Source organism: Devosia sp. (assembly GCF_017744655.1).
Lineage (GTDB): Bacteria > Pseudomonadota > Alphaproteobacteria > Rhizobiales > Devosiaceae > Devosia.
On the sequence record NZ_JAGIAW010000001.1, the window covers coordinates 390,441 to 505,783 of the forward strand.

Here is a 115,343-nt window from a genome sequence, read left to right on the forward strand (position 1 = left end):
CGCGAGACGGGGTATTCGCCGCCGGCAACGGTTTCCTTGGAGGGAACGACACCGTCGATGGTGGCAACCTTGAGCGAGTCGGTGTTCTGTTCGTAGAACGACAGACCGAACACGCCAACGGTGTTGGCATCCGAGTTCAGGCGAGCGAGGGTCTCGGTGTAGTCGCCCGAGATTTCGATGACCACGTCCTGACGGAAGGTGGTTTCAGCGGCCTTGATGTCGTCTTCCGACATGCCTTCGGGGTGACCGGCTTCCTTGAAGCCAGCGGTGACGACCTTCTCCTGGAAGACTTCACGGGTGCCGTGGTTCGAAGCCGGGATGGCGAGCGAGATCGGCTGGTTCGGGAGCGAAGCGTCGATTTCGTTCCAGGTCTTGTAGGGGTTGTCGACCATGGCGCCGTCAACCATGACCTTGGCAGCGATTGCCTTGTAGATCTGGACCGGGGTCAGGGCGAAGTCAGCGCCCGAAGCGGACGAGGCAAACACGATGCCGTCGAAGCCGAACTGGACTTCACGAACGTCGGTCACGCCAGCAGCGGTGCAAGCTTCGAGTTCGGCGTCCTTGATCTGGCGCGAGGCATTGGCGATGTCGATGGTGTTGTCGCCGGTGCCTTCGCAGAACTGCTTCAGGCCGCCGCCGGTGCCGCCGGAGCCGACGACCGGGGTCTTGAACTCGGGGAATGCAGCGCTGAATTCTTCAGCAACGATCGAGGCGAAGGGCAGGACCGTCGACGAGCCGGCGATCTGGATGGTGTCGCGCGACTGGGCGAAAGCAGCTGACGTGCCGAAGGCGGCGAGCGCGATAACGGCGGCGCTAGCAAAAAGTGCGGTCTTCATGAAAGTTCCCTTTCGGAATTCGGTTCTTAGACATGGCCAGCCATTAACTTGCGACCGCCCTGTGACGCGGCAGACCATATTGGCGCCCAGCGACGGTTTTATTGCAGATAGGTGACTGGTTTGTGACAGTGTAACAGTCTGATTTAACAGGATAATTCGGTTAGTATCAGATGCGTGACACATTGTGACACGTTGTTTTGTGACTCTTTGCGAGCCCGGATTCACGGCGTGTCAGAGAGGAGTTTAGTGGGCAATTGTGACAGTTGGACTGTCTGTCAACGCAAAAGCGGGCGGAGGTCTGACTGGATCTTGCGCATCAGCGGCAGGAAGCTCGCGATCATGCGCGAGGTGGAGGCGCGGGCGGTCTGGGCGCCGATGTTCAGAGCAGCGATGGTCTTGCCGGCGGAATTGTAGAGCGGGACCGCTATGGAGCAGAGGCCGAGTTCGAGTTCCTGATCGATGACTGCAAAGCCTTGGGCGGCGACGACGGCCAGTTCGGTGGTGATGCTGGGGAGGTCGGCCTTGGTGCGGCTGGTATAGGCGATGAGCTCGGAGCGATCGAGAATGGCGCGGGCTTCTTCCGGCGGCAGGGACGCGAGGAGAATGCGGCCCATGGAGGTGCAATAGGCGGGGAGCCGGGCACCGGGGCCGAGATTGATCGACATGACGCGGCGGGTGGAGGCGCGGGCGACGTAGAGAATGTCGGTGCCGTCGAGGACGGCGGCGGAACCGCTTTCGCCGGTCGCGTCGGAGAGCTCATCGAGGAAGGGCTGGATCATCTGGGGCAGGGTGTTGGCTGCCAGATAGAAGTGGCCGAGGTTCAGTACGCGGGGGGTGAGCTGAAAGAATTTTCCGTCATATGTGGCGTAGCCGAGATGGACGAGGGTCAGGAGGCAACGGCGGGCCGTGGCGCGTTCGAGGCCCGTGCGGGCAGCGACGTCCGTGATCGACATGCGGGCGTTCTGTTCGTCGAAGCATTCGATGACGGCGAGACCGCGTGCCAGGCCGTGAATGATGTCTCCGTCGCGCATGGTGGCCTCGGGTGGTGGTTGGCCTGAGGTGCCATGGATGGCGGGGGAAGGGAAGTGAATTAGGCGAGGAGATTCGCGGTTGGGGCGACGTCCCCCTCACCCGTCTCGCGCGATGCGCGATCCACCCTCTCCCCGAGGGGGAGAGGAATGGGCCGGTGAATGTGAAAGCAGATCAGCCGAAGTTGGCCAGGCCCTGCACGCCGCGGTGGAAGCGGGCCAACTTGGCGTAGAAGTCTTCCAGAATGTAGCGGATGTCGATCGTGTCGTAGACCTTGATCGGACGGTGCTGGCCATTGTGGATGTAGTGCATCTGCGGGCTGAACTCGGGTGCGGGGCGCCAATCGTAGGTGCCGCCCATCGGGTTGAGGATTACCGAGAGGGCGGGGGTATCGCCGAGCGAGCGATGCTCGATAGGGCCCTGGTGCACGCGGAAATTCCAGTCGATGAGCTGGTCAACGAGGTATTTGCCGATCGGGCCCTTGTCTTCGCAGCGTTCCTGAAGTTCGGCATAGCTCACCGACATCATGCGATAGACGGTGGACGGGATCTGCCAGACCTGGACCTTTGAGCGCATCACCACGTTGGCGGCGGCGATGTCGTTCATCAGGTTGAATTCGCGGCCGCCCGAGGGCCAGACGCCGCCGCCGATCCAGACGCAGATGACGTTGCGCTCGTTGAGGCGCGGTTCCATCAGGATGGCCGAGGCCATGTCGGTCAGCGGGCCGAGGAAGGCGACGTAAAGCGGACGGTCGTCGTCCTTCATGGCTTCGTCGATGATCATCTGGGCGCCCGGAGAGGGAACCGGCGTTTTTTCATCGGGGAGGGCCGTGGCGGCGCCATTGGCGACTGGGATGCGGCCTTCTAGGTCCATGAGCTTGAGCAGCAGATCGATCTCGGCGCGGCTGTCGAGCATCGACGTCTTGGAGCGGTGCGCGCCGAAATGGGCGGCGATGATGCCGTGGAAGTCGAAAGTCGGCGTAAGCAGGGCGTGGACGATGGTGAACTGATCGTCGGCCTCGTTCTTGGCGTCGGTATTGAGGATCAGACGCGCGCGCTTCTCGCGGGGGAGATTGGTCATTACTGCTCTCCCAATGCGCCGAAGAGGGCCTTCTGGGCGATCTTCATGGCGCCAATGGCGTCGTGACGGCTCTGGGCTTCCTGCAGAGCATCGATATCGAGGCGGTCGAGGCCCTTGGCTGCGGCCTTGAGGAAGTCGATGGCGTGGGTGGCCGTAGCGACGGAGTCTTCGCGGAAGGGGAACTGGTCGAGCTGCCAGACGCCTTCCCACTTGTTCTTCTTGAGGACGTAGAAGAACTCGAAGAGCTCGAGCGGATGGAGCGAGCCGGCGACGAGGTCATCGTCCCAGGAGCGGTAGTTGTCGTTGACGTCCATGCCGAAGAGGCGGCCGTGGTCGATGGCGAGCTGGGCGGAGTCAGCGGCCGATTCACCGCCCATGATGGCGTGGCCGAAATCGAGCAGGATGCCGACGTTGGGCAGGCCGATCTTCTCGATGCCGAGAATGGTGCGGGCAACCGAACCAAAGCTCATCCGGACGCGGGGTTCGCGCGGCTTGTATTCGATGACGAATTTGAGGTCCGGATTTTCCGAGGCGAGCTGGCCGACGCCGTCGAGCGAGCGCTGCCACTGGGTCGAATAATCGACCTGGAAGGGGTAGTCCCAGCCGTCCTGACCGGGCCAGAGCTTTACGTAGTCGGCCTTATGGAAGCGGACGACGTCGCAGGCGGCGGTGATGAGTTCGTGGGCCTTGCGGCGAATGCCGGCGTCTGGATTGGTGAAGGCGCCCTTGACGAAATCACGGGTGTAGATTTCGGGCGTGATGCCTATGACCTTGAGATTGTTGCGGTCGAGCGCGGTCTTGATCTCGGTGTCGGAGAATTCTCCGCCGAAATAGGGCCAGTTGAGGTCGACGACCGAAAGGTCTTTGACCTGACCGGCGAGATCGATGGCTTCGATGATATTGCGCGGGATGCCGTAGCCGTCGGTGGCGTAGCGGTCGAGATAGGTCGCAAAGTGCCAGATGCCGGCGCCAAAACGCTGGGTGGTCATTGGTTTCCTCCACTGTTCTGTTGGTCTTTTGTCGCGAGCGTCTGGGTCACGGCGGACTTCCAGCGCTGACGGTGTTTCTTGGCAGTTGGCTCGTCCATCTGCGGCGCGAAGTGGCCGGCGGCGGGGACGCCCGGCATGGCAATGCCGATGGATGAGAAGGCGAGGGCAGCAGCACCGAGGGCGCTGACTTCGGGGGCGGCGGCAGCGGCAACTGGGCGGCCCAAAATGTCGGACTGGAATTGCATCACAGTCGCGTTGCGCGAGGCGCCGCCATCGGCACGGAGTTCGCCGAGGGGAGACGCCATGTCGGCTTCCATGGCGGAATAGACGTCGGCGACCTGGAAGGCGATGGCTTCCAATGCGGCGCGGGCGAGGTGGGCCGGCTTGGTACCGAGGGACATGCCGGTGATGGTGCCGCGGGCGTCGGCGCGCCAATAGGGGGCGCCGAGGCCGACAAGGGCGGGTACGAAGGAGACGCCATTGCTGTCGGGAACGGCTTCGGCGAGGGCCGAGAGCGCGGCAGCGTCAGCGAGGCCGAGGAGCTCGGCGGTGAAGGCGGCGGTCTGGCCGGAGACGGAGATGTTGCCTTCGAGAGCGTGCTGGGCTTTTCCGCCCTGACTCCAGGCGATCGTCGAGGAGATGCCGTGGGTGGAGCGGACACGGTTAGGCGTCAGGGCCATCAAGGAGGTGCCGGTGCCGTAGGTGGCTTTTACTGTGCCGGGGGTACGGACGCCGTGGCCGAAGAGGGCGGCGTGGGAGTCGCCGATCATGGCGAGGATTGGTGTGCCGGCGGGGAGGGCCGTGGCGCCTTCGGCGGTGACGCCGAACCGGGTGTCGGAGGATTTGACTTCGGCCAGCATGTTTTGCGGTACGCCGAAGAGGGCGCAGAGGTCGGCATCCCAGGCCAGCGTCTCGGTATTGAAGAGCTGGGTGCGGGAGGCGTTGGAATGGTCGGTGGCGTGTGTTGCGCCGCCGGTGAGATTCCAGAGGAGCCAGGAATCGACTGTGCCGACGCGGAGTTCGCCAGCCTCGGCACGGGCGCGTGCGCCGGGTGTGTTGTCGAGCAGCCAGGCGATCTTGGCGGCGGGGAAGAGGGGATCGAGCGCGAGACCGGTTTTGGCCTCGATGGTTTCGGCGTGGCCGGCGGCGCGGAGGGCGTCGCATTTGGGCGCGGAGCGGCGGCACTGCCAGATGACGACGGGGCCGATGGGCTCACCGGTCGCAGCGTCCCAGACAAGGATCGACTCGCGCTGATTGGAGATGCCGATGCCGGCGATGTCAGTGGTGCCGGCCTTGGCGACGACTTCGGCGATGACCGTTTTTACCCCATCAACCAGCGCGGTGGCCGATTGCTCGGCCCAACCGGGATGGGGATAGGTGACGATGTTGGGCATCGAGGCCTGATGGAGGACACGGCCGGAGGCATCCACCAACAATGCCTTGGTGTTGGTGGTGCCCTGGTCGATGGCGAGGATCAGCTCGCTGGTCATTTTTTGCGCGCGATGGTCTGGCGCACGGCGTCGGCAATGCCGGTTTCGTTGAGCCCAAAATTGTCAAAAAGCCATTCCGCAGAGCCGGTGGGCACGAAGCCGGGGAAGCCGAGGATGCGCATGGGTACGGGGTTGGTCGAGATGACGACCTCGGCCACGGCGCCGCCAAGGCCGCCGCGGACGGAGTGTTCTTCCACCGTGACGATGGCGCCGGTTTCGGTGGCAACAGCGATGACGGCTTCGTCCAGCGGATTAACGGTGGCCATGTTGACGACACGGGCCGAGATGCCTTCGGCGGCGAGCGCCTTGGCTGCGGCGACGGCGCGGTGGACCATGGTGCCGTTGGCGATGATGGTGGCGTCAGTGCCCTCTACGAGGGTTTCGGCCTTGCCGATCTCGAAGACGGCGCCTTCGGGACGATCGAGGGCAGGGACGGTCATGCGGCTGACGCGGACGAAGACCGGGCCGTCATAGGCAGCGGCGGCCTTGATGGCCTCGGCAGTCTGCCAGGGATCGGCCGGGACGATCAGCTTCATGTTGTTGAAGAGACGGAGCCAGGCGAGGTCTTCGATGGAGTGATGGGTCGGGCCCAGCTCGCCATAGGCGACGCCGGAGGACTGGCCGATCAGTTTCACGTTGACGTTGGAATAGGCGATGTCGGCCTTTACCTGTTCCAGCGCGCGGCCAGTGATGAAGCACGAGGCGGCCGAGACGAAGGGCACCTTGCCGCCATTGGCAAGGCCGGCGCCGACAGCGACGAGGGTCTGTTCGGCAATGCCGACATTGACCATGCGATCAGGGAATTTCGTGCGGAAGCCGCCGAGTTTGGACGAGCCGACGCTATCGCTCACCACCGTGACGATGCGCGGATCGGCTTCGGCCAGGGCCTCGATGGTTTTGGCAAAGCTGTCGCGGCAATCGAAGAGGCCGGCTTTGGGGGGGGCAGCAGCGCTCATCAGACGAGTTCCCGCATGGCTTGTTCGTATTGCTCTTTATTCGGCACGCCGTGATGCCAGGCGACGTTGTCGTGCATGAAGCTGACGCCCTTGCCCTTAAAGGTGTTGGCGATGACGCAGAGCGGTTTGCCGCGGCCCTTTGGCGAGGCCGAGAGGACTTCGAGCAGTTTGGCGTGGTCGTGGCCATCGACGACTTCAACATGCCAGCCGAAGGCGCGCCACTTGTCATCAAGCGGATCGAGCGAGGCGGTGTCCTCGGTACGCGCGCCCTGCTGCAGGCGGTTGCGGTCGATGATGAGTGTCAGGTTTTCCAGCTTGCGGTGGCCGCCGGTGAGAGCTGCCTCCCAATTGCTGCCTTCCTGCAGTTCACCATCGCCGGTGAGGACGAAGGTGCGGTAGTCGGCATTGTCGATCTGGCCGGCAATGGCGATGCCGAGGGCGACGGGGAGGCCGTGGCCGAGCGGTCCGGTATTGGTTTCGACGCCGGGGAGGTAATTGCGGTTCGGGTGGCCGTTGAGCTTCGAGAGCGGCTTCATGTAGTCCGAAAGGTCCGCCTCCGGGAAATAGCCAGCGCGGGCGAGGACGGAGTAGAAGGCGCCGGTGCAATGGCCCTTGCTCATGACGAAGCGATCGCGCTTTGGATCGCGCGGGTTCTTCGGGTCGTAGCGCATGACGCCGAAGTAGAGGGTCGCGAGCACGTCGGTGGCGCTGAAATCGCCGCCCGGGTGGCCCTGCTGGGCCTCATAGACCATCTGGAAGCTGCGGCGGCGTATCCACAACGCCTGCGCGGCGATATCGCCCACGAGGTCGTTCTTGAGGGGAGCGGCGGGTGATGGCAAGGGGACCTCCGTCGGCAATTGCCTCAGCGAAAAATGCCGAGGCGGGATGCTCTTGTATGGTTGAGTACCGCTTGCTTTGCTTTCGTGCAATACGGAAAATTTGTGATTTTTTGCGTTTCGTGTTTCGAATGGTGATGAAGGTCGTGTGCAGGACGGTGTTTCTCCACCTATTTATGGGCCAGGGAAGCGAGAGAGATTGCGGACTTGCCGCGACAAAGCGATATGGTGGCGAGATAAAGAGGGTGGGGATAAATGGCGCAGAAACCGAGAGGCGGACGTCGGGCCGCTAGCGAGACACAATCTGGTGCCGCGCCGCAATTGCTGGCCGAACCGCGGCGCATGCGCATTCTCGAATGGCTGCAAGAAGAAGGAAGCGCGAGGGTTCGCGATCTTTCGTCAGCATTCGGTGTTTCCGAGGCGACTATCCGCCAGGATCTCGAACGGCTTGAGGCCGACGGCAATATTACCCGCGAGCATGGCGGGGCTTATCTGAAGTCCATACCCCAGCAGGTGCAGTCGATGACGCTGCAGCATGTGCAGAACATGGACAAGAAGCGCGCCATCGGCATGGCGGCGGCGGCGCTGGTTGCCAACAACGATACACTAATTATCGACTCGGGTACGACGACGACGCAGTTCGCCGAAAATCTGAAGCCGCGGCAGGATCTTAATATTATCACCAATGCGCTGAACATTGCGCTGATCCTGGGGGCGATCCCGACCAATACGGTGCATATGCCTGCAGGACAGTTCAAGGCGCCGACGCTGAGCCTTTCCGGAGAGAAGTCGGTCGAATTCTTCGTCGGGATCTATGCGCAGAAGCTGTTTTTGGCGACGGCGGGCGTGTCGTTCGATGTGGGCCTGACTTATCCCGCGATCGGGGACATTTATGTCAAGCGGGCCATGGTGAAGGCCGCCTCGCATGTCTATCTGCTGGCTGATTCCACCAAGATCGGGCGCGTATCGTTTTCTGCTCTCGGAGGAGTGGAATTGGTGCACACACTGATAACCGATGACGGCATTGCCGACGAAGATCGTGCACAGTTCGAGAAGCGCGGCGTCGAGGTTATTGTTGCCCGCTAGGGCGTGACTCACTCGATAAAACGCAAGCACTCGCAGAAAATCAAAAGGATTTGGCGATTCCGGGCCTCTGCCGTCCAATCGTGATTTAACCGCGCCAGCATTCCCATCTGGCCCCGAAGTTTGAAGGGCACAATTGCGGGTAGTCGAGAAAATCAGCTTGCCACTCGCAGTGTCAGACCCTAGGAAAACCCAGATGCGCCTATAGCTCAATGGTTAGAGCCGACCGCTCATAACGGTCTGGTTGGGGGTTCAAGTCCCTCTGGGCGCACCATCTTTCTCCCTGACATGGCGACCCGCATGCCCACGGATAGAATCCGTGTTGTGGTACGATCTGATTTCGGCTTGGATGCCGAAATTGGAAAACGGTGCCGCCAGCAACGCCATGGCGCGCAAGCGCTTTTCTCGACTCCTTTGGTAGGATTTTGCAGAGTTAAGGGGCTGCGGGGAATGCCGCGGTGATCAGGAGAAGAAGATGACCAAGACGGTTGCACGAGGTCTTTCGCTGTTGCTTTGCGGGACGATGCTCGCCGCTGTGCCGAGTTTCGCCCAGGATGCCCAGACCGGCGGAACGCTGCGCGTGGTGACCTATGAGCCGCTCTGCCTCGACCAGAACGAAGGCTCGTCGCGCAATACGCAGACAGCCCTGCAGGACGTCTATGATCGTCTCGTCTCGGAAGACTTGGAAGGTCAGTTCCATCCGTGGATCGCCAGCGAATGGTCGATTTCGGACGATGGCCTGACCTATGCCTTCACCATTCGCGACGGCGTGCTGTTCCATGACGGCACTGCGCTCGATGCGGAAGCGGTGCGCGTGAACCTGCAGCGTTGGGTCGATGACAAGGGTGCCGGTGGTGTGCCGGTCGAGAGCGTTGCCGTCGATGGCAATGTGGTCACCGTGACGCTGAAGTCGGCCTATAGTCCGCTGCTGCATGATCTGAGCGAGCCAGTGCTGGGCTTTGTCTCGCCGGCTTCTATCGAAAAATATTCCAAGGAAGATCGCTGCACGGGTGGTCCTGATATCACCGTGGGTTCGGGGCCGTTCAAGGTGGTTGCGCGTACTTCGGGGCAGGACCTGATCCTTGAGCGCAACGATGCCTATGCCTGGGCGCCGGAGAATGCGGTGCACGATGGGGCGGCCTATCTTGATCGCGTTGAGCTGCGTTTCCTGACTGAAGATGCGGTGCGTGTTGGTGCGGTGGAATCCGATCAGGCTGATATTGCGACCGGTGTTCCGGCCATTGCGGTGGAAGACGTGGAAGCCAATGCCAACCTGACGCTGCTTCGCACCGAACAGCCGGGTATTCCATGGTCGTTCTGGGTCAATCAGTCCAAGCCTGCTTTGGCTGATGTGAAGGTGCGCGAAGCGCTGCGCATTGGTGTCGATTATCCGGCGCTGATCGAAGCCGTCTTCCTCGGCACTGCTACGCCGGCCTATTCGGCGCTGACGCCGGGGATTTCGTTTGGCTATGACGCCAAGCTCGAAGGCTCGTGGTCGTATGATCCGGCGGCTGCCGCGGCGCTGCTCGATGAGGCCGGCTGGGTGGTCGGTTCGGATGGCATTCGCGAAAAGGATGGCGCGCGCCTGAGCCTCGTTAGCCTGTCGGCCGTGAACTGGAACAACCAGCAGCGTGAGCTGTTCGCGCAGGGTATCCAGGCCAATCTGCAGCAGATCGGCGTTGAATTCACCCGCGAAGTGCTCGATTTCGCCACGGTGGATGCACGCTTCAAGGCCAATGAATATGACCTTGTCGACACCTCGCAGTCGGCGGCTGAACCGAACCTGCTGTTCGGTGCATTCCAGTCCGAGCAGCTTTGGGAAACCAACACCAATTGGGGCTTTGTGAACGATCCCGCGCTGGATGCCGAGCTTGAAGCGGCCCTGGCAACGACCGATCGTGACGAACGCATCGGGCACTATGTGAAGGCTCAGGAGATCATCAAGGACAATGCCTACCTGATCCCGATTGCCAATCCGCAGGTCTTGATCGCGGTCAACAATCGCGTGCAGGGTGTGACCTTCGGCACTTCGGGCCAGGTCGGCAGCTATTACGACGTCTGGCTGCAGCAGTAGGATTTTCGACTTGGCCTTGGCCAAAGAACTTTTCACACGCCTTCTGGCGGGAGCGGCGGTCCTCTGGGCCGCCGCTTCTCTAGCATTCATCGTGTTGCAACTGCTGCCCAGCGATCCCGTGCAGGTGATCTATGGGGCCGACAGCACGGTTACGCCGGAAATGCGCGATCGCATTCGCGCCGATTTCGGGCTCGATCAGCCGCTCTGGCAGCAATATGCGGGGTTTGTGTCTCGCACGGTGACCGGCGATCTCGGCACGTCGTATCAGCAGCGGCGGACGGTGGTTTCCATCATTACCAGTGAACTGGGTTCGACGATTACGCTCGCGAGCCTTGCGGTGTTGCTGGCTTTTTCGCTGGCGGTGTTGGCGACGCTGGCGACGGCTGGGCGGGACAATTGGCTGCGGCGGGTGATTTCGTCGCTGGAACTGGTGAGCGTTTCGACGCCGGCCTTCTGGATCGGGCTGCTGCTTCTCACCTTCTTTTCGTTTCAGTGGCCAATCTTTCCGGTGGTGGGCGATCAGGGGTGGAAATCCCTCGTGTTGCCGGTGGCGACGCTGGGCATTGCGCTCTTCGGAACGCTGAGCCAGGTGATGCGCAATGAGATGGATCAGGCGCTGGAGCAGCCTTTTGCGCTGACGGCGCGGACGCGGGGACTGTCCCTATGGGCGGTACGCTGGCGGCATGCCTTACGGCATGCGCTGATCCCAGCATTGACTATTGCGGCCGAGACATTTGGGGCGCTGCTGGCTGGGGCAATCATTACCGAGCAGGTGTTTGGACGGCCGGGGCTGGGGCGGATCACGCTGCAGGCGGTGCGCAATCAGGACATTCCAGTTGTGCTCGGCGTCGTTCTGTTTTCGGCCTTCGTCTTTGTGACCATCAATATCATCGTCGATCTGCTCTATCGCGTCGTCGATCCGCGTTTGCGAGCCCGCGCATGACCAATCTTTCCATCGAAATGGGCGGCGCCGGCGAAGCGGCAGGCCGTTTGCGGCGTGGACGCGTGCCGTTTGGCGTGGTGCTGGCGGGGCTGATCCTGGCGTTCATGGCTGTATGTGCCGTGGCGCCGGGCTTTGTGGCGCCTTACGATCCCTATGCGCCTGATCTGCTTGCTTCGCTGAAGCCGCCGTCCTGGGCGCATATCTTTGGGACCGATCAGCTCGGGCGCGATATCTTTTCGCGCGTGGTGCATGGCGCGAGCTATTCGCTCTATATCGGGCTGTGCGCTACGGCGCTGGCGGTGGCAGCAGGGATTGTCATTGGGCTCAGTGCCGGTGTGGCTGGTGGGTTTATTGATCTGGCGCTGATGCGGGTTATCGATGTGCTTTTGGCCTTTCCGGGCCTTCTTATGTCGATGGCCGTGGTGGCGTTTTTGGGCACGGGCGTGACCAATATTCTCATCGCCATCGCGATTGCTTCCATTCCCGGCTATGCGCGCATCGTGCGGGCGCAGGTGATGGTGGTGCGGACGTCGGGCTATGTGGAGGCGGCGCGCGTATTGGGTCAGCCGCCGATGCGGACGCTCTTGCGGCACATTCTGCCCAATACCGTAGGGCCGCTGATCGTGCTCTCGACGCTGGGGATCGGTAGCGCCATCCTGCAATCGGCGGCGCTGAGCTATCTCGGGCTCGGGCCAAAGGCGCCGACGCCGGAATGGGGGCTGATGCTCTCCGAAGGGCAGGGTTATCTGAGGCGCGGCTGGTGGGTCGGGATTTTCCCGGGCGTGTTTGCGACGGCGACGATCATTTCGACCACCGTGCTTGGGCGGTACATCAAGGCCTTGACCGATGGGAGGGCGTGATGGCGCTGCTTGAAGTACGCGATCTCTCCATTCGCTTTGTCGGCCGTTCGCATGAGGAGGACGTGCAGGCGGTGCGCGGCTTGAGCTTTTCGCTCGCTGCAGGGGAGTGTGTCGCCATTGTTGGCGAGTCCGGATCGGGCAAGTCGGCGACGGCGCGGGCGCTGGTCGGGCTTGCCGGAGACAATGCGCTGGTTGAGGGCAGTGTCAGTCTTGGAGGGCGGGAACTGCTGAAGCTGTCGCAGCGCGACTGGTTGGGGGTGCGGGGGCGGAATATCGGCTTCGTGCTGCAGGATGCGCTGGTGTCGCTCGATCCCTTGCGAAAGATCGGCAGGGAGGTTGCAGAGACCATCGAGCGGCATCGCCTATTGCCGCGTGGTGAGATCAAGGGGCGTGTCGTTGAACTGCTGACACAGGTGGGGATCGGCGATGCTCAATCCCGGTTGGATGCCTATGCCCATCAATTGTCGGGCGGCTTGCGGCAGAGGGCGCTGATTGCTTCGGCGCTGTCTGGCGATCCCGGGCTGCTGATCGCGGACGAGCCGACGACGGCGCTCGATGTGGTGGTGCAGGCGCAAATCCTGAAGCTGCTCAACGGCATGAAGCAGGCGGGCAAGGCGCTGCTGCTGATTTCGCACGATCTGGCGGTGGTGGCCGAACTGGCTGATCGCATCATCGTCATGAAGGACGGCGTGGCCGTCGAGAGCGGCACGCCGACGCAGATTTTCGCCAATCCGCAAAATGACTATACGCGGGCGCTGCTGGCGGCCATTCCGTCGGCGCGGACGCGCGGGCTGTCGCTGGTGACGGGGAGCGGAGGCGAGGCGACCGAGAGTGTCGGCATAGTGCCGCGATTGCCGGTGCTGGAGGTTGGCGAGGCCGTACGGGTCTTTGGCAAGCGGGCGGCGGTGGATGATGTCTCGCTGACCGTGGTGGCGGGCGAGACGCTCGGGATTGTCGGGGCTTCGGGCAGCGGCAAGACGACGCTGGCGCGGTTGATCATGGGGCTGGAGGCGCCGGATAGTGGCTCGGTGACGCTGAAGGGGGCAGACTGGTCCGCTCTGCATGAGCGGCAGCGGCGGCCGTTGCGGCATCTGGTGCAATTGGTTTCACAGGACCCGATGAGTGCGTTCGATCCACGGTTTACAGTGGAGCGCATTCTCGATGAGGCGCTCGAAGCGCGTGAGTTCGACAGGTCAAGCTGGGCGGAGCGGCGGCTGGCGCTGCTGAAGTCGGTGGGACTATCGGAAGCGCATCTGTCGCGACGTCCGCGCCAATTGTCGGGCGGGCAGCGGCAGCGCGTGGCGATTGCGCGGGCGCTGGCGATGGAGCCGGAAATTCTCGTCTGCGACGAGCCGGTTTCGGCGCTCGATGTGTCGACGCAGGCGCAGGTGCTGGACTTGCTGCTGGATTTGAAGCGCAGGCTGGGGCTGACGATCGTCTTCGTGTCGCATGACCTGGGCGTGGTGCAGCATGTCAGCGATCGCGTCGTGGTGATGAACGAGGGGCGGATCGTCGAAGAAGGTGCGGTCGAAGAGGTGCTGGCCTCGCCGCGGCATGACTATACGCGTGCGCTGCTGGCGGCGCAGCCCCGGTTGCCGGAGGGTGTGGCGGGCTAGGTGTCTTGAGTTTCCGAGGCCGTCGGGGTATTTCGGGGGCACGGTCTGCAGTTCACCGAGGCGTCGCCGTCCCGCGAGGGAAGCTAAACCTGCTTTAGAGAATACCGACAGGAACGTCCTTGTGCCTCGTCGAAAGCCGGTGACCATCGACACTGCCGAACGGGCGGTTGAGGCATGTACAAGGATGTGACATGTCGCGAGAAATTCACGCACTGACTATTGCCGATCTCTCGGCTTTTGCCCGCGCCCTGCGGGAGGCGCTGGCGCAGCACCAGGCGCCGGTGGGCCATGTGGAAATGCTCAATCTCTTGAGCAAGTCTGCGGGTTACAAGAACTACCAGCATTTCCGGGCCGAGAGCTATGCCGCCGAGCAGGTGCCGGTGGCACCGAAGCCTGATTCTGAGCTGATCGAGCGGGTGGCGCGGCATTTTGATGAGCGCGGTGTGCTCATGCGCTGGCCGGCGAAGAACAGTTTGCAGCCGCTTTGTCTTTGGGCGCTGTGGAGCCGAATGGAGGCAGGCCGGATCTATTCTGATGCTGAGATGACGGCGCTACTGACGGTGTGGGCCAGCTTTGGCGACCATGCGTTGCTAAGGCGGGCGCTGGTGTCTCTGGGCTATGCCGTGCGCAGCAAGGACGGACGGATCTACCAGCGGATCGAGCAGAAGCCGCCGGTGGAACTTTCGCCGTTGTTGCGACGGGTCAGGCGGGTCGAGGAGACGGCTTAGGCCGTTTTGTTGGTGCCGCGCTGGTAGGCGATCTTGGCAGCAAGATTTCCCATGCCCTGGGCTTCGGAGATCTTCACCGAGACGAGGCTCGATGCCTGGCTATTCAGTGTCTGCATTTGCGAATAGGCGTCCTTCCGCTTGGCGCGGTAGTACTGCATCTGATCGTAGCGCGACATGTTCGCTATGGTGCTGAGCTTTCCCATGGGGAAAGCATGGCAAGAATTGGTTAGCTGGTTGTTAATGCTGCAAGACGACGAGGCCGGCGGCGGTGGCCATCATGGCGCCGGCGGTCTTGTTGAGGCGGCCCAGGGCCTTTTCACTTCTGAACATTTCGCGGGCGGCGGAGGCAAGCCAGGCATAGCCGCAGCCGATCAGCAGCAACACGATGACCACAATGGCGGTCAGTTCGATGAAGGCGACGGGGTTCATCTGGTCGAGCGGAATCACGGTGGGCAGGATGGCGAGATAGAAGACGATGGTCTTGGGGTTGCCCATGGTGAGGGAGAAGCCGGCGAGGAAGGTCTTCCAGGGGTCTTCGTTCTTGGGCTTCATCTGCTCGGCGCCGGGTTTTGCCGTCCAGAATTTGTACGCGATGTAGAGCAGATATGCCGCGCCGGCCCAGCGGACGATGACGAAGATCGGGCCGAACCAGGTGGCAATGGCGGCAAGGCCGAAGACGGCGAAGACGAAGTAGACGAGATCGCCGGCGAGGATGCCGAGGACCATGGGGAAGGCCCCCTTGAAGCCGCCGCCCAGCGCGCGGGCGACCACTGCGGCTACGCCGGGGCCGGGCACGAGCACGGCGATGGCATAGGCGACAGTGAAGGCGGCGAGGGTGAAGAGATCCATGGGGGCAGTCCGGCTAAAAGAGAGGCCGGACACTACTCCCGGGGGCGGCGATTTGCCAGAGGGCGGTTGACGCTGCCTGTCGCTGCGCTATTTATGGGGCATCGTAACTCGACCGGATGGTGCCTGATGGAACGCTTCTCCAACGCAATGCCGACCTGCCTTGCCCTTGGAGAATTCTCGATCCATGCCCGTTTCCGTAACGATTTCGCATCTTTCCTATACCGGTCCTGACGGCCACAAACTCTTTTCCGATCTCGATCTGACCTTTGGCCCGGGCCGCACAGGCCTTGTGGGGCGCAACGGCGTGGGCAAGACCACGCTGCTGCGGCTGATCGCTGGCGAGCTAACGCCGAGTGGCGGCTCCATCAGCGGTACGGGCCGCATGGGCGTGCTGCGGCAGCAGGTGCAGCCTGGCGAGGGCGAGACCATTGCCGATCTCTTTGGGGTTCGCGAGGGGCTGGTTCTGCTCGCCAAGGCGATGAGCGGGGAGGCCAGTGTCGATGAACTGGCCGAGGCCGACTGGACGCTGGAGGCGCGGCTTGATGAAGCGCTGGCCCAGTTGGGATTGCCGGTGACGGCGGAGACGCTGCTGTCCACATTATCGGGCGGGCAGAGGACGCGGGCGGCACTGGCGGCTTTGGTCTTTGCCGAGCCGGACCTGATCCTGCTCGATGAGCCGACGAATAATCTCGATACCGAGGGTCGCGCGGCGGTGGCGGAATTGCTGGCGGGGTGGCGCGGGGCAGCGATTGTCGTGAGTCACGATCGTGGTTTGCTTGAACAAGTTGATGCGATTGTTGAGCTGACGACGCTGGGCGCGAAAACCTATGGCGGTGGGTGGAGCCTTTATCGCGAGCGCAAGGCGCTGGAGCTGCAAGCGGCGGAGCATGATCGCGATGTGGCCGAGCGGCAGGTGCGCGATGTGGCGCGCAAGGCGCAGGAGTCGCGGGAGCGGCAGGCGCAGCGGGATGCCGGTGGGCGGAAGAAGGGTGCCAAGGGGGATATGCCAAAAATCCTGCTTGGCGGCCTGAAGCGACGAGCGGAGGAAACGGCCGGTGGACTCGATACGCTCGCGGAGAAGAGGACCAGCGCGGCGAACGAGCAGGCGCGGGCGGCGCGGGAGCGGATCGAGGTGCTTACCCCATTTGCGGTCAAGCTTGCCCCGAGCAATCTGCCGGCCAGCAAGGTGGTTTTGCGGGCGAGCGGATTGACCGGTGGCTATGACGAGGCGGCGCCGACAATCCGGAATTTCGATATGGAGATCATCGGGCCGGAGCGGGTGGCGGTGACCGGACCGAATGGGGCCGGGAAGACGACACTGATCAAGCTGCTTACCGGGCAGTTGGCGCCTTTTGCGGGGTCGGTGCAGATTGGTGGGCCGATGGCGCTGCTCGATCAGCAGGTGGGGCTGCTGGATCGGGGCGAGAGCATTGTCGAGAATTTCTGGCGGCTCAATCCCGAGAGTTCGGAGAATGATTGTCGGTCATTGCTGGCCGCGTTCAGTTTCAGGGCCGATGCGGCGCTGCAGAAGGTCGGGACGCTGAGCGGCGGGGAGATGCTGCGGGCGGGGCTGGCCTGCGCGGTGGGCGGGAAGACGCCGCCGATGCTGTTGGTGCTCGATGAACCGACCAATCATCTCGATGTCGAGGCGGTGGAGAAGATCGAGGCCGGGCTCAGGGCGTTCGATGGGGCGATCCTGGTGATCAGCCATGATCGGACGTTTTTGGAGAATATCGGGGTTACGCGGGAGGTGGAGTTGGGTGGCTAGACCCAACCTCATGCGGAGGAGAGATGGATTGCCGGGACGAGCCCGGCAATGACGAAGGAGGGGGAGTGGACGCCGCAACGCAAACTCGTGTCATTCCCGCGGAAGCAGGAACCTCTGTTTTCTGCGGATATGAAACGGAGGTCCCCGCTTTCGCGGGGATGACACTTGTGGGTGTGGGGAGTGCTTGCGCTCGATCGATTTACGGCAAACGCGCGAGGCGTTCGGTGAGGAGCTTGTAAAAGCCCTCGGCGTTGCCGTTGCGCAGGTAGGTCGCGTTACGCGGCTTGTCGGTGACGTGCCAGTAGTCGGTGACGGTCATGCCGACTGTCAGTTCACTCGCCGTCTCGATGGTCACGTTGCATTCGCGGCCTTCGAAGAGGGTGGGGTCGATGAGATAGGCGATCACCGTGGGATCGTGGAGCGGGGCGCCTTCCCAGCCGTATTTCTTGAGATCGAACCCTTCGGAGAAGCTGAGCATGTCATAGACGGCCTGGCCGGAGCGGTTGCCGAGCGCCAGAATCGCGTTGAGGCGGGCGGGGGTCGACTGGATTTGATGAGTCACATCAAGCGGTAGCACGGTGATCTTGATGCCGCTGCGGAAGACGATGTCGGCGGCTTCCGGGTCGACATAGATGTTGAATTCGGCGGCCGGGGTGATGTTGCCGACTTCGAAATAGGCGCCGCCCATCATGACGATTTCGGCGACGCGCTCGGCGATTTTTGGCTCCTTCACGAGCGCCATGCCGATATTGGTCAGTGGGCCGAGGGTGCAGAGCGTGATGGTCTTGGGTTCGGCCGTAAGCAGTGTTTCGATGATGTAGTCGACGCCGTGCTGGGGCTGTAGCTCGATCTTTGGTGTCGGCAGGTCGGGGCCATTAAGGCCGGTATCGCCGTGGACGTGCTCGGCGGTGACGAGCGTGCGGCGCATGGGGCGGGCGCAGCCGGCATAGACCGGGACATCGGAGCGGCCGGCGAGTTCGACTATCTTGCGCGCATTGGTGGCATTGTGGTGGAGGCCGACATTGCCGGCCACGGCGACGACGCCGAGGACGTCAAAATCCTCGGGGGAGGCCAGCGCCAGAAGGATGGCGACGGCGTCGTCCTGACCGGGGTCGGTGTCGATAATGATCTTGCGCGGCATGGATAGTCCCTGGACAAACCGGATGAAAACGCCGGGACTTTAGCGAGGCCCGAAGCGGCGGTCGACTGGGCAAAGCGCCAAAGGAACGCTCATTGACAGGCAACGTTGTAGGGGCAGCGTCACCAAGCCCCGAAAGCTGTCATGAAAGCCCCATCTCCGCCTGACGACATGAATGAAAGCCAGTTCGAGCGTGTGCTCGACAATGCTGCGCGGCTGTCGGTGGTGGCAATCGGGGCCGTGGTGCTGCTGTTTGTCTTGCAGGCAGCGCAGGTGTTTCTGGCGCCGGTGACGCTGGCCATTGTCATTGGGCTGATGTTCGGGCCGGTGGCCGATCGGCTGGAAAGGGTAGGGGTGCCGCCGGCGCTTTCTGCGGCCGTGGTTGTCTTGCTGCTGCTTGGGGTCATCGGCGCGGGAATCGTGGCCTTCGCCCTGCCGCTTAGCGAATGGGTGGCGCGGGCGCCGTTGATCTGGGAAAAGTTGCAGGGGCAATTGGCCAATCTCAAGGAGCCGCTGGAGACGTTTTCGCAGTTCCAGTCGCAGCTCAGCGAAGTTTTCGGCGGCGGCTCGGCGGCGATGAATGTCAATGTCGAGGATGGCAGCGCGGTGACGAGCGTGGCGCTGTTGGCGCCGGCTTTGCTGGCGCAAATCCTGATCTTTCTGGCCAGTCTCTATTTCTTCGTTGCGACGCGCGATCATATCCGCATTTCGGTCCTGTCGTTGTGCGTGACGCGAAAAATGCGGTGGCGGACAGCGCATGTGTTTCGCGATGTCGAGGCCAAGGTCAGCCGCTTCCTGCTGTCGATCACCTTCATCAATTGCTGCGTCGGGGTGGCGGTGACGCTGGTGATGTGGGCCATCGGCATGCCCTCGCCGATCCTCTGGGGGGCGCTGGCGGCGGTGCTCAACTATATTCCCTATGTGGGTCAGGGCACGATGATCCTGATCCTGTTGGCTGTTGGGCTCGGGACGCAGACGCGGCTGGAACAGATCGTGTTGCCGGCGCTGTGCTATATGGGCGTCAATTTCGTCGAGGGGCAGATCGTTACGCCGCATTTCATCGGGCGGACGATGACGCTCAATCCCTTCGTGATCTTTCTCTCGATCACCTTCTGGCTCTGGGCCTGGGGGCCGGTCGGCGGGCTTGTGGCCGTGCCGACGCTGCTGATTGCGACCTCGATCCTGACCCATACGCTGCCAAGCAAGCCGGTGATGCCGAAGCGGCCGGTGCGGCGCACGAGCAGGATGACCGAGCGCGAGGCGCTGCTGGCCAATGCGGCACAGGCTATCCGGGAACAGCGGCAGGAAGCCGAGGACAGCGCGGAAAAGCGCAAGCAGGAGCGCATGGAGCCGCCTGAGGGAACGGCGCCGACCGGGGTCGAGACATCTTCCTAGCGTTTTTCGGCGCGGGGCACCCTTGCAGCCCGAAGCCTTGACGGAAAGTGAATCTGCGCACCAGTGTCGTTCTGACCAGGACGAGACGGGGATTACGAATCATGGCCGGAGAAGCTGTCATCCATGCAGCCGAGGCTGCGCATAGCAGTGGCGTCGATCTGGTTCCCATCGTGGCTCTTCTCGCCGCCGGTGTCGTCGCCGTTCCGTTGTTTCGGCGTATCGGGCTAGGCTCGGTGCTGGGCTATCTGGCAGCGGGGCTCTTGCTGGGCCCGTCCGGGATCGGGCTGATCACCGATCCAAGCTCAGTGCTGCATCTGGCCGAACTGGGCGTTGTGCTGTTTCTTTTTATCATCGGGCTCGAAATGGAGCCGAGCAAGCTCTGGGCCCTACGCAAGCAGATTTTCGGGCTTGGTGTCATTCAGGTCGCCTGTTGCGGATTGTTGCTGACCGGTGTCGGGCTGCTGCTTGGCTTTGCGCCTGTCGTGGCCTTCATTTTCGGCATGGGCTTCGTGCTGACCTCGACAGCGATCGTGATGCAGATATTGGCGGAGCGTGGGGAGTTGGCTTCGGAAAGCGGGCAGAAGATGGTGTCCATCCTGCTGCTCGAAGACCTCGCTATCGTGCCGCTTTTGGCCGTGGTGGCGTTTCTTGCGCCCGCTACGGAAGACCAGTCCGTGCTGACGCGTCTCGTGGGTTTTGGTAGTGCCATCGGCGCCATCCTGCTGCTGATCGTGCTCGGGCGGCGAGTGATGAATCCGTTCTTTGCCATTCTTGCCTCGTCCAAGGTGCGCGAGGTGATGACCGCGGCGGCGCTGCTGGTGGTTCTGGGCGCGGCGCTGTTGTTCCAGGTCAGCGGACTTTCCATGGCCATGGGCGCGTTTCTTGCGGGTGTGTTGTTGTCGACCTCGACGTTCAGGCACCAGCTTGAGGCCGATATCGAGCCGTTTCGCGGGCTTTTGCTCGGGCTCTTCTTCCTGGCCGTGGGCATGTCGCTCGATCTCGGGATCGTCGGGGAGAACTGGCAGCTTATTGCAGTCAGCGTGCTGGCCTTCATGATCGTCAAGGCGGTCGCGATCTATGTGATCGCGCGGCTGCTGCGCTCGGGGCATGGCGAGGCGCTGGAGCGGGCGGTGCTGATGGGGCAGGGCGGCGAATTCGCCTTCGTGCTCTATACGACCGCCGTTGCGGCAGGGCTGATCGATGGGCCGAGCAATGCGATCTTCACGGCGACGGTCATCATTTCCATGGTGCTGACGCCATTCGCCATGATCGGCCTGCGCTATTTCATGCCCAAGCGCGTGGAATCGATGGATGGCGTCGAGACGGCCGATGGGCTCAATAGCCGGGTGCTGATCATCGGTTTCGGGCGCTTCGGGCAGATTGCCAGCCAGCCGCTGCTGGCCATGCGCCATTCGGTTTCGATCATCGACAATGATACGGACATGATCCGCGCCGCGGCGCAGATCGGGTTCAAGGTCTATTACGGTGACGGCACGCGACTCGATATTCTGCGTGCTGCTGGCGCGAGCACGGCGGACCTCATTCTGATCTGCACGGAACAGCGCGAGCAGACGACGCGCATCGCCGAATTGCTGCGCGATGAATTTCCGCTGGCGCGGGTCATGGCGCGCGCATTCGACCGTCCGCACGGCATCGAGCTGATCCGGGCGGGCGTCGAATACCAACTGCGCGAAACCTTCGAATCGGCCGTTATCTTTGGTGGCGAGGCCATCACCATGCTCGGTGCGAGCGCGGAGGAAGCCAGCGAAATCATCGAGGGCGTGCGGGCGCGCGACCGCCAGCGGTTCGAGCTGCAGCTGGGCGGCGAAGACTGGCGGAACCTCAACCGATTGCTGATCAGCAATGCGCAGGACCAGGCGCGCGAGAGCGGCGTATCGGTTTCCGAAGAGAGCGCCGAGGATGCCGTGGCCCATTCCGTCCCTGCACAGGGGACCTGATTTTTCTCCTCTCCAAGGGGGCTTTCCGATGCACAAATTAAGTGCAAGAGTGAGCACATTAGAGGGGAACATCGTCATGAACACTGGATTGCGATATGCCGCAAAAGCCGATCGTCTACGATGCTCCGACGCCCGAGCCCCGTGCCACAACCGTTGAAGCCATACAGGCGGAAATCCTTGAAAGGCTGATCTATTCGGTCGGCAAGGATCCGATTGTCGCGCGCCCGCATGACTGGTTGCGCGCCACCATTCTGGCGGTGCGTGACCGCATCATGGACCGCTGGATGGAGAGTTCGCGCGAGACTTGGCGCACCTCCAACAAGCGCGTCTATTATCTCAGCCTCGAGTTCCTGATCGGCCGGCTGATGCGCGACGCCATCAGCAATGTCGGGCTGATGGAGCCTGTGCAGCAGGCATTGAAGAACCTCAATGTCGACCTCGGGGACCTGATCAATCTCGAGCCCGATGCGGCCTTGGGCAATGGTGGTCTCGGTCGTCTTGCGGCGTGTTTCCTCGAGTCCATGTCGTCGGTGAAAATCCCGGCCTATGGCTATGGCATTCGCTATGTGCATGGCCTTTTCCGCCAGGAAATGAGCGAGGGCTGGCAGGTTGAGCTGCCGGAAGATTGGCTGGCTCATGGCAATCCATGGGAATTTGAACGCCGCGAAAGCGCCTATGAGGTTGGCTTTGGCGGTCATGTCGAGCCGATCACCGATGCCGACGGCACGGTGCGGCACGAATGGCGGCCGAACGAACATCTGCTGGCGGTGGCCTATGACACCCCGATCGTTGGATGGCGCGGTGCACGCGTGAACACGCTGCGGCTCTGGAGCGCGCAGCCGATCGACCCGATCCTGCTCGACAAGTTCAATTCCGGCGACCATATCGGCGCCCTCGAAGAAAGCGCCAAGGCGGGGGCGATTACGCGGGTTCTCTATCCGGCCGACTCGACGCCGGCTGGGCAGGAGCTGCGTCTGCGGCAGGAATTCTTCTTCTCGTCGGCCTCTCTGCAGGACATCGTCCGCCGGCATCTGCAGCAATATGGCGATCTCGGCTCGCTGCCGGACAAGGTCGCCATTCAGCTCAACGACACGCACCCCGCCATTTCGGTGGCCGAACTGATGCGTATTCTCGTCGATGACAATGGGATCAAGTGGGCTGACGCCTGGAAGCTGACCAAGGGCACGTTCGGCTATACCAATCATACCCTGCTGCCGGAGGCGCTCGAAAGCTGGCCGGTGGCTCTGCTCGAACGGCTACTTCCGCGCCATATGCAGATCGTCTACCAGATCAATGCCGATGTGCTGGCGGAGGCACGTGGCCGCGCCAAGTTTACGGACCAGCAGATCGCGGCCGTTTCGCTGATCGACGAGCATGGCGGGCGTCGCGTGCGCATGGGGCAGCTGGCTTTTGCCGGTTCGCACTCGATCAATGGCGTTTCCGCGCTCCATACCGAATTGATGAAGCAGACCGTGTTTGCGGACCTCCACAAGCTCTATCCGGAGCGCATCAACAACAAGACCAATGGCATCACGCCGCGGCGCTGGCTGATGCAGTGCAATCCGGGGCTGACCAAGCTCGTCAGCGAGCGGATCGGGCCGGATTTCCTCGACGATATCGACAAGCTGCACGCTCTTAGTGCGCATGCCGAAGATCCGGGATTCCAGAAGCAGTTCGCGGCGGTTAAGCGCGCCAACAAGGAGCGGCTGGTCAAGCTGATCAAGGAGCGGATCAATGTGTCCGTATCGGCCGATGCGCTCTTTGACGTGCAGATCAAGCGCATCCACGAATACAAGCGCCAGTTGCTCAACATCATTCATGCCGTGGCGCTTTATGATGAAATCCGCGCCCATCCCGAGAAGGATTGGGTACCGCGGGTGAAGATTTTCGCGGGCAAGGCGGCGCCGAGTTATTGGAATGCCAAGCTGATCATCAAGCTGATCAACGACGTGGCCAAGGTGATCAATCATGATCCGGCGGTACGGGGTCTCCTGAAGGTTGTGTTCCTGCCGAACTACAATGTCAGCCTTGCCGAGGTGATCGTGCCGGCGGCCGATCTTTCCGAGCAGATTTCGACGGCGGGCATGGAAGCCTCGGGCACCGGTAATATGAAGTTCATGGCCAATGGCGCTGTTACCATCGGCACTATGGATGGCGCCAATGTCGAGATGCACAAGGAAGTGGGCGACGACAATATCGTCATCTTCGGGCTGACGACGGAGCAGGTGGAAGACAAGCGCAGCCGCAGCGAAGTGCCGCGAGGCACGATCGACAAGTCGCCGCGCCTGCGTGAGGCGCTGGAGGCGATTTCCTCGGGCGTGTTCTCACCGGACGATCCCAATCGCTATCGCGACCTGATCGGCGGGCTCTATGACCATGACTGGTTCATGGTGGCGCGCGATTTCGATGCCTATTGGGCGGCGCAGGCCAAGGTCGAAAAGATCTGGGCGGATCGGTCGCGCTGGGACGCGATGGCGATCCGGAACACCGCCAATGTCGGCTTCTTCTCGTCGGACCGGACGATCAGGCAATATGCCGCCGATATCTGGAACGTGCAGACCGCATAAGAAAACGAGACGGGTCGTGGATCCGAAAGCGGGTCTGCGACCTTTCCAGAGTACGACCGCCGATATGGAAGCGGCCGGTCATGGGGGGATATAGGGCGTGAGCAGGGAAACTTGGCAGGCCGATAGCCGTGACGTCGAAGAAATCGTGGCGGGCCGCCACAGGGATGCCTTCGGCGTGTTGGGCTTGCACGAAGTCGACGGGCAATGGGCGTTGCGCGCTTTCATTCCGCATGCGGAATCGGTTGTGGCCTTCACGCTCGATGGGAAGGAACTCGGGGACCTCTATCCCCGCCACGCCGGTGGCGTGTTCGAGGGCAAGGTCGAGATCGACCAGCGGCAGCCGATCCGCTATCGTGCCAAGAATGCCGGCGGGGAATGGGACGTGTTCGACCCCTATTCCTTCGGGCCGGTGCTCGGGCCGATGGACGATTTCTATATCGGCGAAGGCAGCCACCTCAGGATGTTCGACAAGCTCGGCGCCCATGAGATGGAATTTGAAGGTATTCACGGTACGCATTTCGCCGTCTGGGCGCCCAATGCGCAGCGTGTTTCGGTGGTTGGCGCGTTCAACCAGTGGGACGGGCGGCGCAACCCGATGCGTAATCGCAACGGCATCTGGGAAGTGTTCATTCCCGTGCTCGGGACCGGGACGATCTACAAGTATGAAATCGTCGGGCCAGACGGCAAGGTTCTGCCGCTGAAAGCCGATCCGTTTGCGCGGCAGGCCGAACTGCGGCCGCGCACGGCTTCGGTGGTTCCCGATCCGACGCCGTTCACCTGGACCGACCAGAAGTACATGGAAGAGCGCGCCAGCCATGATTGGCGGCGCACGCCGATGTCGATCTACGAAGTGCATCTGGGTTCATGGCGGCGACGGCCGGATGGCTCGTTCCTGAGCTATGACCAATTGGCCGAGCAGCTCGTGCCCTATGCGGCTGATATGGGCTACACCCATCTCGAATTCCTGCCGGTTTCCGAGCATCCGTTCGATCCGAGCTGGGGTTATCAGCCGACGGGGCTTTTCGCGCCGACCTCGCGCCATGGCGATCCCGCCGGGTTCGCGCGGCTGGTGAATGCGGCGCATGAGGCGGGGCTGGGCGTCATCCTCGATTGGGTGCCGGCGCATTTCCCGACCGACGAATTCGGGCTGGCGCGCTTCGATGGCACGGCGCTCTATGAGCATGCCGATCCCAGGCAGGGCTATCACCCCGACTGGAATACGGCGATCTACAATTTCGGGCGCAAGGAGGTTTCGGCCTTCCTGACCAATAGCGCGCTCTACTGGTTCGAAGTGTTCCATATCGATGGGCTGCGCGTCGATGCGGTGGCCTCGATGCTCTATCTCGACTATTCGCGCCAGCCGGGGCAATGGGTGCCCAACAAGCATGGTGGCAACGAAAACCTCGAAGCGGTGGCGTTCCTGCAGCGCGTCAATGCCGAGGTCTATCGGCAGTTTCCGGGCGCCTTCATGATTGCCGAGGAGTCGACATCCTGGCCGGGGGTCAGCCATCCGACCTACAATGGCGGGCTTGGTTTCGGCTTCAAGTGGAACATGGGCTTCATGAACGACACGCTGCGTTTCATGAGCCGTAATCCTATCCATCGGCGCTACCATCACAACGACATGACCTTTGGGCTCATGTACGCGTTCAGCGAGAATTTCGTGCTGCCGCTGAGCCATGACGAAGTGGTGCACGGGAAGGGCGCGTTGCTGTCGAAAATGCCGGGCGATGACTGGCAGCAGTTTGCCAATCTGCGCGCCTATCTCGCCTTCATGTGGGGGCATCCGGGCAAGAAGCTCCTGTTCATGGGCCAGGAATTCGCGCAGCGCGAGGAATGGTCGGAAAGCCGCGGGCTCGATTGGTGGCTGCTGGACTCGGCGCCGCATGAGGGCATGCGGCGGCTGGTGGCCGATCTCAATGCGGCCTATCGCAGCCTGCCCGCCCTCTATGAGCACGATTGTGAGCCTGAGGGCTTTGAGTGGCTGATCGGCAATGACCAGACCAATACCGTCTATGCATGGGTGAGAAAGGCCGAGGGGGCCGATCCTGTGATCGTCATCTCCAATTTCACGCCAGTGCCACGCAGCGGGTACAAGGTGCCGGTGCCCCATGCGGGGCGCTGGGTGGAGCGGATCAATACGGATGCCGGCTGGTATTCCGGGGGCAATACTGGAAATCAGGGGGCGGTGACCGCCCATGCCGTAGAGGGGCGGCATATGCCTGCGGAAATGGAACTGTACCTTCCGCCGCTGGCAACGCTGTTTTTGAAATATGAGCCGGAGTGATCCGTCTCGGGTGAATACGTTCCGCTTCAATGCGGGCAGTAGTGGAGGGAAATAAATGGCTGATTATCGAGTACCGTCTCCATTGGCGCGTGAAGCCATGGCCTATGTGCTTGCCGGGGGGCGCGGCACGCGTTTGATGGAATTGACCGACCGGCGCGCCAAGCCTGCCGTCTACTTTGGGGGCAAGTCGCGCATTATCGACTTCGCGCTGTCTAATGCCATCAATTCGGGCATCCGCCGCATTTCGGTTGCGACGCAGTATCAGGCGCATAGCCTGATCCGCCACCTGCAGCGCGGCTGGAACTTCCTCCGCACCGAACGTAACGAAAGTTTTGACGTGCTGCCGGCGAGCCAGCGCGTAAAGGAAGACATGTGGTATGCGGGCACCGCTGATGCCGTCTACCAGAACATGGACATCATCGAGGATTACGGCGCGCGCTATATCGTGCTCTTGGCCGGCGACCATATCTACAAGATGGACTACGAAATCATGCTCCGGCAGCATGTGGATACGGGCGCTGACGTGACCATCGGCTGTCTCGAAGTGCCGCGCATGGAAGCGACGGGCTTTGGCGTGATGCATGTCGACGGACGCGACCGGGTGGTCGATTTCGTCGAAAAGCCCAAGGACCCGCCAGGTATTCCGGACAAGCCGGACATGGCGCTCGCCTCGATGGGCATCTATGTGTTCGAGACGCGTTTCCTGATGGAACAGCTCCGTCGCGACGCGGCGACGGAGGGGTCAAGCCGCGACTTCGGCAAGGACATCATCCCCTATATCGTCAAGAACGGCACGGCCTGGGCGCATCGGTTTCCGCGCTCTTGCGTGCGCTCCAGTAACGAAACGGTTTCCTATTGGCGCGACGTGGGTACGGTCGACGCCTATTGGAAGGCCAATATCGACCTGACCGATATCAACCCGCAGCTCGATCTCTATGATCGTGACTGGCCGATCTGGACCTATGCCGAGATCACGCCGCCGGCCAAGTTCGTGCACGACTTTGATGGGCGCCGTGGTTCGGCAGTGAACTCGCTGGTGTCGGGTGATTGCATCATTTCGGGCGGTCATCTGCAGCGCACGTTGCTGTCGACCGGCTCCCGCGTGCATTCCTATTCGACGCTCGATGAAGCTGTGGTGTTGCCCTATTGCGATATTGGGCGGAATGCGCGGCTCAAGAAGGTCGTGATCGATCGCGGCGTTTCCATCCCTGAAGGGCTGGTTGTCGGCGAAGATCCGGAATTCGACGACAAGTGGTTCCGGCGGACGGAGGAGGGGGTGACCCTCATTACCCAGGCCATGGTCAACAGGTATCTGGCTGATCGATGATCGAAGTTCTTTCCGTTGCCTCGGAAGTCTATCCGCTGATCAAAACCGGGGGGCTGGCCGACGTGGCCGGCGCCCTGCCGTCCGCACTCGCCAAGACCGGCGTTTCCATGCGCACGCTGGTGCCGGGCTATCCGGCGGTCATGGCCAAGCTCGGGCAATCGCGCGAGGTCTACTATTTCAGCGACCTGTTCGGCGTGACCGGCAGGCTGATTGCCGGGCGGGCTGAGGGGCTCGATCTCATCGTGCTCGATGCCCCGGCGCTCTACGATCGGCCGGGCAATCCCTACATGGGCCCCGATGGCTGGGACTGGCCGGACAACTGGAAGCGCTTTGCGGCGCTCTCCTGGGTGGCGGCGGAACTGGGGACGGGACTAGTCGAAGGCTATCGGCCGCAGGTCATCCATGCTCATGACTGGCAGGCCGGACTTGTCGGTGCCTATGTGAAATATGGGCCTTCGGCGACGCTGAAGACGGTGATGACCGTCCATAACATGGCCTTTCAGGGCACGTTTGGCGCCGACATTTTTGGGCAATTGCGCCTGCCGCCGCATGCTTTTTCGGTAGAGGGCGTCGAGTATTTCGGTGGCATCGGCTATCTCAAGGCTGGCGTCGAATGCGCCGATGTGGTGACGACGGTGTCGCCGACCTATGCCGCAGAAATCCGGACCCAGGCTTTTGGGATGGGGCTCGATGGCCTCCTCAATAATCGCTCCGCTACGGTGTTTGGTGTGCTCAACGGCATCGACATGGATGCCTGGAATCCGGCGACCGACCAGAGCCTGAGCTCGACCTATACCGCCAATTCGCTCGGCAGCCGCGCCACAAACAAGGCAGCGGTGCAGGAAGCGTTTGCGCTGGAGCCATCCGATAGCCCGCTCTTTGCGGTGGTCAGTCGCCTGACCTGGCAGAAGGGGATCGATCTCCTCGTCAACTGCATCGATATGATGGTCGATGCCGGTGCACAGCTTGCGGTGCTCGGTTCGGGCGAGGCAGAGCTGGAAAATGCCGTGCGTGGCGCGGCCATGCGGCATCCGGGGCGGGTTGGGCTCGTGACCGGCTACAATGAGCGCCTGAGCCATCTGGTGCAGGGCGGGGCAGATGTGATGATGGTGCCCTCGCGCTTTGAGCCCTGCGGTCTGACGCAGCTCTATGCGCTGCGTTACGGCTGTATTCCGCTCGTTAGTCGCGTTGGCGGGCTCAATGACACAGTCATCGACGCCAATGTTGCCGCATTGCAGGCTGAGGTAGCGACTGGGGTGCAGTTTGCGCCGCCCGATGAGGCCGCATTGGCCAATGCTATCAGGCGCACGCTCGAACTCTACGCCGACGAAAAAAGCTGGAAGAAGATGCAGAGGCGGGGAATGAAATCGGACGTCAGCTGGGAATCCAGCGCCGCCCGCTATGCCCAGCTCTATGCATCGCTGATTGGACTGAAAGCCGATGACGATACAGACCATTAAGACCACGCCCTATGCCGACCAGAAGCCGGGCACTTCGGGCCTCCGGAAGCGAGTGCCGGTTTTCAGCCAGCCGAACTATGTCGAGAACTTTATCCAGTCGATCTTCGACAGCCTCGAAGGGATCGAGGGCCAGACGCTGGTAATCGGCGGGGACGGGCGCTTCTTCAACGACGTTGCGATTCAGAAGGCGATCCGCATTGCCGCAGCCAATGGCTTTGGGAAGGTGCTGGTCGGGCAGGGTGGCCTGCTCTCGACACCGGCGGCGAGCAATATCATTCGTCAATACAAGGCCTTTGGCGGACTTGTTCTCTCCGCGAGTCACAATCCGGGCGGGCCGGAAGGCGACTTCGGCATCAAGTACAATGTCGGCAATGGTGGGCCGGCGCCGGAGAAGATCACCGACGCGGTCTATGCGCGCACCAAGGTCATCGACACCTACAAGACGCTCGATACGCCCGATGTCGATCTGAGCAAGGTCGGCGCGCAGCAGGTCGGCGAGATGGTGGTCGAGGTGATCGACCCCGTGAAGGACTATGCGGCGCTGATGCAAACGTTGTTCGATTTTGAAGCTATTCGCGGGCTGTTCAAGTCGGGCTTCACCATGACCTTCGACTCGATGCACGCGATCACCGGGCCCTATGCCAAGGCGATCCTTGAGGGCCTGCTGGGCGCTCCGGTAGGGACGGTTAAGAACGGCGTGCCGTCGCCGACCTTCAATCATGGCCATCCCGATCCGAACCTGGTCTACTGCAAGGACATGTACGACCTGCTGATGACCGAGGCGGGGCCGGATTTCGGCGCGGCTTCGGATGGTGACGGTGACCGCAACCTGATCATCGGCAAGAACCGCTTCGTAACGCCGTCGGACTCGCTGGCGCTGCTGGCGGCCAATGCGCATTTGGCGCCGGGCTATAAGGCTGGGATTGCCGGGATCGCCCGCTCCATGCCGACGAGCGCTGCAGCCGATCGCGTGGCGGAAAAGCTCGGCATCGAAATGCATGAGACGCCGACGGGCTGGAAGTTCTTCGGCAATCTGCTTGATGCTGGCCGGGTGACCATCTGCGGTGAAGAGAGCGCCGGTACAGGCTCGGACCATGTGCGCGAGAAGGACGGGCTTTGGGCCGTGCTGCTCTGGCTCAATATCCTGGCCGTGCGCAAGCAGGGCGTCGACGCCATCGTGCGCGAGCACTGGGCCACCTATGGGCGCAATTACTATACGCGCCACGACTATGAGGAAGTCGACAGCGCGATCGCCAATGCGCTGGTCGATGACCTGCGCGGGCGGCTTTCGGCGCTGCCGGGGCAGGTGCTCAACGGGCTGGAAGTCGCCTACGCGGATGACTTCACCTATCACGATCCGGTGGATGGCTCGACCAGCGCAAAACAGGGCATTCGGATCGGGTTCAAGGACGGTTCGCGAATAGTCCTGCGGCTCTCAGGAACTGGCACGGTGGGCGCGACGTTGCGGGTCTACCTCGAACAGTATGAGCCCCCCAATGGAAACCACGATCTCGATGTCCAACGCGCCCTCGAGCCTCTTGTCGGGATCACCGAAGACCTCGCCGGCATCAAAGCCCGGACGGGGCGCACCGAACCCAGCGTCATCACTTGAGCGCACGCAATTGACGGGCCCACATCTCGTTCCCGGCGCCGGAAGCATCGAAAAGCTCGGCGCCACGATCACGCCCGAGGGCGTCAATTTCGCGGTCTATTCCGAGGCCGCGACAGCAATCTGGGTCTCGCTCTTTGACGAGCAGGACAAGGAAATCGAGCGCTTCGAGCTCGACGTTCATGCCGAAAACATCCGGGCTGGCTTGATTGCCGGCATCGGCGCAGGCGCACGCTACGGGCTGCGCGCCGACGGGCGCTATGACGAGGACCAGGGGTTTTTCTTCGATCCGCAAAAGCTGCTGGTCGATCCCTATGCGCGGCGGCTCGACAGGGTTTTTGTGCGCTCTCCCCGTCTGCGTCTCAGGCGCGAAGAGGCCGTGGATACGGCGCCGCTGATGCCCAAGGCGATTGTGGTCGGCGAGGGCAACGAAAACATCCTGCCGCGCAAGAAGGCGCCGAGCCTGTTCTACGAACTCAATGTGCGTGGTTTCTCCATGCGCCATCCGAGCGTACAGGGGCCGCTGCGTGGGACCATTGCCGGGCTGACCACCAAGTGGGTGATCGACCATTTCAAGCATATGGGCGTCGACACGATCCAGCTCATGCCGACGGCGGCGTGGATCGATGAGGGGCACTTGCCGGCGCTCGGGCTGACCAATGCCTGGGGCTATAATCCGGTGGCTTATTTCGCCATCGACCCGCGGCTGGCGCCGCGCGGCCCGCAGGAATTGCGGGTGATGACTGACCTCTATCGCAAGAACGGCATCTCGGTGATCCTCGACGTGGTCTACAACCACACCGGCGAGAGCGATGCGCAGGGCCCGATGCTGAGCATGATGGGGCTCGATGCGCACACCTATTATCGCTTCGTCGAAGTCGACGGAAAGCAGCACCTCGTCAACGATACCGGCACCGGCAATACGCTGCGCTGCGATCATCCGGCCGTGCAGCGGTTGGTGATCGAGAGCCTGCGCTATTGGGTCGAGGAAATGGGCGTGTCCGGTTTCCGCTTTGACCTCGCGACGGTGCTAGGCCGCGAGCCGGGCTTCAATCCGGAAGCGGAGATGCTCAAGAAGATCAAGGCCGATCCGGTGCTCTCCAAGTGCATCCTCGTGGCCGAGCCTTGGGATCCGGGTCCGGGCGGCTACGCGCTTGGCAAATTCGGCAAGGAATTCCAGGAGCACAACGACACGTTCCGCGACGAAGTGCGTGCCTTCTGGAAGGGCGAGCCGGCCAAGATCGGGGCGCTGGCGGGGAAAGTTTCGGGCTCTGCCGAGATTTTCGATTTTGCCGGCCGCAAGCCGCATCACGGCGTCAACATGCTGGCCGTGCATGATGGCTTTACCCTGCGCGATCTCGTGAGCTATCACGACAAGCACAATGAGGCGAATGGCGAGAACAATCGCGACGGGCACAGCAATAACCAGTCCTGGAACTGCGGTGTCGAAGGCGAGACCGATGACGTGGGGATCAACACGGCGCGCAAGCGCGATGTGCGGGCACTATTGGCGACGCTGTTCCTGTCGCGCGGAACCCCGCTGATCCAGCAGGGCGACGAGATGTACCGGACGCAGCAGGGCAATAATAACGCCTATGCGCAGGACAACGAGATCACCTGGCTCGACTGGGAAGGCGCCGATGGGGCGCTGGTGGATTTCGTCGCGGCGATAAACGCCTTCCGCAAGGCGCATCCGGCGGTGAGCCACGACCATTTCCTGAATGGACAGGATCGGCATGGCGTGCGCGATGTCGTCTGGCTGCACCCTGATGGCCGCGAGATGACTGAAGGCGACTGGAACGACGGCGGTGCTTCGGTGCTTGGGATGCATCTCAGGCACAAGGATGACGAGGTGCTGGTCTGGTTCAATCGCCGGATCGAGCCTGTTTCCGCCAAGCTGCCGGAAGGCGACTGGGTCGTAGGTATCGACTCCGATCCCGACACGGCTGTCACCATTGCCGACGGTCAGGTTCAGGTCGGTGCGCGCACGGTGCTGGCTCTGGTGAGACCCACCGCGCAATGATTGTTGCCCAGCTCAGCGATATCCATGCGAACGGGTCGAGCGAAAGGCTCGACCGGCTCGACAAAGTGCTGGGCTGGCTCCGTCCCATGCGGCCGGACGCGGTCATCGTCAGCGGCGATCTGGCGGAAGATGCGTATGACCGCAGCTATCGGGCCGTGAGGGAACGGCTGGAAAGCCTCGGGTGTCCTTACTTCGTCGTGCCCGGCAATGTGGATGACCACGCCGACATGCGGCAGGCCTTTGGCGAACGTTTCGACTGGACGAGTGATCGCCTGCTGAATGTCCTCGGTGAGGTCGGCGGATTTCGCTTCATTGGCCTCGATGTGACAGTGGAGGGTGCGCATCACGGCGATGCGGGGCCGCGGCTCGAATGGTTGGCGGCGGAACTCGCCAGATCAGATTTGCCAACGCTGATCTTTCAGCATCAGCATCCCTTCCTGACCGGTATCGACGGCAAGGATCGCAATATCTGCTTCAATGGCGAAGGGCTCGCGGCGGTGATCGAGGCGGCGGGAGACACGGTTCTGGCGCTGACCTGCGGCCATGTACACCGGCCGATGTTCACGCGCTTTGCCGGTCGTCATGCGACAATGGCGCCGTCGGTCACCAGGGCCAATCGGCTGCGGCTCGATGGGCGAGAGAGTGAGATTGTCGATCCGCCGGGCCTGCTGCTGCATCATTTTGCCGGCGGCAATCTGGTGAGCCATGTGGTGATGGTCGACTAGGGGCCAACCTCAACCATGCCGTGCCGGCGATAGAAGCGCTGGGCGGCAAGGTTGGATGCCTCGACCTTGAGGTCGACATGAGGTGCGCCACGCTGCTGAAGTTTCAGGAAGGCAGCGTTGAGCAGGTAGGTCCCCAGAGACTGATTGCGCCACAGAGGCGCGACGACCAAGTCCTTCACAAAACAGCTCGTCCAGCATTGGATGAGGCCGACGGGCGTGTCCCGCGTGGTAGCGACGATGACCAGGGCCGGGTCGAACTCTTCGTCTTCGACGAGTGGCCACCACCAGCTATCGAAATCGCCCACGGTACCGCCGCCGTTGGCGTATGCGGTCCGGAGCAGGGCGTGGAGTTCGATAGGGCGCGTACGATGTAGCGGGTCAATGACTACGCCGTGGGGAAGCGCCGGCAGCGATACCGGTGCATCCAGGAGCTTTCGCAGGCGGATATGGCCGCTCAAGACTATTCGGCAGCTACGGCCTGGAAACCGCCGTGCTTTTCGATGAAGCCGATGATCTGATCGAGGCTTTCGCGGCGCAAAAGGTCGGTGAAGACATAGGGCCGGCCTTCGCGCACCTTTTGGGTATCGCTTTCCATCACTTCGAGGCTGGCGCCGACATAGGGCGCGAGGTCGGTGTGGGTAATGACAAGCAGATCGGAGCGCGAGATGGCGGGGCCGCCCTTGCGGGGGATCTTTTCGCCCTGCGCGACCGAGATCACATAGATGGTCAGATCGGCGAGGTCGGGGGAGAAGGTGGCCGCGAGATTATCGCCGCCGCTTTCAATAAGAACGATGTCGAGATCGGGAAATTTGCGGTTGAGATCGTCGATGGCCGCGAGGTTCAGCGAGGCGTCTTCGCGAATGGCCGTGTGCGGGCAGCCGCCGGTTTCGACGCCGACAATCCGGTCCTCGGAAATGGCCTGGACGCGGGCGAGGATCAGGGCGTCCTCGCGGGTATAGATGTCGTTGGTGACCACCGCCATCGAGTAGCGATCACGCATGGCCTTGAGCAGCATTTCACAGAGAGTGGTCTTGCCCGACCCGACGGGGCCGCCAATGCCGATGCGGAGCGGTCCATTGAGGCTTTTGGTCATGGCAAGACTCCTTAATCAGAGAAAGCGAAAGACGACGAGGGCGAGGAAACCCAGGCCCAAAGCAAGGCACAGCGGAGAGTATACTCGCGCGTCGTTGAGACGGAAGTTGGGTTCGGGTGTCAGCGTCTTCCACCAGGTGGTGTAGCCGGCAATGCCGCGGGCGAGGAACACGGCGGCAAGCGCAATGCCGCCGAGATCGAGCAAGATGCCGCCGCTGTCGTGATCGGCCAGCGCCAGGGCGTAGATGCCGGCAGCGATGGTGGCGATCGACACGGCAAAAGACGCCAGACGGGGCGGCATGCGCTCGATGTCCTTGAAACCCACCACGGTCTGGGCCAGCAGTTTCTCGTTGCGGATTGGCCAGGTGCGTCCGACCGACCAGAGGAAGTGCGCCAGCGAGACGGCGAAGAGGGCGATGAACATCATGGACGCGATGAACATGTTCATGAACGGAAGATCCTTGTGGGCAGCGTTTCGTGCTGCATCTGGGCGATGTCAGCGCCATAGGCGACACTGCCGATTTCGTCCAGCGTCGCGTGCTGGCACGCTTTTGCCAATTTTGCGATTTCGGGTTCGAGCGCAGCCATGATCGCGAGGCCATCGGTCTGGCCGATGGGCACGAGGCGCACGGCGACAGACACTTGGCTGTGCACTGTGGCCGTTAGGAAAGCGACGAGCGTGTCGAGGAGGCCGATGCCATGGGCGCCGGCCAGCGCGCCGACTGCGATGGGATAGGGGCAGGGATGTGGCAGGTCGAGCGGCGGATCGACGGGCCAGGCGGCGCTGGCGGTCGCGAAGGCATTGCCCGTCATGGTGGTTTCGGCGTGACGCTCGCGGGCTGGCGTCAGCGCAAGGCAGAGGTCAGCCAGTTCCTGCAGCTTTTCGGGAGCCCGGGGTGTTTTTTGCGCGTGGGCGAGGAGGATGGCGTCGGTACGCAGGCCACCGTGGAGCAGGGCGCCTGATATCCAGTCTTCGGCGGTTTTTCGATTGTGCACGAGGCGGCCGACGATGGCGGTTTCGAGGCCGGCGGACCAGGCAAAGGCGCTCACCGGAAAGGCGGGAGAGAGCCAGGTCAGCAGTTTTTGCAGATCGGTGCTCACTTGCGGGCGAGGAGGGCGTGGGCCGGTTCGGCGTGGTTGTGGCTGTGATAGGCGCCGTGCTCGGCAAAGAAGGGTTCGGTCACGTCGGTGACCTTGGCGCCGAGGCCTTCGAGCATGGTTTTGAGCACATGGTCGCGCTTGATGAGAATGCGGTCGGCGTCAAGCTGGGCCGGAGTGTGGCGATTGCCAATGTGCCAGGCCAGGCGCAGAAGATGAGCGGCATCATTGGCGGTCACCGCGTAGAGGATTTCCTTCGCGGCCAGGATTTCGAACAGGCGCCCGTCGTCCAACTCCAGCGCGCCTTCGTGGTCGAGCGTCACCGTATTGGGGAAGTCGACGAGGACCTCGGTGCCGTTCTTGCCGGTGAGCAGCTTGCGGCGCAGGCGGCGCTCGTCGTGGGCGAGGGTGATGCTGTCGATGGCGGCGCCGCGGCCGTGATGGGCGGGCAAATGGGCAACGGCACGAAGCATGCGGTGGTAAGTCCCTGAATCACTGGGTGACGTAGAAGAAACGTCCGATCAGGAAGAATTGGTAGACGATATGCACCCCGACCACAAACAAATGCACACGTTGATTGGTCGAGCGCCAGGCGATGATGCAGAGAACGATGCCGATCGGCACCTGCATGAAATAGGACGCGTCGAAACGCGCCATATGCGGGCCGCCCTTGATGAATGTGTCCAGCGTATCGAGCACGAAGGTGGTGGCGAGCAGGCCAAAAAACCAATGGCGGCGTTTCAGAAAGAAATCGCCGTAGCCCTTGTACTCTGAAATAATGTCCGGACAGAGCAGGGCCGCCATCATGAAGAGGGTGACGGCGTAGAAGATGATGAAGATGACGATGCCGAAATTCCAGGTGTCGAGCCGGAACAGGGCGAGTTCCCACCACCAGAAAAGGACGAGTTCGAGCAGGATCGAACCCATCCAGAGCAGATGCAGCACCGAGCGGTCGCGCCGATCCGGGTGCTGCACCATATTGGCGAAGGTCATGAGCAGGCGGGTAATGCCCAACCCGACCACCGTTCCCATTACGATGCGGATGTGCGGGAATATTTCGGCAGTCGTGTATGGTTCCATGGCGACCCGGCCGTCTACAGCTCAGGGCGTGTTGGCTGCGGCAAGGCACGTCGCCAGCGGAGGCGCGTCCTCGGCGGCCTGGAGATCGCGCAGGGTCGCTTCGTCGCCCTTCGTCCACCATTCATATGGGCCGGAGACGTAACGGGCGCCGGATCCGGAAACGGTGGTGACGAAAATATAGGTATCGCCTTCGACCGGCAGGATGGCCAGGAAATTGGGCGCGGCGTTCACATATTGGGTGCGAAAGCCGGTGCCGTCGTCGCATTGGTAGATGACCGTGCGGCGCTCGATATCACTAGTGGCCTCGAGGGACAGGGTCAGCGTGGCGGTCACGGTGGGCGCTGCGGGAGCGGTTGGCGCCGTTTCGGCGGGCGCCGGGGCTTCCTGAGCCAGGGCCGCACCAGCGGCGAGCACAAGAACACCGCCCGCGATGAGGCTCCTCAAATCGATCATGGCTTTTCCTCGATTTCGTTGGAAACAGTGCGAAACACCCAGGCAACTGTCTCCACAATCATGGTGATTGATTGTTCTGGCAAGGTGTCAGCGTGATGAAATCTAGAAGTCTCCGAGGGTTGCGGGCACGATTTTCCTGTCAGCTCAGCCGCGTTTGAGAAGGTAAAGCTGACCGGGGATCGGGATCTCGCGTTCCAGCCGGATCGCATGGGGCTTTTCTGCGAGGACGGTAAGGCCATTCGCTGTTGCGAGGGCCTTGATGTAACTGGGGCTGTGGCTGAAGCGGCCGCTGGAGCGGATGGCGACGCCTTCTCCTTCATGGAGTTCGATCGAAAAGGCCAGCACGCCATCGGCAGCGAGGCGCTGGGCCAATGTCGCGAACAGTGCTGTGATCTCGCCGACATAGATGAACACATCGGTGGAAACGATCAGACCGTAGGGTCCGGCCAGTTTGGACTCGGTCGAGAGAGCCGCGGCGGCATCGCCTATGTGGAGATGGCGGTAGATGCCGCGCTCCCTGGCTTTGGCGACCATTTTGGGGGCAATGTCGATACCGTCGATCGGCCGTAGTGCTTCCGGCAGCGCCGTTGCCATCAGCCCTGTGCCGCAACCGACGTCGAGTGTCGGGCCGTGAGCCGATGCGTGTTCGGCCAGCATGGCGGCGAGAGCCTCGGGTACGCGATATTCAAGCTTGCCGGTCAGGTGGGCGTCGAATGTTTCGGCATAGGAATCGAAGAGTTCGGCGACATAGCCGGCGTCCGGCGTGCCTGTCGTGGTCAGGGCTGACGCCATATGGCTCGAATAGAGATCGCCCGGACGCAGCTTGGCGGCACGCGAGAAACTTTTGAGGGCGGCAGCCTTCTGGCCGAGGTCTAGCTGGGCCTGGCCCAATTCGCTAAAAATGCGCGCGTCATTGGGGTGCAGGGTGCGCCCCTTGTCGAGGAGGCGTGCGGCATCGGCGGGGCGCCGGAGCGCCAGCAAAGCCTGGGCGAGGGCGACGTGGAGATCGGCCGAGCGTGGTTTCAGGCGAAGAGCGTGTTCAAAGCTCATGGCGGCGATTTCGGCGGCACCCGTTCGCATGGCCATGCTGCCCATGAACTGGTGCGCTTCGGCCAGATCGGGCGCGACATTGACCAGTTCGGCACTGACGCGCGCAGCGTCAGCAATTTTGCCCTGGCTTTCAAGCTGCCGGCCCTTGGCCAGCAGGTCGTTGGCGCGCAGCGCGAGGATGGGATCGGTCGGGAGACCTTTGAGTGTAACGCCGACCGGTTTTTTCATCAGAACAGGAAATATCGTTGTGCCATAGGCAACACCGTAGCCGGTTCACATGTCAGAAGTACACCGTCGGCGCGCACTTCGTAGGTTTCGGGGTGGACGTCGATGTGGGGCGTGGCGGAGTTGAGCTTCATCGAGGCTTTGCCGATGCCGCCGCGGGTGTTGTGGACGGGGAGTAAATCCTTGTCGACGCTGAGGCGATTGCGGAGGCCGGCGTCATGGGCGGCCTGGGAGATGAAGGTGACCGAGGACCGGCTGACCAGCTTGCCATAGGCGCCGAACATGGGGCGGTAGTGCATGGGCTGTGGCGTCGGAATGGATGCGTTCGGGTCGCCCATCGGGGCGGCAGCGATGGACCCGCCGAGGATCACCATTTCGGGCTTTACGCCGAAGAAGGCGGGGTTCCAGAGGACGAGATCGGCGCGCTTGCCGACTTCGATGGAACCGATGTGCTGACTGAGGCCATGGGCGATGGCCGGATTGATCGTGTATTTGGCGATATAGCGACGGACGCGGAAATTGTCATTGTCGCCGGTTTCTTCGCTCAGCTTGCCGCGCTGGCGCTTCATCTTGTCCGCCGTCTGCCAGGTACGGATCAGCACTTCGCCGACGCGGCCCATGGCCTGGCTGTCCGACGAAATGACGGAGAGGGCGCCCATGTCGTGCAGGATGTCCTCGGCCGCGATGGTTTCCTTGCGGATGCGGCTTTCGGCGAAGGCGACGTCTTCGGGGATCGACTGGTCGAGGTGGTGGCAGACCATGAGCATATCGAGATGCTCGGCAATGGTGTTGACCGTGTAGGGCCGCGTCGGATTGGTCGAAGAGGGGATGACGTTGGGCAGGCCCGCGACTTTCAGAATGTCGGGGGCGTGGCCGCCGCCAGCGCCTTCGGTGTGGAAGGCGTGGATGGTACGGCCTTTGAAGGCACCAACCGTGTCTTCGACGAAGCCGGATTCATTGAGCGTGTCGGTGTGGATCATCACCTGCACGTCATAGGCATCGGCAACCGAAAGGCAGTTGTCGATGGCGGCGGGCGTGGTGCCCCAGTCTTCGTGCAGTTTCAGAGCCGAGGCGCCGGAGAGGATCATCTCCTCGAGCGGAGCGGCAACCGCGGCATTACCCTTGCCGGCGAGCGCAAGGTTCATCGGGAAGGCGTCAAAGCTCTCGATCATGCGCTCGACGTGCCAGGCGCCGGTGCACGTGGTTGCCAGTGTGCCATGAGCCGGGCCGGAGCCGCCACCGAGCATGGTGGTCATGCCGCACATCAGGGCTTCTTCTATCTGCTGAGGGCAGATGAAGTGGATATGGGCGTCCATGCCGCCGGCGGTGAGGATCTTGCCTTCGCCGGCGATAGCTTCAGTCGAGGGGCCGATGATGATGTCGACGCCCGACTGGGTGTCGGGATTGCCGGCCTTGCCGATACCGACGATGCGGCCGTTCTTGAGGCCGATGTCGGCCTTGAAGATGCCGGTGTAGTCGACAACAAGCGCATTGGTGATGACAGTATCGACGGCGCCTTCAGCGCGGGTGCGCTGGGATTGGCCCATGCCATCACGGATCACCTTGCCACCGCCGAACTTCACTTCCTCGCCATAGGTAGTGAAATCCTTCTCCACCTCGATGAACAACTCAGTATCGGCCAGACGCACCTGGTCACCGGTGGTGGGGCCGTACATGTCGGCGTAGGTGGCGCGGGAAATGCGGGCGGGCATGGCGAAACTCCGGAAATCAGGAGAGGCGTTGAATGGGGGCGACAAACACGAAAAGCGCCCGGCCCCTAAGGGCCGTGCGTGCGGTGGCGTTGCGATGGAGAGTTTTGAGAGCGGTTAGTTCGGCTTGACCGGATTGAGCGAGCGATAGACGCCGACCGAGTGATCGATCAGGCTGTCGAGGATTTTCTCGCCTTGCGCCATCTGTTGGTCGGCGCGCATGGTGCCCGAGACCAGCGACATGGCGAGCGCCTGGATGGCATAGGCGTGCTTGGCCTTGCCGGCCTGGTGGTATTCGTTGCCGCGCTGCTGGAAGACCGTCAAAAGGTCGTTGTAGACCTGCGGGGTGACCACTTTCTTCGCGGAGGACCAGTTCTCCTGCTGTAGGTTGCTCGAAAGGTCGCTGGCAAGGTGGCCGATCAGGGCTATGGCCTCGCCATCCTCGGCTGCCGTATCCTGCAGGTCGGTCAGCATGGCGATGAAGCGCTGCTTGAATTCGGCGTTGCGGACTTCTGTGGTCGGGGCTTCGGCAGTCATGATCATCCAGGCAAAGGCAGTTCTCTGTGGCGGGGTTTAAACCACCATTCTGCTGCGATTGCCATGGCGTGAGCCAAGATTTGCCGAAGCGTGCCTGCATGGTCACAGCGATCCCATGACCTTCTGGCGGAAGCCGTAGATCTTGCGGTCGCCGCCGATGGGGATGAGGCGCACTTCGCGGCTCTGGCCGGGTTCGAATCGCACCGCGGTGCCCGCGGCGATATCGAGACGCATGCCGCGCGCCTTTTCGCGATCGAAGCTCAGGCCGGCATTGGTTTCGTAGAAGTGATAGTGGGAGCCGACCTGGATCGGTCGATCTCCCGTATTGGCGACTTCGAGCACGAGCTGTTCGAGCCCTGCATTAAGCTCGACAGTGCCGGCGGCTGGGAAGACTTGGCCCGGGATCATCATGGCCAATCTCACGCGCCGAAGGCGAGCCAGAGGCCGCCGAGGGCCGTCGCCACGCCAGCGATGCGCGACAGCGCCTTGCCGCCGAAGCGGGCGAGAGCAAGGCCAAGACCGATGCCGACGGCGTGGAGAACGGCGGTGGCGATGATGAAACCCATGGCAAACTGCCAGGCACCAGCTTCGCCGAGTTCTCCGCCATGGGCATGGCCATGGAAGAAGGCGAAGAAGCCGACCATGGCGGCAACGGCACCAGTCGGGATGGGCAAGGCCAGCGCAATGGCGACACCGATGAAGATCACCGACGCAAGGATCACCGGCTCGACGAAGGGCAGGGGGACGCCAGCGATGGCAGCGGCAAAGCCCACGGCCATTGTGCCGACGAAGGCGGCTGGGACGATCCAGACAGCGCGGCCGCCCTGCATGGCGGCCCAGAGACCGACGGCGACCATGGCGAGGATATGATCGAGGCCAAAGAGCGGGTGGCTGAAGCCGGCGGCGAAGGAGCCGTGCTCGGCGGGATCGAGATGGGCGAAGGCGGGCAGGGTGGCGGCTGCGGTGATGGCGAGAGCGAGGGTGATGCGCTTGAGCATGGTTTTGCCTCTTAGCGGATGGGTTGGTGGACGGTGACGAGCTTGGTGCCATCGGGGAAAGTCGCTTCGACCTGCACGTCGTGGATCATCTCGGCGATGCCTTCCATGACCTGGGCGCGGGTGATGACATGGGCGCCGGCTTCCATCAGCTCGGAGACAGCGCGGCCATCGCGAGCGCCTTCGACGACGAAGTCGGTGATCAGGGCGATGGCCTCAGGGTGGTTGAGCTTGACGCCGCGCTCGAGTCGCTTGCGCGCGACGATGGCGGCCATGGCGATGATGAGTTTGTCTTTTTCGCGGGGTGTAAGGTTCATCGGCCGTTTCCTAGAGATGCCACAGACGCGGCAGGGAGCAGGCGCCGGTCAGTTCGATGAGAGTTGGAACCAGAAGTTTTCGCAAGGCAAGTCCCGTCCGGGCCATTGCCCGGATCACGAGCCGCTCGCCGTTGGCGCTGGCGGCGATCAGGCCGCCAGGGGGATGGAGCGCGCGGACGCGACTGAGGAGCTGCTCGGCCTTGTCGGGACTAGCGGCGACATGCAGCACTGAAGCAAAGCCCCGACAGCCGCGCAGCAGGGAAAGGCCATCGCGCTCGCTGCCGTTGCCGGTCAGGCGGGTCGCTTCGGCATGGATCAGACGATCGCCGCGATAGATGCGCCAGGTGTCGGAAAACTGCGCGTCCCGCGCCTCCTCGCCCATGGCGTCGCGGCCGAGGAGAACGGCTTCGATAGCGGTTAGCGTCGCGCACTCGTCGAGGTGGATCGTCAGCCGTCGGTCGAGTTTGCTAGCTTCGAAGAGGATGGTTTCCTGGGGGAGCCAATCGAGATGGGCATTGTTTCCGACGGTGATATCGACCTCGACATGCGCCGTGTCGCCTGTGGAGCGGTAGCTGCGTTCGCAGGCCTGGGTGGTGATGACCAGCTTTCCGCCCGGCGCAACATCCGCGCCCCAGCGCAAATGGTCGCCGCCCGTAATACCACCAGCGGTATTGATAAACACGGCTTCGAGGGCGGAGGAATGCGTATGCGGCAGGCGGATTTTCCCGCAACCCTCCTGGAAAAGTGTGTCGATACAAGTCTTTCCGTCGCGTTGCTTGGTGCGAAGGCGGCCAGTGCCTCTTGCTCGTTGCAGCACGGGAGGAGGTGAAAACGCCTCCAAATTTGACGAGGCGACGAAATTCATTGCAACGATCCTGCGATCATCTCGTTGTTTATGCGAGCAAACGCTCTTTCATAGAGAATTTTCAAGAGGTTATTCAAATGACCATCAAATCTGCTTTGTCTGTTGCCGCCCTTACTGTCGCTCTTACCGGTGCTGCATTTGCGCAGGGCATGACGATCAATGGCGTCGCCGTTTCTGAAACTGATATGCCGGCTGTGCAGGAACGCTGCGACCAGCTGGCAAATGCTTCGACCACCGAGTCGATTGCGGGCACTACCGAGGATGGGAAGACCGAATCCAACGCAGATTCCACTGCCGGCGGCACTGATGCGACCGTCACTGACGCACCTGGAGTGAATGAAGCTCAGGCCGCGACTGCAACGATCGACCTCGATACCATCACGCTTGAAGCATGCACGACAGGCGGCTTCGTGACCCAGTAAGCGAAAGCTTCCTGAAGTTTCAAAGGGCATCTGGCTTCGGTCAGGTGCCTTTTTCATACCATCAGGTGTTTTTTCACATCCGGCAGGTCGAGATCGCTCGCCGGGCCTTTGTGCATGATTTCGCCGCGGTCCATGACGTAGATGTCGTCGGCAATTTCGCGGCAAAAATCGAGGAATTGCTCGACCAAAAGGATGGTTATGCCCTTCTCGTCGCGCAGGAATTGCAGCGCACGGCCGATGTCTTTGATGATCGAGGGCTGAATGCCTTCGGTGGGTTCATCGAGAACCAGAACTTTGGGTCGGGTGACCAGAGCGCGGCCGATAGCGAGCTGCTGCTGCTGGCCACCCGAGAGATCGCCGCCCCGCCGCCCAAGCATGGACTTGAGCACGGGGAACAGCTCGAAAATGTATTCGGGAATATTGCGTTCGCTGCGGCCAAGGCCGGCATAGCCGGTTTCGAGGTTTTCCTTCACCGTCAGCAGCGGGAAGATTTCGCGACCCTGCGGCACGTAGCCGATGCCCATGCGGGCGCGCTTGTAGGGTGGCGTTTTTTTGAGCACGTCGCTGCCGAAAGTTATGGCACCCGACGAGATGTGATTAATGCCGGTGATGGCGCGGAGGGTTGACGATTTACCCACGCCATTGCGGCCGAGGACGGCGGTGATCTTGCCCGGCTGGCAATCGATGGACACGCCCTTGAGCGCTTGGGCGGCGCCGTAATGAAGGTCAATCGTTGAGATCGAGAGTGCTGCGGTCATCGGCCAAGGTACCTTTCAATCACGACTGGATTGGCGCTGACCTGATCTAGCGATCCCTCGGCCAGCACGGCGCCTTCGGCCAGACACACGACGCGCGAGCCCAGCTCGCGCACGAAGCTCATATCGTGCTCGACCACTACCACCGACCGGGTTTTTGCGATTTCGCGCAGCAGTTTCGCGGTCTCCTCGGTCTCGCTGTCGGTCATGCCGGCGACGGGTTCGTCGACGAGCAGCAGCTTCGGATCTTGTGCAAGCAGCATGCCAATTTCGAGCCACTGCTTCTGTCCGTGGCTGAGATTGGCAGCGTATTCGTCCTTGCGGTGCAGGAGACGGACGGTTTCGAGGATTTCGGTGATGCGGGCAACGTCTTCGTCGCTGGGCGTGTAGAAGAGCGCAGCGAAAATGCCGCGCGGCTTCTTCAGCGCCATTTCGAGATTGTCCCACACAGTGTGGCTTTCGAACACGGTGGGTTTCTGGAATTTGCGGCCGATGCCGAGATTGGCGATGGCGGCTTCGTCGAGCTTGGTGAGATCGGTGCGGCCATCAAACATGACGTCGCCAGCGTCGGGGCGCGTCTTGCCGGTGATGATGTCCATCATCGTCGTCTTGCCCGCGCCATTGGGGCCGATGATGGCCAGCATTTCGGTGGGGCGGACGATGATCGAGAGATTGTTGATGGCCCTGAAACCGTCAAAGGCAACGGAGACGCCGTTGAGGTAGAGCATCGTATCCTGAGCTTTGCTCATTGGCTTTACTCCGCCGGCCGGGGTTGGACACTGTCGAAGGTACTGGGGTCTTCACCACGCTCGATATCGGCCGATTGAGCTGGCGTCGGGGCTGCGGGTTCTTCGGCCTTTTTGCGGCGAGCACCGAAGATCTGCTTCCAGAGACCCACGATGCCTTTGGGAAGGAAGAGCGTTACGAAGATGAAGAGCGCGCCGAGGGCGAAAAGCCAGAATTCGGGCAGGGCGCTGGTGAACCAGGATTTGCCGAGGTTGACGACGATGGCACCGATGATTGGGCCGATCAGGGTGCCGCGGCCACCAACGGCGGTCCAGATGACGACTTCGATGGAATTGCCGGGCTCGAATTCGCCGGGATTGATGATGCCGACCTGCGGCACATACAGAGCGCCGGCAATACCGGCCATGATGGCCGAGACGGTGAAGGCGAAGAGTTTTACGTATTCGACGCGGTAGCCGATGAAGCGCGTGCGGCTTTCGGCATCGCGCACGGCGACCATGACCTTTCCGAGTTTGGAATTGACGATCATCGAGCAGACGAGGACCGAGAGGGCCAGGGCAATGGCGGTCGCGGCAAAGAGGATGACGCGGGTCGACTGGGCCTGAACTGGGGCGCCGAGAATGTCCTTGAAGTCGGTGAGGCCGTTATTGCCGCCAAAACCCATGTCGTTGCGGAAGAAGGCGAGCAGCAGGGCGAAGGTCATCGCCTGGGTGATGATCGAGAGATAGACGCCGGTCACGCGGCTGCGGAAGGCGAAAAAGCCGAAGATGAAGGCGAGGAGGCCGGGTACCAGCACGACCATGGCCATGGCGAACCAGAAATTGTCAAAACCCATCCAGTACCAGGGCAGCTCCTTCCAGTTGAGGAAGACCATGAAGTCGGGAAGCGTCGGATTACCATAGACGCCGCGGGTGCCGATCTGGCGCATGAGATACATGCCCATGGCATAGCCGCCGAGCGCGAAGAAGGCGCTATGGCCGAGCGAGAGGATGCCGCAATAGCCCCAGACCAAGTCCAGCGCGAGCGCCAGGATGGCGTAGCTCAGATATTTGCCGAGAAGTGAGACGAGATAGGTCGGGACGTGGCCGAACTGGCCCGGCGGGATGAGGAGATTCGCCATGGGCACGAGGACGGCCACGGCGAGGAAGATGCCGATGACCCAGACGGCCTTTTTGTCGAGCGCGCGGAACAGGGCTTGGGTCAGCATCTAAAGTCTCCAGTCGTGGGGAGAGCCCCCCTCATCCGGCGCTGCGCGCCACCTTCTCCCCGATGGGGAGAAGAACAAGAGGAGGGCACCATTCCTCTCCCCATTGGGGAGAGGGTGGATCGGGCAAAGCCCGAGACGGGTGAGGGGAAGGCCATCATTGTTCGATCGCCCTTCCCTTAAGGGCAAAGAGGCCCCGCGGACGCCGCTGGATGAAGAGGATGATCAGCACCAGGATCAGGATTTTGCCGAGCACCGCGCCGGCATAGGGCTCGAGGAACTTGTTGGCGACGCCGAGGGTCAGGGCGCCGACAAAGGTGCCCCAGAGATTGCCCACGCCGCCGAAGACCACGACCATGAAGCTATCGATGATGTAGTTCTGGCCAAGGTTCGGGGAGATGTTGTCGATCTGGGTCAGTGCGACACCGGCAAGGCCGGCAATGCCGGAGCCGAGGCCGAAGGTCATGGCATCGACGAAGGGGGTGCGGATGCCCATGGCCGAGGCCATGCGGCGGTTCTGGGTGACGGCGCGCATCTGGAGGCCGAGCGGGGTGCGGTTGAGGATCAGCAGCAGCATGAAGAAGACGATCAGCGCAAAGATTACGATCCAGAAGCGATTGTAGGTGATGGCGAGGCCGAAGAAGTCGGTGGAGCCGGACATCCAGGTCGGCGCGATGACCATCTGGTTGGTCGGTCCGAAGATGGAGCGCACGGTCTGCTGCAGGATCAGGGAAAGGCCCCAGGTGGCGAGCAGGGTTTCGAGCGGGCGGCCATAGAGCCAGCGGATGATGCCGCGCTCGATGCCAACGCCGATGGCGCCGGTGACGAGGAAGGCGACGGGCAGGGCGATGAGCAGGGAATAATCGAGCAGGCCCGGGAAGTTCTGGCGGATGACGAGCTGGACGAGGAAGGTCGTATAGGCGCCGAGCATGACCATTTCGCCATGGGCCATATTGATGACGCCCATGACGCCGAAGGTGATGGCAAGGCCGATGGCGGCGAGGAGAAGCACCGATCCGAGCGAGACGCCGAACCAGACGTTTTGCAGCGCTCCCCAGACGGCGCGGCCCTGTTCGAGGCCGGAAATGGCGGACTGGATGGTCGGCTTCACTTCGTCGGGTGCGTTGGCGAGAGCGCCGGTGAGGATAGTGATGGCATTGCGGCCGGCGCCCGAGACGATCTGGGGCACCGCGGCGTTCTTGTCTTCCACGCTGGCGTCTTCGCTCGTCAGTATGGTGACAGCGCGGGCAGCCTGCATGGCGGAGCGCACATTGGCTTCGGTTTCGGCGGCGATGGCCTCGTCGAGCAGCGGCAGATTGGCGGCGTCCGGCTTGGCGAGGAAACCCTGGGCGGCCGAGAGGCGCGTGCCCGGGTTGTCGCTCATCAGCGTCATGCCGGAGAGGGCAGCGGAAATATCGCGCCGCAGGCCGTTATTGACGCGGATGCGGGAGAGATCGGCGTCGGCACCGAGATCCACGGCTTCGCCGGTCAGCGGGTCGGTAATAGAGGAGCCGCGCTGGATGACGACCGCGCCGGAGGTTTCGTCGAGATAGAGATTGCCTTCGCCGAGGGCGGTTAAGACCGGAACGACGCTGGGGTCGCCGGTCGAGGCGAGTGTCGTGACGATGGCGCCGAGTTCGCGCAGGCTTGCTTCACCCAAGGCGGTGACTTGAGCCGGGATATCCACGGCCGCGTCTTGGGCGCGCACCATCTGCGTGGGCAGCAGAAGCGACAGGGTGAGAAGTGCCAGGCGGAGAATTTGAGTCAGCATCGCTTGGAAAGTCCTTGTCGCTGCGAGAGAAAGAGGCAGGGGCGGTTGCCGCCCCTGCCGGGTTCAAGCGGTTCGCTTACTGTGCGGAGCCGCCGCAGGTCTTGGTTTCGGTATTGTAGTTGCCGCAGTTGATCGGAGCGGTCCAATCGGCTTCCAGCATCTTGGATTCGGGCAGGTAGTCGGACCATGCGTCGCCGGGGACGAGGTCTTCGGTTTCCCAGACCACGAAGAACTGGCCGTCATCCTGGATTTCACCGATCAGCACGGGCTTGGTGATGTGGTGGTTCGGGAGCATCTTGGCGATACCGCCGGTCAGGTTCGGCGTTTCGAGGCCGACAATGTTGTCGATCACGGCATCGGCTTCAGTCGAACCGGCCTTTTCGACCGCAGCAACCCAGAGATTGAAGCCAATCATGTGGGCTTCCATCGGGTCGTTGGTGACGCGGGTGTCCGAACCGATGAACTTCTGCCAATCAGCGATAAAGGCTTCGTTTTCGGGAGTATCGACCGACATGAAGTAGTTCCAGGCGGCGAGGTGACCCACCAGTGGGGTGGTGTCGAAGCCGGAGAGTTCTTCTTCGCCGACCGAGAATGCCACGACCGGGATGTCCTCGGCCTTGATGCCCTGGTTGCCCAGTTCACGGTAGAACGGCACGTTGGCGTCGCCATTGATGGTCGAGACCACGGCGGTCTTCTTGCCGGCCGAACCAAAGGTCTTGATGTCGGAGACAATCGTCTGCCAATCGGAGTGACCGAAGGGCGTGTAGTTGATCATGATGTCTTCCGGAGCCACGCCCTTGTCGAGCAGGTACTGCTCGAGAATCTTGTTGGTGGTCTGGGGGTAGACGTAGTCGGTGCCGGCGAGGACCCAGCGCTCGACCGAGCCGCCATCTTCGCTCATGAGGTAATCAACAGCCGGGATAGCCTGCTGGTTAGGCGAAGCGCCGGTGTAGAACACGTTGCGCTGGGATTCTTCGCCTTCGTACTGGACGGGGTAGAAGAGCAGCGAGTTGAGTTCTTCAAAGACCGGGAGGACGGACTTGCGGCAGACCGAGGTCCAGCAACCGAAGACCACGTCTACGCCGTCGACTTCGATCAACTGGCGGGCGAGTTCGGCGGCCAGCGGCCAATCCGAAGCGATGTCGACCACGACGGGCTCGAGCTGCTTGCCCAGAACGCCGCCCTTGGCATTTTGCTGTTCGATGAGGAACAGCATGGTGTCCTTGAGGGTGGTTTCCGAAATCGCCATCGTGCCCGAAAGCGAGTGCAGGATACCGACCTTGATGGTGTCTTCCTGGGCCATGGCCGGAACCATGGGCAGGGAAATGCTGCCGGCGAGTGCCGCGGCGAGCAGGGCGCTTTTGGCGCGGGTGAAGTTCATATGTTCGTCCCTCTAGTTTGTTTGACCCCAAGGAGACAGCCAAGGGAGGCGCCTCGATGGGGGCACCTGAGACGATTTTTTAACGGTGCCCTATACGTCGATTGACGTAACTGGCTGACGAGGAGATTCCGCCGCGACGCGGAAGGGCCTGAAAAACCGCGTGATTTTGCGAAAAACCGTGCTAAGACTTGCGTGGCGAATTTTTGGGCAGCGCAGCGAATTGGTTAAGGCTTGAGCGAATAATGGCGCGGCAACGGATCATTCCCATCAGGCGCGAATACAATCGCTGGGTCGCCAATCAGACGCTCGAAGACTATGCGCTGCGCTTTACCGCCAAGTCGGCGCGTCGTTTTTCCAATGATCGAATCTCGCAGACGGCCATTGGGGCCATCTCGTTTCTGGCGCTGGAGGCCATCGGCGGTAGCATTACGCTGTCATATGGGACGACCAATGCGCTGATTGCGATAGTCGTCGCGTCTATCGCCATCTTGCTCGTCGGCGTGCCGATCTCGCGCTACGCGACGCGGCACGGGGTGGACGTCGATCTGCTCACCCGCGGGGCCAGCTTCGGCTATATCGGCTCGACGATCACCTCGCTGATCTATGCGAGTTTCACCTTCATCCTCTTCGCCATCGAAGCGTCGATCATGTCGAGCGCGCTTGAGCTGGCTTTCGGCATTCCGCTCTGGATGGGGCACATCATCTCGGCCCTGATCGTCATTCCGCTGGTGACGCATGGCATCAGGATGATTTCGAGCTTTCAGGTGCTGACGCAGCCGATCTGGATCGTGCTCAACATCCTGCCATTCATTTTCATCGCCTTCATGGATTGGGAGAAGTTCGATCTCTGGCGCGCTTTTGGTGGGCTGGGACAGCCTGAGGGCGCGGCGGGGACCATTTCGCCGTTCGACATTGCCAAGTTTGGTGCTGCTTCGGCGGTGATCCTGGCGCTGATGACGCAGATTGGCGAGCAGGTCGATTTTTTGCGATTTTTGCCAGCGGAAGGCGCGCCGAAATGGCGGCAGAAGCTCGGGATTTTCCTGGCTGGGGCAGGGTGGGTTGTCGTCGGCGCGCCCAAGCTGATCGCGGGGTCGTTTCTCGCGTTTCTGGCGCTTTCGGCGGGTGTTTCGCCTGAGCACGCGTCAGAGCCCGGTTACATGTATGCCGTGGCGTTTGGCTACATGATCCCCAATGAGTTCGTAGCGCTGATGCTGATGGCGGTCTTCGTGGTCGTCAGCCAGCTTAAGATCAATGTGATGAACGCCTATGCCGGGTCGCTGGCCTGGTCGAATTTCTTTTCGCGGCTGACTCACAGCCATCCGGGGCGCGTGGTCTGGCTGCTGTTCAATGTGGCGATTGCGCTGCTACTGATGGAGCTGGGCATCTATCGGCTCTTGGAAGAGACGCTCGGCATCTTTTCGATCATCGCCATGGCGTGGCTCTGCTCGATCTCGGCCGATCTCTTCGTCAACAAACCGCTGGGCCTGTCGCCGCCGGGCATCGAGTTCAAGCGGGCGCACCTTTACGACATCAATCCAGTTGGTGTCGGCTCGATGCTGCTCTCGGCCGTCATTGCGCTGGCGGCGCATTTCGGGGCCTTTGGCGAGATGGCGGCGGCGCTGGCGCCCTATATTGCGCTGGTGGTCTGCTTCATTGCATCGCCTGCCATCGCATGGGCGACCAAGGGCAAATACTATCTCGCGCGCAAGCCGCGAAAGGCATGGGCTAGCAAGACGTCGCTGACCTGTTCGATCTGCGAGCACCCCTTCGAGCCGGAGGATATGGCGTGGTGCCCGGCCTATGCGGCGCCGATCTGTTCGCTCTGCTGTTCGCTCGATGCGCGCTGCCATGACATGTGCAAGCCGCACGCGCATTTCCGCGCCCAGACGCATGCGGTGGCGTCGAGCGTCTTGCCGCAATGGGCGATCGAAAAGCTGCAGACCCGGATTGGGCGCTATGGGATTTCCATGGGTATCGCCACGGCGATCCTCGGCGGAATCCTGGGGCTCATCTACTATTTCGCCAGCCAATCGGCGCCGGATACTTCGGACGTGGTCGGCGGCACGCTGCTTGTCGTCTTCTTTGTCTTTGCCGTCGCGGCGGGGATCATGACGTGGTTCCTCGTGCTGGCGCATGACAGCCGGTTGGTCGCGGAAGAGGAGAGCACCCGGCAAAACACCTTGCTGCTCAAGGAAATCGACGCGCACGGCAAGACCGACGCCGAGCTGCAGCGGGCCAAGGAAAAGGCCGAGGCGGCCAACCAGGCGAAGTCGCGCTATGTCGTTGGCCTCAGCCACGAATTGCGCACGCCGCTCAATGCGGTGATGGGCTATGCGCAAATCCTTGAGCGCGATCCGGAGGTGCCGGAGAACCGGCGCGGGTCGGTGCAGGTGATCCGTCGCAGCGCCGAGCATCTGTCCGGGCTGATCGATGGCCTGCTCGACATTTCCAAGATCGAGGCTGGGCGGCTGCACGTCTATTCCAACGAGATCAATATCCAAGATTTTCTGGATCAGATCGTCGATATGTTCCGTCTGCAGGCCGAAGCCAAGGGGCTGGAATTCCGCCATTCACGCGCCAAGGCCTTGCCGATCTATGTGCGGACCGACGAAAAGCGGCTGCGGCAGATTCTGGTCAATCTGCTCTCCAACGCCATCAAGTTCACGAGCTCAGGCCATGTCAGCTTCGAGGTCGCCTATCGCATGCAGGTGGCGACTTTTACTGTCTCGGACAGCGGCAGCGGTATTTCGCCCGGCGATCTCGACCATATTTTTGAGCCCTTCGTGCGCGGTGAGGCAGAGCACAACCGCTTCACGCCGGGTCTTGGCCTGGGGCTGACCATAACAAAGTTGCTGACTGAAACGCTGGGCGGCGAAATCACCGTGTCGAGCACGGTTGGCGTCGGCACGCGCTTCCAGGCGCGCCTCATGCTAGCCAAGGTCGAGCGCCTGAGCCAGGGTCGAGCCGATCTACGCCGGATCGTTGGGTATGCCGGGCCGGCGCGGGTGGTGATGGTTGTCGATGACAATCAGGACCATCGCGAGTTGATGCGCGAAATGCTCTCGCCGCTGGGCTTTGTCGTGCTGACGGCGGCGGATGGTCTCGCCTGCCTCGATCAGGTCACCACGACGCAACCGGATATTTTCTTCGTCGATATCCGCATGCCCGGTATGAGCGGCTGGGATCTGGTTGCCGCGCTGCGTGAAAGAGGCGTTGCCGAGCCCATCGTCATGCTCTCGGCCAATATCGGGGACGGGGCTGGGCCGGCAAGCGCCGATGCCGGGCACAATGATGCGCTGGCCAAGCCGTTTGACCTCAAGCAATTGCTCGACAAGATCGGCGCGCAACTGGCGCTCGACTGGACCTATTTCGAGGCTCCGGTGCCAAAGCCCAAAAAGACGAGGAAGCTGCGCTCGCCCGGGGTGGAGCACTTGCGCGAATTGGCCAATCTGGGGCAAATCGGCCATATCAGGGGGATAGAAGCGAAATTGACCGAACTGGCCGTCGATCCCAACAACGAGCCCTTGGTGACCGCCTTGCGCGGGCACATGGAGAGCTTCGATTTCGACGGCTATGCGGAACTGCTCGAACGGGTCAGCCATGAGCAGGATTGAGAAGGATCAAGACATCGTCCTGCTTGTCGATGACTCGCCGGAGTCCCTGGGCTTCCTGACGACTGCGCTCGAAGAAGCGGGCGTGACCGTGTTGGTGGCGCGCAGCGGCGAGGCGGCGCTCAATATCGTGCAGCGGGTGGTGCCCGACGTCGTACTGATGGATGCCGTTATGCCGGGGCTCGATGGTTTTGAAACCTGCCGTCGGTTGAAAGCCATGGCGCCCCTGACGCATGTGCCCGTTATCTTCATGACCGGGCTGACCGAAACCGAGCACATCGTCCATGCGCTCGAAAGCGGTGGCGTAGACTATCTATCAAAGCCCATTAATGTCGACGAATTGCGCGCCCGTATCCGGGTGCACCTAGCCAATGCGCGGCGGGCCCAGAGCGCGCGGATTGCGCTCGACGCGGCCGGTAGGCATCTGGTGGCGTTCGGTGCCGATGCAGCGGTGCTGTGGTCGACGCCGCAGGCCAACAAGTTGCTCGAACGCTCCGGTATGGATGCGGATCGCCAGGCGGAGATGTCGAGCGGTTTTTCCCGCTGGCGGCTCGACCATGGCGACGCGGCGCCGGGAAGCGGGTTCGACGTGAATCTGCCGGGCGCCCCGGGGCTGCAATTTGCCTTTCTCGGCGTGGTCGGCGGCGACGAATATCTTTTTCGGCTTACCGGAGCGCAGGAGGAGGGGCAGGAAGACAATCTCCGCCAGCACTTTGGGCTGACGCAGCGCGAAAGCGAAGTGCTGCTCTGGATCGCCCGCGGAAAGTCCAATCGCGATATCGGCGATATTTTGGGCCTTAGCCCCCGCACGGTGAACAAGCACCTCGAACAGGTCTATGCCAAGCTCGGCGTCGAAAACCGCGCCTCGGCCGCCATCAAGGCTATTCAGGCGATGCAGGAGAGCTTTGAGCTTTAGGGCTTTCCCGTAGTCCGGGACATGAAACGCGCCTAGTGCGCATGAAACGCATATTATCGCCCCCTGCAATTGCCCAAAAGCGCGTCCTCGGGCTTCCTCGTGCCTGTCGAAACCGACATGTTTTCAAGGGAGTAACGAGTATGAAGACCGTGATTGCACTTTCCGTCGTGGCTGCCATGGCGATGACTTCGGGCGCTCATGCGGGAGGCTTCTTCGCCAAGCGCACCAACAACGTGCTCAGCAACATCACCGGCGTCGTTTCCACCGTGGCCGACGTCGTGGATGTGGGCAATATTAATGTCCTCAACGGCAATACTGTCGCCGTCGGCAACAACAGCAGCATTCTCTCCGGCATCCTCAGCGGCAACAACACCGCCAACGGCAATTCCATTCTCAATGGTGTGCTGAACGGCAATGGCATTCTGGGCATCGGCGGCCAGAACCAGACCAAGAAGCACGGCTGGTAGCTCCTGCGGCGGGGTGTTACCTCCAACCCGCCACGGACGCCAGACCCGCGCCGGAGCCCCCCGGCGCGGGTTCTTTGTTTTGATTTTGCTTAGAAAAAATGGATCAGGAGGCGGGGGCCAATTGGCGCCAGAGGGTAAGCGAGTGACGTTCCCCTTCGTCAGGCGTCAGTCGCACCTCTTCAAGCCGGATCTCCTTGCCTTCAAGGCCGGTTGCCTCGCGGAAGCTGGGTTCGACGAGGCAAAGGCGGGTGCCGACGACCGTGTGGATGGTCTTGTTGATGACGGCGCACCAGTCGCGGCCATTGTCCACAAAGGGGATGGTAATCTTGAGGCTGACGACGCCGGCCGGCCGAGCCAGCAATTCGCAGAAGCGGGTATGGACTGGGGCGAAGGCGGGGTTTTTCTGGGGATCGATGACCCAGCCGAAGCGATCGAGCGGGCCAGAGGGCAGTTTTAGCGGTCGGCTGCAGGCGATGATGGCGTGGCTGGCATCCATCAGCAGCAGGTTCTGGTGCGACTCTTCCACGAAATAGCGTAGGGCGACGAGCGGATCGGCCTCGGGGCCCCAGATGAGGCGGCGGATGGCTTCGATGTTGTGCGGACGGGGCGCATCGCGCCCGCTTTCCCAGCGGCTGATCTGGCTCTGCGTGACGCCGAGGCTTTTGGCGACGGCATCCTGTTGCAGGCGGGCGCGAATGCGCCAATTGCGCAGGGTGGTGCAAAGTTCGCTCGGTTTTGGCATGGCCAGCTCCTTTTGAGTGGAGCTAAAATTCCGGAGCGGGGGCGAAGATCATAGTTAATAGACTACTTACGCGACCCGGTTCCGGCATTAACGCTTAATCTCAACGCTGCCAGCCCTGTAAATCTACTGACCCTCTACGTGAAATATTGGTTACTGAACCATGAGCATTCTTGCCCGGTGGTTCTGCCGGAGGTTGGGATGCGCTGGTTTTCTTGCATTGCGGTCTGGATGGTCAGTGTTTCTGCCGTTTTGGGCGAGGAGGCCCTGGCGCTCAAGAGTACCGTCGAGGCGGGGTGGACCAGCAATGCCACGGAAACCGTGGACGGGCCGTCCGACCTCTTCGTCGAGCACAAGCATGAGCTTTCGCTGTCGCACAGCATGGGCGCCCTGTCGCTGCGCGGAACATTGCTGTTCGAGCAGACGCGCTTTGCGACGTTTTCGGTGGAAGACGACATGTCCGCCGCGGCCGGCGTGGAAGCGGCGCTGGAGCTCGACAAGGGCATGGTGCTGCGGGCTGGGTATGCGCTGACGCGGGACTGGATCGGTGAGGGCTTGCCGCTCGATGACGCGATGATCGGCGTTGCGAATGGCAAGGTGACACACGAAACCATGCTGGAACTGGCCGTCATGGGGGAAGACCAGCAGGTCAAGGTGACGGTGAACGGTAGCTGGCGCTATCCCGAGGATGCGGTCATTTCCGGCCTGCCCATCGAGTTGCCGCCGGTTCGGCTTGACCCGCAAGTGGGCGTTGTCGGGGTAGCGGTGAATTGGGAAAAGGCGGTGACGGGCGCTATGGCGGTGCTTGGCCGGCTCAAGGGGGATTTTTCCAATGTTCCACAGGCCGACCAGTTCGACTATGGCCGCCTGCCGGGGACTGCGGGGACTGTCGCCGGCGGTATTCGGACCAAGACGGACACTCTGCTCGTCGAATTCCTGGCCGGGGCGACATTGGTCTGGCCGCTGATCGACCCCGGCCTGCGCGAGGTTTTGCCTTATCTCGCGATGCAGTCGGAACTAGCGCTGGGTGATCGCTGGGCACTGGCGCTTCGGGCAGAAAAGGGTGTCGATCTCGACGATCCGCTCGATCCCGTCGCCAGCAGTACCAGCGAGATTGAGTTTTCTGCGCGGTACAGGATGACGGACGCCATTGCGCTCTCGGCGGCGGTGAGCCGCAGCGACGAGATGGGGATTTTCGATGCGAGCCAGACGCGGCAGGTGCAGACTGCCAGCCTGCGCCTCGATTATGCGATGGCCGACCAGGCGAGCCTGTCGCTGGGCGCCTTGCGAAAATGGGTGGAGGAGTCAGGGGATACATACACGATCGATCGCTTCACCCTAGCCATCAATACGCAATTTTAGCGCGGTTGCCGATGTGAACGGCTTTGCGGGAACTGATGTGGAAATGGGTCGTTGTGCCAGCGAACCACAGTTCTGCTGTGGCGAGCCACGCGGCGGTCCCAAGCGGAGATCAGCCCGATAAGTCGGCGGTGGCAGGAAGGCTGACGCTCCTTTGCTGTAGCCCCGATGGGGCGCGGAACTTCGGTTCCGCGCCTTTTTTGTTTGTAATAAATTCTGGTTAATTGTCATCAATATTTGTGTATTTAAATGTTGTTTACTAGTGATTGATGGTTCAATCACAAATTGAAACCCAAGTTACTTCTCGCTCGTCACTACCATGCGGCAATTGGTCGCGAAGATGGAGATGAGTTATGAAAAGAAAATTGCTTTCGATTCTGCCTCTGGTCTTTGTCGCGAGTGTTTCGGCGCCCGCCCAGGCCCAGAACCTGCTTGGAATCATTGGTGGAAGTGGCGAAGACGCACTGGTCACCCTTGGCTCAGGCGATGCTTCCAATACGGGTCTGGTCAATATAGGCCTTGGCGGCGAGAATCAGCTTCTCGACGCGCAAGTCGGCGGCAGCTCGAACCTCGCCAATGCCACTGTCGGTAGCGGCGGCGGCAGCGCTCTTAGCGTGAATGCGAACGTGCTCGATGGAGCAGCCACGGTTGGCGCGACGGTCGGTGGCGGGAGCCTCGCCAATGTCGGCGTAAACATCGGCGGCCCTCGGGGCAACGGTGGCAATCCGGGCAACCCTGGCAATCCCGGGAATGGCGGTGGAAACGGGGGTGTCGGCAATGGCGGCATTCCGTCCTTCTCCGCTTCCAACGGTGGAGGCGCTCCGGCCTGCGCCGGCACGAGCCCGCGCCAGGTGGAGCGCCTGATCCAGGGCACGCAGATCGGCGGGTCCTGGCAGCGCGCCAGCAATGTCGAGATCCAGCGTGTCGACATGTGCCCCGAACTGCAGACGTGGCTCGCCGCTGCCCTGACCAATTCCGGTCTCGGCAATTCGCTGCGCTCCGCCATTAGCAGCGATAGCCTGCTCAGCGCTTCGATGGATCGGTCTTCCTACAATGCGAACCGCGTCTTTGCCGTTCACCAGCGCGGCAATCAGTTGACGGTCTTTGTCTATTGAGGCTGGAAATCTCCGGTTGGCATTTGGGTTGAGCGCCTAACACCACGGCATGTCGCCCATGACTTGGGCGACATGCAAAACGCCGATACTTTTGCCGGAAGCGCTTCTGTCACAAAAGTGCAATCCTGGTGTGGCCAATGGTGCCGCACCCGGAGGGCCCTCACGTGAACGACTTCGACCAGAACGCGCGCTTCGAACAATTCGAGGCAGAACTGAACCGCATTCGCGAAGAGATTACCGACAGCTTTGACGAAGAGCTGGAGCTGCAATTCGAGGACGACCAGCTCGAAGCGCTGGCCGAAGAGGGTGAGCGAGCAGAGCGCAAGTCGCTCGACCGCAATGTCTATTTCCGCGAACTCTTCCGCCTGCAGCACGAACTGGTGCGGCTGCAGGACTGGATTGTTCATAACAAACTGAAGGTTGCGGTCATTTTTGAAGGTCGTGATTCCGCTGGGAAGGGCGGGGCCATCAAGCGCATCACGCAGCGGCTCAATCCACGCGTTTGCCGCGTCGTGGCGCTGCCCGCACCCTCCGATCGCGAAAAGACCCAGTGGTATTTCCAGCGCTACGTGCCGCACCTGCCGGCTGCCGGCGAAATGGTGCTGTTCGACCGCTCCTGGTACAACCGCGCCGGCGTCGAACGTGTCATGGGCTTCTGTTCGCCGGACGAACTGGAGGAGTTCTTCCGCACAGTGCCTGAGTTCGAGAAGATGCTGATCCGCTCGGGCATCATCCTCATCAAGTTCTGGTTCTCCATCACCAATGAAGAACAGGAATTCCGCTTCCGCATGCGCATTCAGGACCCCCTGAAGCAGTGGAAGCTCTCGCCCATGGACATGGAATCCCGCCGCCATTGGGAAGACTATACCAAGGCCAAGGAAGACATGCTGGCGCGCACGCACACGACGGATTCGCCGTGGTGGGTGGTCAATGCCGACGATAAGAAGCGCGCGCGCCTCAATTGCATCGCGCATCTTCTCGCGGCCATTCCTTATGACGAAGTGCCCAAGTCCGAGATCGTGCTGCCCGAGCGCATCCGCCACCCCGACTATCATCGTGGGCCGGTGCCGCAGGAGATGTATGTGAAAGACGTTTACTGACGGTCATTGCGCTCTCTCCGCTTTCCGCCGTGTCATCCCCGCGAAAGCGGGGACCTCCGTTACCAAACAGGGGTTCCCGCTTTCGCGGGAATGACACCGTGCGGAGGGGAGACCGTTGATGACTTGCACTCCCGTCTTGTCGGCTCCAAAATAAGGGGCACTGCGGGAGTGTTCTAAGTGGCCGATACCAGTAATGTCGTGGGCGGCGGCCCGAAGAAAGTTCTCTATACTCTGTCCACCATCGGCAAGATGGGCGTGGGCAAGGCAGCCAAGGCGCTGACGGCGAAAAATACCTGCAAAGCCTGTGCCTATGGGATGGGTGGGCAGCATGGCGGCATGACCAATGAACTCGATGAGTTCCCCTCGGTCTGCAACAAGTCGGTGCAGGCGCAATCGACCGATATCCAGCCGCCGATTCCCGAGCCGATTTTCGAGCACACGATTGCCGAACTCAGCGAGCTTTCGGGGCGTGAGATGGAAAAGCTCGGGCGCCTGGGCACGCCGCTTTTCCGTCGCGCCGGTTCCGATCGCTTCGAGCCGCTCGATTGGGATTCTGCACTCGATCACGCTGCGCATCGTCTGGCCGAAACCGATCCCAAGCGGACGTTTTTTTATTCGTCGGGACGCTCCTCCAACGAGGCGGGATTTCTGTTCCAGCTCTTGGCGCGGGCCTATGGCACCAATAACGTCAACAACTGTTCCTACTATTGCCACCAGGCGACGAGCGAGGGCCTCGCGACCACGATCGGCAAGGGGACGGCGACCGTCGAACTCGAAGACCTGACCGGCGCCGACCTGATTTTCGTCATCGGCGCGAATCCGTCATCCAACCATCCGCGCTTCATTCACATGCTGAAGAACTGCCGGGAGCGGGGCGGGCAGGTAATCGTCATCAACCCGGCCAAGGAGCCGGGCCTCGTCAAATTCGCCGTGCCGAAATCGCCGTTGTCGATGCTCAAGGGCGGCAGCGATATCGCCTCGGACTATCTGCAGCCGCGGATCGGCTCTGACATCGCTCTCTTCAAAGGTCTTGCCAAGGCGGTGCTGGAGCAGGGGACAGAGGACGGGGCTTTTATCGCGGCCCATGGCGCCGATTTTGATGCCTTCCGTAACGATATCGATACGCTTGGCTGGGATGAAATCACGGCAGCCTGTGGGCTATCGCACGAAGAGATTTCGCGGGTGGCGGCGGCCTATGGCCGCTCGCGGCATGCGGTTTTTGCCTGGGGCATGGGCATGACGCACCACGTCCACGGCGTCGCCAATGTGGAAGCTATTGCCAATCTGGCGCTACTGCGCGGCATGATCGGCAAGCGCTTTGCCGGGCTGCTGCCGCTGCGTGGCCACTCCAATGTGCAGGGTATCGGCACGATCGGGGTCAAGCCGGTGCTTGCTCGCGATGTCCTCAAGCGCATGGAAGAGGTTTTTGGCGTCAGCTTCCCCGAAGAAAAGGGCCTCGACACCATGGCCTGCCTCAAGCGGGCCGAAGCCGGCAATATCGATGCGGCCGTCATCATGGGCGGCAATCTCTGGGCGGCGACGCCGGACACCGCTTTTTCGAGCCGCTCCATGGGCGCCATCGGGTTCAAGCTGTTTCTGACCACCACGCTGAACCAGGGCCATGTGCATGGCTTGGGCGATGGCGAGGTTCTCATTCTGCCGGTCACGGCGCGCGACGAGGAATGGGAGCCGACGACCCAGGAATCCATGTTCAATTTCGTCCGGCTGTCCGATGGCGGCATCGAGCGCATCAGCACGGTGCGGCCGGAAAGCTGGATCCTCGGCCAGATCGGCAAGCGCGTCCTGCCGGATTCTCCCGTGGATTTCGATGCCTTCTCTGGTCACGCCAAGCTGCGCGACGCCATCGCCGCCATTGTGCCGGGCATGGAGGAACTGGCCGATATCGACGTCGCCAAGCGCGAATTCCACATTCGCAACCGCGTGCTGCACGTCCCCGAATTCGGCACCATGGATGGCAAGGCGCATTTCGTCGTCACGCCGATCCCTGTCCTTGAACATGGCAAGCTCATGCTCGCCTCCGTGCGCAGCGAGGGGCAGTTCAATTCGATCATCTATGAGGAGACCGACAGCTATCGCGGCAAGGCCGGGCGCTATTCGATCTTCCTCAGCATGGCCGACATGGCAGCGCGCGGCCTGACCGAGGGTCAGAGGGTAAAAGTGCGCTCTGCCGTCGGCGAGATGGAGGGGATCGCCACCAGCTTCGATCTGCCGGCCGGGTCTGTGCTGGCCTACTATCCCGAGGCCAATGTGCTCATCGGCACGGAAGTCGATCCGCGCAGCAGGACGCCGGCTTTCAAGTCGGTGCCTGTAGATGTCGCTGCCGCTTAGGGCTCTCCCCGTCTAGGGTGTGTGGGGATTCAGTGATGACGGGCTGTAAACGGCGATTTTCTGCGCTTCCGGTGCTCATGTACCCAAACGTACGCTCCGCTCCGGTTCTCGAAAACCACCATTTTCGCCTCGTCCTGACGTGAATCCCCACACACCCTAGGGCGTCGTTGCCTCGGCCTGTTCCGCGCCGGGGCCAACCTGCAAAAGGCTTGGCTCGGTGCTGAAAATGCGTTGGGCGACGCGCTTGATGTCTTCGCCCGTCACCGCCTCGATCTGCTTCTGGCGCTCTTCGACATAGTCGATGGGCAGACCCAGCAATTGCTGCACCACCATGGTGGTGGCAATGGCCACCGAGGACCGCAACTGGTTGATGGGGTAGGCGCCGACGAGGTAGCGTTTGGTGCGTTCGAGCGCGGCCGGGTCGGGGCCGTCTTCGGTCATCTTTGCGATCGTTGCCTTGATGACCTCAATGGCTTCGACCGATTGATCAGGACGGGTCGAGGTGCCGATGGTCAAGGCGTCTGCCTGGTCGAGATTGACGAGACCGCCGGAGACGCCATAACTCAGACCGCGCTTTTCCCGCACTTCGCGGTTGAGTTCGGACAGCAGGCTATCGCCGGCGAGCATTTCACTCATCACATAGGCGGCGAAAAAATCAGGGTCGCTTTCCCTGATGCCGGGATAGGCAAGGTTGATCGAGGTTTGGGGCAGGGGGTAGTCCACCGCCACGTTCTGCCCAAAGCTCAGTTTGGCCGGCGGGATTTCGGATAGTTGGGGTTCTGCCGGCAGGGCGCCGAAGATGGCGTCGATCATCTTGCCGGCCGCTTCCTCGTCGAGCGCGCCGACGATGCCGATTTTCAGGTTGCCGCGGGCAAAGAGCGCCTTGTGGAACTGGCGGAGGTCGTCTGCCGTGATACCAGGCAAACTGGTCGCGGTGCCCTCTTGTGGGCGGGCATAGGGGTGATTGCCGAAGAGGGCCTCGTTCCACATGCGGCCGGCCGCATAGCCAGGGTCCTGCGAGCGCGAGGCAAGGCCGGCGAGGACCTGGGCGCGCATGCGGTCTATGGCCGGCTGGTCAAAGCGCGGCTCGTTGACGGCGAGCGCCAGAAGTTCAGTGGCGTCCTCACGCTGGTCGGCCAGCATGCGGGCAAAGCCGGTGAAGGAATCGAAATTGGCCGAAAAGCCCATTTCGAGGCCGACATCATCAAGCCTGGTCTGGAAGGCATTGCTGGCGAGATCGCCAGCGCCTTCGTCAAGCAGCGACGACATGAGGGCGGCCAGGCCCACCTTGTCGTCGGGATCCTGCGCCGCGCCGCCCTGGAAAGCAAAGGCGATTGTGACGATCGGCACCATATAGTCTTCCACCATGCCGGCGGTGATGCCGCCCGGCGAGGTGATGGATTTGAACGCGACGTCGGCCTGGCTTGGCAGGGCAAAGCCAAGCAGCATCAGCGGAGCGAGAAGCGCGGGCAGGACGCGGCGAATGGTTGTGATCATTGGTTTTTCTCCTCGGCGAGGGGAAGCAGATAGCCCGTGACCGCAGTGGCCGGGCGCAGATATTTGGCGGCGACGGCTTTGACATCGTCGGCGGTGACGGCGCGAATGCGATCAGGCCACTCGGCGACGTCGGCGATGGACCGATCAGTGGTCAGCCACAGCCCATAGGTCTGGGCCATGCTGACTTGGTCGTCCTGCGCAAAAATCGTGCTGCGGATGAAGCGGGTCTTGACCCGATTGAGCTCGGTTTCGGAAATGCCATTGGCGATGATGTCGTCGACCTCGGCGTCGATGGCGGCTTCGAGCGCGTCAAGCGTCGTACCAGGGCGCGCGGCGCCGTAGAGCACGAAGCGGCCGTAGTCGAATGCGCCGCCGTCGTAGCTGGTGCGGGCCTGCGCGGCGATGCCCGCCTCGACCACCAGCGCCTGATAGAGCCGGCTCTGCGGGCCATCGCTCAGGATGGCGGAAAGCACGTCGAGCGCTTCGGCTTCGCCGGGCTCGGCCTGACGATAGCTCGGCACGACCCAGTTGCGCGTAAAGCTCGGCAGCGACACGCGGGCATCGCGCAGCGTAACGGTTCGGCTGGCCTGCGCCGGTGGCTCCTTCGGGCGTGCCCTCGGGGGTAGTTCGGGCCCCCGCTCGACATTGCCATAGGTCTCCTCGGCCATCTGCCGGACGGCCTCGGCGTCCACGTCGCCGGCAACCACCACGAGGGCATTGTTGGGCGCATAGTGCTGGTCATAGAAAGACAGCGCGCCTTCGCGGCTCAGCGTTTCGATCTCGTGCGCCCAGCCGATCACCGGAATACGATAGGGATGGTTCTGGAAGAGCGTGGCCGAAACCTGCTCGGCCAGGATCGAACCGGGTTGCGATTCGACGCGTTGCCGGCGCTCGTCGAGCACCACGGACCGCTCGGCATCGATCACCTCTTTGGGCAGAACGAGGTTTCGCATGCGGTCGGCCTCGATATCCATCATCTGGCCGAGAGCATCGGGCGGCACCGTCTCGAAATAGACCGTGACGTCGGCCGTGGTGAAGGCATTGAGCTGACCGCCAAGTTCGTTGACCGTGCTTTCGAGTGTACCGGCCGGATATTTTGCCGTGCCCTTGAACATCAGGTGTTCGAGGAAATGGGCGACACCCGATTGCCCCACGCGATCATCGGCACCACCGGTGCGATACCACACCATATGCGTCACTACCGGCGCGCGCCGATCGGGAATCACCACCAGTTCAAGGCCATTATCGAGCGTGTAGTGGCTCACGGAGGGTGGCGGGCTTTCCTGGGCTGCCACGGGCAAGGCAGTGACAAGGGCGGCCACAAGGGCAATCGTCGGACGGTTCATGGTTCGGCGCATTCTCCGTTTGCGAGGCTGGGCGTATGTGTGCGGCGGGATTGCAGGCAGAAGCAACCGGCCATTTCGGTCTGCGGTTGCCTAGCAGATGGCTATCCCCTAAATACGGCGCAAATTTCTCATCTGAGGATCACCCCGCATGGCCCGCCAGTTTATTTATCACATGCACGGAATGTCGAAGGCCTATGCTGGCGGCAAGAAGGTGCTGGATAATATCCACCTCTCCTTCTACCCCGATGCCAAGATCGGCATTCTCGGCCCCAACGGCTCGGGTAAGTCGACCCTGCTGAAAATCATGGCCGGCATCGACACCGATTTCACCGGCGAAGCCTGGGCTGCCGATGGCGCCAAGGTTGGTTACCTCGCGCAGGAGCCGCAGCTCGATCCGGCGCTGAACGTGCTGGGCAACGTCATGATGGGCGTGAAGGAAAAGAAGGACATCGTCGACCGCTACAACGAGTTGATGATGAACTATTCCGACGAGACCGCCGATGAGGCGACCAAGCTCCAGGATATCATCGACGCCCAGAACCTGTGGGATCTCGAATCGCAGGTGGAAGTGGCCATGGAGGCTCTCGGCTGCCCTCCGGGCGATGCCGACGTGACCAATCTCTCGGGCGGTGAAAAGCGCCGCGTCGCGCTTTGCGCGCTGCTGCTGTCGAAGCCCGACCTGCTGCTGCTCGACGAACCGACCAACCACCTTGACGCCGAAACCACGGCCTGGCTTGAACGGCATCTGCGCGAATTCGAAGGCGCAGTGCTGATCATCACCCACGACCGCTACTTTCTCGACAATGTCACGGGCTGGATTCTCGAGCTCGATCGCGGCCGCGGCGTGCCCTATGAAGGCAATTACTCCGCTTATCTCGACGCCAAGGCCAAGCGCTTTGCGCAGGAAAAGAGCGAAGACGCTGCCCGCGCCAAGGTCCTTGAGCGTGAAAAGGAATGGATGGGCCAGTCGCCGCAGGCCCGCCAGGCCAAGTCCAAGGCCCGTATTCGTGCCTATGACGAACTGGTCAAGGTCAACGAGGCCCGCACCCAGTCGCACACCGCGCAGATCATCATTCCGCCCGGCGAACGTCTTGGCCACAATGTCATCGACGTGGAAGGCCTCTCCAAGTCGTTCGGCGACCGTCTGCTCATCGACAACCTCACCTTCAAGCTGCCCCCGGGCGGCATCGTGGGCATTATCGGCCCGAACGGCGCGGGCAAGACCACGCTCTTCAAGATGCTGACCGGCCAGGAAAAGCCCGATGGCGGCACCGTCACGGTCGCCGAAAACGTGCATCTCGGCTATGTCGACCAGAGCCGCGATGCGCTCAACCCGAACAAGACCGTCTGGGAAGAGATTTCCGGCGGCGACGAAGTGCTGATGCTCGGCAAGCGCGAAATGAACTCGCGCGCCTATACCTCCACCTTCAACTTCAAGGGTGGCGACCAGCAACAGAAGGTCGGCAACCTCTCGGGCGGCCAGCGCAACCGCGTTCACCTCGCCAAGATGCTGAAGTCGGGCGCCAACGTGCTGCTCCTCGACGAACCGACCAACGACCTCGACACCGAAACCCTCGCCGCGCTCGAAGAAGCGCTGGAGGAATTCGCCGGCTGCGCCGTGATCATCAGCCACGATCGTATGTTCCTCGATCGCCTGGCCACCCACATGCTGGCCTTCGAAGGCGACAGCCATGTCGAATGGTTCGAAGGCAACTTCCAGGACTATGAAGCGGACAAGGTGCGCAGGCTTGGCGCCGATGCGGTCAACCCGAAGCGCGCTACGTATAAGCCGCTGACGCGATAAGTTTCAAAGGGGCGCGGTGAGAACTGCGCCCTTTCTGTTTCAGCCGGTTTGGCACGTGGAACGCCCCAACCACCGGCTGTCATCCCGGCGAAGGCCGGGACCCACCCCGAGATCTCAAGATGGGCCCCGGCCTTCGCCGGGGTGACAATCGAGAGGATTGTTGGCTCAGCAGGCAACGAAGCGCCCTAAAGAAAATCGTTCTCAAAGCCGCGACCTGCAGAGAGCAGTTTTGCCTCGCTGCTGCCACATTTGGACCCCTGCACTTCGATTTCTCTACCTGTGCCGTATAGATTTCCTTCAATTCATTTGGAGGATTGCCATGCGTCTCGCATCGTTTGCCGCCGCTGCTGCTTTTGTCGTTGCGGCTCCCGTTTTTGCGTTTGCATCTGATGTCACCCCGCTCGTGACCGCCCAGTGGCTGCTTGAGCATGCTGGCGATGAGAATGTGAAAATCATCGATATCCGCGACAAGATCGACGAGACCGACCTTGGCGATCTGCCCTTCATCGCCAATGCCGCTGTTGCGCCCTATGCGAGCGCCGGTTGGCGCACCGAGGTCGATGGTGTGCCGGGCCAGATCCCGCCGACCGAGCAGATCGCCGCGCTGATCGGCAGCCTCGGCGTCGATGCCGACGACCACGTGATCATCGTGCCGTGGGGCACTGATTCCTCCGAGTTCGGTGGCGCGACCCGCGTCTATTGGACTTTCAAATATCTCGGCCATGACGCCGTTTCGATCCTCGACGGCGGCTGGCGCCAGTATGACGCTGTCGGCGGCGAGCGCGTTGCCGAAGCGGCTGTGCCGGCTGCGGCCGAGTTCCCGGTCAATGTTCGTCCCGAACTGCGCGCGACGACGCCCGATGTGGAAGCTGCGCTCGCCGCGGGCACGAAGCTCGTCGATGGCCGTCCGGAAGAGCAGTTCCTTGGTCAGTCCAAGAGCCCGGTCGTGCGCATCGAGGGCACCATTCCTGGCGCCGTGAACATTCCGCACTCGAATTTCTACAGCGCCGAATATGCCAGCTTCGCGCTGCCCGAAACCATCGCTGCCCTCGCCAAGGGTGCAGGCCTGGCCGAAAGCGAAAAGAACATCGTCTTCTGCAATACCGGCCACTGGGCTTCGATCGCCTGGTTTGCCCTCCATGAAGTCGGCGGCAACAAGAACACCGCCATGTATGATGGATCGATGGCCGAATGGGCTGCCGATCCGGCGCGCCCGATCCAGTAAGATCGCGGCACTTCAGCACTGATTGGGATTTGGATGTTGCGCCGCAAGGCCGCAGCATCCAAACCTTTTAGAACTTCTGCATTTTGAGAATCATGAGCGATATTTCCGCACCAGCGCCAAAATTTCTGCCGCCCGCCGTGGTAGATAGGGCGCCGCTTTTCGTCGCTGCCGCCATGTTGCTGGTCGGCTTTGCTTTCATCACCTGGCAGGTCGACCTGCGCCAGGGCACGCTGTTTCTGATCGGCGGCGGTCTTGGCGTCGCGCTTTACCACGGCTCGTTCGGCTTTACTGGCGGCTGGAAGCGCATGGTCGTCGAAAAGCGTGGCCGCGGCATGCGGGCGCAGATGCTGACCATCGGCGTTGCGGCGCTGGCGATGATCCCGCTGGTTGCGGCCGGTAACATCGGTGGGCAGTCCATGGTTGGCGCCATGGCGCCGGTTGGAGTTTCCGTGCTGCTCGGCGCGGCCATTTTCGGGCTCGGTATGCAATTGGGCGGCGGCTGTGGTTCGGGCACGCTGTTCACCGTGGGTGGTGGCTCGGCGCGCATGCTCGTGACGCTGGTTTTCTTCATCATCGGCGCCGTCATCGGCACGGCGCACCTGCCGTTCTGGCTGCTGCAGCCGGCTCTGCCGGCAATCAGCCTTGGGGCCGAACTCGGCGTCGGCTTTGCCATCGCGGCGACCATTGCCGGTCTCGCCATCGTGGCGCTGATCACGGCCGTCATCGAAAAGCGCGTGCACGGCAATATCGAGCCTGAACCGGCTCCGGCACGTCAGGGTTGGACCTGGCTTCTCTATGGTTCGTGGCCGCTGGTTGGGGCAGGGCTGGTGTTGGCGTTGCTCAATGTCGCTACACTGCTGCTCGCCGGCCATCCCTGGTCGATCACCTATGGTTTTGGTCTTTGGGGCGCCAAGATCGCTTCGGCCGTGGGCATTCCTGTCGCGAGCTGGGAGTTCTGGACCTGGCCGGCCCAGGCTCAGGCACTGAATTCCAGCGTATTGGCCGATACGGTTTCGGTCATGGATTTCGGCCTCGTACTCGGCGCGGCTTTGGCTGCGGCAATTGCCGGAAAATTCGCGCCGAAGGCGGCTTTGCCGCTCGGCTCGCTGTTGGCGGCCATCATTGGCGGCCTTCTTATGGGCTATGGCGCGCGCCTCTCTTTCGGCTGCAATATCGGGGCGCTGTTCTCCGGCATTGCCACGGGGAGCCTCCATGGCTGGCTGTGGTTCGCTGCCGCCTTTGTCGGTTCCTTCGTGGGCGTTTGGCTGCGTCCCTTCTTCGGTCTTGATGGGTTCGCCAAGAAATGAGCGCACGCAACACTCTGCTTTTCGGTGCCGCACTGGCCGTCACCACTGCCGCCATCGCCTATGACCATGTGACCAATCCGGTGCCGCCGCGTCCGTCGGCGCAGGCGACTGCTTCCGCAGGTTCCGCGCCCTGCGCGGCTGGTTCTGCACCTTGCGCTGCCGGGGCCGTCGCGCCCTGTGCCGCGGGTGCGCCTGTTGCTCCCTGCGCTGCTGGTGCACCCGTAAAGGCGGCTCCGCCGCCACCACCGGCCACACCGCCGGCCCAGAAGGCTCCGCCACCGCCGCCTCCGGCACAGCGCCCGGCAGAACCTGCTCCGGCACCGGCCAAGGCGCCGCCGCCGCCGGCTCCGCTGACGAAACCCGCCGGGCAGGAAGCGCCTGAACTCGTCGTGGACGGCGCCTGATGACCACGGCCCGCGAGCATGCGCTGAACGAGATCGCCTTTTGCGAGACCATTCTCGCCAAGGGCGGGCTGAACGTTCTCAGCGACACGTTTCGCGGCGTCAGCGATATCGAGGCCTGGGAGCACTATCCGCCCGGCGATGTCTTCGATCCCTCGAGCAATGCGCAGTGGTTCTATCATTGCCATCCGGCCGAGGAAGGCGCGGTCGAGCACGGGCATTTCCATTGCTTTGTGCGCCCCGACGGCCCCGAAGGCGCCATCCATCATCTGATCGCCATTGGCGTTGATGCCAATGGGCGTCTCTTGCGGCTGTTCACGGTCAACCAGTGGGTGGTGGGTGATGACTGGGCCGATGCGGAGCGGACGATAGACCTTGTCGGCCGCTTCGACGTGCAGATGCCGTCGCCGTCCTATCTGGTCAATCGCTGGCTTACGGCTATCTTTGTGGCCTATGAAAGCGAGATCGCCGACTTGATCCGTGCTCGTGATGAGGTGCTTGCCGCGCATGTTCCGCAGGCAGGAACGGCAGCCCGTGAAGACCGGGCTCTCGAAGTGACATCGGAACGCGTTGTCGCGTTGCGCCCGGAATATTGAACCGTAAAGTGCCTGCCAGTTAGTATCGCGATGGTCAGACGAGTCGGCCTTTCGATTGCGCACAGGAGCCATTGTTGGCCAAGTTCACCGGTAGCCGGGCTTTTGTCGTCGAAGACGAGACGCTGGTTCTCTTCGGCCTCGAAGATGCTCTTGCCGATCTCGGCTGCGAAGTGGTGGCGCAAGCCATGCGCCTTGAACAGGCCATCACGCTGGCGGAGACGCTAGGGCCAGTCGATGTTGCCATCCTCGACGTCAATATCGGCGGCACCACGGTGTTTCCCGTGGCGCAGATATTGAAAGAGCGCGGCGTGCCGCTGGTTTTCGCGACCGGCTATGGCCGGGCCGGTCTGCCGCCCGAATGGCAGAGCCATGCCGTTATCGTCAAACCCTATTCCCAGCAGGATATCGAGCGGGTCCTGACGCCCTTGCTGGCGGGCCGTGGCGACGAATAGGCCGCTTTCCCGGGAGCAGGCCTTTACCATCGTCTTCAAAGCGCAATAATACACGTTGGGTTTGCTGCGATTTCTGCCATAAGCTTGGTTTCCAGGGCCCAAGGGTCTTTGGTTATCTGGCGTTCTGGGGGAATGCATGAAGATTCTGTTCACGGGGGCGATGCTGATAGCCAGCCTTGCCCTCGCGGCTCCGGCAATGGCCGTATCGGGCCAGTGCTCGTTGACGGGTTTTGGTGAGTTCGACTGCGACGTGGAGACCGATGGCGGCGGACTGACTTTCGCCTTGCCCGACGGCCAGACCTTCGCCTTTGTTCTTGTCGAAGAAAATCAGGGGCTCGGCTATCTCATCGCGGCCGATGCCCGGCCCGGACAGCTTCCCGACGATCTGGGCACGTTTGCGCCGCTCGCGGAAGAACCCGGATGCTGGCAGGCGGAGCAGGACGAAACCAGGTTCTGCGCTCTGGTGTTCGAATGAAGCTGGCGCGCGCCAGTTTTGCCGCATTGCTGGCCATGCTGATGGTCATGCCGGCGGCGATGGCCAAGGAAGCGCGCTGCTTCACCACTGACGACGGCGAATATGGATGCGACTTTCAGCGGCTCGACGAGGCCGGCAGCTTCCGCATTTCTGCGGCGGGCAAACCGACCTTTGAGCTCTGGATCGAGGCAGACGGGCAGGGCTTTGTCAGCGCCACCTATGAAGCGGGTGGACGCGCAGTGCCTCTGCCGGGAACCTATTTCAGGGCCAAGAAAGATCGGGCCTGCTGGAAGAGCGACGCGACCGAAACGGAAATCTGCGCGTGGTAATGGACGAATTCAGTATTGATATCGGTGGCGCCACACTGACGGGCGTCGAATTGGGCGATGGCCTGCCGGTCGTCTTTCTCCATGCCGGTGTGTGCGACCATCGCATGTGGCACGACCAGATGCGGCTGGCGGCCGACAATGGTTGGCACGCGATCGCCTATGATCGGCGCGGCTATGGCGATGCGGTCAGCGCCGACGAACCTTTTAGCCACCTCGACGATCTCGAAGCAGTTCTCGACGCCTTCGATATTCATGCTGCCATCTTTGTCGGCTGCTCGATGGGCGGTGGGCTGGCGGTGGATTTTGCCTTGAAAAATCCCGGCCGGGTCATTGGCCTCGTGCTGATCGGCACCTCCATCACCGGCGCGCCCTGGACGGCGACGGCCGAGGAAAGTGCCATCGAAATGGCCGAGGAAGACGCCTGGGAGCGCGGCGACCTCGATCTGCTCAACAAGGTGCAGGCGCATGAATGGCTCGATGGTCCGCGGGCCCAGAGCGGCCGGGTCAGCGGTTCCACGCGCGAACTTTTTCTCGACATGAACGCCAAGGCGCTGGCCAAGCCGGCTTTGACGCAGGAAGAGCCGCGCCCCGACGCCTGGAGCCGTGTCGATGCCATTACGGCGCCGACCATGCTGATCGTCGGCGACGAGGATTTTACCGCGCTGATCGAGCGGCACGAGCATCTCTCCGAGACCATGCCCAATTCCTTCGCTGCGGTGCTCGAAGGGGTGGCGCATATCCCGAGCATTGAGCGCCCCGATCTCATCAACCGGATGCTCGACGAATTTCTCGATGCGCTGGCGGGAGAGGACCTGGAGCCGGACGACGACGAATAGTCGCGAATAGCATTCAGCGGCCTCGCGGGGTGATTCCGCAGACAGTGCTAACCCATTGGCAAAAAAGCTAAAATTCCATCGTCATTGCCCGGCTTGTCCGGGCAATCCATCGAGCCGCAGCATGGACCGCCCGGACAAGCCGGGCGGTGACGACCGATGGGGAATTTTGGCTGATGTGTACCAATCGCGGGTCACACCGCGATAATCCCATCCAGATGCTTGTCGATGCTCGGTGTCGGCAGGTTGGTCAGGTCCTTGTCGAGTTCGGCAAGAATGGTCTTTTTCACATGGTCGGACATGACCTTGCGCAGATTGCCGAGAGCGATGGGCGCGGCCGCAATGACGAGACGATCGAAGGCGCCATCCTTGGCCTTGCGGTCGAGCACTTCAGCCACTGAGCGCACGAATTCGGCTTCCCGGTGCTGGGCGGGGTCGGTCTTGGGTTCCATGGCGGAACGGGCGGAGCCGGCAGAGGAAAAGCCGCGGCCAGGGCGGTCGGAATTGATGTCCTGGCTCTGGAGCGGCTCGATGGACCAATCCAGCCCCTTCACACTCGCCAGTCCTTTTCCGGGTCCGGTATTTTCCAGCACTCGGGCCTGAGTACCATCCGCGATCAAGATCCAGGTGACGGTCTTTTTCATTCGCTGCTCCTGCAAGTTGGTCTGGCTGGAACCGGGTGTTGCGCGGCTCCCTGAGGCCAAACGTCCAACACTCTGAAAGGTTGGCGTTTTCGATCAGCAATGCAAGACAAAGCGATCACAAACTCTGATTGGTCGGGAAACGCCGGGGCTGTTAGTGCTCACCTGCGCCCCGGTGGCGCGGAGTCTTTCCATGACCTTGCCCGAACAGGCGCCCGACACGGTCGAGTCTGCACCGTCCTCCCTGTCGTCCGATCCTACAGAGACCCGCAACGGCGTCATGGCCGCGCTCGGCGCCTATCTCCTCTGGGGCTTTTTGCCGATCCTTTTCCATCTGCTCGAATCCGCCGGCTCGGTGCTGATCGTGGCGGAGCGGACCCTGTTCTCTCTGGTCCTGCTCATCGGCATACTGGCCTTCGGCGCCGGGTTCCAGGAGGCCAAAAGGCTGCTGAGCAACTGGAAGACGTTTCGCGTCGTGGCACTCTCGACTGCCCTGCTGGTGGTCAATTGGCTGATCTATGTCTGGGCTGTGGAATCGGGGCAGGTGCTCGAGGCGAGCTTTGGCTATTTCATCAATCCGCTGATCAATGTCGCCATCGGCATGATCCTTTTGGGCGAACGCCAGAACCGGCTGCAGACCATTGCCATTCTGATCGCCGTCGTCGCTATCGCCATTCAAGCCATTGGCCTTGGCAGCATTCCCTATGTGGCGCTGAGCCTTGCCCTCTCGTTCGGGTTTTATGGCTTTTTCCGCAAGACGGCGCCATCGGGCCCGGCCACCGGGCTTTTTGCCGAAACCGTCATCGCCGCGCCCTTTGCCCTGGCCTATGTGGTCTTCGACCTTGCAACGCGCGGTATCGGTCCACATGGCGATCCGCAGACCATGACCCTGCTAGTGCTCACCGGGCCGGCAACGGCTGTGCCGTTGCTGCTCTTTGCCTATGCTGTGCGCCGCCTGCGTCTCACGACGATCGGCATGTTCCAGTATCTGGCGCCATCCATCCAGTTCCTCGTCGCCGTATTCCTCTTTGGCGAAGAGCTCAATGGCATGCGGCTTTTTAGCTTCGTGCTGATCTGGCTCTCGCTGGTCGTCTTTTCCTACGACAGTTTTAGGCAGCGCAGCCTGTCGCGGGCCTAATTCGGGCGCGTGCCGCGGATCACGGCTGCGATATCCTCGAAGGTCCCGCTGAGCGGGGTAGCCTCGCGCCAAACAAGGGTGAGGTGGCGGCCTGCGCGTGGATCATCAAGCTGATGTACGGCGATACGCGGGTCGCTGGCCTCCTTGCGCAGAGCGATCTGCGGCAGCAGCGTTACGCCTTGGCCATTGGCGACGAATTCCACGATGGTCGAGAGCGACGTCGCGGCAAAGGTACGGGTCGAGCGTTCGCCGTCGAGTCGGCAGGCCGAGATGGTTTGATCGCGAAAACAATGGCCCTCGTCGAGCAGCAGGATGCGTTCGGGTTCGAGCGCGTCCAGTGACACAGGCTCAGCGGTCAGTTCGCCACTCGGAGTCGCCAGCACGAAAGGGTCTTCGAAGAGCGGTGAAACCACCAGCTTGGGGCCGCCCGCGGGTGGCTCGGAGGCGATGAGTGCGATGTCGAGGCTTCCATCGCCCAGGCTTTCGAGCATGGCTTCGGTGCGGCTTTCGCTGATAGTGAATTTCAGCGCCGGCAGCTCCCGCGTCAGCGCCGGAAAAATCTCTGGCAGCAGGTAGGGCGCAACGGTCGGGATCAGGCCGAAACGGATGGGTCGGTTGGGCTTGCCGGCATTGCGCATGGCGAAATTGTCCAGCGCCTCCGATGCCGCAACGGCGGGCCGCGCCAATTCGATAAAATCGCGCCCGAAGGGCGTCAGCCTTACCCCGGATTTCAGTCGGTCGAAGATCGCCGAACCACAGAGCGTTTCGAGCGCCAGGATTTGCTGCGATAGCGCCGGCTGGGAAACGGCGCATTCGTCGGCCGCCTGACCGAAGTGACCGGTTCGGGCGATGGCGAGCGCATATCGCATCTGTCGGAGCGTGATTGTCACGATAATTTCTTCCTATCGGTGGAGAAAGAATAATCGATTGGCCTAATGAAAGCCACCCGCCTATAACGCGCCTCAGCAGCAAAAGGAGCGCCCCATGTCCGATCCATATTCTTCCGATACGCATGCCGACGCCTCGGTCGGCAAGTGCCCCGTCGACCATGGTGGCAGTGCCAAGGGTGGCGACAAGAGCAAGCGCGGTCCCAGCAATCGCGACTGGTGGCCCAAATCGCTCGATGTGAGCGTGCTTCACACCAATTCCGCCAAGTCCGACCCGATGGGTCCGGATTTCGACTATGCCGAAGAGTTCAAGAAGCTCGACCTCGCCGCCATCAAGGCCGATCTGCGCGCCCTGATGACGGATTCGCAGGACTGGTGGCCCGCTGACTTCGGTCACTATGGCGGTCTTTTCATCCGCATGGCCTGGCACAGCGCCGGCACCTATCGCATCACCGACGGTCGCGGCGGCGCCGGCATGGGCCAGCAGCGTTTTGCCCCGCTCAATTCCTGGCCGGACAATGCCAGCCTCGACAAGGCCCGCCGCCTGATCTGGCCGATCAAGCAGAAATACGGCAACAGCATTTCCTGGGCCGATCTCATGATTCTGACGGGCAATGTTGCCCTCGAATCCATGGGCTTCAAGACCTTTGGTTTCGCCGGCGGCCGTGCCGACGTCTGGGAACCTGAAGAGCTCTACTGGGGTCCGGAAGGCACCTGGCTCGGCGATGAGCGCTATTCGGGCGAGCGCCAGCTTTCCGAACCGCTCGGCGCCGTGCAGATGGGCCTCATCTACGTCAATCCCGAAGGCCCGAACGGCGATCCCGACCCGGTCAAGGCGGCACGCGACATCCGCGAAACCTTTGCCCGCATGGCCATGAACGACGAAGAAACCGTCGCCCTCATCGCCGGCGGTCACACCTTCGGCAAGACCCATGGTGCCGGCGATCCGTCGCTGATCGCGGCTGAGCCGGAAGGCGCTGATCTTGAAGACCAGGGGCTTGGCTGGAAGAGCAAGTTTGGTAGCGGCCTCGGCAAGGATGCCATCACCTCGGGTCTCGAAGTCACCTGGACGCAGACGCCGACGCGTTGGAGCTACTATTTCTTCTCGAACCTGTTCGGTTACGAGTGGGAGCTGACCACTAGCCCCGCGGGCGCAAAGCAGTGGGTCGCCAAGACCGATGACGCCGTCATCCCCGACGCCTTCGATTCGTCCAAGCGTCACCGCCCGACCATGCTGACCACCGACCTGTCGCTGCGCTTCGATCCCGAATACGAAAAGATCTCGCGCCGCTTCCTCGACAATCCCGATCAGTTCGCCGACGCTTTTGCCCGCGCCTGGTTCAAGCTGACGCACCGCGATATGGGCCCGAAGGTCCGCTATCTCGGTGCCGAGGTGCCGGCCGAAGACCTGATCTGGCAGGATGTCATCCCTGCCGTCGATCACCCACTGGTCGATGACGCTGACATCACCGTGCTTAAGCAGAAGATTCTCGATACCGGCCTGTCGGTTTCCGAACTCGTCGGCACGGCCTGGGCGTCGGCCTCGACCTATCGCGGCTCGGACAAGCGCGGCGGCGCCAATGGCGCGCGTATCCGTCTCGCGCCGCAGAAGGATTGGGAAGTCAACAAGCCGGCTCAGCTCGGCAATGTGCTGGCGCAGCTTGAAAGCGTGCAGGCCGATTTCAATGCGGCCCAATCGGGCGGCAAGAAAGTGTCGCTGGCCGACCTGATCGTGCTGGCAGGCGGCGTCGGTATCGAAAAGGCCGCTCGTGCTGCGGGGCAGGACATCACGGTGCCATTCACGCCGGGTCGGATGGATGCGTCGGCAGAACAGACCGATGTGCTATCCTTCCAGGCGCTGCAGCCGCGCACCGATGCGTTCCGCAACTACCTCAGCGGTCGCCAGTTCATGCAGCCTGAAGAGGCCATGGTGGATAAGGCCCAGCTCCTGCGCCTGACCGGTCCAGAGCTGACTGTGCTGCTCGGTGGCCTTCGCGTCCTCAAGATCGGCGCCAACGACCACGGCATCTTCACTGATCGCCCGGAGACGCTGACCAACGACTTCTTCCTCAACTTGCTGAGCATGGATACCGTCTGGCAGCCCAAGGCCGGTGAGGAAGGCGTCTATGAAGGTCACGATCGCAAGACCGGCGCCCTCAAGTGGACCGGTACTCGTGTCGACCTGATCTTCGGCTCGCACTCGCAGCTGCGCGCCTTTGCCGAAGTCTATGCCCAGAGCGACTCGGCGCCGAAGTTCACCAGGGACTTCATCGCTGCCTGGACCAAGATCATGAACGCGGATCGCTTCGACCTGCGCTAAGCGGATCGGTTCTTTTTCCGAGGCCCCGGCGTGAAAGCGCCGGGCTCTTTTTGTTTGAACGTTTGCGTCCTTCAAACTCACGGTGTCATTCCCGCGAAAGCGGGAATCTCAGTTTCTAGGCAAGCGGATTCTCGCTTTCGCGGGAATGACGCGGTGAAACAGAGACAATCCGCCGCCAGGCGCCGCTCGCAATTTGAATCAATTGCCCCTCATTGCTTTCAGCACTCCCAAGCGACTCTGCGGGCACCTTCACTCCATCTATGCGGCATCCCGCCCGGAGAAGGTTATGAGTGAATTCGAAGAAGGCCGCCGCGCATTCGCGAGCTTTCGTGTGCTGAATGGCGAGGATAGCCATTCGGAGCGGGATCAACTGATCCGAAACATGGCCAAGCTCTTCAGCTTCGTTTCCGACCGGTGCGACGATGAGCAGGTTGTGCAGTACGACGAGGCGCTTTGTCTTCTTGCCGAACTGGTCGAGGTCGAAGCCCGCGCCCATGTCGCCAAGATCCTTGCGCCGCTGCAGCGGGCGCCCGGCACGGTGGTGGTCAAGCTCGCCAATGACGACATCGAAGTCGCCCGGCCGCTGCTCGAGTTTTCCAACGTGCTCAGCGACGACGACCTGATCGACATCATCGAGAAGCAATCCGAGGCGCATCGTGACGCTATTGCCGGCCGCGCCACGGTGACCGAGCGTGTGGGCGAAGCCATTGTCGAGCACGGTGATTCTTCCTCGGTCATCAAGCTGGTTCGCAATGCCAATGCCGAGATCGGCCGCACCGCGCTCGAAAAGCTTGTCGAGCGCGCCAGCCACGATGCCGCCATCGCCGAAGACCTGCGCAACCGGGCCGAAATCGACTGGAAATCGCTGCGCGGTGAAATCGACTCTGTTGCCGACAAGGTTCTCGAAACCCTCGGCGAGGTCGATGGGCGTTTCGATCCAATCACCGCCGGCAAGGTCAATGCCGTCGTCTACAAGCGCATCCGCAATCGCGCCGGCTTCAATGCGCAGGAGTGGAAGGTCGCCTACAATCAGGTGCGCGCCCTGACCGACCGCAAGCAGCTTGATGATCGCGCGCTCGCCCGCTTTGCCCGCTTCGGTTATGGCCACCACGCCGCCGCCGCCATTGCGGTGATGTTGCGCGTGGCCCCGGAAATCGTGGTGAAGTGGCTCGCGAGCCAGGATTATGCGGCTGTCACCGTCGCCCTGCGCGCAGCGGGTCTTCAGTCTGACCTCTTCGGCGCCATCGCCCCCACCTTGCCCTGGCGCGACCTGCCGACTGCGGATCATCAGGAGATGATGGTCAGCCGTTTCGAGGCGCTCGACGAGGAGGAGGCTCGCAACATATTCGAGCTGTGGCGCGCCCATTCCTTCCGGCGCCGCAATGCGGCATCGACCGCGGCAAATATGCACGAGCCGCAGGTCATGACGGCCTGATGGATTCCAGAGCGCCGCGGGAAACCGCGGCGTTTTCGTTTTGGAGCCGCGCTCAATCCGTGGGCCAGGATCAAAAAACCACTAGACCTCGATTTGCTGCTAGATATAAAGATATCTTTATATCTGGTACGCGAGGATAAAGTGTCTGAACTGGTCGGTGTATTGAAGGCAGCGGGGGAGAACACGCGTTTGCGGCTCCTGGCGCTGCTCGCCGATGGCGATCATTCCGTCAAGGATCTTACCGAGATCCTCGATCAGAGCCAACCCCGCGTCTCGCGTCACCTCAAGCTGCTTGCCGATGCAGGCCTCATCCAGCGTCACGCGGAGGGAGCCTGGGCCTATTATGGCCTCGCCCCGCATGGCCATGGCGCTGAACTCGCGCGCTGGCTCGTGGCCCGTATCGATCACAACAGTCTCGAGCGTCAACGCGATCGGGATCGGCAGGCTGCGGCTCTCGCTGCGCAGCAGGCCCTGGCGACAGCTTATTTCGCCAAGGTGGCCGATAGCTGGGACTTGCTCAAAACCCTGCATGTACCGGAAGAGGCCGTCGAAGCGGCGCTGCTCGAAACGCTCAATAATCGCGTCGTCGACCTCCTTGTCGATCTCGGCACCGGCACCGGCCGCATGCTCGAACTTTTGGCGCCGGCCTATAAGCGCGCCATCGGCGTCGATTCGAGCCGCGAAATGCTCGCCGTCGCGCGTTCGCGCCTTGCGGCCGCCGGGCTCAACCAGGCCCAGGTGCGCCTCGGCGATATCGCCGCGCTCGATAGCGCCATCGGCCTTGCCGATGTGGTGGTCATTCACCAGGTGCTGCACTATTTCGACGATCCGGGCCGAATGCTGGGGCAGGCGCGACGCCTGCTCAGGAGCGGGGGCGAAATCCTGATCGTGGATTTTGCGCCGCACGCCCTCGAATTCCTGCGCACCGAGCACGCCCATCGCCGGCTTGGCCTGTCGCGGGAGCAGATGACGGGCTGGGCCGATGCCGCCGGGCTGCAGGTGCAGTCGGTGCGCGAATTCCCCAGCAAGAACAAGGACGGTGGGCTGACGGTATGCCTCTGGCGCCTCAGCGACCGCGCAAAGACGGAATAGAGCCATGATCGACGACGACCTCCGCGCCAGTCGCCTGACTGCTGACAAGCGCCCCGAATTGCAGATTTCCTTCGAATTCTTCCCACCCAAGACGGATGCGATGGAAGAAAAATTCTGGGAATCGATCAACAAGCTCGCGCCGCTCAAGCCGCGCTTTGTGTCTGTGACCTATGGGGCAGGGGGAACGACCCGCGAGCGCACGTTGCGCATGGTCCGCAATATCACCTCGGACACCGGCGTTCCGGCAGCGGCGCATCTCACCTGCGTCGGCGCCTCCAAGGGCGAAATCGACGACGTGGTGCGCGGCTTTGCCGATGCTGGCGTGAAGAGCATCGTCGCGCTGCGTGGCGATCCGCCGGAAGGCATCGGCCAACCGTTCACGCCGCATCCGCAGGGCTATCAGAATGCTGCCGATCTCGTATCCGGCATCCGCAAGCTGGGCGATTTCGACATTTCCGTCGCCGCCTATCCCGAAAAGCACCCGCAAAGCGCCGATTGGGACGCCGATATCGACAATCTCAAGCGCAAGATCGATGCCGGCGCCAACCGCGCCATCACGCAGATGTTCTTCCGCAATGGGGACTATTTGCGTTTCGTCGAGCGCGCCCGCAAGGCCGGCATATCCGCGCCGATCGTGCCGGGCATCCAACCGATCCACTCGTTCAAGCAGATTTCCGGTTTCGCCGCCCGCTGCGGCGCCTCGATCCCCGATTGGCTGGCCGAGCGTTTTGACGGGCTCGACGCTGATCCCGATACCCACGCTTTGGTCGCCGCCGCAGTTGCCGCCGAGCAGGTGACCGAGCTTCTCGACGAGGGCGTTACCGAGTTCCATTTCTATACGCTCAACCGCTCCAATCTGGTGCTGGCGCTGGCCCGTTTGCTGGGCCGTCGGCCGGACTAAACCCGCGTTCAGCTTTCATTCAGCTTATTGGCGGCAAAAGGATGTGAACGGGTGGTTCATAAAATGGCCACCAAGTTCGCCTTGAAGGGCGGATCAATCGCGACGCAAAGCGGAGCCGACTAGAGCTATGAAGATGGATCGTCGCCTGACCAATGGCCTCGCCTGGGCCGGGGCGCTGCTCGTCATCGGCATTCCTGCCGCCGACTACATCACCGGCACCTTTGCCAGTTCCGGCACGCCAAGCGTGGCGGTGGTCGACGCTTCGCCCGTGGCCGCGGAAGCTACTGCGGTGGTGCCGCCAGCCGCGCCCAAGCCTGTGGTGACTGACGTACCAAAGACCGCTCCAACGCCCGCCGCCAAGCCGCAGGCCGTCGCCAGCGCTTCGGACCCCGTTTCGGCCTTCCAGCAGTCCGGCAAGCCGCTCCCGAGCTACATCACGGGTGGCGGTAGTGCCTCCACCGTTGCGCCTGCCAAGCCTGTCACCCAGCCAACGGTGCAGCAGCCGACGCAGGCTGTGACGACACCGGCGCCCACTACGGCAACGCCGGCTCCCGCCGAGCAGGTTGCCGCGCTGCCAGCCAAGGCCGCGCCGACGCCCATGCCGCTTTCCATGCGTCCGCAGCCGGTTACGGTTCCACTGGCCTCGAACCAGCCGCCGCTGATCATCGATCAGCCGACTGCTGCTCCGGTTGCACCCGTACAGCAGCAGCCGGACAACCTGGTTACGGCGCAAGATCTCGAGGATTGGGAATCGGGTCCGCTCAACGAGTTCCTTGCCCGCCGCGGCCAGCAGAGCAGCGCCACCTATCGGGTGCAGCAGAACGCGCCTGCTCCGGCCTATGATGGCAATGGCTTCTGGCTCGACGAAGGTCCGCGGAACCAGCGCTACAGCGACGACGATGTCTATTACACACCGTTCTGATCGGCTGAGGATGGGCGGCTCCCATGCGTGGGAGGGCATGGACCGCGGCGCAATGCCCGGATAATCTGCGCGTCTTATTCTTTAGGCTGACTCAATCGGTGTGAGGGCCAGGCAGATGTTGTGCTGCGTACGCAAGGCGGAAGAAAATCGCGATGTATGGCAGAAGCTTTCGAGCTTCCTCGGCTCGTTCTCGCGCCGCACGGGCGTTGCTGGCCACATTGCCAATATTCTTGATCCCGATACCTGGCTGCCTGGTGGTCGCGAGGCGGCGTTCACGCTCGCGCTGATCGCCCTTTCTGCCAAGATGGCCATGGCTGACGGTGCGGTAACCGCCTCCGAAGTTCGCGCCTTCAACGCCACCGTGGAAATTGCCAAGGGCCAGGAGCCCCAGGTGGAGCGCCTGTTCAATCTCGCAAAGCAGGATGTGGCCGGCTACGAAGCCTATGCCCGCAAGGTCGCACGCTTTTTTGCTGATACACCAGAGACGCTCGAACACGTGCTCGATGGCCTCTTCTTCATCGCCACGGCCGATGGGCTCGTGCACGAAGCCGAACTCGACTATCTGCGCTCGGTGAGCTCCATCTTCGGTTTCGACGAAGTGCGCTTCGAGCAGATCGCGGCCCAGCACGTCATGCTCGAAGAGGGCGTTGATCCATACGTAGTCCTCGGCCTGTCGCATGAAGCGCCGCCCGAGGAAGTGCGCCGCGTCTACCGCCTACTCGTTGCCGAGCATCACCCCGACCGCCTGATCGCCAAGGGCGTGCCGGAAGAGCTGATCGACGTTGCTACTGCCCGCATGGCCGCGATCAATCTTGCCTATCAGGCCATTACCAAGCCGCGCCAGCAACCGCTTCTCACCTGATCTTCGCGCTTGACGCGGGGCAGGGTGCGCCCCTACATCGGCGCGCCAGTTGACCGGGTGACCGCCGACAGTGGGGTAACCTGCTGCCAGAGGAAAGTCCGGGCTCCTTCGAAACACGGTGACGGCTAACGGCCGCCGGGGGCGACCCCAGGGAAAGTGCCACAGAAAGCAAACCGCCTCGGCCTAGCCGGGGTAAGGGTGAAAGGGTGCGGTAAGAGCGCACCGGGCGTCTGGCAACAGAGGCCGCACGGTAAACCCCACCGGGAGCAAGACCAAATAGGGATGACGCGGGGCTTCGGCCCCAGCCTGTTTCGAGGCCAGATCATCCGGGTTGGTTGCACGAGCGTCCTGGCAACAGGCGCCTCAGATGAATGGTCACCACGTCGCGCTCCGGTGCGGCCCTACAGAACCCGGCTTATAGGTCAACTGGCGTCAACTCTTTCACGGAGTTGACACAATTCCGCCTGCGCGGCGCCACAAGCCTGACCGTGGATTAATGTACATTGCGGCTACATTGCAGTAAGTTCATGATTTTATTGAATGATTTTATCAGTGCGCAATGTTACGGCAATGCTGGGGTGGTTAGTTTGTCCTCGTCAACAACACACGGAGACACCCCAAATGAAGAAGATCATCGCTCTCGTTCTTGCCACTGCAATGGTTGCCGGCGCTGCCGCTCCGACCTTCGCCGCCACTTCGGGCGACAATTGCTCGTTCAAGGACAAGACCCTCTGCGTCACCGAATCTCTGGTGTCCTACAACAACAGCTGATGCCTGGGCCTAGCGGCCCGACAAAGAGATTCTCGGGCCCTGGCCTGAGTGTCGCACTATCCGCCGACGGCTCGCTCAGTGGTCTTCTACGACCATGTGACCCGAGCCGTCGCGGCCAATTTTGCCTTTTGCAGTAACGCTTGAGCAAGGCGGCGTCTTTAGAGGCCTCGCTATCTCGCAACTTGGAGATTATGTATGAAAACCATTTTCGCTAGCCTGTTTGCTGCCCTGCTGATTTCCACGACGGCGGCCCCGACCTTTGCCGCTTCGACGACAGACGTGAACGACTGCGTGTTCAAGGACAGCTCGCTCTGCGCGTCTGAATCGCTGTCGCCGACCACGAACGAAGAAGCGGCACCGGCGCCGATTTTCAGCTGATAATCTGCGGCCTTTAGCGCCAATGTTCGAGCCCCTGGACCTCCCGGCCCGGGGCTTTTCCTTTTTCCGGCATAGGTGATGCGCAGCTCCCGGCACTTGCGCGCTCGCAAGCATGGCTTTAAGGCGAACCCTTCGCATTTTTCCGCCGTAGACCGGCGGCACACGCTAACGGAGTTCGAGCGCGATGCCCCTGGCCACACCATATTACCTGATCGACGAAACTGCGCTTGATCGAAACCTTGCCCTTATCGATCAGCTTAGGGCACAGTCGGGCGCAAAATGCCTGCTGGCCCTCAAGTGTTTTGCCACCTGGTCCGCCTTTGCGCAGATGGCTCCGCATATGGATGGGACGACTTCCTCCTCGCTCAACGAGGTGAAACTCGGCCGTGAAAAATTCGGTGGCGAGACCCACGCCTATTCCGTCGCCTGGTCCGATGGCGAGATCGACGAAGCCATCGCCAATGCCGACAAGATGATTTTCAATTCCGTCGGTCAGCTTGAGTGCTTTGCCGATAAGGCTGCGCATCTGCCCATCGGCCTGCGCGTCAATCCCGGCATCAGCCATTCCCACTTCGATCTTGCCGATCCGGCGCGTCCCTTCAGCCGTCTAGGTGAGAGCGATCTCGCTCGCGTCGAGGCGGTCATGGATCGCGTCTCCGGCTTCATGCTTCATTGCAATTGCGAGAACGACTCGCTCGACGCTTTTTCAGCGCTGCTTGACCAGTTCGAAGCAAAGCTTGGCCCGCTGCTTGAGCGCCTCGATTGGGTCAGTCTCGGCGGAGGCATCCACTTTACCAAGCCCGGTTATCCCGTCGAAGGCCTTGCAGTGCGATTGAAAACATTCGCCCAACGCTTTGGTGTGCAGGTCTATCTAGAGCCCGGCGATACCGCGGTGACTGATACGACGACGCTGGAAGTCAGCGTTCTCGACGTCGTTGAAAATGGCAAACCCGTCGCCATCGTGGACAGCGCCGTAGAAGCGCATATGCTCGACCTTCTGGTTTACCGGCAGAGCGCGGCAGTCGCGCCGAATGCTGGCCCACACCGCTACTTTATCGCCGGCAAATCCTGCCTTGCGGGCGATGTATTCGGTGAATTCGACTTTCCGGCGCCCTTGAGCGTTGGAAGTCGCATATCGCTGCTCAATGCGGGCGGCTACACGATGGTGAAGAAGAACTGGTTCAACGGCGTCAACATGCCGGGTATCGCCATCCGTCGAAAAAACGGTGAAATCGAGCTCGTGCGCGAGTTCGACTATGCCGATTACGTCTCCAGCCTCTCCTGATCCAGGCTGGGCAATGTCCACCACCAAGAAGGTGTTTCGTGCCAATTGAAAAAGAACATTCTGATCATCGGTGCCGGAGGTGTCGCGCAGGTCGCAGCCGTTAAGGCTGCCATGCACAATGATGTCCTGGGGGACATCAACATCGCCTCCCGCACCGTCGAAAAATGCGACGCCATCATCGCCGGGATACTTGAGCGCAAGGTGCTGAAGCGTCCCGGGCTCATCGCCGCGCATCAGCTCGACGCTATGGATGTCGAAGCCACGAAGGCCCTGATCCGGCGTACCAAGAGCCAGATCGTGCTCAATGCCGGCTCGGCCTTCCTCAACATGTCGGTGCTCCGCGCCTCAATCGAGACGGGGGCCGCCTATATTGACACGGCCATCCACGAAGACCCGTCAAAAGTCTGCGAGACGCCGCCCTGGTATGGCAATTACGAGTGGAAGCAGCGTGACGAATGCGAGCGCAAGGGCATCACCGCCGTGCTCGGTGCCGGCTTCGATCCGGGCGTCGTCAATGCCTATGCCGCGCTCGCCTCGCAGCACTATTTTGACCGGATCGATTCCATCGACATCATCGATGTGAACGCAGGCAGTCACGGCCGCTATTTCGCGACTAATTTCGATCCCGAAATCAATTTTCGTGAGTTTACCGGCACGGTCTGGAGCTGGCAGAACAGCCAGTGGACGCCGAACGAGATGTTCGAGGTGAGCCGGACGGACGATCTGCCTGTCGTCGGCACCCACAAGACCTATCTCACCGGTCACGACGAGGTGCATTCGCTCTCGGCCAATCTCGGCGTGCCGGATATTCGGTTCTGGATGGGTTTTGGCGACCACTACATCAACGTCTTCACGGTGCTGAAGAATCTCGGCCTGCTTTCGGAAAAGCCGGTTGTGACCGCCGAGGGGCAGGAAATCGTGCCGCTCAAGGTCGTGAAAGCCGTGCTGCCCGATCCGGCCTCGCTGGCGCCGGACTATGCCGGCAAGACTTTCATCGGCAACCTGATCAAGGGCAAGCGCAACGGCGCCGATGCGGAGATGTTGATCTACAACATCTGCGACCACGAAGAGACTTTTGCCGAAACCGGCAGCCAGGCGATCTCCTATACGGCCGGCGTGCCGGCCGTTGCCGCAGCGATGCTGATCGCTAGAGGCGAGTGGGATTGCCACCACATGGCCAATATCGAGGAACTTCCGCCGGTGCCGTTCCTGGCTTTGCTCGAAACCATGGGCCTGCCGACCCGCCTCCGCGACGCCAAGGGCGATCGGAGCTTTGTGGGTGAGAAGCTGCCGGAGCAGAAGAAGGCACGCCTCGGCGCCTCCTGACAAAAAGACAGCGCCGAAACATCGGCGCTGTCAAAATCCAATCGGGGGCAGGGCGTCAGGCGCTGAACCTCACGGTCACGCTCGTTCCCCCTCGCGCCGTCTCATAGCTGACGTCTGCGGCAAGCGAGTGGGCCATTGCCTTTACGATGCGGCTGCCCAGGCCCGTGCCCTGCGGCTTGCCCGTACCGGTCCAGCCAATCCCATCGTCCTCCACGCGCAATTCCACCTGGTCGTCGCGCCGCGCCATGAAAATGCGGACCTCACCGGCTTCGCGGCCCGAATAAGCGTATTTGAGCGCGTTGGTCACCAGTTCGATCAGCATGACGCCGAGCGAGGCAACCTTCTCGGTTGCCAGCAACAGCGGTTCGACGCTGACCCTGAGGCTCGCCGTCTGCCCTTCGAGCTGCACCGAGGTTTCGAGTTCGCCCACCAGCGAGCTGATATAGTCGGCCACCTGCACCAGGCGAACGTCGTCCGAGGTATAAAGGTGTCGGTGCACGCCGGCGATGGCGTGGATACGCGCCTGGGTCTCGGCCAGCGCGCTCTTGGCCTCGGCATCGGTCACGGCGTTCGCCTGCAAGCCCACAAGGGCGGCCACCATGGCGAGGGAATTGGCCACCCGATGGTTGACCTCTCCCAGCAGCATTTCGGCGCGCTCGCGCGCTTCCAGCGTCTCGCGCTCGGCCTGGGCCTTGGCGCGGTTGAGGCGCATACGCTCAATGGCATGCTCGATTGCCGTCACGAGCAGTTCCATGAACTCCTCGGACAGTGTCTTGGGCACGTAGTCGGTGGCGCCGGCCTTGAGCGCGGCCACGGCCACGGCGGTCTCGGCCGAGCCGGTCACGTAGACGACCGTAGGTTTTTCCTCGAATTCGCCAAGTGCGGCAAGCACATCGAGACCCGTGCCGGTGGGCAGGTAGTGGTCGAGCACCACGACATCGATGCCGCCCTTGCGGATCAGCTCCAGGCCTTCCTCGCCGCCATTGACGTGATCGAAGATATAGCCACGCCGCAGCATGGCCTTTTCGACCAGGCGCGCGAGGCCTGGATCGTCGTCAATATAGAGCACATGCGGCGTGCGGTTCGGCATGGTGTTAGTCGGCCTCGGGAATCTGCATGACCGAGAAGAACAGGCCCAATTGCTTGATGGCGTTGGCGAATCCTTCGTAGTCGACGGGCTTGGTGATATAGACGTTGGCGCCAAGATCATAGCAGCGCTGGATTTCGCGCTGGTCGTCCGTGGTGGTCAGCACGACGACCGGAGAGCGCTTGGTGTGGTCGTTGCCCTTGATCTTTTCGAGAATGTCGATGCCGGTCATGTCGGGAAGATTGAGGTCGAGCAGCACCAGCAATTGCCGGCCCTTGTTGACCGAGCCGGTCCCGTCCGGGCCGAGCAGATAGGCGAGCGCCTCGGTCCCGTTGGTGAACGGAATGATCTGGTTGGCGACACCGGCGCGCCGAATGTTTTTCTCGATGAGGCGCGCATGGCCTTCATCGTCCTCGATCATGATGATGGTCACTGGCCGCGCGTCGTTCATTGGCTCGAAGTCCCCAGATGGCTGCGCAGGTCGCGCGGCAGATTGATGATGAAAGTCGTCCCTTGCCCGAAGGTAGAGCGGAGCGTCACGTCGCCGCCGAGGCTTCGGACCATGGTGCGCACATGCGCCAGGCCAATGCCTTCGCCCGGCTGGCTCTGCTTGCCCGAACGGCGGAACAGTTCGAATACGCGTTCATGGTCGGTTTCGGCAATGCCCCTGCCATTGTCCTCGACCTCGATTTCCACGCGGTTGCCCGGCGCATGCTTGGCGCGGATGGCCACTTTCAGCGCGCGATCGGGTTCCTGATACTTGATCGCATTGTCGAGCAGGTTGCCCAGCACCTGTTCGATCGACAGACGGTCGGTAACCAGCTTGCCCATGCGGACATCGGTTTCGATCGCCCCGCCATTGTCGGCAAGCTGGTGGTGCACGGCGGCGGACGAGGCTTCCGCCACCTCGCGGATATCGACCAGTTCCGGCTTGAGCTGACGGCGGCCCTCGCGCGAAATTTTCAGGATCGCGTTGATCAGCCCGTCCATCTTTCGTGTCGCCGCGCGGATGAAGGAAATGGCCTCCGGCAATTCCTCGGTCGCGGCCTCGCGCGCTTCGATGAAATTGGGATCGGCCTCGGCTGGTTTGGCTTCCATATAGGTGCGCAGCGCCGTGACGCTCGTTTCGAGCTCGCTGGTGAACCCCATGATATTGACCAGCGGTGCACGCAGGTCATGCGTGACGATATAGGCGAAGCGCTGGATTTCCTCATTGGCTTTGCCGAGGTCGGCTGTACGTTCGCGCACGCGTTCCTCCAGGCCCGCATTGGCTTCCTCGACCTCGCGGCGGGCTTTTGCCAATTCGCCAGTATAAGAAAGCACGGCCCAGATCGCGCCGGACACCACGGCCAGAATCACGAGGCCGCCAATAATGGAAACCCAGCGCAGCGCATTGATCGTGTTGCGCTGGTTTGCCACGCCTTCGGTCAGGCGACTATCGACCGCCTCGATCAGTCCGTCGAAAAAGGCCCGGATGCGATCCATGGCCTGCTTGCCCTCGTTGGTATTGATCAGCGCAATGGCGGCTTCGCGGTTGCCCGCCTGGGCTTCGGCAATCGTGCGGTTGAGTTCGTCGATCTTGAAATGGATATCCGCTTCGAGGGTGTCGAGCGGCGCCTGCGCCTGGGGATATGGCCCCAGAACTTCGCGCAGGCGCGCAAGCTGTTCGTCCACCTGGGGCAGGGCGGCGTTGTAGGGTTCGAGATAGGCGTCATCAAGCGTGATGATAAAGCCGCGCTGGCCGGTTTCGAGGTCCTGAAGCTGGGCGCGGAGGTCAACCGCCACGCGCCGTGCGATACGGGCCTCGATGACTTCGTCGAAATAGCCCTGGGAGCGCTCGACGAGCCAGATATTGGCGCCGACGATACCCAGAAGTGCGAGAAGTCCGACCAGCAGGAGCAGGGCCGTTGAACGGACGAATGACTTGCTGGTGATGGGCATGAAGGGTTCCGCTGAGCGATGGCCTTACATGACCCGAATGCACCGCCGCCGCAATAACATAGATTAATCGCATACCGGATTTGATCGACCGGCTTCCGAAGGTGCATGGGAAACAGAATCTTAAGCGTCCACATGCAATTGTCGGAAACGGTCTGCATGGTCGATCTTTGCGGCCTGAAGTGGAGTTTTGGTCAGTATGGGCAAGCGGCACCTGCCCGAATCCCCGGAGATGAATGCACCTCACATCCCCGTCCTTCTGGATGAGGTTGTGGTTGCATTTGCGCCGCTTGCTGGCCGGCGCATCGTCGATGGCACTTTTGGCGCGGGCGGCTATTCGCGCGCCTTGCTCGAAGCGGGTGCCGATGTCGTGGCCATCGACCGCGATCCCAATGTGAAGCCGCATGCCGAGCGGCTCGCTGCCGATTTTCCGGGTCGCTTTCACTTCGTGCCTGGCACCTTTTCCGAACTCGACGTGCTCGCAGCGCCATTCGCACCCATCCACGGTGTCGTGCTCGATATCGGCGTCAGTTCCATGCAGCTCGATGAGAGCGAGCGCGGTTTTTCCTTCATGCGCGAAGGGCCGCTCGACATGCGCATGAGCCAGTCGGGCGAAAGCGCTGCCGATCTCGTCAACACTCTCGATCAGGAAGAGCTGGCCAACCTGCTCTATGCCTTCGGTGAAGAGCGCAAGTCGCGCCGCATCGCTCAGTTCATTGTTGCGGCTCGCGAAACTGCTGAAATCACAACGACGCTCGAACTCGCGCGCATCATCGAAAAGGCCATCGGTCGCAAGCCGGGTGATGCCCACCCCGCTACGCGCTCCTTCCAGGCCTTGCGCATCGCTGTGAATGGCGAATTCGACCAGCTCGTCGAAGGTCTTTTTGCCGCCGAACGTCTGCTCGCCGAAGGCGGTATTCTCGGCGTCGTGACCTTCCATTCGCTTGAAGATCGCATCGCCAAGCGGTTCTTCGATCCCGACAAGGGCGGTCCGGCCCAGTCGCGCCACCTTCCGCAGGCCAAGCTTGATCCTCGCCGCTGGGATCCTGTCGCCAAGGCGATCAAGCCGGGCTCTGCCGAACTCGACCGCAATCCGCGCGCCCGCTCATCGGTTTTGCGCAGCGCCATTCGCACCGATGTCGATGCCCGTCCGGTCTCGTATGACCAGCTCGGCGTGCCCGTGGTCAGGGGGGCTGCATGATCCGGCGCCTCAATATTTTCCTGATCTGCACCAGCATCGTCATGCTGGTAGGCGTCTATATGCTGAAGTTCTCAATCGAAGGCACCGCTGCCGAACGCACCGCGTTGCAGATCCATATTTCCGAGCAGGAAGACGATCTGACCACGCTCAAGGCCGATTGGGCCGTGCTGAACCAGCCCGGCTATGTCGAGCCCATCGTCCGCCGCCATGAGGCCGAGCTGGGCGTCACCCAAGTGCAGCAGAAGCAGTTCGGCTCCTTTGCCGACCTGCCGATGCGCCCGGCCAAGCCCGACACCGCCGCCATGGATGCGCTTTTCCTGGCCATCGATGCGGGCGTAGACCCGATTGATGCCATTCTCGAACTGGAGGGGATCGAATGACCATTGCTGCAGACGGTCTCGTCCCCACCATTTCCCTCGACGGCGTGCGGAAGGCGCGGGGCAATCTCACCCAAGCCCGCATCCGCTGGATGATTCTGGCGCTGGTGCTCGGTTTCGGCGCCGTCGGCGGACGCCTCGTGCAGCTCGGCATGGTCGAAACCGACACGACCATCGAAGGCCAGACGCGCGACGCCATCACCGCGACCCGTCCGCCCATCCTCGATCGCAACGGTCTCGAAATGGCCGTCGATATTCGCGTACCTTCGCTTTATGCCGAGCCGCGTCGTATCATCGACATCGAAGAGGCGGTGACAAAGCTGCGCACAGTGCTGCCCGATCTCAGCGAGGAGTGGCTGCGCAATCGCCTCACCGGCGACAAGGGCTTTGTCTGGCTCAGGCGCGAGCTGACCCCGGCCATCGAAGAGCAGGTCATGCGCCTCGGTATTCCGGGGATCGACTTCATCACCGAATCCAAACGCTTCTACCCGGCGATGAACGAAGCTTCGCATGTTCTGGGCTCCACCAACGTGGACAACCAGGGTATCGCCGGCATTGAGCGCCATATGGACACCGAATCCATCGCGCTGCTGCAGGAACTGGGCCTAGCGCGCGGCAATGCGTTGACCCCGGTTGAACTCAGCATCGACATGCGCGTGCAGCATGTGCTGCACGACCAGCTTACAGATGCCATGACTCGCTACCAGGCCATCGCCGCCGCCGGCGCGATGATGGATATTTACACCGGTGAAATCGTCGCTCTGGCTTCCCTGCCGGACTTCAATCCCAATGATCCCGCTTCTGCGCTGGTGAAAGACACTTTCAACCGCGTCACATCCGGCATTTTCGAACCTGGCTCGATCTTCAAGACCGTCACCATGGCTGGCGCCCTGGATAGCGGCATGGTGCGCATCACCGACGACTTCGATGCGCGTTATGGCGTGCGCTTCGGTCGCTATACCATCGACGATTTCCACGGCAAGCACCGCATCCTGAGCCTGCCGGAGGTCTACAAATACTCGTCGAACATCGGTACGATCCGCGTCATGCAGGCCATGGGCAAGGACAATTATCGCGCCTTCCTCAGCCGCATGAAGTTCGACCAGCGCGTGCAGTTCGAATTGCCGGAAATGCGTGTCCCCAGCGTGCCCAAGGAACTCTCCGAGGTCGGCGCCGCCACGGCGTCCTTCGGCCACGGCCTTTCGGTTTCCCCGCTCCACATGCTCACGGCCTATGCTGCCTTCGTCAACGGCGGCAACTATATCGCGCCGACCCTCTACAAGCGCAGTGTCGCCGAAGCCGAGCCGCTCTATGAGCGCGTCATCCAGCCGCAAACGAGCGCCTATATTCGTTATCTCATGCGTCTTAACGCGATTTCGACCGGTGGCTCTGGCTCGCAGATGAACAAGGCGGCGCAAGGCTACCGCGTGGGCGGCAAGACCGGCACCGCTGAAAAGGTGGTCGATGGACGCTATTCGTCCAACAAGGTCACCAATTTTTTCGCCTCGGCTTTTCCCCTCGATAATCCGCGCTATGCGATGGTCATCATGGTGGACGAGCCGAAGGCAGAGAACCCGCAGTCCGGCACCACTGCCGGCTGGAATGCGGGTACGCTCACCGGCAGGGTTGTGCAGCGCATAGCGCCCATGCTTGGTATTGCCCCGGATTTTGAGGGTTTGCTTGATCAGCAGATCGTTCCGCCAGAAGTCAGGCGGATCTTTCCAGAAGGATATTGATTCGTGTCTCTTAGCGTCTCGCAACTGCTCGAAGGTTCTGGCGCCCGCCCCAAGAAGGGGTTGGGCACGGTCTTTGGCCTCAACTCGGACAGCCGTCGCATCGAGCCGGGAGATATCTTCTTCGCGCTGCCGGGGCAGAAGGTCCATGGCAATGAATTCATCGCCGATGCCGTGCATCGGGGTGCATTGGCCATCGTCACCGACATACACCCAGTTGGCGATCCCGGCGTGCCGGTGATCGTCGTCAAGGATGTTCGCGCCTCCTATGCCCGCGCCGCCTCGCGCGTGTTCGAACCGCAGCCGGAAATCTCGGTCGCCGTCACCGGCACCAATGGCAAGACTTCAGTCGCCTCCTTCGTGCGCCAGATCTGGGATCATGCCGGCGTGCCCGGCGCCAGCGTCGGTACGCTTGGCGTGCAGACCGCCACCCGCACTATCGAAGGCGCGCTGACCACGCCGGATTCGCGCACGCTGCACCAGGCCCTCCGCGCCCTCCGCGCCCAGGGCGTCGACCACGTCGCCGTCGAAGCCTCGAGTCACGGCCTCGACCAGCGCCGCCTCGACGGCATCCACTTCGAAGCCGTCGCCTTCACCAATCTCAGCCGTGACCATCTCGACTATCACGCCGACATGGACGAGTACCGCAACGCCAAGTTGCGCCTCTTCTCCGACCTTCTGGTCGATGGCGGCGCCGCCATCGTCAATGTCGACGATCCCGAATACGAGCCCTTCATGTTTGCCGCGCTCTCGGCCAATGCGACCCTGCTGACGGTCGGCAAGGAAGGCGCCTATATCGAGATCATTTCGATCACTACCGAAGGCTACGGCCAGCGCGTGCAGATTCGTCACATCGGCGAGCTGGTGGATTTCCACCTGAAAATCCCAGGCGAGTTCCAGGTCTCGAACGCCCTGATCGCCGCAGCCCTTGCCATGTCCTCTGGTGTGGACAAGAACGATGCCTTTGCCGCACTGCCGCACCTCGTCGGCGCCGTCGGCCGCCTCGAACTTGTCGGCGAGTACAAGGGCGCTGCCATCTTCATCGACTATTCGCACAAGCCCGAAGCCCTGCGCACGGCGCTCAACACGCTGCGTCCCTACGTCAAGGGCAAGCTCCGGGTCGTCTTCGGCTGCGGCGGCGACCGCGACAAGGGCAAGCGCCCGCAAATGGGCGCAATTGCCAGCGAACTTGCCGATGACGTCATCGTGACGGACGACAATCCGCGCACCGAAGACGCTGCCGCCATTCGCGCCGAGATCCTGGCCGAGGCAAAAGGGGCCAAGGAAGTTGCCGATCGCAAGAAAGCCATCGAAACGGCGATCAAGTCCTTGCAAAAGGGCGACGTCCTGCTCATCGCCGGCAAGGGGCACGAGACCTACCAGATCATCGGCACGACCAAGCACCATTTTTCGGACCATGAAGTGGTGGCCGAGGCAATCAAGGGCTGAGGTCAACTCCCGGCGCGCTCTATCCTTCTTCACCCTCCCCCTTGCGGGGAGGGTCGGGGAGGGGGTATGGCGCCCCTCAAACGATAGGGTGGTGGGCACCCCCTCCCATCCTCCCCCGTCAAGGGAGGTGTCATATCGAGTTCGACACGGTGCCAGCGTGAGAGTCGATTCATGACCCAACCTCTCTACACCCTAGACGCCGTCCTTGCCGCCACCGGCGGCCGCGCCGACGGCGTTAAGGCCGACGCCATCCGCTCCATTTCCATCGATTCCCGCGAAATCGGCCCCGATGCGCTCTTCGTCGCCATCAAGGGCGATCGCTTTGATGGCCACGATTTCGTCGACACCGCCCTCGCCAATGGCGCTGCCGCAGCGCTTGTCAGTCGCGGCACCGGGGCAGGTCGCATCACCGTCCCCGACGCCCTTGAGGGCCTCGTCGACCTCGCCCGCGCCGCCCGCACCCGCAGCCGCGCCCTCATCGTCGGCGTCACTGGCAGCGTGGGTAAGACCACGACCAAGGAAGCGCTTCGCATTGTCTTCGAAGCGGCGGGCGAAACCCACGCCTCCATCAAGAGCTTCAACAACCACTGGGGCGTGCCGCTGATGCTCGCCCGCATGCCCGAAACGGCGCAGTTCGGCGTCTTCGAAATGGGCATGAATGCTCCCGACGAAATCCGGCCACTCAGCCAGTTGGTCCGCCCCCATATCGGCGTCATCACCACCATCGCGCCCGCGCATCTTGAAAAGCTCGGCAGTCTCGAAGCCATCGCCCGCGCCAAGGCGGAAATCTTTGAGGGAATCGAACCCGGCGGCACCGCCGTCATCAATGCCGATCACCCGCAGATTGAGCTTCTCCTCGAATTGGCTCGGACGGCAGGAATAAATGTCGTCACCTTCGGCTTCGCCCGCGGCACCGACTGGCAGATCCTCGATGCGGAAACCGCTGGCGATCGCAGCTTTGCCACCGTCCTCAACGGCGATACCCGTCACGCCCTCATCATCGGTGTTGCCGGCCGCCACATGCTCAGCAATGCAACTGCGGCCTTGGCCGTCGCCAGCCTTGCTGGCGTTGCGCCCGAAATCGCCCTTCGCGCTCTCGCAGGTTTTGGTCCGCAGCCGGGTCGCGGCCAGCGCATCCATCTGGGGCCAAAAGAAAAACCGGTTCTCCTCATCGACGAAAGCTACAACGCCAATACTGCCTCGATGACCGCCGCGCTCGACGTCTTCGGCTCGGTTTCCGCGCCCGGCGGCAAGAAGGTCGTGGTTCTTGGCGACATGCTTGAACTCGGTGAAGCCGGTCCTGCGCTCCATGCCGGCCTTGCCGACACGGTTCGCAATAGCGGCGCGGATAAGGTCTATGTCGTGGGCGCCAATATGGCGCGGCTTGCCGAAGCGCTCCCCAAAACCCTGTCTTCCCGGCATTTCACAACCGTCGAAGAAGCCACTCCAGAACTGCTCGCCGAGCTTGCCTATGGTGATGCAGTTATGGTCAAAGGATCGAACGGCATTGGGCTTTCCCGCCTTGTTGCCGCCATCAAAGACAAGTTTGAACAGCGTTAAAGCGCCCAATCAGGACAATAAGAGAGCATGCTCTATTTTCTCGGCCAGTTGGGTGACTCCCTCGCCGCGTTCAACGTCTTCCGCTACATCACTTTCCGCACCGCGGGGGCGATGATCACGGCCCTGTTCTTCGTCTTCATGTTCGGTCCGGGCATGATCGCGCTGCTGCGTCTCAAGCAGGGCAGGGGCCAGCCGATCCGCGAAGACGGCCCGCAGACGCACCTCCTCACCAAGAAGGGCACGCCGACCATGGGCGGGCTGATGATCCTCTCGGGTGCCGTCATTTCGACCCTGCTGTGGTCGAACCTTTCCAACGGTTACGTCTGGGTGGTGCTCTTCGTCACCATCGGCTTTGGCGCCATCGGCTTTTACGACGACTATCTCAAGGTCAAGCGTATGAGCCACAAGGGTTTTGGCTCGAAGCAGCGTCTGCTTCTCGAAGCCATCATCGGCTGTATCGCCGCCTTCGCCATTTCCCAGCTCGCCGCCGGTTCCTACGGCACCTCGCTGCTCTTCCCCTTCGTAAAAGACCTCGCGGTCAATCTCGGTTACTTCTACATCCTCTTCGGCGGCTTCGTCGTCGTGGCGGCCGGTAACTCGGTCAACCTCACCGACGGTCTCGATGGCCTCGCCATCGTCCCGGTCATGGTCGCCGCGGGTTGCTTCGGCTTCATCGCCTATCTCGTCGGCAGCCAGAACTATGCCGATTATCTGCTGCTCAACGCTGTTCCCGGCACGGCCGAGCTCGCCGTCGTCTGCGGCGCGCTGATCGGCGCCGGCCTCGGCTTCCTCTGGTTCAATGCTCCGCCGGCCCAGATTTTCATGGGCGATACCGGCTCCCTGGCCCTTGGCGGCGCGCTCGGCACCATCGCTGTCGCCACCAAGCACGAAATCGTCCTCGGCATCATCGGCGGCCTCTTCGTGCTCGAAACCGTCTCGGTGATCGTGCAGGTGACCTCGTTCCGCCTGACAGGCAAACGTGTGTTCCGAATGGCGCCCATTCACCACCATTTCGAGCACCTCGGCTGGACCGAAAGCCAGGTGGTGATCCGCTTCTGGATCATTTCCTTCGTGCTGGCGCTGATCGGGCTATCGAGCCTCAAGCTGCGCTAAGACACGACTCACGTTCTCCCCATCCCATCGTCATTGCCGGGCTTGTCCCGGCAATCCATCTCGCCTCCGCATGGACCACCGGGACAAGCCCGGTGGTGACGATAACTGGGGCAATTCTCCAGCCACAAAACTCACACAGGCTTTCCGGCTGACTCGCAAAACGCGAAATCCCTTACCAAATCGGTAACCACCGCTCGGTACAATTGTCTGCAGTTTGTATCGAGTAGCCGGCCCAGCCACATGATGTTCTCCCGCGCCGAAAAAACGCCCCTCGCCGAATGGTGGTGGTCGATTGACCGCGAATTGCTTTCCGGCCTGATCCTGCTCCTCATCTGCGGCATGGTCCTCAGCCTTGCCGCGAGCCCGCCGGTGGCCGAGCGTATCGGCCTCAATGAGTGGCATTTCGTCATTCGTCACGCCATGTTCTGCGCACTGGCCGTGCCGGTCATGCTGGCGACCTCGCTCCTCAGTCACCGTCAGGCGCGCTTTGCCGCCCTTGGTACGCTGATCATCATGACCATTCTCCTCTGGGCAACGCTGCGCTTCGGTACGGAAGTGAAGGGCGCGCGCCGTTGGGTGACTTTTGTCGGTCAGTCCGTGCAGCCTTCTGAGTTCGTGAAACCTGCTTTCGCCGTCATCGGCGCCTGGCTCTTCTCCGAATATATGATCCACCGCAACGTGCCCGGGCGCCTTATCGCCACGGCGCTCATGCTGGTCATCGTCGCCGGCCTCTTGCTCCAGCCCGACATCGGCCAGACCGCGCTGATCCTCGCCACCTGGGCCGTGCTACTTTTCCTATCCGGCATTTCCTGGTGGATCATTTTTGGCCTTGCCGGTGCGGCCGGCGGTCTCCTTGTTGGCGCCTATGTCTTCTTCCCGCACTTCGCTCGACGCATCGATACGTTCCTCAACCCCGAAGGCGGCGGCAATACCTACCAGATCGACCGCGCTCTCCAGTCGCTTGCGGAAGGCGGCTGGTTCGGCCGTGGTCCCGGCGAGTCGATGGCCAAAAAGCTCATCCCCGACGCGCACGCCGATTATGTCTTCTCGGCTGCTGCCGGCGAATACGGCATCCTGTTCTGCATGGCGCTCGTCGGCCTCATCGCTTTCATCGTGCTCCGTGCCATGATGGGTGCGCAGCGCCAGCAAAGCCTCTTCGCCCGCCTTGCCGCCTCCACAATCGCCATCCAGTTTGCCATGCAGTCGGGCATTAACCTCGCGGTGAATCTCAACCTGATTCCCCCCAAAGGCATGACGCTGCCATTCGTGTCCTATGGCGGCACGTCCATGCTTGCCGTTGCCTTCGGCATGGGGTTGATGCTCGCCATGACAAGAACCAAGCCCGAGGAGCGCATGACTACCGGCATACCATCCTATCGCAGCGCCGTGGTCGCTCCTGCTGAATGAAGACTTTTGTACTCATGGCCGGCGGCACCGGCGGCCATCTCTTTCCTGCCATGGCCCTCGCGCAGGAGTTGATCCGGCGCGGCCATGCCGTCGAGCTGATGACGGACCATCGTGTCGAAGGCTACGGCCAGGATTTCCCGGCCCGTCGCATCCACATGGTCCCCTCGGCCACCCCGAGCCTCACCAATCCCTTCAAGTTCGCCGGTGCCAGTTTTACGATTGCCAAGGGCGTCGCAAAATCCTTCGGCATTTTGCGCGCGCTGCGCCCTGACGCCGTCATCGGCTTCGGCGGTTATCCGACCTTTCCGCCCTTCATCGCCGCGAGCCTGCTCAGCGTGCCCGGCATCCTCCACGAGCAGAACGCCGTCATGGGCCGCGCCAATCGCGCGCTCAGCCGCTTTGCCGATGTGCTTGCCCTGAGCTTTGCAAAGACCCGCTTTGCCGATGATCAGGGCCTCGACAAGGTTCTCACCGGCAATCCCGTCCGCGACAGAGTCCGCGCTATCGCTGCCAGCCCCTTTCCTGAGCTTTCCGCGACCAGCCCGATCAATCTCGTTGTTTTCGGCGGCAGCCAGGGCGCCCGCGCCATTTCGGACATCGTACCCGAAGCCATCTCGCTGCTGCCTGACGCCCTGCGCTCGCGCCTCCGTATCGTCCAGCAGGTGCGCCAGGAAGATCTTGATCGCGTCACCAAGATCTATCGGACTTCACGCACCAGCGTCGAACTCGCGCCCTTCTTCACCGATCTGCCCGAGCGCATTGCCCAGTGCCACCTGGTCATCGGTCGCTCCGGCGCCTCGACCATTGCCGAGTTGACTGTCATCGGTCGTCCCTCGATCCTCATTCCGCTGCCCGGTGCGCTCGATGCCGACCAGAAGAACAACGCACTTGTGGTTGAAGCCGGCGGCGGCGGCTGGGTGATGGAACAAGCCGCGCTTTCGCCGCAATCGCTTGCCACTCGCCTCGAGACACTGTTTACCGACCCCACTAGCCTTAGCAAGGCTGCCAGCGCCGCACAGGCACTCGGTCAGCCCCGCGCCGTTGAAAAGCTCGCCGACCTCGCCGAAAGCCTGGCCGGCCAGGGCACAAGCACATTGGAATCCGCCTCATGAAAATGCCCCGCAATATCGGCCCGGTCCACTTTATCGGCATCGGCGGCATCGGCATGAGCGGCATTGCCGAAATCCTGCACAATCAGGGCTATACGGTCCAAGGCTCCGACGCCTCGCTCAATCCCAATGTCCAGCGCCTCAGGGACATGGGCATCAAGGTCGAAATCGGCCAGAGCGGCGACAATCTCGGCAAGGCCGAGGTCGTCGTCGTCTCCTCCGCCATCAAGCGCGACAATCCCGAACTGGTCGAAGCCCGTGCCCGCGCGCTCCCCATCGTGCGCCGCGCCGAAATGCTCGCCGAACTTATGCGCTTCAAGACCGCCATCGCCATTGGCGGCACGCACGGCAAGACGACGACGACGACGCTGGTCGCGACGCTCCTCGACGCCGGTAACCTCGACCCCACCGTCATCAATGGCGGCATCATCAATGCCTACGGCACCAATGCGCGCCTCGGGGCAGGTGAGTGGATGGTGGTCGAGGCCGACGAATCCGACGGCACGTTCACAAAGCTTCCCGCCGACGTTGCCGTCATCACCAATATCGATCCCGAGCATCTCGACCACTACGGCGACTTCGAAGGCGTGAAAAAGGCCTTCCACCAGTTCGTCGAAAACGTGCCCTTCTACGGCTTTGCCGTCATGTGCCTCGATCACCCCGAGGTGCAGTCGCTGGTTGGTGAAATCCGCGACCGCCGCGTCATCACTTATGGCCGCAACCCACAGGCCGACGTACGTCTGCTCGATATCGAGAACCGCGACGGCGTGCAGCATTTCTCAGTCGAGATTCGCGACCGCATTCGCCAGACGCAGCTCCGCATCGATGGCCTCGAATTGCCGATGCCGGGCATCCACAACGCCCTGAACGCAACGGCCGCCATCGCCGTGGCAGATCAGCTCCACGTTCCCGCCGAAGCCATCCGCAAGGGCCTCAAGGGCTTTACCGGCGTGAAGCGTCGCTTCACCAAGACCGGCGAAGTCGGCGGTGTCACTGTCATCGACGACTATGGTCACCACCCGGTCGAAATCGCCGCCGTGCTCAAGGCCGCGCGCCAGTCCGCCCGCCGCGATGTCGTCGCCGTGGTCCAGCCGCACCGCTTCAGCCGCGTACACGACCTCTTCGACGACTTCGCCGCCTGCTTCAACGATGCCGACACCGTCATCGTCGCCCCCATCTACGCTGCCGGCGAACAGCCGCTACCAGGTGTGACGCACGAAGAGCTGGTCAACCGCATCCGCGCCCGCGGCCATCGCGATGCTCGCGTGCTGAACAAGCCCGAAGACCTCGCCGCACTAGTCGCCTCGCGTGTTGAAGACGGCGACTACGTCGTCTGCCTCGGCGCCGGCAATATCACCCAATGGGCGGCGGCTTTGCCGGGTGAATTGGGTAAGCTTATGGGGAAAGAGCCCTCGTGATAGCCTCCCCCTCATCCGGCGCGGCGCGCCACCTTCTCCCCGATGGGGAGAAGAACAGATCGGCGACCACCTCTTATTCCTCTCCCCATCGGGGAGAGGTGGCTCGGCGCAGCCGAGTCGGTGAGGGGGCTTCTATCCACACGCTCAAACTTCGCGGAGACGACCTATGACCAAGCACGTCGCCGTCCTCATGGGTGGCTGGAACAATGAGCGCCCCGTTTCCCTCCGCACCGGTGCCGGCTGTGCCGCCGCGCTGCGCGAAGCTGGCTACCGGGTAACCGAAGTCGATGTCGGTCGCGACATCGTCCAGGTGCTCACGGCCCTCAAGCCCGACGTTGCCTTCAACGCCCTCCACGGCCCCTTCGGTGAAGGCGGCTATATCCAGGGCGTGCTCGAGCTGCTCGAGATTCCTTATACCCATTCGGGCGTGCTCTCATCGGCCCTCGCCATGAACAAGCATCAGGCGAAAATCCTCTTCAAGGCCGCCGGCATTCCGGTGACCGACCACGTCGTCGTCTCGCGCGCCGAAGCGGCCCGTGCCCACGTCATGGCGCCGCCCTATGTCATCAAGCCGCTTGCCGATGGCTCCAGCTTCGGCGTCTTCATCGTCAAGGCCGAGACCAGCCATCCGCCGCAGGAACTGCTACGCGAGGACTGGACCTCGGGCGAAGAAATGATGGTCGAACGCTTCATTCCCGGCCGCGAACTTACCTGCGCCGTCATGGGCGATGTAGCTCTGGGCGTTACCGAAATCATCACCGACCGCACCTTCTTCAACTACGAAGCCAAGTACAGCGATGGCGGCGCCGTCCACGTCCTGCCGGCCCAGTTGAAACCGAAAATTTACGACAAAGTGCAAGAATACAGTCTAGCCGCCCATGCGGCCCTTGGCTGTCGCGGACTGACGCGGTGCGATTTCCGCTACAACGATGCGGCAGGCGAGGATGGTGAACTGGTACTCCTCGAAATCAACACCCAGCCGGGTATGACCGAGGTGTCCCTGGCGCCCGAACAAGCTGCTTATGCGGGGCACTCCTATTCGGAGCTATGCGCCTGGCTGGTGGAGGATGCGAGTTGCAACAGGTAAAGAGCGAGGCATTTTTCGCCGGGGCCCGTCCCGTCGATCCCCGCACACTACCTGTCCCCGCGCGCCGCTCCCCCCTGCAGCGCGTCAATAACCGTTTCAACCGCGCCTTCGTTCTTCACGGCGCTGCCATCCGTCGCAGTTTCATGATTGCGGGCCTGCTCGCTGGTGTGGCGGCGGTCTACGCCGCCAACGAACCCATCGGCGCCGGCATTGGCGCGCTCTCGACGCTGGCGCAGGGCGGCTTCGCCGAAGCCGGCCTTTCGGTTGGCGAAATCAACATTTCCGGGCAAACACTGACTTCCGAGCAGGCGATCTTTGACGCCCTCGGCATCCAGCCCGACACCTCCACGCTGTCATTCGATGTCGAAGCGGCGCGCGAGCGGATTGCCGAACTCCCGGCTATCGACACCGTTACCGTCCGCAAGACCTATCCGGCCGATGTCTCCGTATCCGTAACCGAGCATGTGCCCGTCGCCCGCTGGCGCGTCGATGGAATTACCTTCGTCATCGATTCGGCCGGCGCCCAGATCGGCGAAGATGGCGGTGCCTATGGCGATCTGCCGCTCGTCATCGGCGATGGCGCCGCGGACGACGCGCTCGTCATGATCCGCGCGCTCAGCCATGTCCCGCAATTGCAAGATGGCCTCGTGGCCCTCTCCCGCATCGCCGACCGGCGCTGGGATATGATTTACGACACAGGCCTCCGCATCCAGCTTCCCGAGCAGGGCGTCGCTCAGGCGCTCGTGAAGCTCGCCGCTTACCAATCCGAATATCAACTGCTCCAGCGTGACCTCGACGTCATCGACCTGCGTGTCGATAGTATCGTCGCCGTGCGGCCGACCAAACGCGAAGACCCCAAGAAATCATGATGACCGATGCGATGACATCTCGGTTGCGGCCCGTTGTTCCCGGCAAGGCTACCCTTGTCGCGGTGCTCGATATCGGCTCGACCAAGATCTGTTGCGTTATCGCCCGCCTCGTGCCGCGCGCAGAGGGCAGGTCCCTCCGCGGTCGCTCGCATCAGGCTGAAGTGATCGGCTTTGGTTACGGGCCGTCCTCGGGCGTCAAGAGCGGCGTCGTCACCGATATCGAAAAGGCCGAGCAGGCCATCCGCAATGTCGTCGGCATGGCCGAGCGCGCCGCGGGCCTGACGCTTGAATCGGTCCTCGTCAACGTCACCGCCGGCCGTCTCGGTTCGGAAACCTTCTCGGCTGCCGTGTCGCTCGACGGCCAGGAAGTCGAAAAGACCGACATCGTCCGCGTATTGAAAGCGGTCAATTCGCGCTCCGTTCGTCCCGAACGCTCCATCGTTCATGCGCTACCGATCGGTTACGCATTGGATGGCCAGAAGGGCATTCGCGATCCCAAGGGCATGGTCGGCGAAAAGCTTGGCGTCGATGTCGCTGTGATCTCCGCCGAAACCCTCGCCATGCGCAATCTCGAGCTGGTGCTGCATCGCTGCCACCTGCAGATCGAGGCTCTTGTTGCGACGCCCTATGCGTCGGGCCTTGCCAGCCTCGTCGATGATGAGGCCCAACTCGGCGTTGCCTGCCTCGACTTCGGTGGCGCCACAACCACGGTTTCCGTCTTCAACGATGGCCATCTCGTCTATGCCGATGCCATCGCCATCGGTGGCCATCACCTGACCCTCGATATCGCCCGCCAGCTCTCAGTCAGCGTGGCCGATGCCGAGCGTCTCAAGACCCTTTATGGCTCCGTGCTGCCCGGCCAGGCCGACGAGCGCGACATGATCGCCATTCAACCCGTTGGCGCCGCGCTCGACGAAGCGCCGGGGCAGGTGGCTCGTTCGGTTCTCACCCGCATCATGCGTCCGCGTATCGAGGAAATCCTCACCGCCATTCGCGACCGTATGCAGGCCACCGGCATGATGGATATCTGCGGCCGCCGCTTCGTGCTCACTGGCGGGGGCAGCGAACTCACGGGCCTGCCCGAAGTCGCCCGCCGCACGCTGGCCCGCAACGTCCGCAATGGCCGCCCCATGGGCATTGCCGGCCTGCCCGAAATCGCCAAGAGCGCTGCCTTCTCGACCGTCGCCGGCATGCTGGTCTATCCCCAGGTTTGCGCCCAGGAATATACCGAGCCGCGCAACTCGCGCCGCCTTACCGGTACCGACGGCTATATCGCCCGCGTCGGCAATTGGCTGCGCCACAGCTTTTAATTGACTTCGGTCGCACCTAGATTGCGAGTATGAGCAAGCACATCTTCAAGGATCGGGCCGCCCATGTGCCCGATTTCTGTCGCCCCACCGTCGACGTCATCGCCCAGTTCAGCGGCAAGTGGTCCATCTTCGTCATGGGAAGCCTGAACACCGGCCCGCGCCGGTTTTCCGAGTTGGAAGAGTCGATCACCGGCATATCCCAGCGCATGCTGACCCTGACGCTACGCACCCTGGAGCGCGATGGCCTGGTGTCCCGGCAGGTGACGCCTTCGATTCCGCCGCGCGTCGATTATGAGCTTACCGATCGCGGCCGCAGCGCCTTGGCGCCACTGACCGCCCTCCATCTCTGGGCGCAGGAACACAACGACGGAATCGAAGAGTCACGTCGCGCCTTCGACGATCGAAACGTGTAACCGGCGTACATTTTTGTTCGTCCCGAACAAAAATTTCCCGATCTTGAGAGGCCCACTGGGCAGGTCCCATTTCCGGTCTGGTTATTTCACCAGTCAGGAATTCACTATGACCACCAAGCCCCGCATCGGCATTGTCATCAGCACGACGCGCGCCACCCGCTTTGCCGACAAGCCGACCAATTGGCTCAAATCCATCGCCGAGGCGCGCGATGACATCGAGGTCGAGATCGTCGATCTGCGCGACTATCCCATGCCGTTCTTCGAGGCTGCCATGTCGCCGGGCTATGTCCCTGTCGACCATCCCGCTGCCCGGGCATGGGCAAAGACCATGGGTGCGCTCGATGGTTACATTTTCATCACGGCCGAGTACAATCACTCGATCTCCGGCGTCCTCAAGAACGCCCTCGACCATGCCTATCCCGAATATACCAAGAAGCCCGCAGCCTTCCTCGGCTATGGCGGCGTCGGCGGCGCCCGTGCTGTTCAGCAGCTCCGCCTTATCCTAGCCGAGCTGCAGGTCGCCACCCTCAAGTTCGCCGTCCACATCAACGCCAACGAGATGCTGCCACTGATGAAGGACGAAAAGGATTTTGGCGATTTTCCCTACCTCGCCGATGCCGCAAAGCTCATGCTTGACGATCTAGCCTGGTGGGCTGGGGCGTTGAAGACCGCGCGGGCTGCGTAACCCTTTCCGGCTCCCCACCCACGGTGTCATTCCCGCGAAAGCGGCAATCCCTGTTTCGAAACAGAGATCCCCGCTTTCGCGGGGATGACACGATGGAAATAGAACGGCAGCAGGAGCTTACCAATCCGCCTTCACCCCAAGCTTCTCTTCCAGCACTTTGCGTGTCGCCGCCTCGAACGCTTCTGGCCATTCGACGCCCAAGCGCTCAGCCATCGCCCTTGCCCGGGGCATGAATACCCGAGCCACTGCCAGATGAGCGTCGATCACCGCATCCGCCGTGGCGTTCGGAAAGGGCAGGTCGCTCATGATTCTGATCTGTTCGGCCGGCAAGAGCTTGGACATATGCAGGATGCCGCCGGTATCCGGATCGCTGACATCCTGCATATAGAGGTCTGCGAGCAGCCCGCGAAGCAGCCCGTTGCCCATCACCGCCGTCAGATATTCTCCGCGCCCAATCGCCACCGGCGTCAGCCCAAGAATACGGATGAATTCATTGATCTGGTAACGCAGAGCGTGCGGATTGGGCGATTTCAGGGGCAAGGAGGCTGGCAGGCCGTCATGAATGCCGTCCCGGTCGATCAGTGGCCCAATGGTGTTCTTTGCCCGCTGCCCGATATGGCCGGGCTCGACCATATAGAGATCGCAGCGTAGCCAGTCCTCGGTCACGGCATTGATCAAAAACCCGCCGCGCTCCAGCTCATTCCAATAGACCACTGGCTGCAAGGCGTTCAGCGCCACCTTCCATCGATCCGCAACGCCGCGCTGGTCACCTTTGCCGACAATAGCCAATAGGTCGACATCGCTCCATTCGTCGTGCGTGCCGCGACCAAAGCTGCCGGAAAGAAAGAGGCCGCGTACGGCCTCATCATCTCTGAACGCGGTTTTTGCCGCGGCGATAATGTCTTGCTGGTGCATGCTGTCCTCCGAAGAGGAGCCTAGTCATGCTCCGGCCCATTGACCAGTTCCGCATTAGCTACCGGCATAGGCCTTTTCGAGGTCCGCCAGGATCAGCTTCTTCATCCCCATCATGGCCTGCATGGCGCGGTCTGCGCCCGCCTTGTCCGGCCCGAATACGGTGTCACGGAACTGCTTTGGCACCACCTGCCAGGAGAAGCCGAACTTGTCCTTGCACCAGCCGCACATGCTCTCTTCGCCGCCATTGTCGACGAAATTGTTCCAGTAATAGTCGACCTCTGCCTGACCGTCACACTCGATCATTATGCTGACCGCCTCGGTGAAGGGGAATCGCGGGCCGCCATTGAGCAGGAAAATCTGCTGGCCGGCGAGTTCGATCACCGCCGTGAAGGCGGCAGAATCAGGGGAATTGCGTACGAGTTCGATCACCTTCGAATCCTTGAAAGTGGTCGTATAGAACTTGATAGCCTCGTCGATACGGTCATCGAACCACAGGCAGGGGGTCAGCTTGGTCATCACGATCTCCTCTCTTAATAAATAACCAAAAGGCTATATTCGTATTTGGTTATTAAATAAATCCCCGGCTGTCAAGCGGGTTTGCGGGCGCTCGCGCGGTTAATGGGACATGAATGGGTAACCATGCTGTCTCGCAATTTGCGCAGAAGTTAACGCGGTTGGGACAATTGTTAGGCTCTGGTTAACGAATTGGCGGGTAAATCTTTACCTAACCACGCCACCTATGGGGCCAAGCCATAAATGACCATCAATCTCACGATCCCCGATATCCAGGAACTCAAGCCCCGCATTACTGTCTTCGGTGCCGGCGGCGCCGGGGGTAACGCCGTCAACAACATGATCGAGTCCGGTCTCAGCGGCGTCGATTTCGTGGTGGCCAATACGGACGCCCAGGCACTGGCCCTCTCGAAGGCCCAGCGTATCATTCAGCTCGGTGTCGGTGTTACCGAAGGCCTCGGCGCAGGGTCGCACCCGGAAGTGGGTCGCGCGGCTGCCGAAGAAAGCTGGGATGAGATCAACGACCATCTCTCCGGCTCGCACATGGTCTTCATCACCGCCGGTATGGGGGGTGGTACCGGTACGGGTTCCGCCCCGGTTATTGCCCGCGCCGCTCGCGAGCAGGGCATACTGACGGTTGGCGTGGTCACCAAGCCGTTCAATTTCGAAGGCAATCGCCGCATGCGTCTGGCCGAGGACGGCATCGACGAGCTGCACCGCCATGTCGATACGCTCATCGTCATCCCGAACCAGAACCTCTTCCGCGTCGCCAACGAGAAGACCACCTTCGCCGACGCTTTTGCGATGGCCGACCAGGTGCTGTTCTCCGGCGTTGCCTGTATCACTGACCTCATGGTCAAAGAGGGCCTGATCAACCTCGACTTCGCCGACGTCCGCGCCGTCATGCGCGGTATGGGCAAGGCGATGATGGGTACCGGTGAAGCATCGGGCGAAGATCGTGCCCGCCACGCCGCCGAAGCCGCCATTGCCAATCCGCTCCTCGACGATGTCTCGATGCAGGGTGCCCGTGGCCTCCTCATCTCCATCACCGGCGGTCCCGACCTGACCCTTTACGAAGTCGATGAAGCCGCGAGCCGTATCCGCGAGGAAGTCGACTCCGACGCCAACATCATCCTCGGCGCCACCTACGATCCGGACCTCACCGGCACCATCCGCGTGTCCGTGGTTGCCACCGGCACCGATGCCACCATGGTCCAGGCCCTCGAGCCGGCCAAGCCGCACGCGTCGCGCACCCCGCTGGCCGTCCGTCGCCATGTGCCGGTCGAAACCACCCGCGCCGCCGCACCGGCCCCCGAGCCGACTGCCGAACTGATCGAAGACATCGGTTTCGAGGTCGAATCGGCCGTTGCCCAGGCGTTCGCTGCCGAGCGTCCCGCTGCCGCGCCCCAGCAGCACTATATGGAAGATGACGGTATCGTCGTTGAGCCCTATACCCCCGCTGCCGAGATGCATGCGGAGCCGGAAGAGGCTCCCATGGTTGAAGAAAAGCCGATCCCGAGCGTTTACGTGCCGTCTCATGCGGCCCGTCCCGACGGCCAGCGCCGCATGCCGCGTACCGAGGAGCTTCCGGTTGTTGCACGCCAGTCACAGCAGGCACAGGATCGTCATGCCGAAGAGCCGCGCAATGCCCGCGCTCTCTTCAAGCGCCTGGCCTCCAATGTGGGTCTGAACCTGGGTCAGCAGCAGGTCGAACCGCGTCGCGAACCGGCCTCCAGCATGGCCGATGATGCGGCTGCCCGCAGCGCGATTGAGGCAGGCGGCGCAAGGACTTCCCGCGTTCCGCACGCTTCGGAAGGCGCGCGTGGTAACCTCGACAATCAGGGTCGCAGCCAGCCGGCAGCCCCGCAGAAAGACAGCCTGGAAATTCCGGCCTTCCTCCGTAAGCACGGTTAAAGTCTCTTAAAGAGAACTCTGTAAACGTTACTCGGCGCGGCTTCCGCGCCGAGTTTTTTTTGGCTAACAGTTGCGCGAGCGTGAGACCCTTGGGGGTGGAGTAAGAAAAGTATGAAAACAATGTCCACACGCCAGCGCACGCTTTCCGGCGAAGTCACCTTTTCCGGCTATGGCGTGCACTCAGCTGCGCCTGTAAATCTCACGATCAGCCCGGCTCCGGCCGATAGCGGCTTCCTCATTCGCCGGGATCTCGGCGAGGGGCGTGTAACCCAGCCCGTTTCCGTGCATTTCTCGCGCGTCAGCCGCACGACTCTTTGCACCACGCTTGATCTCGGCGACAGCGTCAGCGTCGCGACCGTCGAGCACGTCACTTCCGCACTGTCCGGCATGGGCGTCGACAACGCGCTCATCACCGTCGATGGCCCGGAATGCCCCATCCTCGATGGCAGCGCGCATCCCTTCGCAGCCGCCATCATGGAAGTCGGCCTCGAATCTCAGCCGGCCCCGCGCAAGTTCCTGAAGATCATACGCGCCGTGACCGTGCGCAACAATGACGCCTTCGCCGCGCTTGAGCCCTATAACGGCCGCGCGCTCGACCTCGAAATCGACTTCGATTCCAAGGTCATCGGCCGCCAGCGCATGATCTTCGACTGGACCCCGCGCCGTTATCTCGACGACGTCTCCCGCGCCCGCACCTTCGGCTTTGCCCGCGATGCCAAGGCGCTGCGCCAGGCCGGCTACGCACTCGGCTCCAGCCTCGACAATTCTATCACGGTCGATGAAGACCGCGTGCTCAATCCGAACGGCCTGCGCTACGAAGACGAATTCGTGCGCCACAAGCTGCTCGATGCCATTGGCGATCTGTCGCTCGGTGGCCTGCCCATCTGGGGCCGTTTCCGCTCCTATAAGGGTGGGCATGCGCTCAATGCTCATGTCCTGGCGGGTCTCTTTTCGAGCGAAGCCAATTATGAGATAGTCAACGCCGAGGATCTGCCGCTGGAAGTCGAGGCTTTCGACGACCATCCGGAGGGTTTGGGCGTTCGCCATTATCTCCGGTCCGTGCGCTGACCGGCTTTGCCGGTCGCCACGCCACAGTTTTGATCCAATTACTAATTACGCCGCAAGCGCTTGTGGAAGTTTGAGAACGGGGCACTTCGTGACTGTTAAAGTTGTAAGCCAGATGGCGAACCGGGTTGCCCGTTTTGCCGCTATGGGTCTGTTCGCTACCCTTCTCACCGCTTGCGCCGGCATGAACCTTTTTGGGCCTCCCAAGCTCAAGGAAGCGCCGATCGTTCCGGCCGCCGCCCTTTATCAGGGCGCGCTGGATGATATGGATCGTCAGTATTACCAGACTGCCATCAAGAAGCTCGAGCAGCTCGATCGCCAACATCCGCGTGATGCGCTGACCGAAAAGAGCAAGCTGATGCAGGTTTATGCCCATTATCGCATCGGCAAGTTCAACGAAGCGATCCTGGCTGCCGACCGCTACATGGCGCTTTACCCGAACGGCAAGGACGTTCCCTATGTCCTCTGGCTCAAGGGCACGTCCTATTATGGTCAGATCAAGGACATCACCCGCGACCAGCAGCTGTCGCGCGATGCCATCGACACCTACACCCTGCTGATTTCGAACTATCCGAACTCGGAATATGCCAAGGACGCCAAGGAAAAGCTCCTCGTCGCCTATGACCAGCTTGCCGGCAAGGAAATGTCCGTCGGCCGTTACTATCTCGGCAATGGCGAATATACCGCCGCCATCAACCGCTTCCGCGAAGTGGTCGAAAAGTGGCAGACGTCCACGCATATCGAAGAGGCCCTTTATCGCCTGACCGAAGGCTACCTGCTGCTTGGCCTTACCAATGAAGCCATGTCGGCCGCCGCCGTCCTCGGCCACAACTACCCCTCGAGCGACTGGTACAAGCGCGCCTTCGAACTTCTGGGCAAGCAGGGCCTTGCGCCCCAGCTCAACTCCGGCAGTTGGCTTGCCGCGCACAAGAGCTGAGTCTTTTGTAATCTGAATTCGAAAGGGCCCTCCGGGGCCCTTTTTGTTTGGGTCGGCTACGCGCGGTGAGGGCCCTGAGTTTCTCGTCGGCAAAAACCTAACCTTGATCGTCACCACCGGGCTTGTCCCGGTGGTCCATGCCGAGGCGAGGTGGATTGCCGGGCCAAGCCCGGCAATGACGAAGGGAGGGTTTCTCCCAGCGACGCCGAGCGCTAAGCTCGGCCCATGGCCTCAAAGCTCACCATCCCCGCGCAATTCCTTGGCGTCCCATACAACGCCGCCATCCATCCCGGAGTGGTGCATCCGGACGATCTGTCGACCGGTGCCAATTGCCAGGTTTTCGCGTACGCACTCCTCGCTCATTTCGGCATCGCCTTTCCGCCCCTGCGCTCAAGCGAACTCTGGGCCGACATAGAGCATTCCTGGGTGGTCACGGAGTTCCAGCCGTTCGATCTTCTCCTCTTCGGTAAAACCGCCGATGCCTTCGGGGCCCATGTTGCTGTGCATATCGGCGAGGGCAGGGCGATACATCTGTCCCGCGCCGTCGGCTTGCCTGTCGAGTGGGCCATTGAGGACTTCGCTACCCATGAGAATTATCGCGTGCTGATCGGCGCTAAGCGCCCGCACGCCAAGGTTTGACATCGACGACCTCAAGCCCCATCTCCCGGGAAACGGAGCGCCAGACCAATGCCCCCATCCCCCTTCGACGCCCAAGCCGCCCGCCACTATGCCGAAGGCCCGCCGCGCCAGGTGCCCGGTTTCGCGGGACTCCATCGCATGATGAACCTGCTTCTCGCCGAGACGCTACCGCCTGACGCAAACATTCTCGTCCTCGGCGCCGGCGGTGGTCTCGAGCTCAAGGCCATGGCTGATTTCCGCCCCGGCTGGCGCTTCTCCGGCGTCGACCCTTCTGCCGACATGCTGCAGCTCGCCCGCCAGATCACCGCCGAACACGCCACCCGCATCGATCTCACCGAAGGCTATATCGACGCTGCCCCCGAAGGCCCATTCGATGCCGCCACCAGCCTTCTTACCTTCCATTTCATCCCGCGCGACCAGCGCCTTGAAACGCTCCGTCAAATCCGCAGCCGCCTCAAACCCGGCGCGCCCTTCATCCTCGCCCATATCAGCTTCCCGCAGACGGAACCCGAGCGCTCGACCTGGATCGCCCGCCACGTCGCCTATGGCCAGGCCGACGATGTCGACCCGGCCACGGCGGCAAAGGCCCGCGAAGCGATTGGCACCCGCCTGACGATTCTCTCGCCTGATGAGGAAGAAGCCATGCTCAGCGAAGCCGGATTTGCCGCCATCAGTCTCTTCTACTCAGCCTTCAGTTTCCGAGGCTGGGTGGCTTATGCACGCTAGGGCGCTGGCCGGCCATCTACTCCCGATTGTCACCCCGGCGAAGGCCGGGGCCCATCCTGAGATCTCGAGATGGGCCCCGGCCTTCGCCGGGGTGACAGTTTGTGGGTGCCGCAGCCACACCCCCATAACCCCAGTTGCCATTTTGTTCTTTTTCTCTATCATGTCTCCCCATTCGCATTGCTGTGCGAAAGTTAATCGCCGCTGACGCCGGGCCGGCACTCAAATGCTATGAGGAAGGCCCGACAGGCCTTGGATAGATCCGCATGCTGAACGCGCTTTCGGTTCGCAACATTGTCCTTATCGACCAGCTCGATCTGGCGCTTGACGAGGGCATGACCGTCCTCACCGGCGAGACTGGTGCTGGCAAATCCATCCTGCTCGATGCGCTGACCCTGGCCCTTGGCGGCCGCGGCGACGCTTCGCTTGTCCGGCAGGGGCAGGAGAGCGGGCAGGTGGTCGCCATGGTGCAACTGCCGGCCAATCATCCGGCCCGTGCCCACTTGCGCGACAATGCTATTGCCGACGACGAGGAGGTGATCCTCCGCCGCGTACAATTCGCCGATGGCCGCACTCGCGCCTTCATCAACGATCAGCCGGTTTCCGCCGCCCTGCTGCAAAAGATCGGCAGCCAGATCATCGAAATCCACGGCCAGCACGACGACCGGGCTCTCGTCGATGTCGCCACCCATCGCGCCGCCCTCGATGCCTTTGGCGAACTCGCTGCGCCCGCCGTCGCCGTGCGTGAGGCCTGGGCCGACCTCGTCGAAATCCAGCAGGCGGTGCGCGAGCAGCAGGCTCGCGTCGCTGAAGCGCTTGCTGCCGAAGACTATGCCCGCCACACGGTGGAAGAGCTTGAAAAGCTCAAGCCCATCGAAGGCGAAGAGGCCGAATTGGCCGAGCGCCGCCAGCAATTGCAGCAGGCCGAGAAGTCGGCCGCCGATCTCATCGAGATCGACGAAATCCTCAACGGCCCCAACGCCCCGTCGCCGGCTCTGTCCGGCCTGATGCGCCGCCTGCTGCGCAAAATCGACGGCGGCGCCGAACTTTTCCAGCCCATCGTCGATGCGCTCGATGCCTCGCTCGCGACGCTCGACCGCGCTGGCGAGGCCCTGGAAGATCTGCAGCGCCAGATGGCCTATGATCCGGCTGAGCTGGAAGGTGTCGAAGAGCGCCTCTTTGCCCTGCGCGCCGCTGCCCGCAAGCATCAGGCGACCTGCGACGAGTTGCCCGCCATTCTCGAAAAGTATCAGGGTGACCTCGATACCCTGCAGAGCGGTGAAAGCCGGCTCAAGGCGCTGGAGGCCGACGAATCCCGCGCCCGTTCGCGGTACCGCGAAGTCGCCGAAACCCTGTCATCGGGCCGCGCCAAGGCCGCCAAAGCCCTCAGCAAGGCTGTCGAAGCGGAATTGCCTGACCTGAAACTCGGCGCCGCCAAGTTCATAGTCGATCACCAGATCGAAACGGACCGCGTCGCCGCTGCTGGATTCGATCAGATTGCCTTCCACGTCCAGACCAATCCGGGCACGGCCGCCGGTCCCTTGCTCAAGGTTGCTTCGGGCGGCGAACTGAGCCGTTTCCTCTTGGCCCTGAAGGTCGTTCTCGCCGATCGTGGTTCTGCGCCGGTCCTGATCTTTGACGAAATCGACACCGGCGTCGGTGGTGCCGTAGCCGACGCCATCGGCCGCCGTCTGGCGCGCCTCGCCAAGACCGTGCAGGTTCTCACCGTCACCCACGCGCCGCAGGTCGCCGCCCGTGCCAATCGGCATCTGCTCATCGAAAAGCAGATGGTGGAGGAGGGCGCCTTCATGCGCACCCATGTCCGCCCCCTTGAGCCCGATTCCCGGCAGGAAGAGGTCGCCCGCATGCTGGCCGGCGCCGAGATCACCTCGGAAGCCCGCGCTGCTGCCAAGAAATTGCTCGCCGCGGTGAAATAACCCACGTCGCCGCCGAGGCGTCCATCATCACCGCGTCATTCTCGCGAAAGCGGGAATCTCATGGCGTCGGGGAGGGATTCCCGCTTTCGCGGGAATGACGCCGTGGCTAAATACGTTTGTCTTCTCTGTGCCGAGTGCGCCATGTCCGACCTGTCCCAAAAGCCCGCCGCCGATCTCACCGAAGACGAAGCCCGGCTTGAGCTCGAACGGCTCGCCGCCGCCATTGCTGCGGCCGACATCGCTTATCACCAGAACGATGCGCCCGAGATCACCGATGCGGCCTATGACGCTCTGGTCATCCGCAATGCCGAGCTCGAAGAAGCCTTTCCCGAGCTTGTCCGCCCCGACAGCCCCACCGGCAGGGTGGGCGCTGCGCCTGCCGAAGGCTTTGCCAAGGTGCGTCATGCCGTGCCCATGCTCAGTCTCGCCAAGGCCTATACCGATGAGGACGTCGTCGATTTCATCGAGCGTGGTCGTCGCTTCTTCAAGCAGGACGAGGGCCTCGAAATCGCCTTCACCGCCGAGCCCAAGATCGATGGCCTTTCCGCCTCGCTGCTCTATGAAGACGGTGTTTTCGTCCGCGGCGCTACCCGCGGTGACGGGGCCGTGGGTGAGGACATCACGGCCAATCTCAAGACCATTGCCGATATTCCGCACAAGCTGAAAGGCTCAGGCTGGCCAAAGAGCATCGAGATCCGCGGAGAGGTCTACATGACCTATGCCGAATTCCAGGCGCTAAAGGAGCGCTCGGCCGCCGTCGGCGGCCAGAATTACGTCAATCCGCGCAACACCGCCGCCGGCTCCTTGCGTCAGAAAGACCCCAGCGTTACTGCCAGCCGAAATCTCAAATTCTTCGCCTATGCCTGGGGCGCGACCACGGAAGACCCGGCGCCGACCCAATACGAGGCCGTACAAAAGTTCGCCGAATGGGGTTTTGCCGTCAGCCCGCTGATGCAACGCGCCAAGACGGTCGAAGAGCTGATCGCCCAATATCACAAGATCGAGGAACTGCGCTCCTCGCTCGGCTACGATATCGACGGCGTCGTCTACAAGGTCGACCAGCTCGAACTTCAACGCCGCTGGGGTTTTGTGACCGGCGAGCCGCGCTGGGCCGTGGCCCATAAATTTCCTGCCGAACAGGCCATGACCGTCGTGCGCGATATCGAAATCCAGGTCGGCCGCACCGGCACCCTGGCGCCCGTCGCCCGGCTCGATCCCGTGGGCGTCGGCGGCGTCACCGTCGTCAACGTCACCCTCCACAACGAGGACTATATCGCGGGACGCGATAGCAATGGCCTGCCGATCCGCGAGGGCAAGGACATCCGCATCGGCGACACCGTCGTCATCCAGCGGGCAGGAGACGTGATTCCCCAGATTGTCGATGTCATCCTCGACAAGCGCCCGGCTGCTGCAAAACCCTATGAGATGCCGCATACCTGCCCGGTCTGCGGCTCGCCTGCCGTGCGCGAAATCAACGAAAAGACCGGCAAGGAAGACTCCCGCCGCCGCTGCACCGGGGAAATGATCTGCCCCGCCCAGGCAGTAGAGGGTCTGCGCCACTTCGTCTCCCGCGGCGCCCTCGACATTGAAGGGCTTGGCGCAGAAAACATCGACACCTTCTTCAATGCCGGCCTGATCCGCACCGCTGCTGACATTTTTACTCTGAAAGACCGCCGCCCCGAGGTGCAAAAGGCGCTCGCTGAGCGCCGTGAGGAACAAGCCAAGGCCCGCGAAGCCGCCTCCGGCAAGACGCGCAAGAATGTCCGTGGCGTCGAAGACCGCAACTATGAAGGCCTCGACAAGCTCTTTGCTGCCATTGACGCGCGCCGCAATCCCGAGCTCGACCGCTTCATCTTCGCCCTCGGTATTCGCCATATCGGGGAAACGACGGGCGCTGTCCTCGCCCGCACTTTTGGTTCGATCCAAAAGCTCGAAGAGGCCGGCAAGGAAATGGTCGCCGCCGAAGACCCCATGGCCGTCTTCCCCTCCACCGACGGCATCGGCAGCACGGTGGTGGAAGCGCTCGTCACCTTCTTCGGCAATCAGCGCAATGTCGATGCTCTCGATGCCCTGCTGCAGCAGGTCACACCCAAGGACTATGTCGTCACCATTTCGGCCGATAGCCAAATTGCTGGCAAGACGGTGGTTTTCACCGGCACGCTCGAAAAAATGTCACGATCCGAAGCCAAGGCTATGGCCGAACGGCTCGGGGCCAAGGTCGCGGGCTCGGTTTCGGCCAAGACCGATATTCTGGTCGCCGGCCCCGGCGCTGGCTCGAAACTGAAGACGGCGCAGGAGCATGGCGTCGAAGTCATCACAGAAGACGAGTGGTTCGCGCGCGTCGGCAGATAGTTTTTGAAGGGAGGGGATCGCATGAGGATTTTTGTAGCCGCAGCAGGTTTGGCACTCGCTCTGACCGGCGCCACACAAGCCAGCGAGGCGGGCGATCAGCTCGCCCAAAGCCTCTACGATGGCACAATCAGCGATCTCGCAGCCCGCTCCACAGCCGCTTGCGAGGCCGGTGAGGGCGATGCCTGCTTTACCCTCGGCCTCGATGGCTTCATCGCCGCCTACGAAACTTTTGCTCAAGGCCTTTATCGCCACGGCGCGGTCACGCCCAATTCCCCCGCCATGGGCATGCTGCTCGGCATGGGCCTCGATACGCCCACAGCGCCAGCCAATCCCAATCCCGAGCCGCTGACCTACGAACAGTTCCGCGATCTCCTCGACACCTTTTC

The 115,343-nt window shown here is 62.0% G+C and carries 105 protein-coding genes, 1 tRNA gene and 1 other RNA gene (2 of these 107 cut by a window edge); 68 read left to right on the plus strand and 39 right to left on the minus strand.

What is annotated here, in order from left to right; genetic code table 11:
* The 7 genes from J7557_RS01940 to J7557_RS01970 all read right to left on the minus strand — a co-directional run.
* Window positions 1-836, minus strand: partial view of a substrate-binding domain-containing protein gene (locus J7557_RS01940; protein ID WP_291416809.1) — the 5' portion only. Its footprint begins 187 nt before the window's first position; 836 of the gene's 1,023 nt are visible here — the first part of the coding sequence; the start codon lies at window positions 834-836; its stop codon lies beyond the left edge, outside the window.
* A 275-nt stretch (window positions 837-1,111) separates the two neighbouring features.
* Window positions 1,112-1,867, minus strand: coding sequence for an IclR family transcriptional regulator (locus J7557_RS01945; protein ID WP_291416811.1), 756 nt, complete (start codon window positions 1,865-1,867; stop codon window positions 1,112-1,114).
* Window positions 1,868-2,039: 172 nt separating this feature from the next.
* Window positions 2,040-2,945 (minus strand): nucleoside hydrolase, encoded by a 906-nt coding sequence (locus J7557_RS01950; RefSeq protein WP_291416813.1) that lies wholly within the window; start codon window positions 2,943-2,945, stop codon window positions 2,040-2,042.
* A complete protein-coding gene (locus tag J7557_RS01955) occupies window positions 2,945-3,934 on the minus strand; it encodes a TIM barrel protein (RefSeq protein WP_291416815.1) in 990 nt (329 codons plus the stop codon). The genes J7557_RS01950 and J7557_RS01955 overlap by 1 nt, the downstream gene beginning before the upstream one ends.
* Window positions 3,931-5,424, minus strand: a complete 1,494-nt coding sequence (locus J7557_RS01960; RefSeq protein ID WP_291416817.1) for an FGGY family carbohydrate kinase — start codon at window positions 5,422-5,424, stop codon at window positions 3,931-3,933. The genes J7557_RS01955 and J7557_RS01960 overlap by 4 nt, the downstream gene beginning before the upstream one ends.
* Entirely contained in the window at window positions 5,421-6,380 is a 960-nt protein-coding gene (locus J7557_RS01965) for a transketolase C-terminal domain-containing protein (protein WP_291416819.1), read from the minus strand. Before J7557_RS01965 ends, J7557_RS01960 begins: the two co-directional genes overlap by 4 nt.
* Window positions 6,380-7,132 (minus strand): transketolase, encoded by a 753-nt coding sequence (locus J7557_RS01970; RefSeq protein WP_291418261.1) that lies wholly within the window; start codon window positions 7,130-7,132, stop codon window positions 6,380-6,382. Before J7557_RS01970 ends, J7557_RS01965 begins: the two co-directional genes overlap by 1 nt.
* A 339-nt stretch (window positions 7,133-7,471) precedes the next feature.
* Between J7557_RS01970 and J7557_RS01975 the strand changes: the two genes are divergently transcribed.
* The 7 genes from J7557_RS01975 to J7557_RS02005 all read left to right on the plus strand — a co-directional run bounded on the left by J7557_RS01975 (window position 7,472) and on the right by J7557_RS02005 (window position 14,520).
* Window positions 7,472-8,302, plus strand: coding sequence for a DeoR/GlpR family DNA-binding transcription regulator (locus J7557_RS01975; protein WP_291416821.1), 831 nt, complete (start codon window positions 7,472-7,474; stop codon window positions 8,300-8,302).
* A 195-nt stretch (window positions 8,303-8,497) separates the two neighbouring features.
* Window positions 8,498-8,573: transfer RNA gene (locus J7557_RS01980), tRNA-Ile, on the plus strand.
* A gap of 201 nt (window positions 8,574-8,774) precedes the next feature.
* Entirely contained in the window at window positions 8,775-10,373 is a 1,599-nt protein-coding gene (locus J7557_RS01985) for an ABC transporter substrate-binding protein (RefSeq protein WP_291416823.1), read from the plus strand.
* A 16-nt stretch (window positions 10,374-10,389) separates the two neighbouring features.
* Entirely contained in the window at window positions 10,390-11,316 is a 927-nt protein-coding gene (locus tag J7557_RS01990; protein WP_291416824.1) for an ABC transporter permease, read from the plus strand.
* On the plus strand, window positions 11,313-12,176 hold the full coding sequence (locus J7557_RS01995; protein WP_291416826.1) for an ABC transporter permease: 864 nt from the start codon (window positions 11,313-11,315) through the stop codon (window positions 12,174-12,176). The genes J7557_RS01990 and J7557_RS01995 overlap by 4 nt, the downstream gene beginning before the upstream one ends.
* A complete protein-coding gene (locus J7557_RS02000; protein WP_291416828.1) occupies window positions 12,176-13,792 on the plus strand; it encodes an ABC transporter ATP-binding protein in 1,617 nt (538 codons plus the stop codon). Before J7557_RS01995 ends, J7557_RS02000 begins: the two co-directional genes overlap by 1 nt.
* A 191-nt stretch (window positions 13,793-13,983) precedes the next feature.
* Window positions 13,984-14,520 carry a DUF2087 domain-containing protein gene (locus tag J7557_RS02005; protein WP_291416830.1) on the plus strand — a complete coding sequence of 179 codons (537 nt, stop codon included), beginning with the start codon at window positions 13,984-13,986 and terminating at the stop codon, window positions 14,518-14,520.
* On the opposite strand, the gene J7557_RS02010 is transcribed toward J7557_RS02005, so the two are convergent.
* Together J7557_RS02010 and J7557_RS02015 are read right to left on the minus strand one after the other, a co-directional pair.
* A complete protein-coding gene (locus J7557_RS02010; RefSeq protein ID WP_291416831.1) occupies window positions 14,517-14,723 on the minus strand; it encodes a hypothetical protein in 207 nt (68 codons plus the stop codon). The two genes, J7557_RS02005 and J7557_RS02010, sit on opposite strands and share 4 nt — an antisense overlap.
* A 34-nt stretch (window positions 14,724-14,757) precedes the next feature.
* Complete coding sequence (locus tag J7557_RS02015; protein ID WP_291416833.1) at window positions 14,758-15,369, minus strand: LysE family translocator; 612 nt, start codon at window positions 15,367-15,369, stop codon at window positions 14,758-14,760.
* 184 nt (window positions 15,370-15,553) lie between these two features.
* On the opposite strand from J7557_RS02015, the gene J7557_RS02020 reads away from it, so the two are divergent.
* Complete coding sequence (locus tag J7557_RS02020; RefSeq protein WP_291416835.1) at window positions 15,554-17,137, plus strand: ABC-F family ATP-binding cassette domain-containing protein; 1,584 nt, start codon at window positions 15,554-15,556, stop codon at window positions 17,135-17,137.
* A gap of 199 nt (window positions 17,138-17,336) precedes the next feature.
* Here the strand turns inward: J7557_RS02020 and J7557_RS02025 are convergent, their stop codons facing one another.
* On the minus strand, window positions 17,337-18,278 hold the full coding sequence (locus J7557_RS02025) for a nucleoside hydrolase (RefSeq protein ID WP_291416837.1): 942 nt from the start codon (window positions 18,276-18,278) through the stop codon (window positions 17,337-17,339).
* A gap of 141 nt (window positions 18,279-18,419) precedes the next feature.
* On the opposite strand from J7557_RS02025, the gene J7557_RS02030 reads away from it, so the two are divergent.
* The 9 genes from J7557_RS02030 (at window position 18,420) to J7557_RS02070 (ending at window position 33,626) form a co-directional block, all read left to right on the plus strand.
* On the plus strand, window positions 18,420-19,670 hold the full coding sequence (locus J7557_RS02030; RefSeq protein ID WP_291416839.1) for an AI-2E family transporter: 1,251 nt from the start codon (window positions 18,420-18,422) through the stop codon (window positions 19,668-19,670).
* Window positions 19,671-19,771: 101 nt separating this feature from the next.
* The gene (locus J7557_RS02035) at window positions 19,772-21,628 is read left to right on the plus strand and encodes a monovalent cation:proton antiporter-2 (CPA2) family protein (protein WP_291416841.1); all 1,857 of its coding nucleotides are present in this window, start codon (window positions 19,772-19,774) and stop codon (window positions 21,626-21,628) included.
* Window positions 21,629-21,723: 95 nt separating this feature from the next.
* Entirely contained in the window at window positions 21,724-24,195 is a 2,472-nt protein-coding gene (locus J7557_RS02040; RefSeq protein ID WP_291416843.1) for a glycogen/starch/alpha-glucan phosphorylase, read from the plus strand.
* A gap of 97 nt (window positions 24,196-24,292) precedes the next feature.
* Entirely contained in the window at window positions 24,293-26,482 is a 2,190-nt protein-coding gene (gene glgB / locus J7557_RS02045; protein WP_291416845.1) for a 1,4-alpha-glucan branching protein GlgB, read from the plus strand.
* 55 nt (window positions 26,483-26,537) lie between these two features.
* A complete protein-coding gene (glgC, locus tag J7557_RS02050) occupies window positions 26,538-27,809 on the plus strand; it encodes a glucose-1-phosphate adenylyltransferase (protein WP_291416847.1) in 1,272 nt (423 codons plus the stop codon).
* Window positions 27,809-29,269 carry a glycogen synthase GlgA gene (gene glgA / locus J7557_RS02055; RefSeq protein ID WP_291418263.1) on the plus strand — a complete coding sequence of 487 codons (1,461 nt, stop codon included), beginning with the start codon at window positions 27,809-27,811 and terminating at the stop codon, window positions 29,267-29,269. Before glgC ends, glgA begins: the two co-directional genes overlap by 1 nt.
* Window positions 29,250-30,881, plus strand: a complete 1,632-nt coding sequence (locus tag J7557_RS02060) for an alpha-D-glucose phosphate-specific phosphoglucomutase (protein ID WP_291416849.1) — start codon at window positions 29,250-29,252, stop codon at window positions 30,879-30,881. Before glgA ends, J7557_RS02060 begins: the two co-directional genes overlap by 20 nt.
* A gap of 10 nt (window positions 30,882-30,891) precedes the next feature.
* Complete coding sequence (glgX, locus tag J7557_RS02065) at window positions 30,892-32,901, plus strand: glycogen debranching protein GlgX (protein ID WP_291416851.1); 2,010 nt, start codon at window positions 30,892-30,894, stop codon at window positions 32,899-32,901.
* Complete coding sequence (locus J7557_RS02070) at window positions 32,898-33,626, plus strand: metallophosphoesterase (protein WP_291416852.1); 729 nt, start codon at window positions 32,898-32,900, stop codon at window positions 33,624-33,626. The genes glgX and J7557_RS02070 overlap by 4 nt, the downstream gene beginning before the upstream one ends.
* Here J7557_RS02070 and J7557_RS02075 read toward each other — a convergent pair.
* From J7557_RS02075 to J7557_RS02140, 14 genes are all read right to left on the minus strand, one after another.
* Complete coding sequence (locus J7557_RS02075) at window positions 33,623-34,084, minus strand: N-acetyltransferase (protein ID WP_291416854.1); 462 nt, start codon at window positions 34,082-34,084, stop codon at window positions 33,623-33,625. The genes J7557_RS02070 and J7557_RS02075 overlap by 4 nt on opposite strands.
* Window positions 34,085-34,086: 2 nt before the next feature.
* Entirely contained in the window at window positions 34,087-34,719 is a 633-nt protein-coding gene (gene ureG / locus J7557_RS02080; protein WP_035087311.1) for an urease accessory protein UreG, read from the minus strand.
* 15 nt (window positions 34,720-34,734) lie between these two features.
* The gene (locus J7557_RS02085) at window positions 34,735-35,166 is read right to left on the minus strand and encodes a DUF3995 domain-containing protein (protein WP_291416858.1); all 432 of its coding nucleotides are present in this window, start codon (window positions 35,164-35,166) and stop codon (window positions 34,735-34,737) included.
* On the minus strand, window positions 35,163-35,819 hold the full coding sequence (locus tag J7557_RS02090) for an urease accessory protein UreF (RefSeq protein ID WP_291416860.1): 657 nt from the start codon (window positions 35,817-35,819) through the stop codon (window positions 35,163-35,165). Before J7557_RS02090 ends, J7557_RS02085 begins: the two co-directional genes overlap by 4 nt.
* Entirely contained in the window at window positions 35,816-36,289 is a 474-nt protein-coding gene (locus J7557_RS02095) for an urease accessory protein UreE (RefSeq protein WP_291416862.1), read from the minus strand. Before J7557_RS02095 ends, J7557_RS02090 begins: the two co-directional genes overlap by 4 nt.
* Window positions 36,290-36,308: 19 nt before the next feature.
* Window positions 36,309-36,896, minus strand: a complete 588-nt coding sequence (locus J7557_RS02100) for a hypothetical protein (protein WP_291416863.1) — start codon at window positions 36,894-36,896, stop codon at window positions 36,309-36,311.
* A gap of 21 nt (window positions 36,897-36,917) precedes the next feature.
* On the minus strand, window positions 36,918-37,349 hold the full coding sequence (locus J7557_RS02105) for an MliC family protein (protein WP_291416865.1): 432 nt from the start codon (window positions 37,347-37,349) through the stop codon (window positions 36,918-36,920).
* 144 nt (window positions 37,350-37,493) lie between these two features.
* Window positions 37,494-38,627: a methyltransferase domain-containing protein gene (locus J7557_RS02110; RefSeq protein WP_291416867.1), complete on the minus strand. Its 1,134-nt coding sequence runs from the start codon at window positions 38,625-38,627 to the stop codon at window positions 37,494-37,496.
* Complete coding sequence (gene ureC / locus J7557_RS02115; RefSeq protein WP_291416869.1) at window positions 38,627-40,336, minus strand: urease subunit alpha; 1,710 nt, start codon at window positions 40,334-40,336, stop codon at window positions 38,627-38,629. Before ureC ends, J7557_RS02110 begins: the two co-directional genes overlap by 1 nt.
* A gap of 114 nt (window positions 40,337-40,450) precedes the next feature.
* The gene (locus J7557_RS02120; protein WP_291416871.1) at window positions 40,451-40,870 is read right to left on the minus strand and encodes a hypothetical protein; all 420 of its coding nucleotides are present in this window, start codon (window positions 40,868-40,870) and stop codon (window positions 40,451-40,453) included.
* 102 nt (window positions 40,871-40,972) lie between these two features.
* Window positions 40,973-41,278: an urease subunit beta gene (locus tag J7557_RS02125; RefSeq protein ID WP_291418266.1), complete on the minus strand. Its 306-nt coding sequence runs from the start codon at window positions 41,276-41,278 to the stop codon at window positions 40,973-40,975.
* Window positions 41,279-41,289: 11 nt separating this feature from the next.
* Entirely contained in the window at window positions 41,290-41,868 is a 579-nt protein-coding gene (locus J7557_RS02130) for a HupE/UreJ family protein (RefSeq protein WP_291416873.1), read from the minus strand.
* An 11-nt stretch (window positions 41,869-41,879) separates the two neighbouring features.
* The gene (locus tag J7557_RS02135; RefSeq protein WP_291416874.1) at window positions 41,880-42,182 is read right to left on the minus strand and encodes an urease subunit gamma; all 303 of its coding nucleotides are present in this window, start codon (window positions 42,180-42,182) and stop codon (window positions 41,880-41,882) included.
* A gap of 10 nt (window positions 42,183-42,192) precedes the next feature.
* Entirely contained in the window at window positions 42,193-42,864 is a 672-nt protein-coding gene (locus J7557_RS02140; RefSeq protein WP_291416876.1) for an urease accessory protein UreD, read from the minus strand.
* A gap of 260 nt (window positions 42,865-43,124) precedes the next feature.
* On the opposite strand from J7557_RS02140, the gene J7557_RS02145 reads away from it, so the two are divergent.
* Complete coding sequence (locus tag J7557_RS02145; protein ID WP_291416878.1) at window positions 43,125-43,469, plus strand: hypothetical protein; 345 nt, start codon at window positions 43,125-43,127, stop codon at window positions 43,467-43,469.
* A gap of 53 nt (window positions 43,470-43,522) precedes the next feature.
* Here J7557_RS02145 and urtE read toward each other — a convergent pair whose 3' ends face one another.
* The 5 genes from urtE to urtA form a co-directional block, all read right to left on the minus strand.
* Window positions 43,523-44,227 carry an urea ABC transporter ATP-binding subunit UrtE gene (gene urtE / locus J7557_RS02150; protein WP_291416880.1) on the minus strand — a complete coding sequence of 235 codons (705 nt, stop codon included), beginning with the start codon at window positions 44,225-44,227 and terminating at the stop codon, window positions 43,523-43,525.
* Window positions 44,224-44,973 carry an urea ABC transporter ATP-binding protein UrtD gene (urtD, locus tag J7557_RS02155; protein ID WP_291416882.1) on the minus strand — a complete coding sequence of 250 codons (750 nt, stop codon included), beginning with the start codon at window positions 44,971-44,973 and terminating at the stop codon, window positions 44,224-44,226. Before urtD ends, urtE begins: the two co-directional genes overlap by 4 nt.
* Before the next feature lie 5 nt (window positions 44,974-44,978).
* Window positions 44,979-46,178, minus strand: coding sequence for an urea ABC transporter permease subunit UrtC (gene urtC / locus J7557_RS02160; RefSeq protein WP_291416884.1), 1,200 nt, complete (start codon window positions 46,176-46,178; stop codon window positions 44,979-44,981).
* A gap of 154 nt (window positions 46,179-46,332) precedes the next feature.
* Window positions 46,333-47,946, minus strand: a complete 1,614-nt coding sequence (urtB, locus tag J7557_RS02165; RefSeq protein WP_291416886.1) for an urea ABC transporter permease subunit UrtB — start codon at window positions 47,944-47,946, stop codon at window positions 46,333-46,335.
* Window positions 47,947-48,022: 76 nt separating this feature from the next.
* Entirely contained in the window at window positions 48,023-49,327 is a 1,305-nt protein-coding gene (gene urtA / locus J7557_RS02170) for an urea ABC transporter substrate-binding protein (protein ID WP_291416888.1), read from the minus strand.
* A gap of 239 nt (window positions 49,328-49,566) precedes the next feature.
* On the opposite strand from urtA, the gene J7557_RS02175 reads away from it, so the two are divergent.
* The 3 genes from J7557_RS02175 to J7557_RS02185 all read left to right on the plus strand — a co-directional run bounded on the left by J7557_RS02175 (window position 49,567) and on the right by J7557_RS02185 (window position 54,321).
* Window positions 49,567-52,941: an ATP-binding protein gene (locus J7557_RS02175; RefSeq protein ID WP_291418268.1), complete on the plus strand. Its 3,375-nt coding sequence runs from the start codon at window positions 49,567-49,569 to the stop codon at window positions 52,939-52,941.
* Window positions 52,928-53,854, plus strand: a complete 927-nt coding sequence (locus tag J7557_RS02180) for a response regulator (protein ID WP_291416890.1) — start codon at window positions 52,928-52,930, stop codon at window positions 53,852-53,854. The genes J7557_RS02175 and J7557_RS02180 overlap by 14 nt, the downstream gene beginning before the upstream one ends.
* 140 nt (window positions 53,855-53,994) lie before the next feature.
* Window positions 53,995-54,321: a hypothetical protein gene (locus tag J7557_RS02185; RefSeq protein WP_035087282.1), complete on the plus strand. Its 327-nt coding sequence runs from the start codon at window positions 53,995-53,997 to the stop codon at window positions 54,319-54,321.
* A gap of 103 nt (window positions 54,322-54,424) precedes the next feature.
* Here the strand turns inward: J7557_RS02185 and J7557_RS02190 are convergent, their stop codons facing one another.
* Window positions 54,425-55,063, minus strand: a complete 639-nt coding sequence (locus tag J7557_RS02190) for a helix-turn-helix domain-containing protein (RefSeq protein WP_291416894.1) — start codon at window positions 55,061-55,063, stop codon at window positions 54,425-54,427.
* 198 nt (window positions 55,064-55,261) lie between these two features.
* Here J7557_RS02190 and J7557_RS02195 point away from each other — a divergent pair, with 198 nt between their 5' ends.
* From J7557_RS02195 to J7557_RS02210, 4 genes are all read left to right on the plus strand, one after another.
* Window positions 55,262-56,422, plus strand: a complete 1,161-nt coding sequence (locus J7557_RS02195) for a hypothetical protein (protein ID WP_291416896.1) — start codon at window positions 55,262-55,264, stop codon at window positions 56,420-56,422.
* Between the two features lie 350 nt (window positions 56,423-56,772).
* Complete coding sequence (locus J7557_RS02200) at window positions 56,773-57,534, plus strand: hypothetical protein (RefSeq protein ID WP_291416898.1); 762 nt, start codon at window positions 56,773-56,775, stop codon at window positions 57,532-57,534.
* A gap of 164 nt (window positions 57,535-57,698) precedes the next feature.
* A complete protein-coding gene (gene ppk2, locus J7557_RS02205; protein WP_291416900.1) occupies window positions 57,699-58,634 on the plus strand; it encodes a polyphosphate kinase 2 in 936 nt (311 codons plus the stop codon).
* Between the two features lie 177 nt (window positions 58,635-58,811).
* Complete coding sequence (locus tag J7557_RS02210; RefSeq protein ID WP_291416902.1) at window positions 58,812-60,983, plus strand: FdhF/YdeP family oxidoreductase; 2,172 nt, start codon at window positions 58,812-58,814, stop codon at window positions 60,981-60,983.
* Between the two features lie 156 nt (window positions 60,984-61,139).
* Here the strand turns inward: J7557_RS02210 and J7557_RS02215 are convergent, their stop codons facing one another.
* Both J7557_RS02215 and J7557_RS02220 read right to left on the minus strand, forming a co-directional pair.
* Window positions 61,140-62,480, minus strand: coding sequence for a pitrilysin family protein (locus J7557_RS02215; RefSeq protein WP_291416904.1), 1,341 nt, complete (start codon window positions 62,478-62,480; stop codon window positions 61,140-61,142).
* A complete protein-coding gene (locus tag J7557_RS02220; RefSeq protein ID WP_291416906.1) occupies window positions 62,477-63,826 on the minus strand; it encodes a pitrilysin family protein in 1,350 nt (449 codons plus the stop codon). The genes J7557_RS02215 and J7557_RS02220 overlap by 4 nt, the downstream gene beginning before the upstream one ends.
* A gap of 148 nt (window positions 63,827-63,974) precedes the next feature.
* Here J7557_RS02220 and ettA point away from each other — a divergent pair, with 148 nt between their 5' ends.
* From ettA to J7557_RS02265, 9 genes are all read left to right on the plus strand, one after another.
* Entirely contained in the window at window positions 63,975-65,630 is a 1,656-nt protein-coding gene (ettA, locus tag J7557_RS02225) for an energy-dependent translational throttle protein EttA (RefSeq protein WP_291416908.1), read from the plus strand.
* A gap of 319 nt (window positions 65,631-65,949) precedes the next feature.
* Window positions 65,950-66,855 (plus strand): sulfurtransferase, encoded by a 906-nt coding sequence (locus tag J7557_RS02230; RefSeq protein WP_291416910.1) that lies wholly within the window; start codon window positions 65,950-65,952, stop codon window positions 66,853-66,855.
* Window positions 66,856-66,947: 92 nt separating this feature from the next.
* Window positions 66,948-68,162 (plus strand): YeeE/YedE family protein, encoded by a 1,215-nt coding sequence (locus tag J7557_RS02235; RefSeq protein WP_291416912.1) that lies wholly within the window; start codon window positions 66,948-66,950, stop codon window positions 68,160-68,162.
* On the plus strand, window positions 68,159-68,566 hold the full coding sequence (locus tag J7557_RS02240; RefSeq protein ID WP_291416913.1) for a hypothetical protein: 408 nt from the start codon (window positions 68,159-68,161) through the stop codon (window positions 68,564-68,566). Before J7557_RS02235 ends, J7557_RS02240 begins: the two co-directional genes overlap by 4 nt.
* Window positions 68,566-69,159: a hypothetical protein gene (locus J7557_RS02245; RefSeq protein ID WP_291416915.1), complete on the plus strand. Its 594-nt coding sequence runs from the start codon at window positions 68,566-68,568 to the stop codon at window positions 69,157-69,159. The genes J7557_RS02240 and J7557_RS02245 overlap by 1 nt, the downstream gene beginning before the upstream one ends.
* 74 nt (window positions 69,160-69,233) lie before the next feature.
* The gene (locus J7557_RS02250; RefSeq protein ID WP_291416917.1) at window positions 69,234-69,611 is read left to right on the plus strand and encodes a response regulator; all 378 of its coding nucleotides are present in this window, start codon (window positions 69,234-69,236) and stop codon (window positions 69,609-69,611) included.
* 136 nt (window positions 69,612-69,747) lie between these two features.
* Window positions 69,748-70,086 (plus strand): hypothetical protein, encoded by a 339-nt coding sequence (locus tag J7557_RS02255; RefSeq protein WP_291416919.1) that lies wholly within the window; start codon window positions 69,748-69,750, stop codon window positions 70,084-70,086.
* The gene (locus tag J7557_RS02260; RefSeq protein ID WP_035087261.1) at window positions 70,083-70,415 is read left to right on the plus strand and encodes a hypothetical protein; all 333 of its coding nucleotides are present in this window, start codon (window positions 70,083-70,085) and stop codon (window positions 70,413-70,415) included. The genes J7557_RS02255 and J7557_RS02260 overlap by 4 nt, the downstream gene beginning before the upstream one ends.
* Window positions 70,415-71,251, plus strand: coding sequence for an alpha/beta hydrolase (locus J7557_RS02265; protein WP_291416921.1), 837 nt, complete (start codon window positions 70,415-70,417; stop codon window positions 71,249-71,251). Before J7557_RS02260 ends, J7557_RS02265 begins: the two co-directional genes overlap by 1 nt.
* A 191-nt stretch (window positions 71,252-71,442) precedes the next feature.
* Here J7557_RS02265 and J7557_RS02270 read toward each other — a convergent pair whose 3' ends face one another.
* The gene (locus tag J7557_RS02270) at window positions 71,443-71,892 is read right to left on the minus strand and encodes a host attachment protein (protein ID WP_291416923.1); all 450 of its coding nucleotides are present in this window, start codon (window positions 71,890-71,892) and stop codon (window positions 71,443-71,445) included.
* Window positions 71,893-72,082: 190 nt separating this feature from the next.
* Here J7557_RS02270 and rarD point away from each other — a divergent pair, with 190 nt between their 5' ends.
* Entirely contained in the window at window positions 72,083-73,027 is a 945-nt protein-coding gene (rarD, locus tag J7557_RS02275) for an EamA family transporter RarD (protein ID WP_291416925.1), read from the plus strand.
* On the opposite strand, the gene J7557_RS02280 is transcribed toward rarD, so the two are convergent.
* Window positions 73,024-73,917 (minus strand): hydrogen peroxide-inducible genes activator, encoded by an 894-nt coding sequence (locus J7557_RS02280; RefSeq protein WP_291416927.1) that lies wholly within the window; start codon window positions 73,915-73,917, stop codon window positions 73,024-73,026. The genes rarD and J7557_RS02280 overlap by 4 nt on opposite strands.
* 94 nt (window positions 73,918-74,011) lie before the next feature.
* Between J7557_RS02280 and katG the strand changes: the two genes are divergently transcribed.
* The 11 genes from katG (at window position 74,012) to J7557_RS02335 (ending at window position 85,206) form a co-directional block, all read left to right on the plus strand.
* Window positions 74,012-76,234: a catalase/peroxidase HPI gene (gene katG / locus J7557_RS02285; RefSeq protein WP_291416928.1), complete on the plus strand. Its 2,223-nt coding sequence runs from the start codon at window positions 74,012-74,014 to the stop codon at window positions 76,232-76,234.
* Between the two features lie 286 nt (window positions 76,235-76,520).
* Window positions 76,521-77,669 carry a DUF2336 domain-containing protein gene (locus J7557_RS02290; protein WP_291416930.1) on the plus strand — a complete coding sequence of 383 codons (1,149 nt, stop codon included), beginning with the start codon at window positions 76,521-76,523 and terminating at the stop codon, window positions 77,667-77,669.
* Between the two features lie 141 nt (window positions 77,670-77,810).
* Entirely contained in the window at window positions 77,811-78,761 is a 951-nt protein-coding gene (locus tag J7557_RS02295) for a metalloregulator ArsR/SmtB family transcription factor (RefSeq protein ID WP_291416932.1), read from the plus strand.
* A 4-nt stretch (window positions 78,762-78,765) separates the two neighbouring features.
* Window positions 78,766-79,662 (plus strand): methylenetetrahydrofolate reductase [NAD(P)H], encoded by an 897-nt coding sequence (gene metF / locus J7557_RS02300; RefSeq protein ID WP_291416933.1) that lies wholly within the window; start codon window positions 78,766-78,768, stop codon window positions 79,660-79,662.
* 133 nt (window positions 79,663-79,795) lie between these two features.
* A complete protein-coding gene (locus tag J7557_RS02305) occupies window positions 79,796-80,584 on the plus strand; it encodes a hypothetical protein (protein ID WP_291416935.1) in 789 nt (262 codons plus the stop codon).
* Between the two features lie 115 nt (window positions 80,585-80,699).
* Window positions 80,700-81,446, plus strand: a complete 747-nt coding sequence (locus tag J7557_RS02310) for a DnaJ family molecular chaperone (protein ID WP_291416937.1) — start codon at window positions 80,700-80,702, stop codon at window positions 81,444-81,446.
* 45 nt (window positions 81,447-81,491) lie between these two features.
* An RNA gene (gene rnpB, locus J7557_RS02315) (RNase P RNA component class A) lies at window positions 81,492-81,880 on the plus strand.
* 187 nt (window positions 81,881-82,067) lie between these two features.
* Window positions 82,068-82,217, plus strand: coding sequence for a hypothetical protein (locus J7557_RS02320; protein WP_291416939.1), 150 nt, complete (start codon window positions 82,068-82,070; stop codon window positions 82,215-82,217).
* Between the two features lie 195 nt (window positions 82,218-82,412).
* Window positions 82,413-82,595, plus strand: a complete 183-nt coding sequence (locus J7557_RS02325) for a hypothetical protein (protein ID WP_291416941.1) — start codon at window positions 82,413-82,415, stop codon at window positions 82,593-82,595.
* Window positions 82,596-82,779: 184 nt separating this feature from the next.
* Complete coding sequence (locus J7557_RS02330; RefSeq protein WP_291416943.1) at window positions 82,780-83,880, plus strand: carboxynorspermidine decarboxylase; 1,101 nt, start codon at window positions 82,780-82,782, stop codon at window positions 83,878-83,880.
* 45 nt (window positions 83,881-83,925) lie between these two features.
* Window positions 83,926-85,206 (plus strand): saccharopine dehydrogenase family protein, encoded by a 1,281-nt coding sequence (locus J7557_RS02335; RefSeq protein ID WP_291416945.1) that lies wholly within the window; start codon window positions 83,926-83,928, stop codon window positions 85,204-85,206.
* 55 nt (window positions 85,207-85,261) lie between these two features.
* Here J7557_RS02335 and J7557_RS02340 read toward each other — a convergent pair whose 3' ends face one another.
* Genes J7557_RS02340 through J7557_RS02350 form a run of 3 tightly spaced genes read right to left on the minus strand, consistent with a single transcriptional unit; the run spans window position 85,262 to window position 88,234 of the window.
* Window positions 85,262-86,296 (minus strand): histidine kinase dimerization/phosphoacceptor domain -containing protein, encoded by a 1,035-nt coding sequence (locus tag J7557_RS02340; protein ID WP_291416947.1) that lies wholly within the window; start codon window positions 86,294-86,296, stop codon window positions 85,262-85,264.
* Between the two features lie 4 nt (window positions 86,297-86,300).
* Window positions 86,301-86,744 (minus strand): response regulator, encoded by a 444-nt coding sequence (locus tag J7557_RS02345; protein ID WP_291416949.1) that lies wholly within the window; start codon window positions 86,742-86,744, stop codon window positions 86,301-86,303.
* Complete coding sequence (locus J7557_RS02350) at window positions 86,741-88,234, minus strand: CHASE3 domain-containing protein (protein WP_291416951.1); 1,494 nt, start codon at window positions 88,232-88,234, stop codon at window positions 86,741-86,743. The genes J7557_RS02345 and J7557_RS02350 overlap by 4 nt, the downstream gene beginning before the upstream one ends.
* Window positions 88,235-88,430: 196 nt before the next feature.
* Between J7557_RS02350 and rsmH the strand changes: the two genes are divergently transcribed.
* The 14 genes from rsmH (at window position 88,431) to J7557_RS02420 (ending at window position 103,962) form a co-directional block, all read left to right on the plus strand.
* Entirely contained in the window at window positions 88,431-89,432 is a 1,002-nt protein-coding gene (gene rsmH / locus J7557_RS02355; protein WP_291416953.1) for a 16S rRNA (cytosine(1402)-N(4))-methyltransferase RsmH, read from the plus strand.
* The gene (locus tag J7557_RS02360; protein WP_291416955.1) at window positions 89,429-89,812 is read left to right on the plus strand and encodes a hypothetical protein; all 384 of its coding nucleotides are present in this window, start codon (window positions 89,429-89,431) and stop codon (window positions 89,810-89,812) included. Before rsmH ends, J7557_RS02360 begins: the two co-directional genes overlap by 4 nt.
* Entirely contained in the window at window positions 89,809-91,545 is a 1,737-nt protein-coding gene (locus J7557_RS02365; RefSeq protein ID WP_291416957.1) for a penicillin-binding protein 2, read from the plus strand. The genes J7557_RS02360 and J7557_RS02365 overlap by 4 nt, the downstream gene beginning before the upstream one ends.
* A 3-nt stretch (window positions 91,546-91,548) precedes the next feature.
* Window positions 91,549-92,991: a UDP-N-acetylmuramoyl-L-alanyl-D-glutamate--2,6-diaminopimelate ligase gene (locus J7557_RS02370; RefSeq protein WP_291416959.1), complete on the plus strand. Its 1,443-nt coding sequence runs from the start codon at window positions 91,549-91,551 to the stop codon at window positions 92,989-92,991.
* Between the two features lie 171 nt (window positions 92,992-93,162).
* A complete protein-coding gene (gene murF, locus J7557_RS02375; protein WP_291416961.1) occupies window positions 93,163-94,551 on the plus strand; it encodes a UDP-N-acetylmuramoyl-tripeptide--D-alanyl-D-alanine ligase in 1,389 nt (462 codons plus the stop codon).
* 27 nt (window positions 94,552-94,578) lie between these two features.
* Complete coding sequence (mraY, locus tag J7557_RS02380) at window positions 94,579-95,664, plus strand: phospho-N-acetylmuramoyl-pentapeptide-transferase (RefSeq protein ID WP_035087244.1); 1,086 nt, start codon at window positions 94,579-94,581, stop codon at window positions 95,662-95,664.
* Window positions 95,665-95,907: 243 nt separating this feature from the next.
* Window positions 95,908-97,071: an FtsW/RodA/SpoVE family cell cycle protein gene (locus tag J7557_RS02385; RefSeq protein WP_291418270.1), complete on the plus strand. Its 1,164-nt coding sequence runs from the start codon at window positions 95,908-95,910 to the stop codon at window positions 97,069-97,071.
* The gene (gene murG / locus J7557_RS02390; protein ID WP_291416965.1) at window positions 97,068-98,183 is read left to right on the plus strand and encodes an undecaprenyldiphospho-muramoylpentapeptide beta-N-acetylglucosaminyltransferase; all 1,116 of its coding nucleotides are present in this window, start codon (window positions 97,068-97,070) and stop codon (window positions 98,181-98,183) included. The genes J7557_RS02385 and murG overlap by 4 nt, the downstream gene beginning before the upstream one ends.
* Window positions 98,180-99,598, plus strand: coding sequence for a UDP-N-acetylmuramate--L-alanine ligase (gene murC, locus J7557_RS02395; RefSeq protein WP_291416967.1), 1,419 nt, complete (start codon window positions 98,180-98,182; stop codon window positions 99,596-99,598). Before murG ends, murC begins: the two co-directional genes overlap by 4 nt.
* 166 nt (window positions 99,599-99,764) lie before the next feature.
* Window positions 99,765-100,685 carry a D-alanine--D-alanine ligase gene (locus J7557_RS02400; RefSeq protein ID WP_291416969.1) on the plus strand — a complete coding sequence of 307 codons (921 nt, stop codon included), beginning with the start codon at window positions 99,765-99,767 and terminating at the stop codon, window positions 100,683-100,685.
* Window positions 100,673-101,554, plus strand: coding sequence for an FtsQ-type POTRA domain-containing protein (locus J7557_RS02405; protein WP_291416971.1), 882 nt, complete (start codon window positions 100,673-100,675; stop codon window positions 101,552-101,554). The genes J7557_RS02400 and J7557_RS02405 overlap by 13 nt, the downstream gene beginning before the upstream one ends.
* Complete coding sequence (gene ftsA, locus J7557_RS02410) at window positions 101,551-102,864, plus strand: cell division protein FtsA (RefSeq protein WP_291416973.1); 1,314 nt, start codon at window positions 101,551-101,553, stop codon at window positions 102,862-102,864. Before J7557_RS02405 ends, ftsA begins: the two co-directional genes overlap by 4 nt.
* A gap of 29 nt (window positions 102,865-102,893) precedes the next feature.
* On the plus strand, window positions 102,894-103,277 hold the full coding sequence (locus J7557_RS02415; RefSeq protein WP_291416974.1) for a helix-turn-helix domain-containing protein: 384 nt from the start codon (window positions 102,894-102,896) through the stop codon (window positions 103,275-103,277).
* Between the two features lie 106 nt (window positions 103,278-103,383).
* Window positions 103,384-103,962: an NADPH-dependent FMN reductase gene (locus J7557_RS02420; protein ID WP_291416976.1), complete on the plus strand. Its 579-nt coding sequence runs from the start codon at window positions 103,384-103,386 to the stop codon at window positions 103,960-103,962.
* Between the two features lie 117 nt (window positions 103,963-104,079).
* On the opposite strand, the gene J7557_RS02425 is transcribed toward J7557_RS02420, so the two are convergent.
* On the minus strand, window positions 104,080-104,877 hold the full coding sequence (locus J7557_RS02425; protein ID WP_291416978.1) for a nucleotidyltransferase domain-containing protein: 798 nt from the start codon (window positions 104,875-104,877) through the stop codon (window positions 104,080-104,082).
* Between the two features lie 54 nt (window positions 104,878-104,931).
* Window positions 104,932-105,393 carry a VOC family protein gene (locus J7557_RS02430; protein WP_291416980.1) on the minus strand — a complete coding sequence of 154 codons (462 nt, stop codon included), beginning with the start codon at window positions 105,391-105,393 and terminating at the stop codon, window positions 104,932-104,934.
* Between the two features lie 240 nt (window positions 105,394-105,633).
* Between J7557_RS02430 and ftsZ the strand changes: the two genes are divergently transcribed.
* The 8 genes from ftsZ to J7557_RS02470 all read left to right on the plus strand — a co-directional run.
* The gene (gene ftsZ / locus J7557_RS02435; protein WP_291416982.1) at window positions 105,634-107,304 is read left to right on the plus strand and encodes a cell division protein FtsZ; all 1,671 of its coding nucleotides are present in this window, start codon (window positions 105,634-105,636) and stop codon (window positions 107,302-107,304) included.
* A 120-nt stretch (window positions 107,305-107,424) separates the two neighbouring features.
* Window positions 107,425-108,372, plus strand: coding sequence for a UDP-3-O-acyl-N-acetylglucosamine deacetylase (lpxC, locus tag J7557_RS02440; protein WP_051961233.1), 948 nt, complete (start codon window positions 107,425-107,427; stop codon window positions 108,370-108,372).
* An 88-nt stretch (window positions 108,373-108,460) separates the two neighbouring features.
* Complete coding sequence (locus J7557_RS02445; protein WP_291416985.1) at window positions 108,461-109,306, plus strand: outer membrane protein assembly factor BamD; 846 nt, start codon at window positions 108,461-108,463, stop codon at window positions 109,304-109,306.
* A 225-nt stretch (window positions 109,307-109,531) separates the two neighbouring features.
* A complete protein-coding gene (locus J7557_RS02450; protein ID WP_291416987.1) occupies window positions 109,532-109,945 on the plus strand; it encodes a hypothetical protein in 414 nt (137 codons plus the stop codon).
* Window positions 109,946-109,993: 48 nt separating this feature from the next.
* A complete protein-coding gene (locus tag J7557_RS02455; RefSeq protein ID WP_291416989.1) occupies window positions 109,994-110,671 on the plus strand; it encodes a class I SAM-dependent methyltransferase in 678 nt (225 codons plus the stop codon).
* Window positions 110,672-110,934: 263 nt separating this feature from the next.
* Window positions 110,935-112,605 (plus strand): DNA repair protein RecN, encoded by a 1,671-nt coding sequence (recN, locus tag J7557_RS02460; RefSeq protein WP_291416991.1) that lies wholly within the window; start codon window positions 110,935-110,937, stop codon window positions 112,603-112,605.
* A 150-nt stretch (window positions 112,606-112,755) separates the two neighbouring features.
* Window positions 112,756-114,957, plus strand: a complete 2,202-nt coding sequence (ligA, locus tag J7557_RS02465) for an NAD-dependent DNA ligase LigA (RefSeq protein ID WP_291418272.1) — start codon at window positions 112,756-112,758, stop codon at window positions 114,955-114,957.
* A gap of 21 nt (window positions 114,958-114,978) precedes the next feature.
* Window positions 114,979-115,343, plus strand: partial view of a hypothetical protein gene (locus tag J7557_RS02470; protein ID WP_291416993.1) — the 5' portion only. 922 nt of this gene lie beyond the right edge of the window; only the first 365 of its 1,287 coding nucleotides appear in the window; it begins with the start codon at window positions 114,979-114,981; its stop codon lies beyond the right edge, outside the window.

Coding starts and splice junctions, on each gene's coding strand:
- J7557_RS01945 (WP_291416811.1), bottom strand. CDS start 1,867: ATGCGCGACGGAGACATCATTCACGGCCTGGCACGCGGTCTCGCCGTC.
- J7557_RS01950 (WP_291416813.1), bottom strand. CDS start 2,945: ATGACCAATCTCCCCCGCGAGAAGCGCGCGCGTCTGATCCTCAATACC.
- J7557_RS01955 (WP_291416815.1), bottom strand. CDS start 3,934: ATGACCACCCAGCGTTTTGGCGCCGGCATCTGGCACTTTGCGACCTAT.
- J7557_RS01960 (WP_291416817.1), bottom strand. CDS start 5,424: ATGACCAGCGAGCTGATCCTCGCCATCGACCAGGGCACCACCAACACC.
- J7557_RS01965 (WP_291416819.1), bottom strand. CDS start 6,380: ATGAGCGCTGCTGCCCCCCCCAAAGCCGGCCTCTTCGATTGCCGCGAC.
- J7557_RS01970 (WP_291418261.1), bottom strand. CDS start 7,132: ATGGTCTATGAGGCCCAGCAGGGCCACCCGGGCGGCGATTTCAGCGCC.
- J7557_RS01975 (WP_291416821.1), top strand. CDS start 7,472: ATGGCGCAGAAACCGAGAGGCGGACGTCGGGCCGCTAGCGAGACACAA.
- J7557_RS01985 (WP_291416823.1), top strand. CDS start 8,775: ATGACCAAGACGGTTGCACGAGGTCTTTCGCTGTTGCTTTGCGGGACG.
- J7557_RS01995 (WP_291416826.1), top strand. CDS start 11,313: ATGACCAATCTTTCCATCGAAATGGGCGGCGCCGGCGAAGCGGCAGGC.
- J7557_RS02000 (WP_291416828.1), top strand. CDS start 12,176: ATGGCGCTGCTTGAAGTACGCGATCTCTCCATTCGCTTTGTCGGCCGT.
- J7557_RS02005 (WP_291416830.1), top strand. CDS start 13,984: ATGTCGCGAGAAATTCACGCACTGACTATTGCCGATCTCTCGGCTTTT.
- J7557_RS02010 (WP_291416831.1), bottom strand. CDS start 14,723: ATGGGAAAGCTCAGCACCATAGCGAACATGTCGCGCTACGATCAGATG.
- J7557_RS02015 (WP_291416833.1), bottom strand. CDS start 15,369: ATGGATCTCTTCACCCTCGCCGCCTTCACTGTCGCCTATGCCATCGCC.
- J7557_RS02020 (WP_291416835.1), top strand. CDS start 15,554: ATGCCCGTTTCCGTAACGATTTCGCATCTTTCCTATACCGGTCCTGAC.
- J7557_RS02025 (WP_291416837.1), bottom strand. CDS start 18,278: ATGCCGCGCAAGATCATTATCGACACCGACCCCGGTCAGGACGACGCC.
- J7557_RS02030 (WP_291416839.1), top strand. CDS start 18,420: ATGAAAGCCCCATCTCCGCCTGACGACATGAATGAAAGCCAGTTCGAG.
- J7557_RS02035 (WP_291416841.1), top strand. CDS start 19,772: ATGGCCGGAGAAGCTGTCATCCATGCAGCCGAGGCTGCGCATAGCAGT.
- J7557_RS02040 (WP_291416843.1), top strand. CDS start 21,724: ATGCCGCAAAAGCCGATCGTCTACGATGCTCCGACGCCCGAGCCCCGT.
- glgC (WP_291416847.1), top strand. CDS start 26,538: ATGGCTGATTATCGAGTACCGTCTCCATTGGCGCGTGAAGCCATGGCC.
- J7557_RS02060 (WP_291416849.1), top strand. CDS start 29,250: ATGACGATACAGACCATTAAGACCACGCCCTATGCCGACCAGAAGCCG.
- J7557_RS02070 (WP_291416852.1), top strand. CDS start 32,898: ATGATTGTTGCCCAGCTCAGCGATATCCATGCGAACGGGTCGAGCGAA.
- ureG (WP_035087311.1), bottom strand. CDS start 34,719: ATGACCAAAAGCCTCAATGGACCGCTCCGCATCGGCATTGGCGGCCCC.
- J7557_RS02085 (WP_291416858.1), bottom strand. CDS start 35,166: ATGAACATGTTCATCGCGTCCATGATGTTCATCGCCCTCTTCGCCGTC.
- J7557_RS02095 (WP_291416862.1), bottom strand. CDS start 36,289: ATGCTTCGTGCCGTTGCCCATTTGCCCGCCCATCACGGCCGCGGCGCC.
- J7557_RS02100 (WP_291416863.1), bottom strand. CDS start 36,896: ATGGAACCATACACGACTGCCGAAATATTCCCGCACATCCGCATCGTA.
- J7557_RS02105 (WP_291416865.1), bottom strand. CDS start 37,349: ATGATCGATTTGAGGAGCCTCATCGCGGGCGGTGTTCTTGTGCTCGCC.
- J7557_RS02110 (WP_291416867.1), bottom strand. CDS start 38,627: ATGAAAAAACCGGTCGGCGTTACACTCAAAGGTCTCCCGACCGATCCC.
- ureC (WP_291416869.1), bottom strand. CDS start 40,336: ATGCCCGCCCGCATTTCCCGCGCCACCTACGCCGACATGTACGGCCCC.
- J7557_RS02120 (WP_291416871.1), bottom strand. CDS start 40,870: ATGACTGCCGAAGCCCCGACCACAGAAGTCCGCAACGCCGAATTCAAG.
- J7557_RS02125 (WP_291418266.1), bottom strand. CDS start 41,278: ATGATCCCGGGCCAAGTCTTCCCAGCCGCCGGCACTGTCGAGCTTAAT.
- J7557_RS02130 (WP_291416873.1), bottom strand. CDS start 41,868: ATGCTCAAGCGCATCACCCTCGCTCTCGCCATCACCGCAGCCGCCACC.
- J7557_RS02135 (WP_291416874.1), bottom strand. CDS start 42,182: ATGAACCTTACACCCCGCGAAAAAGACAAACTCATCATCGCCATGGCC.
- J7557_RS02145 (WP_291416878.1), top strand. CDS start 43,125: ATGACCATCAAATCTGCTTTGTCTGTTGCCGCCCTTACTGTCGCTCTT.
- urtE (WP_291416880.1), bottom strand. CDS start 44,227: ATGACCGCAGCACTCTCGATCTCAACGATTGACCTTCATTACGGCGCC.
- urtD (WP_291416882.1), bottom strand. CDS start 44,973: ATGAGCAAAGCTCAGGATACGATGCTCTACCTCAACGGCGTCTCCGTT.
- urtC (WP_291416884.1), bottom strand. CDS start 46,178: ATGCTGACCCAAGCCCTGTTCCGCGCGCTCGACAAAAAGGCCGTCTGG.
- urtB (WP_291416886.1), bottom strand. CDS start 47,946: ATGCTGACTCAAATTCTCCGCCTGGCACTTCTCACCCTGTCGCTTCTG.
- urtA (WP_291416888.1), bottom strand. CDS start 49,327: ATGAACTTCACCCGCGCCAAAAGCGCCCTGCTCGCCGCGGCACTCGCC.
- J7557_RS02180 (WP_291416890.1), top strand. CDS start 52,928: ATGAGCAGGATTGAGAAGGATCAAGACATCGTCCTGCTTGTCGATGAC.
- J7557_RS02185 (WP_035087282.1), top strand. CDS start 53,995: ATGAAGACCGTGATTGCACTTTCCGTCGTGGCTGCCATGGCGATGACT.
- J7557_RS02190 (WP_291416894.1), bottom strand. CDS start 55,063: ATGCCAAAACCGAGCGAACTTTGCACCACCCTGCGCAATTGGCGCATT.
- J7557_RS02195 (WP_291416896.1), top strand. CDS start 55,262: ATGCGCTGGTTTTCTTGCATTGCGGTCTGGATGGTCAGTGTTTCTGCC.
- J7557_RS02200 (WP_291416898.1), top strand. CDS start 56,773: ATGAAAAGAAAATTGCTTTCGATTCTGCCTCTGGTCTTTGTCGCGAGT.
- J7557_RS02215 (WP_291416904.1), bottom strand. CDS start 62,480: ATGATCACAACCATTCGCCGCGTCCTGCCCGCGCTTCTCGCTCCGCTG.
- J7557_RS02220 (WP_291416906.1), bottom strand. CDS start 63,826: ATGAACCGTCCGACGATTGCCCTTGTGGCCGCCCTTGTCACTGCCTTG.
- ettA (WP_291416908.1), top strand. CDS start 63,975: ATGGCCCGCCAGTTTATTTATCACATGCACGGAATGTCGAAGGCCTAT.
- J7557_RS02230 (WP_291416910.1), top strand. CDS start 65,950: ATGCGTCTCGCATCGTTTGCCGCCGCTGCTGCTTTTGTCGTTGCGGCT.
- J7557_RS02235 (WP_291416912.1), top strand. CDS start 66,948: ATGAGCGATATTTCCGCACCAGCGCCAAAATTTCTGCCGCCCGCCGTG.
- J7557_RS02240 (WP_291416913.1), top strand. CDS start 68,159: ATGAGCGCACGCAACACTCTGCTTTTCGGTGCCGCACTGGCCGTCACC.
- J7557_RS02245 (WP_291416915.1), top strand. CDS start 68,566: ATGACCACGGCCCGCGAGCATGCGCTGAACGAGATCGCCTTTTGCGAG.
- J7557_RS02255 (WP_291416919.1), top strand. CDS start 69,748: ATGAAGATTCTGTTCACGGGGGCGATGCTGATAGCCAGCCTTGCCCTC.
- J7557_RS02260 (WP_035087261.1), top strand. CDS start 70,083: ATGAAGCTGGCGCGCGCCAGTTTTGCCGCATTGCTGGCCATGCTGATG.
- J7557_RS02265 (WP_291416921.1), top strand. CDS start 70,415: ATGGACGAATTCAGTATTGATATCGGTGGCGCCACACTGACGGGCGTC.
- J7557_RS02270 (WP_291416923.1), bottom strand. CDS start 71,892: ATGAAAAAGACCGTCACCTGGATCTTGATCGCGGATGGTACTCAGGCC.
- rarD (WP_291416925.1), top strand. CDS start 72,083: ATGACCTTGCCCGAACAGGCGCCCGACACGGTCGAGTCTGCACCGTCC.
- katG (WP_291416928.1), top strand. CDS start 74,012: ATGTCCGATCCATATTCTTCCGATACGCATGCCGACGCCTCGGTCGGC.
- J7557_RS02290 (WP_291416930.1), top strand. CDS start 76,521: ATGAGTGAATTCGAAGAAGGCCGCCGCGCATTCGCGAGCTTTCGTGTG.
- metF (WP_291416933.1), top strand. CDS start 78,766: ATGATCGACGACGACCTCCGCGCCAGTCGCCTGACTGCTGACAAGCGC.
- J7557_RS02305 (WP_291416935.1), top strand. CDS start 79,796: ATGGATCGTCGCCTGACCAATGGCCTCGCCTGGGCCGGGGCGCTGCTC.
- J7557_RS02310 (WP_291416937.1), top strand. CDS start 80,700: ATGTTGTGCTGCGTACGCAAGGCGGAAGAAAATCGCGATGTATGGCAG.
- J7557_RS02320 (WP_291416939.1), top strand. CDS start 82,068: ATGAAGAAGATCATCGCTCTCGTTCTTGCCACTGCAATGGTTGCCGGC.
- J7557_RS02325 (WP_291416941.1), top strand. CDS start 82,413: ATGAAAACCATTTTCGCTAGCCTGTTTGCTGCCCTGCTGATTTCCACG.
- J7557_RS02330 (WP_291416943.1), top strand. CDS start 82,780: ATGCCCCTGGCCACACCATATTACCTGATCGACGAAACTGCGCTTGAT.
- J7557_RS02340 (WP_291416947.1), bottom strand. CDS start 86,296: ATGCCGAACCGCACGCCGCATGTGCTCTATATTGACGACGATCCAGGC.
- J7557_RS02345 (WP_291416949.1), bottom strand. CDS start 86,744: ATGAACGACGCGCGGCCAGTGACCATCATCATGATCGAGGACGATGAA.
- J7557_RS02350 (WP_291416951.1), bottom strand. CDS start 88,234: ATGCCCATCACCAGCAAGTCATTCGTCCGTTCAACGGCCCTGCTCCTG.
- rsmH (WP_291416953.1), top strand. CDS start 88,431: ATGGGCAAGCGGCACCTGCCCGAATCCCCGGAGATGAATGCACCTCAC.
- J7557_RS02360 (WP_291416955.1), top strand. CDS start 89,429: ATGATCCGGCGCCTCAATATTTTCCTGATCTGCACCAGCATCGTCATG.
- J7557_RS02365 (WP_291416957.1), top strand. CDS start 89,809: ATGACCATTGCTGCAGACGGTCTCGTCCCCACCATTTCCCTCGACGGC.
- murF (WP_291416961.1), top strand. CDS start 93,163: ATGACCCAACCTCTCTACACCCTAGACGCCGTCCTTGCCGCCACCGGC.
- mraY (WP_035087244.1), top strand. CDS start 94,579: ATGCTCTATTTTCTCGGCCAGTTGGGTGACTCCCTCGCCGCGTTCAAC.
- J7557_RS02385 (WP_291418270.1), top strand. CDS start 95,908: ATGTTCTCCCGCGCCGAAAAAACGCCCCTCGCCGAATGGTGGTGGTCG.
- murG (WP_291416965.1), top strand. CDS start 97,068: ATGAAGACTTTTGTACTCATGGCCGGCGGCACCGGCGGCCATCTCTTT.
- murC (WP_291416967.1), top strand. CDS start 98,180: ATGAAAATGCCCCGCAATATCGGCCCGGTCCACTTTATCGGCATCGGC.
- J7557_RS02400 (WP_291416969.1), top strand. CDS start 99,765: ATGACCAAGCACGTCGCCGTCCTCATGGGTGGCTGGAACAATGAGCGC.
- ftsA (WP_291416973.1), top strand. CDS start 101,551: ATGATGACCGATGCGATGACATCTCGGTTGCGGCCCGTTGTTCCCGGC.
- J7557_RS02415 (WP_291416974.1), top strand. CDS start 102,894: ATGAGCAAGCACATCTTCAAGGATCGGGCCGCCCATGTGCCCGATTTC.
- J7557_RS02420 (WP_291416976.1), top strand. CDS start 103,384: ATGACCACCAAGCCCCGCATCGGCATTGTCATCAGCACGACGCGCGCC.
- J7557_RS02425 (WP_291416978.1), bottom strand. CDS start 104,877: ATGCACCAGCAAGACATTATCGCCGCGGCAAAAACCGCGTTCAGAGAT.
- J7557_RS02430 (WP_291416980.1), bottom strand. CDS start 105,393: ATGACCAAGCTGACCCCCTGCCTGTGGTTCGATGACCGTATCGACGAG.
- ftsZ (WP_291416982.1), top strand. CDS start 105,634: ATGACCATCAATCTCACGATCCCCGATATCCAGGAACTCAAGCCCCGC.
- lpxC (WP_051961233.1), top strand. CDS start 107,425: ATGTCCACACGCCAGCGCACGCTTTCCGGCGAAGTCACCTTTTCCGGC.
- J7557_RS02450 (WP_291416987.1), top strand. CDS start 109,532: ATGGCCTCAAAGCTCACCATCCCCGCGCAATTCCTTGGCGTCCCATAC.
- J7557_RS02455 (WP_291416989.1), top strand. CDS start 109,994: ATGCCCCCATCCCCCTTCGACGCCCAAGCCGCCCGCCACTATGCCGAA.
- recN (WP_291416991.1), top strand. CDS start 110,935: ATGCTGAACGCGCTTTCGGTTCGCAACATTGTCCTTATCGACCAGCTC.